Consider the following 113,333-nt stretch of genomic DNA (forward strand, 5'->3'; position numbering starts at 1 on the left):
CTGGGCGCCGAAATGATTGTGAACCGGCTGCAAGGACTTACCCATCCGGGGGAGCGGCTGTTCCGGTTCGACAGACCTCGTCATACCCCGTCGGCTTCCGAGGTCAAGCAAGTAGGCTAAGAAAAATTAATGCCTTCTTAACATACAGACATTTTATGGCTTCTTCCTATCCTATATAATGAAGGGAGCTGTGTGTACCGCACAGATTTTTGCTTCAGGGAGAGGAGAACAAGCATGAAAGTCGCCGTAGTTGGCTGCGGAACAATGGGGACCGTTCACGGAACGGACTATCATCGGCTGCCGGGAGTCGAATTAACCGGAGTTTGCGATCTCGACCGGGAAACGGCCCGGGACTTGGCCGGACAAGTGCAGACGAAAGCGTACTTTTCTTTCGAGGACATGATGGCGGAGGCGGAGATCGACGTCGTCAGCATTGCTCTGCCGACCAACCTGCACAAGGAATATGTCATGAAAGCGGCCGATCTGGGAAAGCACGTCATTTGCGAAAAACCGATTGCGCTGACACTGAAAGATGCCGAAGAAATGATCGCCTACTGTCAAAAGAAAGGCGTGCGTCTGTTCATCGGCCATGTGGTCCGTTTCTTCCCGGAATATGCGGATCTCAAACGTAAACTGGATTCCGGCGTAACCGGGGAACCCGGGGTGGCTCACTTGAAACGGGTAGGCTCGCATCCGGGAACCGTCAAGGACTGGTACAACGATTTTGACAAAAGTCACGGCGTCATCATGGACATGATGATTCACGATATCGACTTTGCCCGGTGGGCATACGGCGAAGTGCAAGAAGTATTCGCTCTCAACCGGCGCAGCGAAGAGCAGGATTACGCTCTCGTGACCCTCCGGTTTGCAGGCGGCGCCATCGCGAACCTCGAAGGCCACTGGGGCTATCCGGGCTCTTTCGCGACAGCTGCCGAATTCGCCGGCAAAGCCGGCATTATCCGGCTGAATAGCCGGGAGACGGATTCCTTGAAGCTGCTGAGGAGCAGTGCGGCGCCGGTCGGCGCACGCGGGGTGCAGGTACCGAAAAGCCCGTCTTACCAAGACCCGTACTACTACGAGCTGGAGCATTTCCTAGCCTGTATCCGGGAGGACAAGGAACCTCTCGTTTCGGCGGAGGATGCGCTGCGGGCCCTGGAAATCGTGCTGGCCGCCCTCGAATCCGCACGTACGGGACAGCCTGTCCGGCTGCCGCTAAAAGGAGGTGCCGCCCATGCGTAAGCTCAAAATCGGAATGATCAGCTTCGCTCACGGTCACGCGTTTTCGTATTTTAACGCACTGAACGCTATGCCGGAGGTCGAGGTCGTCGGAATTGCCGACGAAGAGAAAGACCGTGTCGCCAAAATTACGGAAACTTACGGGATCTCTTACTACAGCACGGCGGAAGAACTGCTGAGAACCGATCTAGATGCCGTCGTCATCTGTTCCGAGAATTCCCGCCATGCGGAACTTACGATAGCTTCCGCCAAAGCCGGGAAGCACATCCTGTGCGAGAAGCCGCTCGGCATCTCCACGGCGGAGATGGAAGAGATGATCACGGTGTGCCGGGACCATGGCGTGCAGCTGATGACAGCGTTTCCGTGCCGCTACATACCGGCTGTCGTGCAGGCCAAGGAAGCCGTCGACCGCGGGGAAATCGGCGAGATTATCGCCATCAAAGGAACCAACCGCGGCAGCATGCCGGGCGGATGGTTCGTCGACAAGAAGCTCTCCGGCGGCGGAGCCGTGTTCGACCATACCGTCCATGTGATGGATTTGATGCGCTGGTTTCTCGGCAGCGACGTCCGTGAAGTGTTCGCCTATGCGGATACCCGCTTCCGCGGACTTGATATCGACGATGCCGGCATGGTGCACGTGAGGTTCGAGAACGGCGTTTTTGCCGTGCTGGATCCGAGCTGGTCCCGCAGCAAAACGTTCCCGACCTGGGGCGACGTAACGATGGAAATCACCGGCACGAAAGGGGTCATTTCGATCGATTCCTTCGCGCAGAAGAACGAGGTTTTCAGCGATGTCACGGGCAAGGCCCAGTGGAGCTACTGGGGAGACAACATGGACGAGTACATGATCAGAGGATTCGTCGAAGCCCTTCTCGGCGGGAAGCCGGTGCCGGTTACGGGCGAAGACGGGCTCAAAGCGGCGGCCGTCGGCCTGGCCGCGTACGAGTCGGCGCAGGCGGGCAAGCCGGTCGTTCTGAGTTCATTTTTATAAAAATCCCGGACCCTCGCGTTCCGGCGGGTTCCTTGTGCAGAGCAGGCGACCTGTCGGTTTCGCCTGGGTTTTTTCAGGTCTTTTTTCCGGTCAAAGTTTTGTGAACACTTTCCGACACTAGTGTCTTATTGGATGGGTTATTGTCTGCAAGACCTTGTAAACCCTCGGACGGCTTGATATGATAAGGGCGTTGCTGCGTCTACAAGGAATACATATACGAACATGGAGGAATCGACATGTCAGACAAGTTGTTAAACATTTTTCATCAATCGCATGCGGGATCGTGGGCGTTTATCGTCATCCTGTTTGTGGTAAGCGCCATTTTTTACCGGCAGAAAATTACTCCTATGATCCTCAGATTGTTCTACCTGATCATGCTGGTTTCCGGAATCGGCATGCTGATCGGCTACGGCTTCCCGGTCAAGTACGTGGTGAAGGGAATTATCGCTATCGTTGTGATCGGTCTTATGGAAATGATTCTCGGACGCATGAAAAGAGGACAAGGCAAGGAATCTTCGACCAAGATTCTTTTTGTCGTCTGGGCGGTTCTGATCCTGATCGTCGTGCTTCTCGGCTACGGAATCTTTTAAGTAAACGAAAAAGCGGTAGAACCGTCCCTGCCTAAATGGGGGACGGTTTTGTCCGTGTATCCGGTTAAGGAGAGAAATCATGTTAAAACCGATGCTGTTTCTGTTCTGGTCTACGATGTTGGGCGGGCTTGTTCTCGGTATTGCCGTCTGGGGAATCGGCAAGGCTATTTTCCCCGACTTTGTGTCGATGGATGTCGCGGTGAGCGGCGCAAGTGAATTTTCCATGATCATTATGGCGACACTTACCATGTGTATGATCAGCGTAGTCGGGTATTTCGCCTACCTGATGACGAATTACTACATGATCGGAATTCTCCGGAACCGCAAAGGCGCCTGGTCGGGTCTTCAGCTGTTCTTTATCGTCATGGCTATCGCGAACTTGTTTTTCCTGCGTTACCAAAGCTTTGCGGAAGGCAAGGAAAGCCTGGCGATGTATGTCGGTACTCCGGTCCTGATCGCTGTGGCGGGTTTGATCGTTTCGCAAGTGAAGGTGAAGCTGACCAATGCTTCGGCCAGAATTCCGACGCTGTTCTTTATGATCGTGGTCACCTGCCTGGAAATGCTCCCGGCTTTCAGCATCAACGATTTGACTTCGCTGCTGTACGTATCGCTGGTCCTGCTAGCCTGTAACGCGTGGCAGATTCTTATTTTCCATAAGCTGACGAACACGAAGAAACACCAGCAGATGAAAAAGGCGCAGGTTAAGAAAGCGTAATCTTTACATAGGTACAAGAAATTCCAAAGGGGCCGATCGTATGAACAAGCGTGTCGTGTTCATCATGCTGCTGATGTTTACCGTCTACCTCGGATTCGGATTAATTATCCCCGTCCTGCCCGAGCTGCTGCACGGAATACCGAAAGGAGAGACGCATCTGGGATGGGTTCTCTCCATATACTCCGTCATGTCCTTCCTCGTCTCTCCTTTATGGGGAGGCCTATCGGATAAAATCGGCCGCAGGCCCGTTCTGCTGACCGGAATTTTCGGCTTTATGATTTCCTTCATCCTGCTTGCGCTGGCGGGAACGAATCTGCCGCTCCTCTATCTATCCCGTATTTTGGGCGGCATCTGCTCGGGGGCGCTGAGCGGAGTCGCGCTGGCTTATGTCGCGGATATTACGACCCATGAGGAACGGACGAAATCCATGGGCTTCGTCGGAATGTCGATCGGACTGGGCTTTATTTTCGGTCCGGCGATCGGGGGAACCTTAAGCGTGTTCAGTTTGTCGCTCCCGTTCTGGGGAGCCGCGCTGCTGTCCGCGGGAATCTTCTGCGCGGGATTCCTGAAACTTAAAGAATCGCTGCCGGAAAACAGAGGACAGCACCAGGGGGACAAGCCGTCCCGCTGGTCTCTGCTCCGCGGAAAGCTCGGTTATCTGTATATGATGACTTTCTTCGTCACCTTCTCGCTCGCGGGCCTGGAAGCGACTTTCCAGTACTTCCAGATCGCCCGTTTCGACGTCACGCCTCTGCAGATCGGTCTGATGTTTATGTTCAGCGGATTTGCTGATGCGCTGGTACAGGGCGGGCTTGTCCGTGTCATTGCCAAGAAAAAGAAGGAAAAAATCGCGATTCTGGGCGGGCTGCTCGCCTCGGCCGTCGGCTTCCTGCTCGTGCTCGGCTCCGCCGGCTTCTGGACGGCTACGCTGGCCCTGACCGTGTTCAGCGCCGGCAACGCCATGATCCGGCCGTGCGTCAACTCGCTGTTAACCCAGCGCACCCGGCACGGTCAAGGAGTCACGACGGGACTCAGCTCGTCCATGGACAGTCTGGGCCGGATCGCCGGACCGATCACGGGCACTTCGCTCTTCGGCATTCAGCACGGCCTTCCTTTCGCGGCCGGTGCCGTCGTTTCGGTGCTGGCCGGCCTGCTGCTGCTGCGTTTCAGCCAACTGGACCGCGAATCGGGGGAGGAACTGCCGGAGACCGTTTAGTCCTGCCGTTCTATCCGCCCATGATGAAAGACCCGCCTCTGCCCGGCGGGTTTTTTCCGTTTACACGGACCCGGAAAAAAGCTCCGGAAGGCGTCCTTGGTTGACGCGGCGCCGGAAACGTTTTTACAATAGAAGAAGGAAACGAGAGGAACGGTACCGGGAAACCCCGCAATCGGGCATACCGGACCGTTACCGGTTTATTAAAGGAGAATTCGATGAGCAAATCACTTGTACTGGCCGAAAAACCGAGCGTGGCAAAAGAAATCGCCCGTGTGCTCGGATGCGGTCAAAAGCATAAATCGTATTACGAAGGTCCCGGACATGTGGTGACCTGGGCGCTCGGTCATCTCGTCGGCCTTGCGGAGCCCGAAGATTACGATACCCGTTATCAGAAGTGGAATCTGGAAGATCTGCCCATCATTCCGGGCCGCATGAAGCTTAAAGTGCTCAAGGAAACGTCCCACCAGTTCCGCGCCATTGCGGATCTGGCGAAACGCAAAGATTTGGCGGAGCTGATCATCGCGACGGACTCCGCCCGCGAAGGCGAGCTTGTCGCGCGCTGGATCATGGAAATGGTGCGGTGGAACAAGCCGTTTCAGCGGCTCTGGATTTCCTCGCAGACCGACAAGGCGATCCGCGAGGGCTTCGCGAACCTGAAGCCCGGCAAACAATACGACCGCCTGTTCCAGTCGGCGGTCTGCCGGGCCGAGGCCGATTGGCTGATCGGCCTGAACATCACCCGCGCGCTCACGAGCAAGTACGACGCGCAGCTTTCGGCCGGACGCGTCCAGACCCCGACGCTCGGGATGATCATGGACCGCGAGAAGGAAATCCGGAACTTCCGGTCCGTGGAGTACTGGACCGTGCAGGCGGATTTCGGCGCGTTCCGCGGGACGTGGCGCCAGCGTTCCGGCGAGAGCCGCCTCTTCGAGCGCGAGCGTGTCGACGCGCTCGTGCAGCGCGTCTCGGGCAAGAGCGGCAAAGTCGTCTCCGTCAAGAAGAGCGAGAAGACGGAGCCCCAGCCGCTCGCGTACGACTTGACGGAGCTCCAGCGCGATGCGAACCGCCGGTTCGGCTTCTCGGCGAAGCATACGCTCTCGACGCTCCAGCGGCTCTACGAGCAGCATAAGCTCGTGACGTACCCGCGGACGGATTCGCGGTACCTCACCAGCGATATGACGGGCACGCTCAAGGAGCGGCTCCAGTCCGTTGCCGTCGGCCCGTACGCGCCGCTCGCGAAACCGCTCATGAAGGGCCAACTGCCCGTGTCGAAGCGGATTGTGGACGATTCGAAAGTGTCGGACCACCATGCGATCATTCCGACGGATGAATACGTGAATCTGTCCGCTCTCTCAACGGACGAGAGGAAGCTGTACGACCTCATCGTCCGGCGGTTTCTCGCCCTGTTCTATCCGGCTGCCCGTTACGAGACGACTGCGATGGTCGTCGAAGTGGACGGCGAGCCGTTCCACGTGGCCGGCCGCGTCGTGAAGGATGCGGGCTGGCGGAGCGTGTACGGACCGGGAACCGCCGCGGATTCCGGTGACGGCGACGAAGAGGACGGCGGAGAAGGCGCCGACCGCGCGGATCTGCAAGAGCTTCCCGCGCTGTCCGCCGGGGATAGCGCCGGGACAGTCCGCTGCCGTGTCGGCACACACCGGACCCAGCCGCCGAAGCGGCATACGGAGGCGACGCTCCTGACGCAGATGGAGAAGCACCACCTCGGTACGCCGGCAACGCGGGCGGAAATTATCGAGAAGCTCGTCAGCTCCGATACGATCGAGCGCGAAGGCGGGTGCCTCCACCCGACGGGCAAAGGCACACAATTGATCGAGCTGGTTGCCGAGGAGCTGCGTTCTCCCGAGCTGACGGCCAAGTGGGAGCAGGAGCTTGAAGATATCGCCCGGGGACGGGGCCGCACCGAAACGTTCCTCAGCGGAATCCGCGATATGACCAAGCAGCTTGTAACCGGCGTAAGAACGAGCCAGACGGAATACAAGCCGCACAACCTGACGAACAGCCAGTGTCCCGAATGCGGAGAACGGTTAATGGAGCGGAAAAGCAAACGCGGCAAAATGCTCGTGTGCGCAAACCGTGAGTGCGAATACCGCCGCTCCGCGGAGAAGCAGCTCGTCAACCGGCGCTGCCCGCAGTGTCATAAGAAGATGGAGCTGAAAACCGGCAAAGCGGGCAAATACGTGCAGTGCCTCCCGTGCAATGTCGTCGAAGTGCTGGGCGAAAGTACGGGGAAAGTCGCCAAGCATCAGCAGCAGAAGCTCGTCAAGCAGTACAGCAAGCAAGAAGATTTAGGGTCGAGTCTGGGGGATGCTCTTAAGGCGGCCTTAGCCAAAAAAGACGATTAAACTTCATAAGTCAAAAGGGCGGGAGTGATCTCCTGCCTTTTTCACATTTATTATTTATAATAATTCTAATTAAGTATTGATTTTAAATAAGGCTGATGGTAAACTAAATGTACGGCAACAAAAGAAGAATAAATAAACCCAAATGAGCGTTATCAAGGAGGAAACGAACGATGACAACTTTGACCCGAGTGAAAACTGTTACCCAATTAAATCATCTGGCCGCCGACTGGACGGTCCTTTCCATGAAACTGCGCAACTTCCACTGGTTCGTTAACGGGCCTCATTTCTTTACGCTTCATGAAAAATTCGAAGAGTTTTACAACGAAGCGGCTCAGCATATCGACGAAATCGCGGAGCGGGTGCTGGCGTTGAAAGGCAAACCCGTCGCGACACTCGCCGAGGCTTTAAAGCTGGCCCGTCTGCAGGAAGCTGCGGGTTCCGAAACCGCGGAGCAGATGGTAGAAGCCGTGCGCGGCGACTTTGAACGGCTGATCGGGTTCCTTCAGGAAAGCATTACGGCCGCTGAAGAAGAAGGTGACGAGCCGACGGCGGATATGCTGACCGAGCTGCAGGCATCGCTTCAGAAACACGTTTGGATGCTGGGCGCCTTCCTTGGCCGCGCCTAAATTCTCTTAATAAAGGCAGGTCCCGCGGGACCTGCCTTTTTGGCGTACTTCCTACTTAAGTCCCGTCGACCGTTTGGAAGATTGTGCTATACTGATAGATGGCGGCTGCTAGAAAGAGGCTGCTAGATTCCCCAACTATTTCAAAATTGAGGTGACCTCATGAAAAAACATCTGCCAATCTGGCAATCCGCCGTGATTGCTTCCATGCTGCTCGCCGGTGCGGTTCCCGCGGCTGCGGCTTCCGCAGATACAGTTACCGCCGAAAAAGCGGCTGCCGGACCGGTCTCCGCTTCCGATACGAACGCGGCGACCGTTCTCGCTCCTCTGCGTCTTGTAAGCGAAACGGCCGGAGCCAAGGTGGCCTGGAATAACGAAGAGCGTACCGTAACCTTGTCGCTCGGGAGCGATACGATCACGCTTGCGATCGGAAAATCTACGGCCCTTATCAACGATAAAGAAGTGGAACTAGGGGCTGCGGTCCAAATCAAGGACGATAAAACGTTCGTTCCTCTGAATTTTTTGACGGAGGCTTTGCACACGGCTGTCTCCTGGGACCCGCAAACCGGTAAGCTGATCATCCCGAAAGGGGACTTGAAAGCCGCGGCAAGCGCCTTTGCCAGTCACTGGCTGCAGGGAGAAAACGAGAGCGCGGTTTCTTATTTTAACGCAGATCTCAAAAAATCCCTCAATGCCAATCAGCTTACCTACATATCGCAGTACTACACCAACATGTACGGTCCGATAACCGGGCAGCTTGGGGTCGGAACGACAAGCAATTCCGTGCATGAAAATGTGTATTTGACCTACGAAACGCAGAGTACCCTGCCGTTCCAGATGACAGTCCGGTTCGACAAGCAGGAACGTATCGACGATTTATACATACCGCCCTACTATTCTCCGGATACTTACCGGAAACCGTCTTACGACGATTCCAGCGCTTATGTTGAAAAAGAGGTGAAGCTCGGCGAAGGCAGACTCGCTCTTCCGGGCACGCTCACGCTGCCGAGTAAACCGGGTCCGCATCCGGTTGTCGTCCTCGTTCACGGTTCCGGCGCCAACGACCGTGACGAGTCCATCGGCGGCTCCAAGCTGTTCCGGGATATGGCGGTCGGCCTGGCCGCCGAGGGAATCGCCACTCTCCGCTACGAGAAAGTGACGCGCGAGCACCCGTTCAAATCGGCTACGCCGGCTTTTACCGTACAGGACGAGACTGTGGCGGATGCCGTGTACGCGGTTAATCAGCTGGCGAAGACGGAGGGGATCGATCCCCGGCGCATTTTCGTAGCGGGTCACAGCCAGGGAGGAATGGTCGTTCCGCGCGTTATCGACGGAGTCAAGGACGTGAAGCTGGCCGGTGCCGTCGTGATGGCCGGACCGACCAATTCCATCGAAGACGTCGTGCTGGAGCAGTCCAAGTACCAACTGGAAGTCAACCGGGAAAGGGGTCTGGATACGAGCATGCTGGAGCAGCAGGTCGCCTTCTGGGAGCAGCAGCTTAAGCTCATCAAAGATCCGAAGTACTCCGTGGACAACCTCCCCAAAGATCTTGCGCTGAGCAACGCCTACTGGTGGATGGATTTCCGCAACTATTCCGCTTCCGAAATCGCTAAAAAACAGGACAAGCCGATGCTGATCCTGCAAGGGGATAACGATGCCCAGGTGCTTGCTTATCATCTGGACAAATGGAAAGAAGCCCTTAAGGATCGTACGAACGTGGAGTATAAGCTGTATCCGAAGCTGAACCACGTATTTGCGGAGGTTGACGAAAAATCGACCGGCGCCGAGTATAATGAACCGGCCAATACACCGGCTTCCGTTATCAAGGATATTGCCGATTGGGTGAAGAAAACGAAGTAAGGCCGTACATTATAAAAGCCTGCACGGAAGGAAATTTCCTCTTCCGTGCAGGCTTTTTTGTGTGAGTAGGCAGCTTGCGATCAAAGCTTCCGTCCGCTCATCCGGTTCAGCACCTCGCCGGTTTCCCGTACCAGCTCTTCGATGATTTGAGCGGCTCCGTTATGTTGGGCGAGAGATGCGGCCTGACCCGCCCACATGGCCATATAGGCCGGATTGCCCGCTTTGGCGGCGCTTCGTCTGATCCCTTGAGTGAGGGCGTTCTGCGCGGGATAGGAGGGGAGCCGGCTTTCCAAAGGCTGAAGCTCTTCCAGCAGTGCCGTCCGGATGCCGCGGGCATGCTTGCCGGACACCGCTCGCGTGAGCACGGTGGACTCGTCGCTTGCGGAGAGCACGGCTTCCTTGTGGACGGCGTGGGCCCCGCTCTCCACGCAGGCGAGGAACGCCGTGCCGAGCTGCACGGCGTCCGCCCCGAGGGCCAGCGCGGCGGCTATGCCGCGGCCGTCCATGATGCCGCCGGCGGCGATGACCGGCACACGGACGCGGTCCGCGATCTGCGGCACGAGAGCCATCGTGCCGATGAGCGGCGGCTCGCCGTCGTTATCGCGCGGAAACGTGCCGCGGTGGCCGCCGGCTTCGCTGCCCTGGGCGACGATCGCGTCGACCCCGGCTTCCTCCAGCGCGGCGGCTTCCCGCATGGTCGTCGCGGTGCCGATCGTCCGGATGCCGAGACGCTCGCATTCTGCGAGAGTCGCCGCATCCGGCACGTCGAATGTGGAGCTGAATACCGGGACCCGCTCCTCCAGGAGGACGGCGAGCTGTTCCCGGTACGATTCGCTCCACACGGCGGGAGGCCGCTCCTCGCGGGTGCCCGTTTTCTCCCGCAGGGGAGCAAGCAGCCGCCAAGCTTCGTCGGCTTTTTGTCGCTGCTCCTGTTCATGAGGGCCTTGCCCGGGTTCGGGCAGGATGAACAGGTTTACGGCAAAAGGGCGGTCCGTCCGGCTGCGGATTTCGCGGACGGCGGCGGAAATTTGCTCCGGCGTCATGTAGCCGGCGCCGAGCGTCCCGAGGCCGCCGGCTTCGGATACGGCGGCTACGAGGGCCGGCGTTGTGCTTCCTCCGGCCATTCCGGCCTGGATGAGGGGATAGCGGATTTGAAAAAGCGTGCAAATCCGGTTGGAGCGGTTGGAAGGATTCATGATCGGGAGCCTCGCTTTCTGATCTGTTTTTTTGCGGGCACGGTTGACTGCTGATTGGCTGCAGGGGGGATCTTTTTAAGAAAAAAATAGGGCTATGCGTTTATCCCGGCCCGGCGTCTATAATTCAAGCGGATGTTATAAGTATACCTCGGTTGGAACAATTTTGCTGCCGGGCGGCGGGCAAGCAATTGCCATCTGCGCGTGGTATACTAATACCTATTGCAGATGTTTATCAACCAGAGGAGTGATCCCGATGAAGGCGGTACAGATCAAACAATACGGCGGACCGGAAGAGCTGTATATCGGGGAAAGGCCGGACCCCGTTGCGGGCGAAGGCGAATTGCTTATCCAAGTGAAGGCGGCGGGTCTCAACCGTGCGGATCTGATGCAGCGTGAAGGCAAGTACCCGGCGGTTCCGGGGGAATCGGACATACTCGGCCTGGAAATGGCAGGCGTTGTTATAGGGGTAGGAAGCGGCGTTACCGGCTGGAGAGAAGGCGAGCGGGTCTGTGCGCTCCTTCCCGGGGGCGGTTATTCCGAGCGGGTAGCCGTTCCTGCCGGCATGGCGATGCGGCTGCCGGCTAATCTGAGTTATGCGGAAGGAGCGGCTATTCCGGAGGCATTTCTGACGGCTTATCTGAACCTCGTTAAACTGGGGGGGATGACGGAAGGAGACTACGTGCTCATTCATGCAGGCGCAAGCGGGGTCGGTTCGGCTGCGATTCAGCTGGCCCGGGAATTCGGGGCTCATGCTCTGGTGACGGCGGGCTCAAGCGAAAAGCTTGAATTTTGCCGGGAGCTTGGCGCGGAAGGCGGCTGGAATTACCGCGAAGGCTCGTTCGTCCCTTGGCTTAACGAGGCGACAGGCGGACACGGCAGCGATATTGTCCTTGATCTCGTGGGCGCCCCGTATTTTACGGACCATCTGGCCGGCGCCGCCGTAGGCGGACGTATCGTCCTCGTGGGCATGACGGGCGGTTCCGAAGTCCCGATGGAGAGCTTTGATTTGAATCCTCTGCTCATGAAAAGGATTTCCATCATCGGGTCCACGCTGCGCAGCCGCAGCCGCGAGGACAAAATCCGGCTGACCCAGCAGTTCTGGCAGCAGGCCGGTCCGGGCTTCGCGGACGGTGCTCTCCATCCGGTCGTAGACCGGATTTTCCCGTGGAGCCGTGTGCGTGAAGCCCATGAGTGGATGGAAGCGAACCGGAACAAAGGCAAAGTGATTCTGGATATTACCGCGGATGCGGAATAATTAAATCGGTTTTAAATCGGTGAAAAACCGGAAAAGCACTCTAACTATAAAATTTAGTTGGAGTGCTTTTTGTTATGTCATTCTATTTCAATAATATTACTAAGAAATAAATTTATAGGTTATTAATATTATATTTAAAAATATATAGTTTATTTTATAGGCCTATAGTATTATTATAATAATAAATAAAAACATATTAGTGGAGGAAAAATTAAAAATGATTAAAAAGCTGAGTTTATTTTCGTTTCTTTTGGCATTTTTTATTTGTGTTGTGAGTCAAAACGAAGCCGCTGCGGCAGGAACCTATTTAGGCGGCTTATTGGATAATGTTCCGCTGAAAACGGGCCCTAATTTTCAACAACCGACAGGCGCCGATGTAAAAGCAATAACCGATGGCGATGCTTCAACCAGGCATTACATGCAGTATCCGTTGGTCTGGCACAAATTTGAGGATGAACAAACTATTGGTGCGGTAATTGTGAACGGTAAAGGGGCCATTGTCGAATTTTACAATTCGAAAGAAGAATTGGTGGGTACCTATACTCCCGTTACGAACGACGGTGTTGAATCTCTTCCTGAACCTGTGGAACACGTATCGATTATCGTCTTAAAACATCCAGACAAAAATGTATTCGAGTGGAACGTTTTTAACACTGCGATTTACAAAGCAGAGCCCACAATGATTACTTGGATACAGGCAGGAGACAAATCAGTAGATTTGGATTGGAAAACGACCGGGGCTGAATCTTATAATGTGAGAAGATCCGCTTCTCCTGGCGGTCCGTATGCTTTGATCGCGAATGTTAAAGGAACCTCCTATGCCGATGAGTCTGTAGTGAATGGAAAAACTTATTACTACGTAGTAACTTCCGTAAATGCAGCCGGAGAAAGTATTCCCTCTTTAGAAAGATCGATAAAACCGGAAGCGACCATATACACAGGCGGATTATTGGACCGTAAAGTACTGGATCTGGGTACAACCTTCGGCAAATCTACGGGAACGACTCGTATTATGACTGATAACGATGAATACAGCATGCAGCTTGTTCGCGGAATGGCCTGGTATTCTTTTAAGACTCCAGTGAATATTGAGTCGATCATTGTCTATGGCGCTCCGGGCTCAAAAATAGAATTTTATAGGGCGGATGAAACACTCATCGATACTTTTGTACCGACTTTGAACAACAAAACAGAAAATTTACCGTCTCCTGCGAAAAACGTGACCTCGGTAGTGCTTAAACATACGGAAGGTAACTTCCGTGAATGGAACGTCTTCGGCAAATCCGTCGAGCCGCCGGTTGCCGCTCCGCTTAACCTGACAGCCGCAGGCGGGGACAAGAAAGTTACGCTTGCATGGAACAGCGTGAACAATGCGACTAGCTACAACGTTAAACGCAGCACAACTGCAGGCGGTCCGTACGTAACCGTCGGTTCAGTTACGGGTGCGACGTATACGTACACCGATACAAATGTCGTCAACGGCACGACTTACTACTATGTAGTAACGGCTGTAGCCCCAGCGGGAGAGAGCGCTCCGTCCAACGAAGCGTCCGCTACTCCTAAAGCGGGAGACGTAGTCATTCCGCCGGTGGAAGAATCCGGTGACAGCGCTATTCTCGTCATCACGCTTAACAACGGAACCGAGAAAGAGTACGACCTTTCCATGAACGAAGTGAACGCGTTTATCGCTTGGTATGAAGGCCGCGCGGCTGGCAAAGGCCCGGTTATGTTCGCGATCGACAAGCACGAGAACAACAAGGGACCTTTCAAAAACCGTAAGGATTACATCCTATACGACAAAATCATTACGTTCGAAGTGAACGCCTACGATAACGGCAAAGGCGAAACCACGCCTCCCGTTAATCCAGAAGACCCCGGCAATTTATAAATCGGAACTTCAGCGGAAAAAGATAAGCTTTCACGGCAAAAGGCCCTTGATCAGGTAAATACGATCAAGGGCCTTTTGTTTACAATCGTGCGCTGCTTACTGCCTTCCATGTGCAGCGTCTCATAACGGCTCGGGGCATCCATTCCTTATCCGGAAATAAGGTCGGAGACGATCCGCTTGTTCACGGGGCCGTTTCTGGCGCAGGAGGCTTGTATAACTCGCTGAGTTTAACGAAGGACAGGGTGTCCTTCAATTTCGGCAGCGTATCCCTCAGGGCCGAGGCCGTTATTTCTCCCTTGGCCCCGACGTGGCCGATGGCGATGCACGGCTGATGCGCTTTGGAATGGGCGCCGATCAGCTGAATCTGCTGGGTTACTTTGCTTTTCGTATGGATATCATCCAGAAAAAGATGGTTTTCCAAACAAGGCACGTCGGCTTTTTTGGCCTCCCGGCAGGCGATGCTCCGGTAATTCGTATGGCTGTCCAGAAAGAAGAGCCCTCTTTCTCGCAGCACCTCCATCACAAGCCGCATCACGCGTTCATCGCCGGTCGCCTTGGAGCCCATATGATTGTTCACTCCGATCGCGTGCGGGATATCGTCAATGGCGGCGTTGACCCGTTTGCGCACCTCGGCATCGCTCAGATCCGTGGTAATGACACCGGGACCTAGCCAGCTTTTGCGGCCGCTGACGGGCTCCATCGGAAGATGGACGATTACGTCGTGTCCTTTGCCGAACGCTTTCTCGGCATCGCTGTGCGAGGAAGGGAGAAACGGCATAACGGCGGCCGTAATCGGAAAAGGCAAATCCAGAATCGCTTCGGTGCCTTTCATGTTGTTGCCGAGGTCGTCGATGATGATGGCGGCCTTTCTGACTGCTGGGGGTTCGTCCACGTGTGCCGACGCAGCGCCTTCGAGTCCTGTACATATGGACAAGCCTGCAAGCAATAGAGTCAAAACGAGCAGACGGCGGGACCGGAACCGGATACCAGGCATAATCGCATTCCTCCCGGCGGTAATTTTTTTGATGCCGTTCTTTTTTTAATATGGGAATGCCTGACGAAAGTTATGCGGGGAGCAGAAAAAGGAGGCTGCAACGGTGCCGAAAATGGTATAAATTCCAAGCCGCGGCGAATAGCATGGAGTAAATCCTCAAAAATTGCGAAAGGGGTGTCACAATCCGGACGATGCTCCGGTTCGCGCCTTTATGCTGGCTATCCCTGGCTTTGACTTCAAAAACCGCGAGACGCTATACTGTAAAGTAGGAAGGACTCAAACCTTTTTTGATCTTTCATTTTTCAACTTAAAAGGAGGTGTACCTGTCTGCTTCCAAGAGGCGGATAGGGATTAATTGGATAGTGACCCTTTACCAGTGTTACTGAATTTTGTACTGATTGTGGTTCTCGTTCTACTGAACGGATTTTTTGTGGCAGCGGAATTTGCGATGGTGAAAGTGCGCGCAAGCCGTATCGATGCGCTTGTCCTGGAAGGGAATGTGAAGGCGCGCTTCGCCGGCAAAATCGTTCAGAACATGAATGCGTATTTGTCCGCCTGCCAGCTCGGCATAACCCTGACGTCTTTGGCGCTTGGTTGGATCGGCGAGCCTACGGTGGCGTATGTACTCGAACCGCTATTGGTGAACATTGGTGTCCCACCTGTTATTATTCACACCATTTCTTTTATCATCGCATTCTCGGTTATTACGGCGTTTCACATTATTATCGGGGAGCAGTTTCCCAAAACGTATGCGATCCGCAAATCGGAAGAAGTGACTCTTTGGGTTGCCGGTCCGGTCCTGATTTTTTACAAAATCATGTATCCTTTCATCTGGATGCTGAACGGAACCTCCAACTGGCTGCTCCGCAAATCCGGCATTGAACCCGAGGGCGACCACGATACGGTTCATACGGAAGACGAGATCCGGCTGCTGATGAAAGAGAGCCACCGGAACGGGCTGATCGACAATACGGAACTCACCCTGGTGGATAATATTTTTGAATTCACGGAAACGAACGCACGCGAAATTATGATTCCGCGTACGGAAATGGTGTGCCTGCATGCCGCCCATTCCTTCGAAGAAAACAAGGAAATGGCCATCCAGGAACTTTACACGCGTTATCCGGTTTGCGACCCGGACAAAGATAACATTATCGGCTTTGTCCATATCAAGGATTTGTTAAAAGCAAGCGACCAGCTTGACGATATACGCAAGATTATAAGACCGCTCATGACGGTGCCCGAGTCGATGCCGATCAGTACGCTGCTCAAGCTGATGCAGAAACGCAAAACGGAAGTGGCGCTGCTGATCGACGAATACGGCGGCACGTCGGGTCTTGTAACGGTTGAAGACATTCTGGAAGAAATCGTCGGCGAGCTGCAGGACGAATTCGACCATGAACGTCCCGTTATGGAGAAGAAAGACGAATTTACGTACTCGATCGACGGCATGATGCTTATCGAGGAAGTGAACAATCATTTCGGTACGGAAATCGAAACCGAGCATTACGATACGATCGGCGGCTGGGTTTATTCCCAGGTGGAAATTCCGCCTATGAAAAACCAGCGCATCCACCTGGGGCCGCTTCAGTTTATCATTGATGAAGTAGAGCATATGCGGATCGTACGGCTGATCGTACGCAAGGAACCTCCTGAAGAACAAGTGCTGCTTCAGCAGGTCGTGTCTTAATAAACTCAAACACAAGAAAACGCCGCGTTTCCGCGGCGTTTTCTTGTGTTTCTTCTATAGCGGAGAATGTACTGGATATGGAATCCTTGTAGCTGCTTAGAATGTTGCAAGAACAATGACCAGCAAGATGTAAAGAACCAGAATGACCGCTGTGCTCGTGAACCCAATGCCTGCTCCGTAACCCGACATGTTAACGCCTCCCCGAGTTTGTGTTGTGCTTTGTTTACAGAGTTATCTTATGAAGGGCGGGGGCGTTTGTCATGGACGGACGCCCGGGGAGTCCAAATTTTTACGAAAAGCCGTCTGGACCCGCTGCATTTTTGTGAAGATATGCAAAAGAGTGCAGGCGGCCGACGGCCGGCCGGTACAGGGCAAAATCGTCATCGTCGTCGTGATCCTGTCCGTGCCCGGCCTATCCCGTTATTCCCGGTTCTCGCTTACGCGCTTCATAATGTCCACCAGAGCCTCGGGAGGTCTGGCTCCGGAGAAGCCGACTTTTTTATTGAGGATAAAAAAAGGCACACCGTTTATGTTCAGCCGCTTAGCGAGGGCATAATCCGCCCGTACGCTGTTTTCGACGTCTTCGTGATGAAGGCGCTTTGCGGTTTCGGCTGGATTTAATCCGCATTCCCCGGCAATCCGCAGCAGTACGGATTCCGTGCCGATGTCAAGGCCCTCTTCAAAATAGGCCCGGTAAATGCGGTCAAGGACGAGCGATTTCGAACTCTCCGGCACGGCGGCGATCAGTTGATGAGAGAGGCGGGTATCCGGCATCGACAATATCCGGTCAAAACGGAAGGGGACGCCCGCCTGCCGTCCGGCCCGCGTGACGCCGTCCAGTACGGCCTGCAGCTTTTCCCCTTGGGGGTCCTGCAGCTTCCGGTTCATCGCTTCCGTAAAGGGGACGCCCTTAGGCGGGATAGACGGGTCGAGGCGGAAGGCCCTGAAGCGGACAGAAACGGGTTCGCCTTTCCATAAACCGAGGGCCTCCGTCAGATAGGACTTACCGATCCGGCACCAGGGACAGACGGTATCCTGAAAAACATCGATAATCAATAGAGTCAGCTCCTTCCGTCCTAGAATCTTTCCACGCGTGTATCGAAATAAAGCATACTCATTATAGTATACTTCCTGCCGGAAACCGAAACGCTCCGACCTGCCAAAACCCGGAAGATTGTTTGAGACCCGGTGAAAACGGCTAAAAAACCTGATGGAGTTCTTAAACTAGCGAAGAGGAGCGATCTTAAGGTGGCAGATAAAAAAGACAAAAACAAAGACAAAACCAAACGGGGCGAACCGATCATCGGACAAATCGACCGTACGCTCGTTCCGGATAAGGCCCTTGCTCTCTGGCATCTGGGTCAGGAAGGCATAGCTTTTAAAGCGGCGGGAATCATCGGATATGTGGATCCGTATTTAAGCAATTACATAGATGACGAATTCGGCCATTCGCCGCGCAACTTCGAAACACCTCTTTCCCCGGAGCTCATCGGGCATGCGGATCTCGTTCTGATCACGCACGATCACCCCGACCATCTCGATCCGGTCTCCGTACGCGCGATAGCGATCGCTTCCCCGCAAGCGTCGTGGATCTGTCCGGCACCGGTGGTTCCGCAGCTGACAGAGCTCGGGATTGCTCCGGACGCGGTAATCGGAGCCCGGGCGGGGCAGATGATCGACTTCCGGGATATGCGGATTACGCCGGTGACCGGCAAGCACGAAGACTTCGAAACGGATGAGAACGGGAATCACCGGTATCTCGGCTATGTCATAGAGCTCAACGGAGTTACGCTGTATCATGCCGGAGATACGGTCGGATACGCGGGTCTGCTGGAGACGCTTCGTCCGCACCGGATCGATATTGCCTGCCTGCCGATTAACGGCCGGGATATCAAACGGTACGAAGCTAATCTCATGGGCAATATGAATTTCCGTGAAGCCGCGGATCTCGGGGTCGGGATCGGAGCGGATTTGATCGTGCCCATGCACTACGACCTGTTTGCGTTCAATACGGAGAATCCGGCTTATTTTGTCGACTATGTCCATCATACGTACCCTCACCAGAAGTTTAAGCTGTTTGCCCCCGGAGAGAGGCTGATATATTATGCCGATGATGAAATGAAAGAAAGCGGCGGGGAGAGCGGGGATTAAGCTTCCCTGTAGGGGTTCCCGGACCCTACCGGCTTAACGGCTTGAACGGAGCGTCTTGTCCGCCGCAAACCTTTCGAAGGGAAGTGTGCGGGCAAGCGCCGCCGCAAGTCCGGTATAAGTGACCGGAGCGGGCGTATCCGCATCGACGGTCTAAAAGCGGGACCTTCGGCCTGCTCCCTTGTTGACGCTGCTGTCCTTATAAGGCATTATTAAGAGATAAGATGCAGCTTGGAGGGACCGCAGTGAAAGCCGAAGAAATTATACAGGCCATGTCCGAACAAGGGATGCGGATAACCGATCAAAGACGCACGTTGGCGGAATTGTTCGCCAAGTCCGAAGGGTATGTGACACCGAAAGCCGTGTATGAAAGCATGGGGAAAACATACGGCGGCCTCAGTTTTGATACGGTCTACCGCAATTTGAGAATCATGCACGACATGGGCGTGCTGGAACAGTTTGTCTTCGAAGACGGGATCAAGTTCCGTGCCCGTTGTTCGGAGATGGATCACCATCATCATCTGATCTGCCTGCAGTGCGAGAAAACGATCCCGTTCGTCTTTTGTCCTATGGACGAGGTGAAGGGATTGCCGGAAGACTTCAAGGCGGTCAAACATAAATTCGAGATCTACGGATACTGCAAGGATTGCCAGAAATGAAAAAGGTGCTCCAGGCACCCATTCACGCCTACCGTAAATATATATCCCCTCTTAAACCGCCTACCTGCCGCTTCTATCCGACCTGTTCCCAGTACGCGCTGGAGGCGATAGAGCGGCACGGGCCGTTATACGGATCGTGGCTGGCGGCCAAGCGGATCTGCCGCTGCCATCCTTTTCACCCGGGCGGGGTCGATCCGGTTCCACCGCCGCGGAAAGAGGGGCGAAATACCGGTTGACACAATTTGCGGGATTCGCTATATTGTTGGTTAAACCTGCCTTTTCGCGGGAACAATGAAGCTAGAACGATCATCACTTTATGAATAGACAGGTTCGATGAACGGATGAGTACGGGAGGAAGCTGCTGCAGAGAGCCGGGTCAGGTGAAAGCCGGTGCAGTCGGAACCCCGGAGTATGGTCCAGGAGAACATGCCTTCGAGCGGCCCGGATGAGGAAGGATTACCCTTCCCGCGTCAGGGCGTAAGGGGGCATCGCTTGTCCGGCGTTAACGGACGGAGCCGCCGGGCAGCCGGCGGCTGCCGAGCTTCGCCCTCGCAAGAGGCGGAGGAATCTGGGTGGTACCGCGTGAGCGCAGCTCTCGTCCCTTTGTTGGACGGGGGCTTTTTGTGATTTTCCGCTTCCGCGTCTCGTTTTCATAGAACATTACGAAGAAAGAGGATGGGTAACATGGACAACAACCGGAAAACCTTTTATTTAACGACACCGATTTATTACCCCAGCGACAAACTTCATATCGGGCATGCCTATACGACGGTGGCGGGAGACGCCATGGCGCGCTACAAGCGGCTTCGCGGCTATGATGTCATGTATTTGACGGGCACGGACGAGCACGGCCAGAAAATCGAGCGCAAAGCGAAGGAAAAGGGGCTGACCCCCCAGGCGTTCGTGGATGAAATCGTCGACGGCATCAAATCCTTGTGGAGCCGGCTGGATATTTCCTACGATGATTTTATCCGCACGACGGACCAGCGGCATAAGGACACCGTTCAGAAAATTTTCGACCGCCTGACTCAGCAGGGAGACATTTACCTGGATACTTACGAAGGCTGGTACTGTACGCCTTGCGAATCCTTTTTCCTGGAAAATAAGCTGGTTGACGGCAAGTGTCCCGACTGCGGACGTCCGGTCGAATGGGTGAAAGAGGAAAGCTATTTCTTCCGGATGAGTAAATATGCCGACAGACTGCTTAAATATTACGAGGAAAACCCGGAGTTCATTCAACCGGAATCCCGCAAGAACGAAATGATCAACAACTTCATCAAGCCGGGGCTGGAAGATCTCGCCGTTTCGCGGACGACGTTCGATTGGGGCATTAAAGTGCCCGGCAACCCCAAGCATGTCATCTACGTCTGGATCGACGCGCTGACGAATTATATTACGGCCCTCGGCTACGGCAGCGAAGATCCGTCGAAGTATGAGCGCTACTGGCCGGCCGACGTCCATCTCGTGGGCAAGGAGATTGTCCGCTTCCACACCATCTACTGGCCGATTATGCTGATGGCCCTGGACCTGCCTCTGCCGAAAAAAGTGTTCGCGCACGGCTGGCTTCTCATGAAGGACGGCAAAATGTCGAAATCCAAAGGCAACGTCGTAGATCCGGTCACGCTGATCGACCATTTCGGACTCGATGCACTGCGCTATTACCTGCTGCGCGAAGTGCCTTTCGGATCGGACGGCACCTTTACGCCCGAGGCGTTTGTCGAGCGGATCAACTACGATCTCGCCAACGATCTGGGGAATCTGCTTAACCGGACTCTGGCGATGCTCGGCAAATATTTCGACGGCGTCGTTCCGGACTTCCATCCGGGAGTTACGGCTTTTGACAAGGAACTGATCGCAACGGCGAAGGAAACGGTTGAAACCGTAGAAGCGCAGATGGAGAAAATGGAGTTTTCGACTGCCCTGGCGGCTATCTGGGCGCTTGTCAGACGCGCCAACAAATACATCGACGAGACGCAGCCCTGGGCTCTGGCCAAAGACGACGTAAACCACGGCACGCTAGGCTCCGTCATGTACGCCCTGTTCGAGACGCAGCGCATCGTCAGCGTGCTTCTGCAGCCGTTCCTGACCCGCACGCCTGCGAAGATCTGGGAGCAGCTCGGCATCCAGGCCGGCGCGCTGACCGCTTGGGACAGTGCTCACACGTTCGGCCTGCTGCCTGCCGGCACCAAAACGGCCAAAGGCGATCCGCTCTTCCCGCGTCTGGATATGGCCGAAGAGGTCGCCTTCATCGCGGCCGCAATGACAGGCGGTCAGGCGCCGGCCGGTGAAGCCGCAGCCGAGCCTGCATCCGCGGCAGAAGGGTCCGCTCCGGCCGGGAAGACTCCGGCGGAGGATGCCAAGCCCGCGCCGGAAGCGAAGCCCGAAATCGGTATCGACGATTTCGCGAAGGTGGAGCTGCGCGTGGCGCAGGTAACGGCGGCGGAGCCCGTCAAGGGCGCCGACAAGCTGCTTCAGCTCCAGCTGGACCTCGGCTACGAGCAGCGGCAGGTCGTTTCCGGCATCGCGAAGTACTACAAGCCGGAAGAGCTTGTCGGACGCAAGGTCATCTGCGTGACGAACCTGAAGCCGGTGAAGCTTCGGGGCGTGCAGTCGCAGGGGATGATCCTGGCGGCTTCCGAAGGCGACGGGCTGACACTGGCGACCGTGCCGGATTCGATGCCGAACGGCGCCATCGTGAAATAACCCCCTTTCCCGACCCGGAAAAAATGCGGACATGTTTCGCGTTTTTTCCGGGTTTTGACATGGGGAGGGGCGAATTTTTGTCAATTAATCGTAATGTTTATGATTAGTATTGACAGGAGGCGGGCCGGGTCCGTATAATCAGCAAGTAAATAAAAATAATTACGATTTACACAGCTTGATTATTGTGACAGGCTGCCGAGAGGAGTTATTTTCTATGAAAAGACGGCGTATACTTACAGGGTTGACACTGGCGATATCTCTGCTGCTGGCAGGTTGCGGAGGCGGCCAGAAGTCGGCGGTCGCGGAAGATAAAATTAATATCACGACGAGCTTTTACCCGCTTTACGATTTTGCGGTCAAGGTCGGGGGCTCCCATGTGAATGTCATCAACCTGGTACCAGCGGGTGTGGAGCCTCATGATTGGACACCGAAAGGCCGGGACATCAAAAATATCGGCGATTCCCAGTTGTTCCTCTATCAAGGAGCGGGTTTTGAAGGCTGGGTGGACGACTTCCTCAAAAGCTTGAAGGACAGCAAGGTAAAACCGGTCGTAGCGAGCGGGGGAGTCGAACTTCTTAAAGCCGGGGAAGAGGCGCACGGGCACGATCACGATCACGGCAAGGACGAACACAGCCATACCGAAGAGGCCGGCAAAGATACAGACCCTCACGCGTGGCTGAGTCCCAAAAACGCCAAAAAAATGTCCGAGAACATCAAAAACGCACTCGTTGAAGCCGATCCGGCGCACAAGAGCGACTATGAAGCGAACTATTCGGCTTACGCGGCCAAACTGGACGCTCTGGATAAGCAGTACAAGGACAGCCTCTCCGGGCTGCCGAAGAAAGAAATTGCCGTGTCCCACCAGGCATTCGCCTATTTGTGCCATGACTACGGGCTGACTCAGATGGCCATTATGGGCCTTTCCCCGGATGCCGAGCCGACCGCTCAGGATATGAAGAAAATGAGAGAGTACATCGCGGAGCACGGGATCAAATATATCTTCTTCGAAGAACTGGTATCGGACAAACTGGCGAAAACGCTGGCCAAAGACGCGAAGGTCGAAACGCTCGTACTGAATCCGCTGGAAGGGTTGACCGAAGAACAGGTAAAGCAAGGCAAAGACTATGTTTCCGTGATGGAAGATAATTTGAAAAATTTGACGAAAGCTTTACAATAGAAGAGACTCATCATCGAAGCGACAGAAGCGAAAGCCGCCCGGCGGCGAAGGGAGCAGAAGAACGGAATGGAGACATGGAAACCGGACGGCTGCCATAACAAAATCGTGGAATTCAGCGGCATCTCCTTCTCATACGGAAGCAAGCCGGTTATAACGGATTTAAATTTTGACGTTCTAGAAAGAGATTTCGTAGGACTGATCGGTTCCAACGGAGCGGGGAAAACGACGCTTTTGCGGATGCTGGTCGGCCTGCATAAGCCTACGGAAGGCGATATCCGCTTGTTCGGACAGCCGATCCGGCAGTTCCGGGACTGGGAGCGCATCGGGTACGTACCCCAGAAGAATTCGCTGAATCCGCTGTTCCCGGCAACCGTCCGCGAGGTGGTTATGTCGGGGCTTTACACGAAAAAGAAGCTGTACAAGCGCCTGACCAAAGAGGATATGCGCCGGTGTGACGATGCGATGGAAGCGATGCGCATCGAAGATCTGGCGAAACGCAGAATCGGAGAATTGTCGGGCGGACAGCAGCAAAGGGTGTTTCTTGCGCGTGCTATCGCCAACAATCCCGAACTGCTCATTCTGGATGAGCCGACGGTGGGGATCGATGCGGAAAGTCAGGCGGTATTCTTTAACATGATCCGCCATATGCACCAGCATCATCACATGACCTTCATCATGGTGTCTCACGACCGGGAAATGATGAGGTCCTATCTCGGTTCGGAACCGCAGACGCAGAGCGGAGGACTGAAGTTTTTCGTGAAGCACACGCACGAACCCGAGAATTGCGAAGAGACCGACCTGACGCATTCTACCGTCAGAGAGCTTCAAACAAGTCAATAAAGGCATGCCGCCTGTTGACAGCGGATTAAGAGGAAGTAAGGGGCGAGCAGCTTGGACATTTTTACGGAACCGTTTTTTGTAAGAGCACTTATCGGTGGCATCTTGATCGGGCTGACCGCTCCGTTGATGGGTGTCTTTCTGGTGCTGCGGAGGCTTTCGATGATCGGGGACACTCTCGCGCATGTTTCGATCGCGGGGGTGGCGCTGGGGTTTCTTCTCGGCGTGTATCCGATCGGAATGGGGCTTCTTTTTGCGCTTCTGGCATCGTTTGCGATCGAGAAGCTGCGCAAGGCGTACAAAACGTATGCGGAGCTGTCCATCGCGATAATCATGTCCGGCGGGGTGGCGCTGGCTACGCTGTTGTTTACGCTGGGCAAAGGGTATAATATTAATGTGATGAGCTATTTCTTCGGCAGCATTTACACACTCGATTCCAGCGACCTGTGGGTCGTTTTCGGCGTGTGCATCCTTGTGCTCGCCGTGGTTGCCCTGCATTTCAAGGAATTGTTCCTCATGTTCTTCGACGAGGAGGCGGCTGGCGTAAGCGGGCTGCCGCTGAAAGTGTACAACATCATGATCACGATGCTCACGGCGCTGGTCATCTCCGTGTCTATCAAGATCGTGGGCGCGCTGCTCGTATCCGCGCTTCTTACGATTCCGGTCGCCTGCAGCCTTCTCGCGGCGAAGAGCTTCCGGCACTCGGTCGTGCTGTCCGTCATTATTTCGGAGATCGGTGTTGTCGCGGGACTGGCCTTGGCGGCGTGGTACGATTTTGCGCCGGGAGCGACCATCGTTCTTTCCCTGATCGTCGTCCTCATCGTTCAGTTGGTTTGGAAAACGGTCCGCCGCGCTTAAAAAAACGGCGGCCGGAAGCAGGAGGAATGCTTACACATGCAGCATGTTAATGTTTGGCTCGCTTTCTGGGCCGGGTTCGCTTCGTTTATCTCGCCGTGCTGTCTGCCGCTGTATCCTTCGTATTTGTCTTACATCACCGGAATTTCGGTCAGTGAACTTAAGTCGGGGCAGACGAAAGGCGCGGCCAGACTGCAGACGATGGCCCATACGCTTGCATTCATTCTCGGATTTTCAATCATTTTTTACAGCCTCGGACTCGCGGCCAGCTCCGTTTCGGAGTTTTTTGTAACGAACCGGGATCTGCTCAGACAAATTGCGGCTCTGCTCATCCTTGTGATGGGATTGTTCCTGCTCGGAATTTTTCAGCCGAAGTGGATGATGAGAGAGCGCAAACTCCAGCTTAAATGGAAACCTGCGGGCTATCTCGGATCGGTCCTGATCGGAATCGGCTTCGCCGCGGGCTGGTCGCCTTGCATCGGACCGATTTTATCGTCCATGCTTGTGATGGCTGCCGCCGAGCCGGACTCGTGGCTTCCGCTGATCAGCGCTTATTCGCTCGGATTTGCGATCCCTTTTTTCGTCCTGTCCTTTTTCATCGGATCTACCAAATGGATTTTGCGCTACTCCGCCACGATTATGAAAATAGGGGGAGGCGTCATGATTGTATTCGCCATTTTGCTGTACACCAATCAGATGTACAAAATCACAATTTGGCTGAACAACATAACGCCCCAATGGCTGCAATTTTGACATGAGCTTCGGAAGACCGGGGATCAATCAGGTAAAATATTCGATTTTGGCGTTCGGAAACTTATCGAAAATCTGCTCCGTAATAAATTCGCGCAAAGCCGTCGCCTGCTCATCGGGATATACATACTTGCCGCGGCCGTAGCGGCCCCATTTATACTTGCGCTTCGCCTCGTCCATCTCCAGCTTGGATTTGGGATAGCGGCGTTCGATCACGTTCTTCGCCGTCTTCGTGAAACGGTGCTGGATCAGCTCGAATGTCAAGTCGTCGAGCGCTTCCGGGGGCAGAGCGTTATGGAGCTTGACGATCAGCTCCTCATAGCCCTTTTCCCAGCCGTCGTGCCAAATAATCGGGGCGATGATGAAGCCGAGCGGATAACCCGCGCGGGCCACTTTGCCGGCCGCCTCGATGCGTTCATGAAACGCCGAGGTGGCCGGCTCGAAGTTTTTAATGACATAGTCGGCGTTTACGCTGAACCGGAACCGGGTATGCTTGTTATGCTTCGCATCAAGCAGAGGTTCGACATGGTGGTATTTCGTAACGAAACGAAGACGGCCGAGCGGCTCGTTGGCCATAAATTCGATATATTCTTTGAGAGAGCCGGTAATATGCTCCAAACCGACGGGATCGGAGGTGCAGGCCGCTTCGAACCGCGTAATTTCGGGGGCTCTTTCTTCGATATACTGCTTGGCGGCTTTGAGAATATCGTCGGTATTGACGTATACCCGTACATAAGGTTTGTTGCCTAAGGTCGTTTGAAGATAGCAGTAATGACAATGTCCCATACAGCCTGTCGCAATCGGCATGGCATATTCGGCGGACGGCTTGGACGTATCGAACTTCAGCGTTTTCCGGATTCCCACCACAAGCGTCCGCTTCGCGATCCGGTACTTCTCCAGCTCGGTTTCGCCCGGCAGATTTGTAATCCGGTTGTGGGAAGTCGTCATGTGGATGGGCAGCCCTTTGCTTTGGGCCCATTCCAGAATACGTTTGCCCTTGGGATACAGGAGGGCGTCCGGTTCGAAATAAACGAGCTCCGGCACGAACAATGCGGTGCTCCTAGTGCGGGTCATCTGTTCAGTAGCCATGGCGTGCTCCTTTAAGACGGGAAGTAACGGAACAGTCCTTCCGTTCGGCTATAGTCTGCACCCTGGACAACGCTCGTAACCGTGGGAAAAGTTCGCGGTAATGGCTGCGGCGTAGTCCGTTAACTTGCTTTATTAGTTAATAAACGGTATTATACTAAAGCAAATAAGCAACTAATTTTAGCAAAAGCAGGGGGAACTCGGGATGGCGACGCCCAGTATGGAAGATTATTTGGAACGGATCTACAAACTGATCGACGAGAAAGGCTACGCCCGTGTGTCCGACATTGCCGAAGGCCTTGAAGTGCATCCTTCTTCCGTGACGAAAATGATCCAGAAACTGGATAAAGATAAATATCTGATTTATGAGAAATACCGCGGACTCGTTCTGACTTCAAAAGGCAAAAAAATGGGCAAACGGCTGGTGGACAGACATGCCTTGCTGGAACAATTTTTAACCGTTATCGGTGTTCAGGAAGAAAATATTTACCGCGATGTGGAAGGAATCGAGCATCATCTGAGCTGGGATTCCATTACCTGCATCGAAACGCTGATTGAATATTTGAACCGGGACCCAGCCAGGCTGGAAGATCTCCGCAGCATAAGGGCAGAGCTGGACAACAGCTCGGACTCCGAATAAAACCGAAACGTTTGCCGATCTAAGATGGCGGACGTTTTTTCGTTTTTTACTGTGAAAATCGCGTCTAGGAACGTCCATTGCCGCATACATACCTAGGGAAGGTGTGCGGAGGTGACGGAATGAAAATCAACGCGGTATTCGAAGGCGGCGGTGTCAAAGGAATCGCACTTGCAGGGGCGGTCAGCTCGGCGCTGGATAACGGATTCGAGTTTCACGACGTGGCGGGAACCTCATCCGGTTCAATCGTGGCGGCTTTTCTCGCGGCGGGATACACGGGGGAAGAAATCAAGCGGCTCATTATCGAAACCCCGTTTCACAAATTTTTAAAGCGCTCTCCCATTTTCGATACGGGAATTGTGGGGTCGGCCGCCAGGCTTATTTGGAAAAAAGGGCTCTATTCCGGAGACGCCCTGGAAGATTGGGTGCGCGAGAAGCTGGAGGTCAAAGGAATCCGGAAGTTCGGCGATCTCCGTAAAAACCAGCTGCGAATCGTGGCTTCGGATATTTCCCAGGGAAAGCTGCTCGTTTTTCCGGACGACGTCGCTCAGTACGGAATCGATCCCGGCCGTTTTTCCATTGCCCGGGCCGTCCGAATGAGCTCTTCGATTCCGTATTTTTTCGATCCCGTGAAAATCCGGAAACCCGCGCGGCAGACCCGGCACGATGAACCGTTCCGCAACCAGTTTGTGTACATTGTGGACGGGGCCATTCTGAGCAACTTCCCGTTGTGGCTTTTCGACGAGCCGGAACAGCAGCCGGGCCGCATTCCAACCTTGGGATTCTCTCTGGTCGGCAAAATACCGAAACATATTCATAAAATCAACGGGGTTATCTCCATGTTCCAGGCTTTGTTCACGACGATGATGGATGCACACGACACCCGGTACATCGAAGAGAACAACTATTTCCGGACGATCAAAATACCTGCGCTCAACGTAAACTCGACCCAGTTCAATCTGACCCTGGAGGACAGCGAAAACTTGTACGAGGCCGGGTACCGGGCTTCCGACGACTATTTCCGCAAGTGGTCCATGCATCTGTATGAGTCCGCTTATGAAAAATACGTCCTGCGCAAGCCGGTATGAGCGATATATGCCGGTTACGGCGGATTAGCCCGGCGTTTGCAGGTATCCGTAAAGCCCAAGGGGTGAAAGAGGCTATACGGCAAGCGCGCCTATCGCGTTACAAGATTAAAGCCGCGGAGAGCGGCCGCGCATCCGGCCAACAAAAAAAGCGAACCTGAAAAGGTTCGCTTTTTTTGTTTCCGCCTTCTTAGTGGTATCTTGGCGGGTCTTCCGGAGGATCGGAAGGCTTGCTGCCTTCAATGACCCGGAACTTGGCTTTGCGCTTCCGCTCCGACGCCGAGAGCCGGTCCGGCTTGCGGCTCGCGGAGCGTGTTTTGTAGGAGGTGCCCTGCCCCTTCCGGGGGGCCATCTTGTACAGGACGAAAATCAATCCGAGCACCAGAAGGGGAATGAGAAACTGGTTTAAGCTGTAGGCAAGTCCGATCAGAGCGAGCGCCGCGATGACGACGGTAGCGGCCGACCAGCGGCGATTCATGCGCTTGCCTTGGACTGGGTGAGCCGGCTTTCGGCTTCACGCATCCGGTTGAATGAGGCGATCGAGACTTCCACCTGATCGTCCGTAGGCTCTTTGGTCGTCAGCTTTTGCAGCCAGAGCCCCGGATAACCGAGGAAACGGAGAACCGGCACTTCACGAAGGGAGTTCGTAAAACGAAGAACTTCGTAAGAGACGCCGATGATGACCGGCAGAAGAACCAGGCGCTGAATGATACGGTCGATCATATTGTCGTAGCTGAAGAACGAGTAGATGATGACCCCGATGATGACGGTAAAGACGATAAAACTGCTGCCGCAGCGGTAATGAAGCGTACTGAACTGCTGGACGTTGCGGACGTTCAGCTCGACGCCGGCTTCATATGCCGAAATGACTTTGTGCTCGGCGCCGTGATACTGGAACAGCCGTTTGATGACCGGCGTGAGCGAAATGAAGTAAATATAGGACACGAGCAAAACGATCTTGATCAGTCCTTCGATGATGTTGTGCCAGATCTGGTGCTCCTGGAAAAAGCGCCCGAACAGCGTTTGTTCCAGAATAACCGGAACGAGCGTGAAGATCACTTTCCCCATCAGGAAGGACAGGACGCCGACTACGGCTACCCCGAGAATCATCGACAGGCTGAACCCCGACTTCTCTTCCTTGGCGGGAGCCTTGCCTTCGCCTTCTTCTTCTTCCGCGAAGCTTTCGGCCGAGAAATTGAGGTGCTGCGCGCCTTTGGCGCTGGATTCGATAATTCCGACGATACCGCGGAGCAGAGGGATTTTCTTCAGTTTGTTGACCCAGCCGATTTCGGTCTTGGGAACTTCAAGAAAATCGATGGTGCGGTCTTTTTTGCGGACCGCGGTAACATGAACATTCCGGCCGGCAAACATGACGCCTTCAATAACGGCTTGTCCGCCGTAAATGCTTGTATTGGATTGTGACACGTTCTATCCACCTTCTCTAAATAGCTGGTTTCTTCTCTATTTTAGCGAATTTTCCAGCAGAATGCCACCGCTTTCTATTTCGGTTAAGAAGCGGGAATTGGTACATACTAGGTTGGACGTAAAGTTACGGATAATGGACTAGCCGGGAGGAAAAGGAACATGGTTTTACATACACAGGGAACAGCAGCGGCAGGGAATGGCAAATCCGCAGGCAGCCAACGAAAGTCGTTTTCGCAAAACGGCGGGGCGGCCGGAGACGAGAAGAAAACGAACCGGGCTTTTTTCGCGCTGTATCTGGGTTTTTTCGCGGGGGGAATCTGGGGAGCCGTTAAAATCATCGAGTACATATTCAAATTTACGAGGATCATTCCCGCCTTTCTGGCCGAACCGTTCTACCGGCACGATTTTCTCCTCACCTGGCAGGGGATACTGGTGGGTTGGTTGTTTTTTATCGTTTTCTCGATTCTCGCGTCTTTCATCTATATGTTCCTATTCGGGAAAGTAAAAGGGCCCTGGATGGGGGTCGGGTACGGAATCGGGTGGTGGTGCCTGCTCTATCTGGCGATCGGCCCCTGGACGGGCATGATGGGCTGGCTGTATTACAGCGACTGGAACACGATCCTGACGGATTTTTGCCTGTTTCTGCTCTGGGGGATGTTCATCGGCTATTCGACTGCCTTCGAATTTACGGAGGAGCATAGCCGCAAACCCGCTTAGCCAGCTACCTTTTCCAAGCAACTTATGGTAAAATGGCTACGGTAAAGCGAGAAGCCGGAGCACGTTCGGCCGGCTATGAAGGAGGCGCCTAAGCGTGAATAAAGTGCTGGTCCTTAACGGGCCGAACTTGAATATGCTCGGTATACGGGAGCCGGCCGTTTACGGAAGGATGTCTTTGAAAGACATCGAAACGGCAATGACGGAAATAGCGGGAACGCTGGATCTCCAGCTGACCTTTCACCAGTCCAATCACGAGGGCCGGTTGATCGACTGGATTCACGAAGCCCACGGGACGATGGACGGGATTCTGATCAATCCCGGGGCTTTTACCCATTACAGCTACGCCATTCGCGACGCGATTTCATCGGTCGGACTGCCCGCCGTGGAGGTGCATTTGTCGAACATTCACAAGCGTGAAGAGTTCCGGCACCGTTCCGTTCTGGCCGCCGTGATGGTGGGGCAGATTGCGGGCTTCGGGGCTTTCGGCTACGAGCTCGGATTAAGAGCGCTTCATCAACATTTTGTGGAAGCTAGGTGATATATTATGCAGGACAAGCGTCTGGAACGTCTACGCCGGCAGCTGACGAAGCAGGGAATCCCTGCGGTACTCGTTACGAACGCCATCAACCGCAGATACCTGACGGGCTTTACGGGCAGCGCGGGCATCGTACTGGTAACCGGCGGAAGAGCCGTCCTTATTACGGATTTCCGGTATATGGAGCAGGCTCCCAAAGAAGCCGCGGGTTACGAAGTCATCGACCATAAAGGTAAAATCGGCCGGACTATTCTGGATATTCTCGGCAAGGAGTCGATCAAGCAGCTCGGCTTTGAAGAAAATGACTTGACTTATTCCGCTTATTCCGGCTATACTGGCGATTTGCAAGGGGTTGAATTGATCCCGACCGGCGGTATCGTGGAGAAGCTCAGGATCGTCAAAGACGAGTCCGAGCTCCAAATCATGCAGGAAGCCGCAGATCTGGCGGACCGGACTTTTTCTTACATATTAACGAGATTGAGAACGGGCGTGACCGAGAAGCAGATCGCGCTGGAGATGGAAATTTTCATCCGGGAGAACGGAGGCACATCCTCGTCGTTCGATACGATCGTCGCTTCCGGCGAAAGATCGGCTCTTCCGCACGGTGTGGCGAGTGACCGGGTGCTTCAGCCGAACGAATTCGTCAAACTGGATTTCGGCGCCTTGTATAAGGGCTACTGCTCCGACATTACCCGCACCGTCGTGCTGGGTCAGCCTTCGGACAGGCACAAAGAGATTTACGGCATTGTACTCGAAGCCCAGCTGAACTGTGTCGGCAACTTGAAGCCCGGCATGACGGGAAGCGACGGCGACGCGCTGTGCCGCGATATTATTGCCCGCTACGGGTACGGGGACAACTTCGGCCATAGCACGGGACACGGCCTCGGGATGGAAGTCCACGAGCAGCCGCGGCTTGCCAAAGGCTTTGCCGGCGTTCTCGAACCCGGCATGGTCGTGACGGTGGAACCGGGAATTTATATTCCGGGCTTCGGCGGAGTCCGCATCGAGGATGACGTCGTCATCGAGCAAAGCGGCATCCGGCTGCTGACGCATTCCACGAAAGAGCTTATCACCATTTGATTTATTTCCAGGAGGGAACTTGAGACGTGATTTCAGTTAACGATTTCAAAACAGGTTTGACGATTGTAGTAGATAATGATTTATTCACCGTTATCGATTTCCAGCACGTAAAACCGGGTAAAGGCGCCGCGTTCGTACGCTCCAAGCTGAAGAACCTGCGCAACGGCAACGTTGTGGAGAAAACATTCCGCGCAGGCGAGAACGTGGGCCGCGCTCATATCGAAAACCGCGAAATGCAGTACCTTTATGCGAGCGGTTCCGAATACACGTTCATGGATACGGAAACTTACGACCAGATCAGCCTGGAAGAAGCGCAGCTGAAATGGGAGCTGAACTTCCTCAAAGAAAACATGAACATCAACATCATGAGCTACCAGGGAGAAATCCTCGGGATCAACCTGCCTAACAGCGTTGAGCTCAAAGTGGTTGAAACGGAGCCGGGCGTTAAAGGCAACACGGCTCAAGGCGCAACGAAGAGCGCGAAGGTGGAAACCGGCCTGAACGTTCAAGTGCCGCTTTTCATCAACGAAAACGACGTCCTTCTGATCGATACGCGCGAAGGCAAATATATCTCCCGCGCTTAGTTTACAGGCTCGATATGCCCCTGATTCCCGCCAAGGAATCGGGGGCTTTTTGCGCTTTGGCGAACACCGGGAAAAGGACGCAAAAATATCGTTTCGGGAATGAAACGTTTTCATTGACGACTTTAGGCCAGCGGGTTATTATAACAATAACGCTTTACAGGTTTTATGCTTTCATGCAGTAAAACATTAATTCAACCGATGGTTAATTTTAGGGGGAAAACAAAAATGAAAATGAAACCGTTCGTTACGCTTTTATTGGCGGCTTCTTTGGTCACCGCCGCGGGCTGCGGCAAACAGGCGGCACCGGAATCAACCGGCGGCGGGGCCTCCACGGCTCCCGAAGGCAAAAAAGTGAAAATCGGCATTATGCAGATCGTCGAGCATCCGTCTCTGGACGCCGCCCGCCAAGGGTTTATCGCCGCTCTCAAGGACAACGGCTATGAAGACAAGAAAACGGCCGAGATCGACTACCAGAATGCGCAGAACGATATGAACAACAACACTTCGATTGCCCAGAAATTCGCGGCCGACAAAAAAGACCTCGTGCTTGGCATCGCCACTCCGTCCGCGCTTGCCGCGGCGCAGACTGTCAAAGACGCACCCGTCCTGTTTACGGCTGTGACAGACCCCGTCGACGCGAAGCTCGTGAAAAGCATCGAGAAGCCGGGCGGCAACGTAACGGGCACCTCGGACTTGGATCCCAAGGCCGTCGATCAGCTGACGGAGTTTGTGGGCAAGCATTTCCCTAACATCAAGACGATCGGAATCGTGGCGAACGAAGGGGAGCGGAACTCCCAGGTGCAGATAAAGCAGGCGACGGAAGCGTTTGCCAAACACAACATCAAGGTCGTCAAGGCATCGCCCTCCAACAGCTCCGAAGTGAAGCAGGCGGCCGAGTCGCTGATCGGCAAAGCCGACGCGCTCTACGTGCCGCTCGACAACACGGTCGTTTCCGCCTTGAACGCGGTGATCCAGGTGGCGGAGCAGGGCAAGAAACCCCTGTTCGTAGGCGAGAACGATTCCGTTAAAGGCGGCGGTTTTGCGGGTTACGGCTCCAACTACTACGATTTGGGATATACGACAGGTCTTCAAGCCGTCGAAATTTTGAAGAACGGCAAAAAGCCTTCGGACATTCCGGTCGGGTACCCGAAAAAGCTCGATCTGGCCATCAACATGAAAGCAGCTAAAAATATGGGCGTTGAAGTCACGGACGCAATGAAAGCGGAAGTGAAAGAAAAGGCCAACCTGTTTGAATAAGAAGAAATGGGGGCGGCTTCGGATTTCGAAGCCGCCTTATGATTGAACACGAAACGGAGTGAACATGATGACCATCGATTGGGGAACGGTCGCGCAGGGATCGCTGGAGCAAGGGCTGTTTTACGCGATTATGGCACTCGGCGTTTACATTACCTTCCGCATTCTGGATTTCCCGGACTTGACCGTGGACGGAAGCTTTACGACGGGGGCTTCCATCGCGGCGGTAATGATTACGCACGGGGTGTCGCCTCTGCTCGCCACACTCGCCGCATTCGCGGGGGGAGCGGTCGCCGGGCTTGTTACCGGACTGCTGCATACAAAAGGCAAAATTAATGCCCTTCTTTCGGGGATTCTTATGATGATCGCGCTGTATTCGATCAATCTGAGAATTATGGGCAAGGCTACGATTTCGCTGTTCGGAAGCGAAGTTCTGCTTGACAAGGAATTAATATTGTATATCTTGCCGATTGTCGTGGTCGCCATCAAGCTGGCGCTGGATTGGTTTCTTCATACGGAGCTTGGTCTTGCGCTTCGGGCTACGGGAGACAACAAACGGATGATCCGCAGCTTCGGCGTCAACACCGATAACACGATTATCCTCGGGGTTTCCCTCTCGAACGGGCTTGTAGCATTGTCCGGTGCGTTGTTTGCCCAGTATTTAGAATTTTCGGACATGCAGATGGGCGTAGGCATGATCGTTATCGGTCTGGCTTCCGTCATTATCGGGGAAGCGCTGTTCGGGGCCAAAACGATCATCCGCGCCACGTTTGCCGTGGTTCTCGGCGCCATCATCTACCGATTCGTCGTGGCGATTGCGCTGCAAGTCGGTCTGGAATCGACGGACATGAAGCTGATGACGGCACTGATCGTCGTCATCGCGTTAACGCTGCCGAAAATTCAGGGGTCACTGAAGCAGAGAGCGGTTATCCGCAAACGGAAAGCAGAGCTGGCGGAGAAGAGCGGAGGTGTGGAACATGCTCCACATTGATCGCGCATCGAAAATATTCAATCCGGCCACTCCGGATGAGAAGGTCGCTCTTTCGGACATTCAGCTTCATCTCGCTCCGGGCGATTTCGTCACGGTCATCGGCAGCAACGGAGCGGGAAAGTCCACCCTCATGAATGTCATTTCCGGCGTCATGCAGCCCGATTACGGCGTCGTCCGGATCGAGGGCAAAGACATCACGTCGCTCTCCGAGCACAAGCGGAGCCGCTGGATCGGCCGTGTTTTCCAGGACCCGATGGCGGGCACGGCACCGACCATGTCCATCCAGGAAAACCTTGCCATGGCGCATGCCCGTGCGGGCAAAAGAGGCTTCGGTCTCGGTGTGACCAAACAGAGGAAACTCGCGTTCAAGGAACATCTGGAGCGGCTTGGCATCGGTCTGGAAAACCGGCTGAACGCCAAGGTCGGCCTTCTCTCCGGGGGGGAGCGCCAGGCGCTCAGCCTGCTGATGGCGACCTTCACGCAGCCGAATATTCTTCTGCTGGATGAGCATACGGCGGCTCTCGATCCGTCGCGTGCGGAGCTCATTACCCGGCTGACGAAGCAGATCGTGGAGGAGTCCAAGCTCACGACGCTGATGGTGACGCACAACATGGAGCAGGCTATCCGGCTCGGCAACCGGCTGATCATGATGGACAAAGGCCGGATCATCCTCGACATCCCGGCGGCTTCCAAACAGGATCTGACCGTGGAGAAACTGCTCCGGGAATTCGAAAAAATCCGCGGCGAGAAGTTCGTCGACGACCGGGTGGTACTGGGCTGAACGTCAAGGAAAGCGTGTCTGCTTCCGGACAACGGGGCGGGCATGCTTTCTTTTTTTACGGACAAATAGAACGGGATTTCCTCCATTTCTTCTAGGGATAAGGGGAAATGTCGGAAAGTGGAGTTTTCCGCTCCCACAATTCCGAACGTTTATGCTATAATGATCTACAATTATTCATTTGCAAGCATAGGGAGTGAACAGGGTTGTCTTTAATTGTGATGAAATTCGGCGGCAGCTCCGTTGGCGATGCCGAACGGATGAAACGCGTGGCCAAGCGGATCGTGGACCGCAAAAGAGAAGGACACCGCTGTGTCGTGGTCGTTTCCGCGATGGGCGACACGACGGACGATCTCATCGATTTGTCCAGACAGTTGTATGACGGCGCACCGCCGGCAAGAGAAATGGATATGCTGCTGACCACGGGAGAGCAGGTTTCGGTCGCGCTTTTATCGATGGCGATTCAAAATCTTGGCGAACCCGCCGTTTCCTACACCGGCTGGCAGAGCGGCATGATCACGGAAGACCTGCACGGCAAAGCCCGTATCACCGACATTCAGCCGCACAGGATTCACACGGCGCTTGAGAAAGACAACGTCGTGATCGTGGCAGGCTTCCAGGGCATGACCGAAGACGGCGAGATCACGACGCTCGGACGCGGCGGATCCGATACGACCGCTGTAGCACTGGCCGCGGCGATTCATGCCGATCTATGCGAAATTTACACAGACGTAGACGGGATCTACACAACCGACCCCCGTGTTGTCAAAAATGCGCGAAAATTGAAAGAAATCTCGTATGACGAGATGCTGGAGCTTGCCAATCTGGGAGCTGCGGTCCTGCACCCCCGTGCAGTGGAATATGCCAAAAATTACAATGTGGCGCTTGTCGTTCGTTCGAGTTTCACTCAAAACGAAGGCACGTATGTCAAGGAGGAAGCGGAGATGGAACAAGGAATTGTCGTAAGAGGCATCGCCTACGATAAAAATATCGCAAGAATCAGCATTCTGGGCGTACCGGACAAACCGGGCCAGCTGGCCAAAGTATTTACATCCCTGGCGGCGCAGCAGATTGACGTGGATATTATCGTACAAAGCGGCGTGTTAAACGGCCTGGCCGATTTCTCCTTCTCCGTCTCGCTTTCCGACCGCGACAAGGCGCTTCAGACCATCGAAGGCATCCGTGGTGAGATCGGTTTCCGCGAAGTGACTTCCGAAGGCGATCTCGTTAAAATCTCGATCGTCGGCGCAGGTATGGTCAGCACACCTGGAGTGGCGGCCAAAATGTTCGACGAGCTCTCGAAAATCGGCGTCAGCATCAACATGGTGTCCACGTCGGAAATCAAAATTTCCTGCGTGATCGAAGGCAAGCTGCTGGCGGAAGCCGTTCAAGCTCTCCACACGGCTTACGGACTCGACGCCCAGGAGCAGGTATTCGTGGGCGGACCGCAGGACAGACGTTAATTCGTCGTTCCGGTCGGGCTAGTCGTCCCGCAACCGCAGCCTTCTAAGCTGAAACATGAAAATAACCAAAATAAAACCGGCCTCGGGAGGCCGGCAAGGCGCTGAACTGTCCGACGACAGTTCAGCGCTTTTTTATTTACAGGCTGTAAAAATCCGGATGTTCGGAACTCAGGAGATTCGATCCGCGACGAACGTGAATATTTTCAGCAAAACGGCTGTAATGCCTGCCGCCATCAAGGGCCCGACGGGAATCCCGCGCATAAAAATGATGCCGAAAATAGAGCCGATCACGAGCCCGACGATCAGTTGCGGATCGATTTTCAATAAATCGAGCCCTTTGCCGTTCATGTAAGTGGCGATGGCGCCGCCGGACAGAGCGAGAATGCCGGGCCAAGTCGTAAATACCGTCAAGATATCTTTATACGAAATCCGTTCGCTCGCGAAAGGGACGAGCACGCCCATCGTCAGAAACAGCAGCCCGAGCTCCAGCCCTCTTCGTTCGATGGCGGGCAGATAGCGGTCCAGGCTGATCAATTTGACGACGAGCAGGACACAAGCCGCCGTTGTAATGATGGGGGAGCGTCCGATCAGGCCCACAATGATCAGTATAACGAGAAGCAGATCTCCGTTCATGAGAAAACCCCTTGTACCAGTCTCCCTTTATTGTATGAGCGGGGACAAGTTTTAGAACGAAGCGGCTCTTGCAGGCGTGCGGAAAAACGCCCCCGTTCAGCGGGGAAGATGCTCCCTGGCGGGCGCCCAGGGGACGAGGACGTCGTCTCTCAGCAGGGGGACGATGTCCGAGACATTCACGCGGGCGGCGAAGGCGATGTCCGCTTCGCAGCCGATGGAAGCCAGCCTGCGCCCGCTGTCGCAGGCTGCCAGCGGCGCGGCGGGATCGTCCGCATGCCGCTCGTAGCAGGCCGCAAGGCTGCGGCCGAGATCGCTGACGTCGGCGGCGCTCCCGCAGAGCCTCTGCAGCGCGGAGACGATGAGTCCGGCGCAGAGGCCGTCCTCGAAGCAGAACGCGCCGGCCGTTCCCGCGCACAGAAGCGCGATGTCGCGCTTCCACCCGGCGGCGGCCCTGGCGCACGCCTCGCCGTTCAGCAGGGCGGCGGCCGCGATTTTGTCCGCCGGAGCGGCCTTCTGCAGCGCCCGTGTGCCGTTGGTCGTGGTCAGCACGACCCTGCGGCCGCCAACGGCTTCGGGCGTGTACTCCAGCGGCGAGTTGCCGAGGTCGAAGCCGGGAATGCGCCGGCAGCGGCGTTCCCCGCCGAGCACATCCCGCTTCCCGCGCAGCATGACCGCCTGCTGGACGGACTCGGCGGCAAGAACCCCGGCGCTGCCGCTCTCCAGCGCGGCAACGATCGTGGTCGTCGCCCGGAGCACGTCGATGACGATAGCGGTCCGTCCGGCCAGCAGCTCGCTTCGCACTTCGCTCAGGGAAGGGATGACGTCAATCCGCATGGACTCTGGCGCCTTCTTCCCGGGCGCTTTTTCTGAGTCGTTCTCCGAAGTGAAGCGTATCGGAACGCAGGCCGCGGCGCAGCGCCTCCAGGGCGATCACATCGGCCGGAGCGACGTTGCCCAGGTGAACGTCCGGACCCAGCAGCTCCAGCAGGTGAATCTGCTGGTTTTTGAGCGGAGCCTCCCAGAGAAGAATATCGGGGCTGGGGACCGAGCGGAGCACACCGTTCAGCTCTTCGTCTTTACAGGCGCCGTTCTCGTCGAAGATACCGACTCCGATCCCCGATTCCCGGGCTTCGATCGTAACGAGCTCCGCGCCCATTTCCACATCCCCGGTTACCGTAGCGACCAGCGCCTCCGCTTCTACCGAAGACCCCCAGCATTTTTTACCGTATTCCGTGATCACCTTAAGCCCGGCCTCGATTCCCCGGACGATCAGCTCGCTGCGGAGACTGCGGTCCAGCTCAATCGTTCCGTCCGATATTTCGACGCAGGTGAAGCCCAAAGCCGCCACGGTGTCGAAATAAGACGAAATAAGTCCTTCTTGAACCGCCACCTCCAAAAAGGTGCCTCCGGGATAGACGTCGATCCCCAAGACCTTCGCCCGTTCGATCTTGTGCCGGAGCAGCTCTCGCGGATAAAGCGGGGAAGTGCCGAAGCCCAGCTTTATATAGTCCACATGTTCTCCTGCGGCCTGCAGCAAATCGTCGTAAGCGTTCAGGCCGAGGCCTTTATCCATCACCATCGTTTTCCCGAGTGCCCGGGGTTTGCTCTGACGGCACCCTGTCGGATCGGCGAGAGTCGGATGCCACTTTTTGCAAGAAGACTCTTCCATAACGTCCTCACCTCAGTACTTTCCGGTGGAGTAAATTTCGTAGTCATCTTATGCGGGCGCTTCTGGGTAGGTGCCGCGTATGCCTAAAATCAGACAGGCCCGCATATGGTGAATCGAATAGCTGCAAAAAAAGGAGAGGTGACGGCTGTGATTAACAAAATCGTGCTTAGCATGGCGTCTTTGCGTCTGCTGTCGGGATCGCTGGAAATTATTGCGGCGCTGCTGATGATCCGTTTTAACCAGATTGAAAAAGCGCTCCTCGTTAATACGGGTCTAGCCATGGCGGGACCGCTGATTCTTCTGGCGACGACTACTATCGGACTGGTCGGCATTGCGGAGAAACTTTCCTTCGGCAAAATGCTCTGGGTCGTGGCCGGCGTCAGCTGCATTTTTATCGGCATTCTCAAAAAGTAAACCGACATATTCACTGCACCGGGACATACATATAAAGACAAAGGACAAGACAATTCCGGAGGTGAGGCTGTGCTTGCGTCCGTATTCGCCCATCTGCCCGCTTCCATACGCGGGATACTGGAATCGCTGCCGGCGCACCTGCGTTCGGGGCTGGAAGAAATCCGGATCCGTCAGGACCGTCCCCTTGAGATCGTGTTTGACCGGCGCTGCGCGTTCGTTACGCGTGAAGGGCTGACGGACGCCGACGCCTCGCGGGCGTACAGGCCGTCTCGTGAAGAGTGCAAAAGTCTGCTCGAACTGTTGACCCGCCACTCCTTCTATTCTTTCGAGGAGGAACTGAAGCGCGGCTTTATCACGATTCCGGGAGGTCACCGGGTAGGGCTGGCGGGGCGGGTCGTCCTCGAAGGGGGCAGCGTCAAACATATCCGTGATGTCAGCTCGTTTAACATCCGGATCGCGAGGGAACTCCCCGGAGCCGGTAAGCCGGTTCTGCCTTATCTCCTTGACCGGGAGGCGGACACGGTTCACCATACGCTCCTGATTTCGCCTCCCCAGCTGGGAAAAACGACGCTGATCCGCGATCTGGCGCGGATGATCAGCAGCGGCGAAACCCCGCTTCCGGCAGCCGGCGGTCCCGGCGCGGGGCCTTGCGGCAACCCGGGCGGCGGGCCTGGCTTGCCGGGCGGACCGGGCAGCATCCGGACCTCGTCGACCGGTGCCGGTCTCGAAGCCGGAAGCCTGGAGCCCGCCCGCAGGCCGTCCGCGCCGGACCGTCCGCAGAGGCGCGCCGGCTGGAAAGTCGGCATCGTCGACGAGCGCTCCGAAATCGCCGCTTCCGAGCGGGGGGTGCCGCGCTTCGATCTAGGGCCGCGCACCGATGTGCTGGACGCCTGCCCGAAAGCGGAGGGCATGATGATGATGATCCGCTCGATGTCCCCCGAGGTGCTGATCGTGGATGAGATCGGGCGTCATGAAGACGCCGAGGCTATCCGCGAGGCCCTTCATGCGGGCATCCGGATCATCGCCACGGCTCACGGACGGGACCTGGGCGATGTGAAGCGCAGACCGGTCCTGCGGGAACTGCTCGAAAGCGGCGTTTTCGGCCGCTACGTGATTCTCGGCCGTTCGGCCGCGGGCGGGCGCCTCGTGCAAGTGCTGGACGGGGACGGCCGCCAGCTTGCCGTCTTCGGCGCTTACAATGCTCCGGCCGAAGAGAAGCCAAGCGGCTGGGAGACTTTATTTTCAACCGGCGGAAGGGGATGAGGCGATGTGGGTCAAACTTGCGGGAGCCGCGCTCGTGCTCGGAGCCGGGGCGGGCTTCGGATTCGCCAAAGCGAGAAGGTACCGGAGACGGCCGCAGCAGATCCGGGAAGTGATCCAGGCGCTCCAGCGGCTGGAGACGGAAATCGTCTACGGCTCGACGCCGCTGCCCGACGCGATCGCCACGCTGAGCGAGCAGACGCGGGCGCCTTTGGCGGGCGTGTTCCGCGAGGTGGCGGACCGCCTGTCGGAGCCGCAAGACGACACGCTGAGCGCCATCTGGCGCGACGCTGTGCAGCACGGCTGGCGGAACTCCGCGATGAAACCGGCCGAGCTGCAGGTCGTCCTCCGGCTCGGGCAGACGCTCGGGGCCAGCGACCGTACCGATCAGGCCAAGCATTTGCGCCTGTCGGTTCTCCAGCTCCAGGCCGAAGAGACGACGGCTGCGGAAGAGCAGAAGCGATACGAAGCGATGTGGAAGAGCCTGGGCGTCCTGGTGGGAGCACTGATCGTTATTTTGATGTATTAAAGTGGGGTGCCGAACATGAACGTAGATGTAAACGCCATTTTCCAGATCGCCGGGATCGGAATTATTATCGCCATGATCCACACGGTGTTGAAGCAGATGGGGAAGGAAGACATGGCCCATTGGGTAACGGTCATCGGTTTCGTCGTCGTGCTGTTTATGGTGGTGAGGCTGCTCGATAATTTGTTCCAGGAAATCAAAACCATCTTTTTGTTCCAGTAGGGGGGATGACGTGGAGATTATTCAAATCGTCGGACTCGGCCTGGTCGCCACCGTCCTCATCCTCATTATCAAGGAACAGAAGCCGATGTTCGCTTTCCTGCTGGCGGCGTTTACGGGCATCCTGATTTTTCTTTTTCTGATCGGCAAAATCGCTTCGGTCATTGAAGTGCTCCATAATCTGGCGCAGCAGTCCGGCGTCAATATGGTGTTTTTGAAAACGATCCTCAAAATCATCGGCATCGCGTACATAGCGGAATTCGGGGCGCAGATCGTAAGGGATGCCGGGCAGGAATCAATCGCTTCGAAAATCGAGCTTTCCGGCAAAATTCTCATTATGGTCATGGCCATTCCGATCATCACTGTCATTATCGAAACCGTGATTAAACTGTTTCCGTCCACCTGATCAACCGGACAAGCGTGTGCCGGAGGCGGACCGGATAGGGAGTGGAGAGCATTGGCGCAGCAGCTGTCGCACCGGACGTGGACAACCCTCGTCTTATTCGTCGCACTATTCTTAAGCTTCCTCAGCCACACGGGAGCGCAAAATCTAAACCCCGCAAACCCGATCGATACACTTGTAAAAGAGCAGACGAACCAGCTTGACACGGAGTCCGTCGAGAAATTCTGGGACAAGCTGATGAAAGAATACGGGGGCTATTTTCCCGATAACCGGCCCCCGAGCTTTTCCGATCTGATCACCGGGGCCAAAACGTTCGATTTCTCCAACCTGTGGAAAGGGGCGCTGAAATACCTGTTTCACGAGATTGTGGTCAACGGGAAACTTCTCGTGTCGATTGTGATCCTGACCGTGTTCAGCATGCTGCTGGAGACGCTGCAGACCTCGTTTGAACGCAACAATGTCAGCAAGGTCGCCTTCGTCGTGTCTTATCTCGTGCTGCTGATCATAGCCGTGAACAGTTTTCAGGTGGCCATCGAATACGCCAATGGCGCGATCTCGTCCATGATCCAGTTTATGATCGCCCTTATGCCTCTTCTGCTGTCCCTGCTCGCTTCATCGGGGGGGATCACGTCGGTGGCGATTTTGCATCCCCTGATCGTGTTCATGATCCATACCATCGGTACGGTGATCTACGTATTCGTGTTTCCGCTGCTGTTCTTTTCGGCCGTTCTTCATATCGTCAGTTCCATGTCGGACAAGTATAAAGTAACCCAACTGGCGAAGCTTCTCCAGAAAATCGCCATCGGCACACTTGGGGTATTCGTGACCGTGTTTCTGGGCGTCATTTCCGTGCAGGGGAGCATGGGAGCCGTAACCGACGGCGTGACGCTGCGGACCGCCAAATATATTGCGGGCAATTTTATCCCGATCGTGGGCAGGCTGTTCTCGGACGCGACGGAGACCGTGCTGGGAGCCTCGCTGCTTGTGAAGAATGCGGTCGGCCTGACCGGGGTCGTCATCGTGATTCTGCTGTGCGCGTTCCCGGCGATCAAAATTTTGGTGCTGGCTCTGATCTATCACATTTGTGCGGCGGTCATGCAGCCTCTGGGCGACAGCCCCATCATCGCCTGCTTATCCACGATCGGCAAGAGCATGGTGTATGTGTTCGCCGCCTTATCGGCCGTAGGCCTCATGTTCTTCCTGGCCCTGACGATTATGATAACGGCCGGGAATATCGCCGTGATGGTGCGCTAGATTGGTATGACCCGCAAGTTTCCGTCAAAAAAATTGGTATATCCCGAGATGCGGACGAATATATACAAGCATAGGCGAACAAGCTCAAACAACCTGGAGCGGCCGGATGAGGGCTTGCTCGCCTAAGAAGGAGGCTTGCCCCGTGGATTGGCTAGGCGGTTGGCTTAAGACGGTCGTCGCCCTGATTCTGCTCGCCACGTTTATCGAGCTGATGCTCCCGACGAACAAGATGCAGCGGTATGTCCGGACGGCCATGAGCCTGTTCATCCTGCTGACGCTTCTTTCGCCCGTGCTGCAGTTGACCCGCAAAAACTGGGACCCGGCAAGGCTTCTCGCCGAGGCTCAGCTGGGACAGCAGCTTGGGGGCGGCGGCGCGGCAGGCGGACGTCAGACACCCGCAGGGGCCGTTCCTTCCGGCCAGCCGGCATCGCTGCAGGCAGTCATGGAGCAGGCGGACCGGCTCCAGACGGGCAGCCGGGAACAAGCGGTCCGCCTGCTGGAAGAGAAGCTTGCCGCCGAGATGAGGCAGACGCTGCAGAAGGAAACGCCTTATCCTATCCGGGATATCCGGGTGAAGACGGCGGTGGACGGGCAGGGCGCCGCATCGGTGGCAAGCGTCGAGCTGACGCTGGACGACGCGGAATCTCCGGCTGCGGAACCGGACGCCTACGGCAGCTCCCTCGCGGGTGGCGCCGGAGGCTCCGGCATGACGCCGGTCGCGCCCGTCGCACCCATCGCGCCCGTGGACGTCCGCATCGGCGGCGCAAGCGGTCCGGGCGGCAGAGCCGTTCCCGCCCAGACCGGAGAGCAGCTGAGCCCGGCGCAGCGGGAAGCGGAGCGGAAGCTCGCCAAGGCGGCGGAGCTTGGCTGGAAGGTTGACCCGTCTCACATTTCAGTGCAATGGACGAAGGAACAGTCGAAGCTTTAGGAAAACCAGAAGAAGCGGCAGGGAGCGATGGTGAGGTGAGCGGATGGGCTTTTGGAAGCAGTGGAGGAGTAAATGGTTCGGGACAGGCGAGGACGGCAAACGTTCCAATTCCTTTCTTTGGATTGTACTGCTCGGTCTGGTCGGTGCCGCCTTGATGATTTTAAGCTCGTTTCTCAATTTCAAAGAAGTGGAGCCTGCCGGCGACAGCCGGGCGTCTCCTTCGACCCAGCCGGGCAAAGAGACGTTTATGGGCGGAGCGGCCAAAGACAAGACGCCTTTCCGGGAATACGAGGAAGCCTACGAATCCCGGCTCCGCGATATTCTCCGTAAAGTAGTCGGCGTAGGAGACGTGGAAGTACTGATTACGATCGAATCTACGGAAGAAATCGTCGTGGAGAAGGATTCGAAGGAAAATCAGCAGCTGACGACGGAAAAAGATACCAATGGCGCCAACCGGAATATTTCCCAGGTTACGAAGGAAGGCAAAGTCGTGCTCTATCAGGTGTCGGGCGATCAGCAGCCCCTTGTCGTCAAGACGATCAAACCCAAAGTGAGCGGCGTCCTTGTAGTCGCCAAAGGGGCCGAAGATCTGACCGTCAAGAAAATGATGATCGAAGCCGTCGCCCGGGGCATCGACGTTCCGGTTCACCGGATTTCCATTCTCCCGAGGAAAACGGCCGAATAGCGGGGGGCTTGCAAGGAGGACCCTGCATTCCGGCATAAATGTAAAGCGGCTTTACAGCCATCCCATTACTTATTAATCCGTTAGGAGGAATTATTCCATGAATGCCAAAAGACAAACAATATGGCTCGTTTCCATGCTTAGCCTGATGGTCGTACTGTCCGCTTATTACCTGTTTACCGAGGATGTCAGCAAGGTGGATGTCGCTTCTACGGCCCCTAAAGCGGACGAAGTCAAGATCGATCTCAGCCAGGTGTCTCCGGAGCAGGCCGTCGCCGAAGCGGGTAAAGCTTCCGCAGACAAAGCGGCCGGTGCGAAGGCGGGCGATACGAAGACGACAGCGGATGCCAAAACCGATGCCAAAACCGACACGAAAACCGATGCGAAAGCGGAGGCCAAGGCAGGCGACGGCAAGGCACAGGACTCCAAGACGGGCGCAACCGCCTCGAAGGACGACAAAGATGCGGCGGCCGCTCCGGCTTCGGCGGAAGCCAAAGTCAGCCAGCAGACGCAGGCCAGCAGCAAATCCGGCCGTGACTACCTGACGAAGCTTCAGCTCGACCGCCAGGACGCCCTCTCCAAGAAGACCGAAGAGCTGCTGACGCTCATCACCGATAAAAATCAGTCCTCCGATGCGGTGAGCAAAGCACAGCAGGAGCTTCAGCAGATCGAAGACACGAACACGCGCGTGACGAATGTGGAGGACGTTCTCTCCAAAGACTATCCGAATGCGGTTCTGACCCAGGACGGAAGCAAGTGGAAAGTGACCGTACAGTCGGATAAACTGGAGAAAAGCCAGGCGGTTTCCATCGTGGAAACGGTGATGAAAGAACTGAAGGTCGGACCCGAAATTTCGGTTCAGTACGTGAAATAAACGGCCATAAGAAAAGCCCTCCCGGCCGCATAAACCGCATATTAATCACGAGTGGAAAGAGTCCGGACAAACTGGACTCTTTCCATTTCTTGCGGTTGTGATATAATACATACGTCGTATTACGGCATCGGTTCACCATTTTTGAAGGAGTGACATGGATGTTCAAGCTGAGCGAAATTAAAGAATTAATGAAACTAATGGACCAGACGTCCCTGCAGGAACTCGAAATTGAAAACGAAGGTGCGCGTCTGTCGATACGCAAACCTAACAAAACCGAGTCCGTAGTCGTTACGGCGGCTCCCGTGCAGCAAGCGTACGCGCCGGTCATTGCTCAAGCGGTACCCGGAAGCGCTCACGCACAAGTGGCCTCAGAAGCTCCGAAAGCGGATGAACAGAAGGAATCGGATTCTACCTTACATAAAATCGTATCGCCTATGGTAGGCACATTCTACCAGGCTTCCTCTCCGGGATCTGCCCCGTTTGTTTCGAAAGGTTCTAACGTGAACGAGAAATCGGTCGTCTGCATTGTGGAAGCCATGAAGCTGATGAATGAGATCGAAGCGGAAGTAAAAGGCGAAATCGTTGAAATCCTGGTCGAGAACGGCCAACTTGTCGAGTACGGCCAGCCTCTGTTCTTGGTGAAGCCGGAGTAATTGAACGGAGGGAACAAAATGGGTTTTCAGAAAGTCTTAATTGCAAACCGCGGTGAAATTGCCGTGCGGATTATTCGCGCCTGCCGTGAACTTGGCATTCAGACGATTGCCGTCTATTCGGAAGCGGACCGGGACGCTCTTCACGTCCGTCTTGCCGACGAAGCGTACTGCATCGGACCTACGCCTTCCAAGGACAGCTATTTGAATTTTACAAATATCATGAGCGTGGCCACGCTCACGGATACGGACGCCATTCACCCGGGTTACGGGTTTCTGGCGGAGAATGCGGATTTCGCGGAAATCTGCGAAAGCTGCAACATCACGTTTATCGGCCCTTCCCCGGAAGCCATTACCAAAATGGGGGACAAGGCAGTCGCGAAGCAGACGATGAAGGAAGCGGGCGTTCCCGTTATTCCCGGCTCCGACGGACTGATCGAAGACCTCGACGAAGCCATTTCTCTCGGCCGTGACATCGGCTATCCGCTGATTATCAAAGCGACCGCCGGCGGCGGAGGCAAAGGCATCCGGATCGCCGAGAGCGAGGATATGCTGATCCAGCATATCATGACGGCCCAGCAGGAGGCTCAGCTGAACTTCGGCAACTCCGGCGTTTACCTGGAGAAGTACCTCACGGGTATGAAGCACGTCGAAATTCAGATCATTGCGGACAAGCATGGCAACGCGGTCCATCTGGGCGAACGCGACTGCTCGGTGCAGCGTCGCCGTCAGAAGCTCGTCGAAGAGGCGCCTTGCCCGACCTTGACGCCGGAAATTCGTCAAGCGATGGGGGAAGCGGCCGTTCGCGCAGCGAAGGCCGTCAACTATTCCGGCGCGGGTACGCTCGAATTTTTGCTCGGACCGGACGGGAACTTCTATTTCATGGAAATGAATACCCGTATCCAGGTTGAGCATCCGGTCACCGAATACGTAACGGGCGTCGACCTGATCAAGGAAATGATCCGCGCCGCCGAAGGCAACCCGCTTCCGTTTACGCAGGAAGATATTCAGATCAACGGCTGGTCGATCGAATGCCGGATTAACGCGGAAGACCCCGAGCGCAACTTTATGCCGTCGCCGGGACGCATCAACTTCTACCTGCCTCCGGGCGGTATAGGCGTCCGCGTGGACAGTGCGGCTTACCCGGGGTATGTGATTCCTCCGCATTACGATTCCATGATCGCCAAGCTGATCGTATGGGGAGCGACCCGCGAGGAAGCGGTGAACCGGATGAAGCGTGCTTTGGCCGAGTTTGAAGTCGATGGCGTCCATACGACGATTCCTTTTCATTTGAAGCTTTTGAATCATCGCAAATTCCTGAGCGGAGATTTCGATATTAAATTCCTGGAAGAGCACGACGTGAACGACCCGGAATCCTAAGCGGGATTCGTTGTCATAAAAATTCCGGAATGGTATAGTATTAAATTAGTGGGCTTATCCCAAACGTGCAGGAGGTGTGCATAGGATGACGATGATTGCAGCGGATTATGAGAAGACAGATATGGGCACCATTCAGATCGCTCCGGAAGTCATAGAAGTGATTGCGGGACTCGCTACCGTCGAGGTTGAAGGCGTGGCCGGCATGAGCGGAGGTTTTGTCAACGGCATTACCGAGCTTCTCGGACGCAAAAACTTTGCCAAAGGCATCAAGGTGAACGTCGGTCAACGCGAGGCGGCGATCGATGTGTCGATCGTGATGGAATTCGGACACCGGATTCCCGAAGTGGCCGGCAAGATCCAACAGAACGTGAAATTGGCAATCGAATCGATGACAGGGCTGAGTGTCGTGGAAGTAAACGTTCACATTCACGACGTCCAATTCAAGACGGCCGAGAAGCCGGTTGAAGAGGATTCAGCCGCACTGCGCGTAAAATAATAAATAGCAGCGGCTACACATTGACCCCCAACCGCTAAGGACGGGGGTTCCTCACTTATTTCGGAAGGAGCCATTTGCTGTGGTCAAACTATTGGACAGACTCCTGTTATTTCTATTCAGCCTCGCGATCATGTTCCTATCCGCCATCGCCGTACTCGCAGCTTTTCAGCTCATTCCGATGAGATCGACCGATTATTTTCTCCAGGATGTATTTGACAGCGGTTTTACCTTATCCAAGGCATGGGTGATCGGTGCCGGAATCGTCATTTTTCTGATCAGCATCCGCTTTTTTTACATATCCGTCCGCAGAAGCCGTACGCAAGCGCCGTCTATCGACCAGCGCAGTGAATACGGAGATATCCGGATTTCGGTGGAAACGGTGGAGAATCTGTCGTTGAAAGCGGCCGGAAGAAGCCGCGGCGTTCGCGATCTGCGTGCCCGTGTGAAGGTGAGCGAGGCCGGACTTGAGATCGGCATCCGTACCGTAGTGGACGGGGAAACTTCCATTCCGGAACTTACGGAGGAAATACAGTCCGCGATCAAGAATCACGTGGAAGAGATTACGGGAATCCCGGTCTCCGGCGTATCCGTCTATGTGGCGAATATCGTGCAGAATACCCCAACGTTTAAAAGCCGGGTAGAATAGAGGTGGGTCCTCTCATGTGGAGAAAATTGTGGCAGGAGCACCCCGGAACGATAACCGGCGGAGGAGCCGGACTTGTTCTGGGCCTGGTCTATCTGTTTTTCGGCTTCTGGGATATGCTGATCTTTGCATTTATCGTGTTCCTGGGGTATTATATCGGCAAAAAAGTAGACCGGGGAGAGGATCTTTGGCTCCCGTTCCAGAACCTTTGGCAATTTCTTACGCAAAAATGGAGAATGTTTCGCTGAAATCCTGGGTTCATCCTTGGATTTTTTTGTTTGGGTTGGATTTAAAATGACGTATACTAGACGTAGACGAACGAACTAGCGGTTTAAGATGTGGGAGGCATACAATGAGGCGTAGAGTAGCCAGAGAAATAGCTTTGCAGAGCTTGTATCAGATCGATATGAACGGGGTTTCGGCGGCGGAAGCGGTGAACGTTGCCGTACATGAGGCGGAGAACGATAACGAGGCTCAGGTGGATCATAAGGAAAAAATTATGCCGGAGTATATCCGCGAACTCGTGGACGGCACGTTAAGCAACCGGGACCGGATCGACCAGCTTCTGGCCGGTTACCTGAAAGGCTGGAAAATGGACAGGCTGTCCCGCGTAGACCGTGAAGTGCTGCGTCTGGCCGCATTCGAAATGCTGTTTCAGGAAGATGTCCCGCCAAAGGTCGTCGTTAACGAGGCCATCGATCTGGCGAAGCATTTCGGTACGGACGATTCCGGTAAATTCGTGAACGGCGTACTCGGCAAAATGATCAAAGACGTAGATGCGCTGAGGGAAAATATCCGCAGCGGCAAAGAGTAATGAAACAGGCGCACGGTTGCCGGGACTTCTGAGGAGTCGTCCGGGCAGCTTTGCGCTATCTGCTTATAGCGGGCTACAATAGGAAAACAACACGCACAACAGGAAAACAAAGAAAACCATTAACGGATAACTAGGGAGGAGAACCGTCATGGCAGCAGAAGTGATTAACGGCAAAGAAATCGTCCGTTCCATCCGGGAAGAAATCAAGCAGGAAGTCGAGGAACTTTCCACCCGCGGTACGACACCAGGACTCGTGGTGATTATCGTAGGCGATGACCAGGCTTCCCATGTCTATGTCAATAACAAGGAAAAAGCTTGCGCCCAGGTGGGCATCCAGTCTCATGTGCACCGTCTTCCGGCAGATACTTCCCAGGAGGAGCTTGTCAAGCTGATCCATGAGTATAACCGGAATCCGGAGTTCCACGGTATTCTTGTACAGTCTCCGCTTCCCGGCCACATCAACGAGGAGCAGGTTGTGGACGAGATAACTCCGGAGAAAGACGTGGATTGTTTCCACCCGGTTAACGTGGGCAACCTGATGATCGGCAAAGAAGGCATGCTTCCTTGTACGCCGGCCGGCGTCATGGAAGTTTTGAAAAAAATCGGCGTATCCCCGGCAGGCAAACACGCCGTCGTCGTCGGAAGAAGCAACATCGTCGGCAAACCGATGGCGATGCTGCTGCTCCGCGAGCACGCTACGGTTACGATCTGCCACTCGCGCACGCCGAATCTTCAGGATATTACACGCCAGGCCGACATTCTGGTTGCCGCGGTAGGCAAAGCCGGCGTGATTGAGGACCGGCACGTGAAACCGGGTGCGGTCGTGATCGACGTCGGAATGAACCGCAACGCCGAAGGCAAGCTGTGCGGAGATGTCGACTTCGATGCCGTCAAAGAAATCGCGGGTTACATCACACCGGTTCCGGGATGTGTAGGTCCGATGACCATTACGATGCTGCTCAAGAATACGCTGAGCTCGGCCCGCCGCGCGTCCAATACGGGTACAGAAGCGGGCGTGTAACGCATGAGCGAGCGCGCCGTATTATCTATTAAGGATCTCAACCGCTATATCAAAATGAAGCTGGAAGGCGACAACCGCCTCCAGGACGTTTGGGTGCGCGGGGAGATTTCCAACTTTACGCATCATTCCAGCGGTCATATGTATTTTACGCTTAAAGATAAAGACAGCCGCCTCAAAAGCATTATGTTCGCGTCGTACAACCAGCGGCTACCTTTCCGTCCGAAGGAAGGTACGATGGTGATCGCCCGGGGGAACGTTTCCGTCTACGAACGGGACGGGCAGTACCAGTTCTACGTGACGCAGATGCAGCCCGACGGAATCGGCGGCTTGTACCTCGCGTTCGAGCAGCTTAAGCAGAAGCTCGATAGCGAGGGCTTGTTCCGCACCGAGCGGAAGAAGCCGATTCCCCGGATGCCGAAAGCCGTCGGCGTCATCACTTCCCCGACGGGGGCCGCCGTCCGGGACATCATCATCACCCTGCAGCGCCGGTTCCCGAATGTGCCGATTCTGCTGTATCCGGTGCTGGTGCAGGGCGCTCAGGCGGCCCCGTCCATCGTCCGAGCCATCGAGACGATGAACAGCCTCGGTGAAGTCGACGTGCTGATCGTCGGCCGTGGAGGGGGATCGCTGGAGGAGCTGTGGGCGTTCAACGAAGAAATCGTTGCCCGCAGCATCTTCGCCTCCGCGATCCCCGTCATCTCGGCCGTCGGCCACGAGACCGACTTCACCATCGCGGACTTCGTCGCCGATCTCAGGGCGGCGACGCCTACGGCCGCGGCGGAGCTGGCGGTGCCTCACCATCTGGAGCTGAAGCAGCAGATGGCTCATCTCGGCCAGCGCCTGCACCGCGGCCTGCTGCAGCAGCTGCAGCGCCGTCAGGACCGGCTGGAGCGGCTCCGCCGCTCGCCTTACCTGACGAATCCGCACCGGCAGCTTCTGCAGCATCCGGCCCAGCGGCTGGACCGGCTGGGCGAGCAGCTTTCTTTCCGCATGCGTCAGCTTGTCGGCCGGGCCGGCGACCGCCGCATGCGTCTGGAGCGCACCCTGTCGGGCTTCAACCCGCAGGAGCAGGTACGCTACGCCCGCAAACGCGTCGAAGGCGCGGAGCGGGCGCTTACACTGGCGATGCAGGGCGTCGCCAGGGGCCGCAGGCAGCAGCTCGTATCCACGCTGCGCCACCTGGATGCGCTGAGCCCGCTTAAAGTGATGCAGCGCGGGTACAGCCTTGTTTACGACGAGAAAGAAAAACGCGTATTAAATTCGATCGAGCAGGTTCAGATCGGCGACATGGTCCGAGTTCAGTTGACCGACGGACGGCTCGATTGCCACGTCTGGGCGATGGAGGAGAAAACAAATGGGGAACGAAAGTAATCTGCAGGAAGAAACCGCCATCAGCTTCGAGGAAGCGATGGACAAGCTGGAAGGAATCGTTGCGAAGCTGGAGAGCGGGGATGTTCCTCTCGAGCAGGCGATCGAGCTGTACCAGGAAGGCATGAAACTGTCTCACCTGTGCGGCCAAAAGCTTGAAACGGTGGAGAAGAAGATCGAAATGCTCGTGGAAAGCGAAGCCGGCCTCTCGAAGAAGCCGTTCGGAGCCAATATGATCGAGGATAAAGGGGAATCCCGTTGAACACAGACATGAACATCCAAGAATACATCGCTTCCTATGCGAAAGAAGTCGAGGTAGAGCTTCGGGAGCTGTTCCCCCGGCTTTGGGACATTCCGGATGTGCTGCGGCAGTCCGCCCAGTATTCGATCGACGCGGGAGGCAAGCGGCTTCGGCCGATTCTCGTACTTGCGGCGGCGGAAGCGCTGGGAGGACGCAAGGAAGCCGCCATGCCGGTAGCCTGCGCCATTGAAATGGTGCATACGTACTCCCTGATCCACGATGATTTGCCAGCCATGGATAATGATGACTACCGGAGGGGCAAACTAACCAACCATAAAGTTTACGGGGAAGCCATGGCCATCCTTGCGGGAGACGCTCTGTTGACGCAGGCGTTTTACAGCGCTTCACAGGCGCGCAGGCACGGTGTACCGGCCGAACAGGTTCTGAACATCGTCGAGGAACTCGCCGAATTTTCCGGAGCCCGGGGAATGGTAGGCGGGCAAGTGGCCGATATGAAGGGCGAGCAGGGCATTACGGAGCTTAGCGGCCTGGAATATATCCATCAGCACAAAACGAGCGATCTCATCATTTTCTCTCTCCGCGCGGGCGGACGAATTGCGGGCGCGGACGACAAGCAGCTCGAAGCGCTTACGGCCTTCGGCCGCTCGATCGGGCTGGCGTTCCAGATCCAGGACGATATTCTGGATGTGACTGGCACGCAGGAGAAGCTGGGCAAAGCCGTCGGCAGCGACGAGAAGCAGCAGAAAGTGACTTATCCCTTTTTCATCGGGATGGAGGAATCGGAGCGGCGGGTCGCGCTGCTGACGGACGAAGCCAAAACGGCCATCGCAGGCGGGGTTCTGCCGAAACCGCAAAGGCTGCTGGAGCTGGCCGATTACCTGATGAAGCGTGACCGCTGAAATTATGGTATAATGGTGAAATCAAATACACGAACACATGAACGTATTTCATAAATTTTGCTAATTTTCACCTTTGGAAAGCGAGGAAATTAATGTGCTGCTCGATCATATTAACCAGCCAGAGGATTTAAAGAGGTTGTCTACGGCGGAACTTGAACAGCTGGCAGGGGAAATCCGGCAATTTCTCGTTGAAAAGCTGTCTGCTTCCGGCGGGCACCTCTCCTCCAATCTGGGCATAGTGGAGCTGACCATCGCGCTGCATACGCTGTACGACAGCCCCCGTGACAAATTTATTTTCGACGTGGGGCATCAGGCGTACGTGCACAAAATTTTAACCGGGCGTAAAGACCGTTTCGATACCCTGCGTAAGTATAAGGGGATGTGCGGCTTCATCAAGCGGGCGGAAAGCGACCACGATGTATGGGAAGCGGGACACAGCAGCACCTCGCTATCGGCGGCGATGGGGATGGCCATGGCCCGGGATCTGAAAGGCGAAGACTTCCGTGTTTTTGCCGTGATCGGCGACGGAGCCATGACGGGCGGTATGGCGCTTGAAGCGATGAACCATATCGGCCACGAGAAGAAGAATCTGACCGTTATTCTGAACGACAATGAAATGTCCATTGCCCCGAACGTGGGCGCGATCCACAATTATTTGAGCAAGATCCGGTCCGATAAGCACTACCGCAAAGCGAAAGAAGAAGTCGAAAGTCTCCTTAAGAAAATCCCGGCTATCGGAGGGACTCTGGCCAAGACGGCGGAGAAAGTCAAGGATAGCCTGAAATATTTGCTTGTTTCCGGTGTCTGGTTCGAGGAACTCGGCTTCAACTACATCGGTCCGGTTGACGGCCATAATCTGCCTCTGCTGCTTGAAACGTTGAAACAGTCCGAGAAAGTGGAGGGCCCCGTCCTCATCCACGTTATTACGACCAAGGGCAAAGGGTACTCTCCCGCCGAGATGGATTCCCACAAATGGCACGGAGCCAGCCCGTACAAGATCGAGTCCGGCCAGTTTCTTAAAGCCGTGGGCAATCCCATGTATACCGAAGTATTCGGCAATACCCTTATTGAGCTTGCCGAGAAAGACGAGCGCGTAGTGGCGGTCACGCCTGCCATGCCGGGAGGATCGGGGTTGATGAATTTCGCCGCCCGCTTCCCCAAGCGCATGATTGATGTAGGCATCGCCGAACAGCATGCCGCTACATTATGTGCAGGCATGGCGGCGGAGGGGATGAAACCGGTATTTGCGGTTTACTCGACTTTCCTCCAACGTGCCTACGACCAGGTCGTGCATGATATTTGCCGTCCCAAGCTGAATGTCATGTTTGCCATTGACCGCGCGGGCTTTGTAGGACCCGACGGGGAAACGCACCAGGGCGTATACGATATCGCCTTCCTGCGCAACCTGCCGAATATGGTGCTTATGATGCCAAAAGATGAGAATGAGCTCCGCCGCATGATGCGGACGGGGATTGACTATAACGAGGGGCCGATCGCCGTCCGTTATGCCCGCATCAACGGGCTCGGCGTCCCGATGGATGAGAATCCGCAGCCGATTCCGATCGGCACTTGGGAGACGCTGACCGAAGGAGATACGATGGCGGTTCTGGCCGTCGGCCCGATGAACCAGGTCGCTCTGGAAGCCGCGGATATGCTGAGAAAAGAAGGCATTAATCTGCGCGTTATCAACGCCCGGTTTATCAAACCGCTGGATGAGGCCATGCTTCTCCAGCTTGCGAAAGAGCATATGCCGATCATCACGATGGAAGAAGGATCGGAACAAGGCGGCTTCGGCAGCGCGGTGCTCGAATTTTACGCGAAACAGGGCATCGAAGGCGTGCGTGTACGCACGATGGGCGTACCGGATTACTTTGTGGAACACGGTTCCATCAAAGAACAGCGCCAAGAAGTCGGCTTAACCGCCGAACACCTGATTACGCAGGTGCACACGCTGCTGCCGCGTAAACGCCAGCGTTCCGCCGGGCTCAATGCCTAACACCGCGCGAGGAACCCGGCGGTCTGGGCTTGGCGTTACATGACGAGTTCAACCACGGGAACCAACCGCACGTGCCGGCGGCAGCCGGCACACAAGACGAACGATAACAGGAGCTTATGGAATGGCGACAGATAAAGAACGAATTGATGTACTGCTCGTCGAACAAGGCTATTTTGAAAGCAGGGAAAAAGCCAAGGCCGCCATTATGGCTGGCCTTGTTTTTGCTGATGAGGAGCCTGTCGATAAGGCGGGAATGAAAATTAGCCGCGCGGCCGCCTTAAAAGTAAAGGGTGCGGTTCATCCTTACGTAAGCCGCGGAGGTTTGAAACTGGAAAAAGCATTGAAACAATTTAACATCGACGTAAAAAACGCGGTAATGCTTGATATCGGCGCTTCTACCGGCGGTTTTACCGACTGCGCGCTTCAGAACGGAGCCTCCCATGTATACGCGATCGATGTAGGCTATAACCAGCTCGACTGGTCGCTTCGTCAGGATGAGCGTGTCCAGGTTATGGAACGCACGAATTTCCGTTACTTGACGCCGGAGGAACTGACCGGTCCGTCCCCGTCTTTTGCCACGATCGATGTTTCTTTCATTTCCCTGAAAATCATTCTGCCTCCGCTGAAAACGATGTTGGGTGTAAAAGGGGAGACGGTCGCCCTCATTAAGCCTCAATTCGAAGCGGGACGCGAGAAAGTCGGCAAATCCGGGGTAATCCGGGATTCCGAAGTGCATAAGGACGTCTTGGAGAGTGTCCTCGGATTCGCGAAGGAGATCGGGTTTTACTTAAAAGGACTTACGTTTTCCCCGATTACCGGCGGCGAAGGAAACATAGAATTTCTTGCGTATTGGACCTGCAACCCCGAAGATCCGGAAAAGCTGGAGGAACCTCTTCAATCCCTAATCGACCGTGTCGTTCCGGAGGCCAAGGCCATGTTCGCCAAACCGGAAACCCGGTATTGATGGTAGTGAGGTTTTAACGAAAGCAAGGTTTTCCATAGGCAAACACAGGAAACCACTTGGAAAAAGACGTCACAGCCAAAAGGAATCCCCGCCTCGCTTAGCGAATAGGTACGTCGAGGTGATCCGGTATGCAGCACGGGGATACGCTTATCCTAATTTTGCTCTTAGGACTTCTCGCAGCATGGGCCGGCATAAGTTTCCGAAAGTGGCTGTATGAGCCTTACGCTGATTCGTTCCAACCCGTCCGCATTACGGACTATAACGAAGTTCCGGAAGACGATGATGTCGTCGAACTTCTGATCGGTGCCGGGTTTGACGTGGTAGGCGGGAAAACCAAAATCCCGATTTCGATGACCCTGAATCAGAAGGAAGAGCTGTACAGCCGCCTGTTTATCGACTATTTTGCTGAAAAAGAGGACAATCTGTATCTCGTCAAGGTGGCGCGCGAACGCAAGCCGCTCGAGATGACAGGAAGCGCTATCCGCGACATGCTGCTGGTGTACTCGCTCCTCGTGCCGGAAGCGGCCGGAGTGCTGTACGTGGACATGAACGGACGCAAGATCAAACAAATTACGTTTCACATTGAGGTGTTCGAATGAAAGGGCAACGCCACGTTAAAATCCGGGAAATCATTACGGGCCATGAGATCGAAACTCAGGACGAGCTGGTGGAATCGCTGCGCACCGCGGGTTTCAACGTGACTCAGGCAACGGTTTCCAGGGACATCAAAGAACTGCATCTGATCAAGGTCCCGCTTGATGACGGAAGATACAAATATTCGATGCCGGCTGATCAGCGCTACAATCCGATGCAGCGGCTCAAACGGGCGCTAAGCGATCATTTTATCAACATCGATTTTACCGAAAATCTGGTTGTCATGAAGTGTATGCCCGGAACGGCAAATACGATCTGCGCCTTGATCGATAATTTGGAATGGAATGAAATCATGGGGACGATTTGCGGGGATGACACGATCCTGATCATCTGCCGGACGAAGGACGTCAGCCAGAAAGTCGTGAATCAGATTATGTCGCTGATCTGACTCGGTCATGCAGCGAATTCAGGGGAGGACCTATGCTCACAGAACTGTCTATCCGCAATTTGGCGGTTATCGAATACGTTCACATCGGATTTAAATCCGGCTTTCATGTTCTGACGGGTGAGACCGGTGCCGGTAAATCCATCATTATCGACGCGCTGAGCTTGATTGTCGGCGGCCGGGGTTCCTCCGAACTGGTCCGCTACGGGAGCGAGAAGGCCGAGATCGAGGCTGTTTTCGAAATCGGCGAAGGACACCCCGTATGGACGACGCTCGCCCAGCTCGGTATCGAGGCCGCGGGGGAGGAGCAGCTGCTTATCCGCCGCGAAGTCACGGCAAGCGGCAAAAGCTCCAGCCGGATCAACGGCCAGCTCGTCAATTTGACGATGCTGCGCGAAGTCGGCGGCTGGCTTGTGAATATTCACGGCCAGCATGAGCATCAGTCTCTTCTCAAATCGGACGAACACATCCACTGGCTGGATGCTTACGGAGATAAAGAGGTGGGTCCCAACCTGGCGGCATACCGCGAATCGTACGACCGCTACACGAAGCTGCGCAAAGAGCTGAAGGCGCTTCAGGAAACGAGCAAGCAGTCCCTGCAGATGATCGACCTGTACCGCTTCCAGGTGGACGAAATCGCCGCGGCTTCCTTGAAGGAGGGCGAAGACGTCACGCTGGCGGAGGAGAAAAGCAAGCTGGCGAACGCCGAGAAGCTGTATTCGAGCGTGGCAGGCTCCTACGATACGCTGTACGGCGCGAGCAGCGGGCTGGACGCCATAGGCAAGTCCATCGCCCGCATCCAGGACGTGGCGGCCATCGACAGCGCGGGAATCGCTCCTTTGCTGGAGCAGATGCAAAGCGCGTTTTACCAGCTTGAAGATGCCGCTTACCAGCTTAGGGATTACCGCGACGACATCGAATTCAATCCGGAGCGGCTGGACGAAATCGAGCTCCGCCTCGATTTGATTGCTACGCTGCGCCGTAAATACGGCGATACGATTGCGGAGATTCTGGCGTACAGCGAGAAAGTCAGCGGAGAACTCGCCACGATCGAGAACAAGGACGAGATTATCCAGAAGCTGCAGGAAAAGCTCGACCGTGAAGTCGTCCAGCTCACGAAAGCGGCCCGGAAGCTGTCCGATTCCCGCAAAAAAATCGCGGACCGTCTGGCCGGTGAAATCGAAACGGAACTCCGCGACCTGCATATGGAGCGCACGCAGTTCCGAGTTCAGGTGTCGCATACGCCGGTTCCCGCGGGCGGCGGAGGGCTGGAGATCGGCGACGAGCCCGTTAAATTCACTCGGGACGGAATCGATCTTGTCGAGTTCCTGATGGCGCCGAATCCCGGAGAGCCGCTACGCGGACTCAGCAAAATCGCTTCGGGCGGTGAGCTGTCCCGGATCATGCTCGCCATGAAGAGCATTTTCGCCCGCCTGGATCAGATCCCCGTACTTGTCTTCGACGAGGTGGATACGGGTGTCAGCGGACGCGCGGCTCAGGCGATTGCGGAGAAGCTTTCGCTGCTTTCGCGCAGCTGCCAGGTCTTTAGCATTACGCATTTACCGCAGGTGGCATGCATGGCCGACGTACATTTTTACATTCATAAAGAAGTACAGGGGGAACGCACGTTTACCCGCGTGACCGATCTGGACCGCCGCGGACGCATCGAAGAGCTTGCTCGGATGCTCGGAGGCGTCGAAGTGACGGAAACGACCCTGCATCATGCTCAAGAAATGCTTGCTTTGGCAGACGAAAAAAAGTCAAGGAACTAACTGAGGCCTCTAGAAGCATTTGCAGTTATAAAACGAATGGAGGGAGGATACCTTAAGGGTACGCATTTGACGAGGGTTCGTCAGGGCAAGAAAGCAGAAGGAGGGTGTCTTGTGAAATCGAATCGTCGTAGAAGATTCATTGGTCTCCTGCTCGTTTTCTTCGTTTGTATCCTAAGTGTATCCGCCCCTTTCCAAAGCTTCGCCTCCTTCCCCGATGAGCTCCGGCTTTTTAGCGGGCAAGCCAAAGAACTCAGGCTTTCCATGCCGGTCAACGCCATGCTTACGGTGGAAGACCCCGAAATAGTCAAGGTTAACGGGAACTCCCGGCACTCATTTCAAGTTAATTTGAAAGATCCGATTTCCCTCCAGTCCAACCAGCAGGGCTACACCGAGATGAAACTGAAGCTGTTCGGAGCCATTCCTCTCAAGACCGTTAAGGTCAATGTCGTGCCGGACCTGAAAGTCCTCCCCGGCGGGCAAACCATTGGCGTCAAAATCAAGTCAGCCGGCATTTTGGTTGTAGGCCATCATCTGGTCGCCGTGAACGAGAAACAGAAGATCTCGCCGGGTGAAGAAGCGAAGGTGCAGGTCGGTGATTTGATTGTTGCGATCAACGGGAGCCCCTCTGCGGACGTGTCCAAGGTATCCGGTCTCGTCAATAAAGCCGGTCAAAGCAAGAAGCCGCTGGAACTGACGGTTCAAAGAGGCCATCAGCGCTTCGAGCTGAAGCTGAAGCCCGCGTATGACGTCGTGGATAAGTCGTACAGGCTCGGCTTGTACATTCGCGATTCCGCGGCCGGAGTGGGCACCCTGACCTTCTACGCTCCCGAGCAGAACGTCTACGGCGCCTTGGGTCATGTGATTACCGATATGGACACTCAGACCCCGATTGTGGTCGGCAGCGGCGAAGTCGTTCACTCCAACGTGACGTCCATTGCCAAAAGCCAGAACGGCGAGCCCGGCGAGAAGCATGCGCAGATTTTCCGGGACAGCAAAGTGATCGGTACGATTGAGAAAAATACTCCGTTCGGCATTTTCGGCAAAATGGAAGAAGCTCCTGAGTATAGTTTATCCCGAACGCCGATTCCGGTCGCATTCGCGGAAGAGGTAAAAGAAGGGCCGGCTCAAATTTACACGGTCGTGAACGGACAGAAAGTGGAGAAATTCGATATCGAGGTTGTGCATGTGGCCAAGCAGGGAAGCCCCGCTACCAAGGGGATGGTCATCAAAGTAACCGACAAGCGGCTGCTTGAGAAGACCGGCGGTATCGTGCAGGGGATGAGCGGAAGCCCGATTATCCAGAACGGCAAAATGATCGGCGCGGTCACCCACGTATTCGTGAACGATCCGTCCAGCGGGTACGGCTGCTTTATCGAATGGATGCTCCAGGATGCAGGCATACTGCTCCGGCCCGAATCAGATGCGAAAGGACTGAAGGCGAGCTAGCCTTTGGTTCTTTCTTTTTTTGCGAACGATTTGTCGAAAAATGTTGAAATACCAAAATAAAACTCTATTATAAAATAACCGCACACAAAAATAAAGAAAATAATTTTTCGACAGAAGGAATTTGATTGGGCGTGTCGAAATGATAAAACAAGGAATTAGAAAACCCTCGATTTTTTTACAAATAAAGGAGGCTTTCAAGTTGCAAAAGATTCAAGTTTTGTTAGCGGACGACAACCGAGAGTTTACACATTTACTTTCCGAATTTATCAGTGAACAGGAAGATATGGAGATTGCAGGCATCGCCTATAACGGAAACGAAGTGCTCCGTTTTATGGAAACGCAGAAGGATGTGCCTGATATTCTCATTCTGGATATTATCATGCCTCATCTGGACGGCCTGGGTGTACTCGAGAAGCTTCGCGAAATGAACTTAAATCCGGCTCCGCGGATCATTATGCTCACGGCCTTCGGCCAGGAAAATATCACGCAGAAAGCCGTGCAGCTTGGCGCCTCCTACTATATTTTGAAGCCGTTTGACATGGAGGTTCTGACGAACCGCATCCGTCAACTGGTGGGCAACCAGCCGGCTGTCACGTCGACCAGTTCCATCAAAGCGAATGTCGTTCAGATGCCGAAAAGCAAAAATCTGGACGCCAACATTACGACAATCATACATGAAATCGGCGTTCCTGCGCATATTAAAGGATATCAATATCTGCGCGAAGCGATCACGATGGTGTACAACAACATAGAAATTCTCGGCGCCATCACGAAGACGCTGTACCCCGCCATTGCGGAAAAATACAAGACTACCCCGAGCCGCGTCGAACGCGCCATCCGTCACGCGATTGAAGTCGCCTGGACGCGCGGCAACATCGACAGCATCTCGTTTATTTTCGGCTACACCGTGAATATTAGCAAATCGAAGCCGACCAACAGCGAATTCATCGCGATGGTGGCGGATAAGCTGCGGATTGAGCATAAGGTGAGCTGAGAGGGTTAGAAACCTTGTGTGGTAAGGGATTTGATTTTACAATCAACAGTGAATATCTGGAATAAGCAATTCTAAGCCGATAGCTTCTATGTAACATACCAACCAATACCGTTATTTATTGGGTTTGCAAAAATCCAATGAATAACGGTATTTTTTTATTATGACAAAAAATAGGGAAATTCTACGGTTCTCTTGAATCCTCAAGCCATTTGCCTCCCCGCTAAAACGAAAGGGAAGCGTTTATTGCAAAGATGCCAGCCTAAGGTAAAAAATTGACCTAATAAAGTCAAAATCGTTCACGATAGAGCAAAAAAATGAACTATGACGCAGCTAAATAGTTCTCTAAGATATTGTTGAGAGGAATTTTTTTCTTGATTCAGAATGAGAGAGGAGCAAAGTGGAATGACTTCGATGAGCAAAAGAATCTCTGTATTTCTGTTTTTTTGCTTCATGATGCAGGCGCTTTCATTTGGGACGGCAGTCCATGCAAGCGAACCGCAGCTGGATTTGGTTTCAAATGGGGGATTTGAAAGTGTAAAGTCTGGGGCAGGAAAGTGGGAAGCCGGAGTTGAACCCGTTGGTTGGGGGTTATGGTTAGCAAGCGGGACAGGAAAGGCCTCTGTGACTAGGGATGTTTACCATACAGGGACTCAAGCGGTCCAGCTTGAACATTTGGCACTGAGCAGAACCGGTCTTTCTCAAGATGTACCGATTACGGGTGGACAAACGTATAAACTGAGCGTTTGGGTAAAAACGAAGGATGTCAATTCGGGCATCGGCGTATTTGTAAGAACGCAGTTTTTTAAAAGCATCAAAGGTCTGGACGGGAAAACACAGGATGACAAGATAGGGTCCGGGCCCTCGACGGAAGAATTAACGGGAACCCAGGACTGGATGAAGCGGGAAGTCATCCTATCCGCTCCAGAGGAAGCGAAATATATCCGGCTGGAACCCTTTTTCGAAACAGGGACAGGCACGGTGTGGTTTGATGATATTTCATTAGTCAAATGGAACAGTGTGACGGGCCTGGCGCTGGACCAAACGAACATAACGCTGGAAAAGTTGCAAACCGCCGTCTTAACAGCCAAGGTGACGCCTGAAAATGTAAGCGGTTTATCTCTCCAGTGGCGGGTAGATAACAAAGATGTTGTGCAGGTGGAGGCTCAAGGCCCTCTTGCGGTTCTGACAGCTTTGAAGCCGGGTAAGGCGATCGTAACAGTGATGACAGATGACGGTACTTTTGCGGCGACAAGTGAAATTACGGTAAAAGAAGCAAGCATCCCAGGTGATCTTACGAACGATGGAAAAATAACCGTCGGTGATTTAGCCATGGCGGCCGCACATTTCGGTAAAGATACAAGCAGCCCGGATTGGGAAAGGGTAAAGGCTGCTGATGTGAACGGAGACCATAAAATCGATCGTAGTGATCTGATGTGGTTCACGGAACGGATTTTTCCATAAGTCAGTTACATGAACGAAAGGAGTGTTTATTTTCATGAAAAAGTCCATTTTGCAGTATGCAGTCATCGCTTTAACGATAGTCGCGCTCATTTTTACCTCTTATCCCGTTTCCGTTCAGGCCCAGCAGCCGGACCCGATTGATTCCATGAGGGACAAGTGGCTTGCGTTTTTGACGGGCGGCCAGCAAATCGATTTGAACGATGAAGATATCCGTCAAGCGGTGGAGGCCAACGCCAAAAAGGTAACCAACGACCAAAAAACCGGCTTTTGGGACCTGCTCCTTAAAGACCCGGCCCGCAAATCGTTGTGGGCGGATTATGCAAGTACGACGGATTCAAGCCATATTACCCTTTCTTATAACCGTTTGAAAGACATGGCGATTGCTTACTCGACTCAAGGCTCGAACTTGTACCGAAATGAGCAGCTAAAACAAGATATTATGGCGGGTTTGGATTGGATGTATACGAATCGTTTTAATGAGAACAAAGCGAAATACAATAACTGGTGGGACTGGGAAATCGGATCACCGCTGTCTCTCGGCGATATCATGACTTTAATGTATGATCAACTTTCTCCTGAGCAAGTTGCCCGTTATACCCGAACGATTGACAAGTTTATACCCGATCCCACCCTACGGCTGGGCAGCACATTGAAAGAAACAGGCGCAAACCTTTTGGATAAAGCATTGGCGGTACTGATTCGAGGAGTTATTGGCAAAAGTGAAACGAAAATCGTTCAGGCGCGCGGCTCCATTAGCTCGGTGTTCCCGCCGGTAACAAGCGGCGACGGTTTTTATGCCGACGGTTCTTTTATTCAGCATAACAATATTGCGTATACCGGAAGCTACGGAAGCGTCCTGCTTGGCGATATGGCTAAGCTTTTGACGATATTGAATGGTTCGCCATGGCCGATTCAAGATCCGAACTTGGCGAATACATACGATTGGATCACCAATTCGTTCGAGCCGCTCATTTACAATGGACATATGATGGAAATGGTCAGCGGGCGGGCGGTATCGCGGTATAACAACAATACCCGCGGAACTGCGTGGACAATTAATCGGATGTCGCAATTTGCTCCTCCTGACCTTGCGGCCCGTTACAAAAGCATGGTCAAAGAATGGGTTTTATCGGATACGAGTGTGTCCAACAAATATGAGGGCATGCCGATTCGGGATCTTGTTCTTTTCAAAGCCTTAATGAAGGATACGTCTGTCGTGCCGCGCGGGGATTTGATTGTCCATCATCAATTTTCGGCCATGGATCGTATTGTTCATGCACGGAAGGGATATGCCTATGCGATCAGCATGTCGTCCTCGCGGATTTCCAACTATGAGGGAGGAATCAACGGCGAGCATACGAAGGGCTGGTACACGGGCGACGGCATGACGTATTTGTACAATAACGATGCCGCTCAGTTCAGAGACGCCTTCTGGCCGACGGTGGATTCCTATCGGATGCCGGGAACAACCTCTGACGGCTTGCCACGGACAGGCAGTAAAGTAACCTCTAAAAGCTGGGTCGGCGGAGCATCGATGGACCAGTTGTATGGTGCGGCAGGAATGGACTTGGCTCCGCCAGGAAGTAAATTAACAGGAAAAAAATCGTGGTTTATGTTCGATAACGAGATTGTTGCATTGGGAGCGGGGATCACAACTTCCGATAGCCGAAAAGTCGAAACGATTGTTGAGAACCGGATGATTAATTCGGCGGGAGACAACAAGCTGATTGTAAATGGCGAGACTATGCCGAGTAATCTGGGCTGGTCCAAGAACCTTACAGGAGTAAAATGGGCCAACTTGCAAGGTACGGCAGCCGGAGCCGATATCGGCTATTATTTTCCCGAAACGGCAAATGTCAGCGCTTTACGGGAGGCGCGAAGCGGTTCGTGGAGAGATATTAATCCAACAGGCCCGACGGACACCATCACGCGTAATTATGCAAGCTTAGCGATTGATCATGGAACCAAGCCGACCGATCAATCTTATTCCTACGTGCTGCTGCCTACTTTAAATGCGGCGGCTACTCAATCGTATAGTGAAAACCCGGATGTGCGTATCTTGAGCAACACGGCGAAAATCCAAGCGGTTCAAGAAACCAAATTGGGCTTGACCGGCATTCACTTTTGGGTACCGGGGACGCTGGATCGCATACGCGCTTACCAGCCTGTTTCGCTCATGATGAAGGAAAAAGGCGATGAGCTTACGATTTCGGTGTCAGACCCGACGCAATCCCAGTCCAAAGTGAAAGTGGAGCTGGCGGCCGCGGCCTCGCAGGTGCTTGCAAATGATCCTAGCGTTAAAGTACTGCGGATGCTGCCAACCCTGCAACTGGAAGTAGATACTAGAGGTTCTTTGGGAAAAAGCCATACGATTCAATTGAAAATTAACCCGGATCAGGAAGTGGAGCTTCCTGGGGAAACCGATTATGAACCTGACCCGGCCGCAAAGGTTCGAATTCCGGTCACGGAAGATACATTCGTCAATGGCGGGACGGATGCGAACAACAATTTTGGAACAAGAGGATTTTTAAATATTCGAAATGGAAGCGGCAACACAGATCGCAAAGTTTTTCTGAAATTCGCGCTGCCTTCATCTATGCAGGACATTCATTCTGTGAGCCTGAATGTATATGGGGAGACGAAAGACGGAAGCGGTAATATCTCGGATATTGGCGTTTATGAGGTGCCTGACGATAGCTGGACAGAAACAACCTTAACTTTTGCGAATAAGCCGGCGCCAGGTAAACAAATTGATGTGGCCACGTTCACAACACCGGAACAATGGCGTAAATTCGATGTGACTCCGTTCGTGATGGCACAGCAGCAAGGAGACAAAGTGGCAAGCTTTGCTTTGCAGCAGGTCGGAAGTAACCTCGCTTCAACGATTCGAAGCCGCAAAAGTGAAGAAGGAAAATACCAAGCTTATTTGGAAGTGCTGGTTAAAGACACGAAAGCGCCTACAACCTCCGTGCGTGTTGATGGAAATAGCGGAGCCGATCAAGAAAATTATAAGGACGTGACCCTACACTTTACCGCGGTGGACGATCCGAACGGTTGGGGTGTTTTGAGGAGCGAGTATCGAATCAATGGCGGGAAATGGATGGCAGTTAAAGCAGGTCAGGTCATTATTCGAGAAAAAGGCGTGCAAAACATCGAATATCGATCGATAGACAAGGCCGGCAATATGGAAGAAGCACAAAAATTGACCGTCGTCCTAGCCAATGCGGATACTGAATTGAGCGGAAATCAATCCGTAGTTAAGGGTGAGCTGCTGATTGTTACCTACCGAATCAAAAAAGCTGTGAGCGATATGTATGCACATGACCTGACACTCGATTATGATGCTCATGTGCTGGAGTTTGTCTCCGCCGAGTCTATGCAAAGAGGCGTATCCATACTCAAGTCGAAGGCGGAAGACACCGGACGTTTGAGTTTCGTGATTGCTGGCGAGGGACAAGAAATCCAAGGGAACGCCGACTTATTGAAGCTTACCTTTAAAGTGAAAAAAGCAACGGACGCTGTAAGCGGCAAGATTGAGGTGGCCCAAGCGATCCTTGCCGATAAACAGGGAAGCGAAATGGCGGTGACACCGAGTTCTCTTCATTTTAGCGTCCAAGCTTCAACAGAAGGGCCTGGTCCGGTTAAACCTAACCCTGGAGATAACGGCAATGGAAACGGAAACGGAACTGATAACGGTAATGGCAACGGCAATGGAAACGGTAACGGTAGTGGGAACGGAAGCGGTAACGGAACCGATAATGGTACCGGAACGGATAATGGAGGCCCTGTACAGCCCGAAATTCCAACGGACAACACAGAAGCTGTTGTTTTAAATGATTTGAATGGTCATTGGGCAGAAGAAAAAATACAAGAAGCTGCTAAAAAAGGGTTGATTTTAGGATACCCGGACGGATCATTCCAGCCGAACAAGAAGATCACGCGCGCCGAATTTACCTCCTTGCTCGTTAGAGGATTAAAGCTGGATGAAGAGACCGAGCTTACGTTCAGCGATCACGATCTAATTGATCATTGGGCTAAGTCGGACATCGCGAAGGCGGTTAAAAAGGGAATTATCTCTGGTTATGAAGACAACACATTCCGTGCTGAACAGGATATAACGAGAACGGAGCTTACGGTGATGGCAGTGAAGTCATTGAATTTGACGGAAGAATCTCCAGATTTAACATCCTTCGTTGACCAAGCCGATATTCCCGTCTGGGCACGGGGGTGGGTAGCAGCTGCAGTAAGCAAAGGCCTCGTTACAGGGCGGGATAACAAGACATTCGCTCCTCTAGCACCGGCAACTCGTGCGGAAGCGGTTGTCATTCTTCTGAATTTATTATCTTTGAGGAAGTAGTTCAGACTCGAAAGAGAACTTTATATTGAAAAAAGAAATAGGAGCCTTTCACGTAGATTCTTACGATGGTAATATCCCCTTACGGTAGACAACGAAATGGAGACATCTGCTAAGATGGTCTTTATGTTGTCTACCGTAAGGTTCTTTTTATGGGTAAACGAAGTCGTACGAATAGCGCGAAGTTGCAATTCTCAAGAGCAAACCCAATGAATAACGAAAAATTGAATAGGTTACATAAAAAAAGTCCCGATTGCCGAAAAACCTATAGCCATAAAATTGGAACAACTAATTCAATAATTCTCTAAACCCGAAGGATGTTCCTGTCTTACGATTAAGATATCCATCGCCCCTGCTTCATTCCACTCCTGAATTTGATCGGCTACTTTCCCTATTCAAAGGTTTTCTTTCGAAAATATCTCTTTTGCAATTAGTTTATATGATTGAATCCGATCTTTCGGAGAGTGCGTAATTGTGTTGATCATGATTTCATCTGCTTGATACTTAGTTTGTAACTCCATTAACTTCCGTTTCAGCTCATGAGGATTGCCGATGATCATGTTCTGTTTCATTTTGTTTAACGAATCCTTTTCTTTTTCAGTTATCTTGTATTGCTTAGCTTCTTTAACCGAGGGAACACGTTGATGTCCCTCCCCTTTATCTGTTTGCAAAGACCAGATGAGAAAGCTTTCTGCAATTTCTTCTGCTTGTTCCGTAGTTTCTCCACAAATGGCTGAAACAGTTACGATGACTTGTGGAGTCTGTGCTTCCTTTCTTGGTCTAAAAGCATCCCTATATGCCTGGATGATAGCTATCCCATCATTGTCGCTCATAAAATGACCAAAAGTATACGACATGCCATTTCTTGCTGCAAGTAGCGCACTTTTTTCACTTGTGCCAAGAAGCCAAGGCACAGGCGAATTTTCAGGTATGGGAGAAGCGGAAATCTTCGAATACTCGTGATCTGCTGAAAAATCATCCTCTAAAAAATGGAGTAATTCTTTCATTAAAGCAGGTAACTCCCAAACTTTTTGCAAAAAGTTGTCAGATAAAGCGTTCGTCGCTTCAGCTGATCCACCTGGCGCTCGTCCTATCCCCAGGTCAATCCGATGCGGAAATAGAGTAGCTAACATATTAAATACTTCTGCAACTTTATAGGGTCGATAATAAGGTAACAAAACAGCCCCAGAGCCAATTCGAATTCGATTCGTGTTAGCCCCGATATAACTTAACATCACTTCAGGTGCAGAGCAGGCAAGTCCAGGTAAATCATGGTGTTCGGCAATCCAATATCTTGTATATCCTAGTGCTTCTCCAGCTTGCGCTAACTTCATTGATTCAATCAATGCATCATTAGCTGTTTGATTTGAAGATATGGGGGATTGATCTAATATACTTAATCTCATTACAACTCAGCCCTTTGCTCCATGACCTACTTCCATCAAAGTCAATTTATATTGTCCGACTTGGTCCTTTACGTACAAATTAGTAATGGAAGTAGAATACTCATGAATGGTTCCCCTAAATGTTAAGTCTCTCTCGGGAATCTCCACGTCAAATGTTTCGCTATAGAGCAAAGTAGAAATGTCATGATAATCTTCACTTGTTACGTTAAAATCAACTGAAACTTTATACAATCCATTTGTTTTTTCTTCCTGATAACTACTTAAATAAATCAAAGTGCCATTTAAGAACATCTTTTTCACCAAGAAAAACACTCCTTTTAACATTAAATTGAAACTGAACATTATATGTGTTTTCTGTTATATACACATATAATGTCCAGTTGAGCCTGTAGCCTTTTTATCGTGCCGAAAAACTTTATACTTCTTTATTGGATAATGCCGGGAAGAATGGAACCACTTCCTCCCCTAATTCTTGGATTACCTCTTCAACCGGCCGCTGACCATATTTCAAGTTGAACCCAAGATGGTTTACACCGATTTCTTTTAATGCATTGAGGTAGTCAATTAAAAATTGATGTCCAGTTCTGAATCCTAAGTGTATAGGAGAGGGATCTTCATTGGGGTTCTCTGATAAATCTATATATAAAGACTGACTAAAAGGCTTAAATATATTTGTTAATGTACGCCATTCTTTAATAAGCGCAGCTTGATTATTTATATTTCGTGGGTAATAAAACCAGCCGTCACTGTTTTCTGCTATCCATTTTGGCGTCTGCGTCGAATGACCCGTTACCAAAATTGGAATATCTTTTAATTCCGGTTTGGGTAACAAATCTCCACCCTGAAGGTTCAGACGTGGTGAATAAATTTCCGGAAATTCTTCATTCCACACTTTTCTCATGACATGCAAAGATTCTCGAAATAAATTACTCCGTTGTTCCCGGTCTACTGAAAACGCTGAAAACTCGCTAGGGCGATCACCCGTAGCAATTCCAAGAACAAGTCGTTTCCCAGAAATTCGATCAACAGAAGCTGCTGCTTTTGCCACGTGCAGTGGATGGCGTAGCGTTGTGACAATACTTGCGGTACCCAATGAAATCTGTTTTGTATGGGCAGCCAAGTAACCAAGAAAAACCCATGGATCGTATAGCTGTCCTGCATCTCCAAAACTTGGGACATTTAACGGCACATCTCTAACGAATAATGAAGCAAAGCGTGTTTCTTCTGCCTTTTTTGCCAAGTTCATTTGATGTTCCAAATCCATCTCCGGGATACTTCCCGTATAAGACTCTAAAGGGAAATGCAACCCGAGAGTAAGTTCCTTCTCTTTAAACATGTTTGAATAGCCTGTATGTGAAGCAAATTTATCCATTTTTCTTATCCTCCATTACGAATTGATGATATGAAACGAAATAACAATATGCACTCTACCACATTAATATATTGTGATATATCAATATATTAAGTGTAAATAAAAGAGGACGTCACTATATGATTCCAACCAAGGACCCCCAATTACAGCACCAAATTTTGTTTTTTCATTACTCATTATTTATACTCCCTTCTAATGATAGAATTATATTGTTATATTGCAAATTGTGAATATTTTCTCCGAAAAAAATACTGAAAACAGATTTGAAACCTGGATTCAGTCTTTTTTTATTTCTTTTTTCAAAAATAACCCTACTTGATTAATTGCATCTTCGTTTCTTCTGTAATAAGTCCATTTACCAATGCGAGTAGCTGTAATTAGACCAGCTCGTTGCAATATTGCAAGGTACTGAGAGGCTGTCGACTGATTCATACCTAATTTCTCCGTGATTTGACTTACACAGACCCCAATTTCTTCAAGATCAATCCCTTCTTGGGGAGAGAAATATACTGCAGGATTCTTTAACCATTCTAAGATTTGCAAACGCGCCTCATTTGATAATGCTTTAAATACTTCAATTTGCTCCATAGAGACATATTATACTAACATATTGTAATTTGTCAATGTGATGTGCTGTAAAAAGTTATCACCATAGCTCTTCAGTAGACAAATGAACGATCCTTTATTCCAACAACGATCACTAATGTGATAAAGCCGGTAAGAAAGTGGATATCGATGTCATGCCCATAGAAGCCATAAATACAAATAATGACGCGATTAGAGGCATTAACGGCCCGTGTAAAAGAAAAACGGACAATGTTGAAACACTACTAATACAAGAAAGAATTAATGCAAGAATAAGAAAACTGCGTTCTGCCTTCAAGTGATTGAGCCGCCCAACAACCTGGGAACCAAGAATTAGACCAACTGCATTTATCGCAAGTAAAGCCGAATACATTTGAGGTGAAACACCATAAATATTCTGATATACTGTACCGATAACAAGCTCCGCTTTAGAGCATACGGGCTCTGGAGAAATATGGCCGGAATTGATTCCATACAACCTGAAGTGGATGAAGAAGCTCAAGATTATATCAGCATAGAAGATGAGGAAAATATCCGCTTGGTGTTAAAGTATTTTAATTATACGATGTTATTTATAGCCGATGAACCCGAAAACCAGCAGACCAAAAACTTTACGCTCAAACAATACGTGGATTCTGTCAAAAAGAAGGCGGCCATTTCTAACGATGATATCCTGGATGAAAAACAAATAAGTGTGTTTGGACATGACGCTGTGCAATTGACTTACAAGAATCATCTAGATTGGGACAGCAGAATTGATACGCTTATCGTATTCAAATCGGACGCCCAATTTTTTACCATCAGGAATTCATCCTATACGGTTACTTATAAAAGTTCACTGGAGAATTTTCAGCAATTAATGGAGACGATGAAATTTAACGAAAAGCTGTAGATACTGTGAAACAACTTGAAAAAACTCACCCCAGCCTTTGCGGCGGAGTGAGCTTTTTTACGTTCAATACCTGACAGCCGCCTCCAGCAGCGTGAGTGTTGCGGCCGACGCGTTCAAATTCACATTGGCGCCGATCGGGATGGCGGCTTTGTAGAGGCCGTGAGCGGAGGCAAGGTTGGTCAGCATCGGTTTTCCCAAGGGGACGATCACTTCGCTGATCAGGTCCTCGTACGTCTTGCCGTAGGCGGCCTCGCAGTTGGTGCATTCGCCCATGACGATACCGGCGCAAGCCTGGAGTTTGCCGGCCAACCGAAGCTGTTCGACATAGCGGTACACGGTGTTGACCGGCTCGTGCGTTTCTTCCAGGAGCAATATTTTTCCCGTGGTGTCGACTTCAAACGGCGTTCCCAGCGATCCGACCAGGGAGGTGAGGTTCCCTCCGATAATCGGGCCGGAGACGTTGCCGGGGACTCGCCCAATTAAAGGGATGCCCGGAGGGTTCGCGATGGGGCGTGGAGCCGCAACAGATGAGGTCGCCGTGAAAAATTGCTCGAAGTTGTACGGCGGCGTGTCCGGCCTGAAGTCGATGAGCAGCAGGCTGTGAAACGTAATCAGGTCCGCCAGCTTATAGAGGGCGTTGAGCAGGACGGTAATGTCGCTGTAGCCCGTCACGATTTTGGGATTTTGCCGGATAAAAGCATAATCCAGGTACGGCAGGATGTCCGCGACGCCTACGCCGCCTCTTGTCGGCAGGATCATTTTCACGCGGGGATCGGCGTAGACCGACATAAAATCTTCGGCGCGTTCCCGGTCCGTTCCGGCGAGATACCCGTTTGCGGAGTACACGTAACGGCCCAGAAGAACGTTTAGCCCCAAGCTTTGCAAATAGGCAATCCGTGCCTGAATGGTTTCGGCGCTCAGCGGACTGCCCAGGGTGACGATTCCGACCGTATCGCCGGGCAGCAGTGCGCCTGGCTTGATCGCCATAGAACCGCCTCCTTTCCCGCTCGTTTATTACTAACGTATGAGTGAGGGAGAGGGAATAGGCTAGTAACTTGGGCGCAGCCGTAGGTTTACATTCGAGCGATAGAGGCCCCGCGCCCCCTAGGCCTCTGACGCTGCATCTTGCACGGCGTCTACACGCGTCGAGAAGACCGCTGTGCGTTTCTGTACAATATGGCGAAACGTAAATTCCATCTGTCTCTGTACCTTTGTCTCTGTACGGGTTAATTCGCCCGATCCGATCCGGTTTCGGGAGCGCCGGCAGATGATCTCTGATACACTTAAGGCAAACTCACTTGAATGGAGAAGCCCAGATTATGCAATCCGATACCCTATGCATTATCCCTCCCGGCAAAAGAAAAATATGGGACCGGGATGCGACCCACGGACCGGCATCGGCGAGAGACGCTTACACCGGGGCCCTGAACCGGAAAGCGCGTGCCTACGCGGAAGCCAGCGGCTGCGATTGGGTCATTTTATCCGCTAAATACGGCTTCCTGATGCCTGCGGATACGGTGCCCGGCAATTACGACACGGCTTTCGGAGCCGTGAATGCCGGCATCATCTCTTCGGATGAACTGGCCCGGCAGTGGGTAGAGAAAGACCTTCACACCTACAGCCGGGTTGAAGTGCTCGGCGGTAAGAAGTTCCGTCCGATTATCGGGGCGCTGGCAGGTTCGGCAGCCGTTTATTTTCCTCTCGAAAACAGCCGCGGAATCGGGGATATGCTGCACTTGCTCGATGCTTGGACAGTACGGATGCTGAAAACGGATGACGAATGACGCGGACGTGGAATGAAAGGTTCTATGAACGATTAAGGCGATGGCGTGCGCATCGAAATAAACCGAAGATTAAAGCCGGCCGAATACGGTTGAGTTGTCAGTCAAACCCATAGGTTCCCTTCTGAAAATAAAAACCACCACAGGCCCTGGCCTGTGGTGGTGCACACAAAAGGTGTTTCGCTGTATGTCGGCGGTCGGTTGACCACCCTGCTTGCAGCTTATATGCTGCCTAAGGCCGTGTGAAATCCGATACGGCTTTCAGCTGCGGTCGCATGAACAGTTGAACTTGCTTTTGCCGCTCAGCCTTTCAACACTCCGCCCAAGCTTGCTCCCGGGGCAAACAGCCGCATGATATTCTTCTCGACCTCGGGGTCGGGAACGAGAGGCGGAGCCTGATGCGGCTTGACGCGCGCGTCGATGATGACGTTGTCGCAGGCCCAGTGCTTGTACTCGTAGGCGCTGTTCACGCCGTACATATCGTGCGACGGGTTGCTGCGCGTAAACGTGGCCCACAGAAAATTGGCGAAGTCCGCGCTCAGGAACTCGCTGTCGTCGCACAAAACGATCATCGGGCAGCCTGGAAGCGGGCCTTTGCCCGCAATGGCGCCGCACAGATGTTCCAGCTCCTGCGAAGCCTTCTCGTATGTCTCGAAGGCAGGTCCCCGCATCGCGACAACGCCCGGCATGACGAGCCTCGCCTCTGCGAACGGAGATAGTTCCGTCAGAGCAGGGGGAACTTCCGTGCACAAGTCCCTTTTCTTATCCCCATAAGCGGCAAAAAGCACCTTGCTTCCGGTATTCAGGCCCGTACCCGAATAATCGAGCGTATCGATCGTGGTGTTCGTGTAAAAATGAATGTCGCGCCTCAGATCGATCCGTTCGAGGATATAGGCGAGAAAATCTTTTTCTTTATGGGTATCGAGCGGCTGCTTGTCTTCCGCCGTCATAAACAAATACTTGGCGAGGCTCAGCTGACCTGTGCCGAGCACCCGGTTGGCCAGAGTAAGAATTTCCGCAGGCTGCTTGACCTGCTGATAAGGCGTATACCGTTCGCTGCCGATCGCAAACAGAAGCGGATGCACACCCGCCGCATCGACGGCATGAACTTCTTTGACGCCGGGAATCTCCTGCTTGATCGCATCCCCCGTCAATTCGTGGATGAGCTCGCCGAATGAGGTGTCCTCCTGGGGAGGACGCCCGACAACGGTAAACGGCCAGATGGCGTTTTCCCGGGCGTACACTTTGTGCACGCGGAGAACCGGGAACGGATGCGTCAGGCTGTAGTAGCCGAGATGGTCGCCGAAAGGGCCCTCCGGTTTCGTTTCGCCGGGATGAATTTCCCCGGTAATGACGAAATCCGCATCGTGGCTGATGCAGTAGCCGTCCGCATAGCTGTAGCGGAAGCGGCGTCCGGCAAGAAGGCCGGCAAACGTCATTTCGCTCAGGCCCTCCGGCAAAGGCATAACCGCCGACAGCGTGTGAGCGGGAGGCCCGCCTACAAAGATGCTTACTTTTAAAGGAGCGCCCTGCTTGTTGGCCTTATCCTGATGAATGCCGATGCCCCGGTGAATCTGGTAGTGGAGGCCGATCTCCTTGTCCGTTTCGTAATCGTTGCCGGTGAGCTGGACACGGTACATCCCCAGATTGGAGTTCATGATGCCCGGTTTCTCCGGGTCCTCCGAATAAACCTGCGGCAGGGTGACGAAAGCTCCGCCGTCCATGGGCCAGTGCTGAATCAGGGGAAGATCGGAAATCGAGATTTCCCTGAAGCCCGCGGGAAGGCCGGATTTTTTTAACGGAAGAGCCTTAAAAGCGGCCAGGCCGTTGCCCGCGGTTTTGAACGGCTGCTTAAGCGCCTTGACGGGATCGTTGCGGAGGGCGATGATGTTTTCGGCATCCTGCCATGTATGTCTGAAAATAAATTTGCTTCGTTCCAGCGTGCCGAACAGGTTGGAAACCGCCTGGAATTTCGAGCCTTTTACCTTTTCGAACAGCAGGGCGGGACCTCCGGCTTCATAGACTTTTAAGTGAATGGCCGCCATTTCCAGGTAAGGATCGACTTCTTCTTTGATGCGGATCAGGTGTCCGTTTTTCTCCAAATCAGCTATGCAGTCTTCTAAATGGGCGTACATGGTCGATAGTCTCCGTTCTCTTGAGGTCGGCTGTTTACGCGAGAGACGCCAGCCTTTAAAATCAGTTAAAGCCAATTTCGCGCGGGTGTCAAATGAATCCGTCCGGATTTACGGAAACGGGAGGAAATAGTACCTTTTCATCTAGGTTTAAAGTTTTTTTGTGTTTGCTGTAATAAAAGTCGTTACGTGTAACATTTTGTAAAAAAAGCTTGTTTAACGTGCTTAAATCTCCTATTCTAAAAGAGTGAGAACGCGTGGATACGAATAGAAGGTTACCGCGGCCCGTCAAGCTAAACGGATAACCGGAGGCGTCTACTATGAAAAAAATACTCGCATTAACGTTACTGGCCGCTTCACTGGCGCTATCGGCCTGTTCGCAGACGGCAAACACTTCGGGCGGGACCAAGCAGGAGTCCGCAGAGAAGCTAACCGTGACCATTATGGCGCCGGAAAAAGTGCCGCTGAACCAGGAAACCGTTCTGAAGGTAGAGGTCAAGCAGGGCCAGGAGCCCGTCAAAGATGCGGGAGATATCCAGTTCGAAATCTGGAATATCAAGAACGTCGACACCGCCGTAAATGTGGTTGCAACCTACGAGGACAAGGGGGTCTATAGCGTAAAAAACACGTTTAAAGAGGACGGGATTTATTTTGTCCGGACTCATGTAATCGCTCGTAATCAGCACATCATGCCCAAGCAGAGAATTATTGCCGGCAACGTGTCCGATGAAGAGATCAAGACGTTTGAAGAGAACACGAAGAAGAAATAGCAGCGCACGTAAAAAAGCCGGATCTGCGGAAGCAGACACGGCTTTTGCTGTGAAACGCGGGGGCTTAGGCACCGCTTATCTGGAAGCCCATGCGCTCTCCGCACCGACCAGACGGGAAACGGGATACATTCTCCGGACGGGAAGGACGATCAAAGCCCCGATAAACGCTTTTACGGCATCGCCGGGGAGATAAGGAATGCAGCCGACGGACAAAGCCTTCGTCAGGGTCATGTTGGAAACGACATGGGCCATCCAAGGAACGCCGGTAACGTACAGCAGCAGCGAGCCGAATACGAAGAGAGTCAAGAAAATAAGCACGAATGCGATGACTCCGCTGCCTTTGATGCGCGGAACAAGGAGGCCGATGAACAGAGCGGCGAAAGGGTACGCCCAGATAAACCCGCCCGTCGGACCGAGTACCAGGTCCAGTCCTCCTCTTCCGTGCAAGAGCGGAAGCCCGAGAGCCGTTAAGCCTACTACAAGGGCGATGCTGAAAAAGCCGTAGCGGGCGCCCAGCAGAGCCCCTGCGAGCATGATGGCGAAATTCGCCAGCGTAAAAGGCACCTGCGAAAAACCGAATTGAATATTAACGAAGCTTAGCGCGACAAGCAGTGCCGCAAACATGGCGCTGAACGTAATCCCGCGGACGGTGAATGACGAACGTTTCAATTGCATCTTCTCCAATCATTTGTTAACTTTGTATTATGTATTTCGGTTGACAATCCGCATTGTAGCACAGCGGGGGCGGTTTTGTGAATAGGTTTGTGAACAGGCTGGAGGTATTTGCACGGAAATGGAAAACGATCACGAGAAACATACGCAATCTCCCTATAGAATGCACGAAGTGTCCGTCATAAAAAGAGGAGAGCCGGCGGAGGGCGTCTCAGCCGCGGATCAAACACTTCTGAACGAAATAAATATAGAGCTGCATAAAGGCGAATGGCTCGCCGTCGTCGGCCGCAACGGCAGCGGCAAGAGCACCCTGGCAAAAGTGATGGCCGGGCTCATTCCGGCGGCGGGCGGTTCTATCGAACCCGGCTGGACGTCCGGGGAGCGGATGCGCATGGTACTGCAAAATCCGGATACCCAGCTTATCGGCGAGACTGTGTACGAAGATGTATGCTTCGGAATGGAAAACGCCGGAATAGATCCCGAACGAATGCCGGAAACAGCCCGTCATGTATTGGGACTCGTCGGTTTGGCGGATAAACGCGATGATAGCTGCGAAGCTTTATCGGGCGGCCAGAAGCAGCTGACGGCTGTGGCGGGAGCGCTGGCTGTCGGCGCTTCCGTTCTGCTGATGGATGAAGTGACTTCAATGCTGGATTCCTTTTCGCGCAGCATGGTGCTCGGCGCGCTTTCGCAGCTTCACGGGCAGGGCGTGACCATCGTCTGGATCACCCAGAGGCTGGATGAACTCGCTCTCGCGGACAGGGTTATCGTTGTGGACGAAGGGAAGATCGCCTATTCGGGCGATGTGCGGAATTTTTTCTACGGAACATCGTCTGAAGACGGCTCTTGGGTCAAAATCGGGGCAAACAGGCCAGCTTCTTCTCCTTGTCTGGAGCTGGGATACGAGCTCCCCTACACGGTAGAGGTCGCAAGGGAGCTACACAGGCTGGAAGCCCTCGGCCTTGAAGAGCGGCCGGTAACGCCGGGCGAATTGATGGAGGTTTTGAACCGATATGGACTGCCTGCACGTTAAAAACCTTTCGAAAACCGTCGGCGGGCAGGACGCTACTTTTGCCGTCCGGGACGTATCCTTCACGGCAGTTCCCGGAGAGATCACGCTGCTCATCGGCCGAAGCGGAGCGGGCAAATCGACGCTGCTGGATATGCTGGGAGGGCTGTCCGTTCCGGACGGGGGCGTCATCCGGTACGGGGATACCGGGCTGTGGCCGGGCAGCAAACAAAGCGTCAGGGAGGCGAGGCGGAAGCTGGCGCTTGTTTTCCAACACCCGCACGAGCAGCTTTTCGCGGCAACGGTCCGGGGGGAGTTCCACTATACGCTGAGACCGTTCAAGCTGAGCGGGGAGGAGCGGGAAGCCCGCATAGCCGAGGCGCTGGAGCTGTTCGGCCTCGGCCCGGAGCTGCTGGACGAGCGCCCTCACGAGCTCAGCGGCGGTACGCAGCGCAGAGCTGCCCTCGCGTCCGTCTTCGCGTCCCGGCCCCGCTGGCTGCTGCTCGACGAGCCGACGGCGGGCCTCGACCACGAGGCGGCCGCGAGGCTCACCGACACGCTGCGCAGCTGGACGCGGCGGACGGGCGGCTGCGCGCTCGTCGCGACGCACGATCTCGATGCGTTCCTGCCGATGGCGGACCGCATCGTGATGCTCTCGCAGGGTACAGTCGTGCACGACTGTACCCCTGCGGAGCTGGCTGCGCGTCCCGCTATGCTGGGGGACGCGGGGCTTCTGCCGCCGGAAGCGCTGGCGCTCGGCAGCCTGCTTCGCCGGCACGGCGTGGACGTGCCGGCAGGGCTTCCCGCGCCGGAGGAGACGGCGCAGGCGATCGCCGCCGCGCTGGCGGCAGGGGCGCGGCGCGGGCAAGGCGCGGACGCGGCGGCGGGGCTTTCCGCGCCGGAGAAGCGGCTAAGCGCCGCGGCCTCCGCGGATGCGCCCGCGAGCCCCGGCAGCGCGTCCCGCGACGCCGTGCTTTGCGGCAGCCTTGGCGCGTCTGCCGCATCCGGCAGCCCGCCAACCTTCGCTTCCGGCAGCGCGACCGCCCCGGACGGCGCAGTTTCAGCCGGCCCGTATGAATGCGGCATACCGGCCGGCTCGCCTGCTATCGAGGTTGACTCGTCTGCCGCCGAGACCGTACAGGCAGGCACATCGGCCGATGACCGGTCTCCGTCTTCCGGCAGCGGCCTATCCCCGGCAATGGAGCCCTCTCCGCCCGCCCTGCCGATCGGACGCCGTTTCGATCCCCGAACCTTCTGGATCGGGTATGTGCTTTTGTCGGCGGGAATCCTGCTGCAAAAGTCGCTGATCGGCCTGGCTGTGTCCGCGGCAATAACCGCGGCGGCCGTTCTGTTGTCGCAGGTCCCCTTCAGAGCCGTCTGGAAGCCTCTGCGCGCTTTTCTGATTTTTACGGGTCTGTCGGCCGTAATCGCCGGACTGACGATTGGGGCCGGTCAAGGTGAAAGTCCGATAGGCTTCAACCCCCAGGCGGCGCTTGCGGCGGTCCGGGCGTTATCGAACCTGATGCTGGTGCTTGTCCTGGGCGTCCTTTTTCCGCTTACGGTGGGCTATTTGCGGATGAAGCAGGGTGTGGAGCAGGGGCTGGCCGTTCTCGCGGGGCTGAAGTTCCCGGTGGAGGCCGTTGCGCTGACGGCTTCGCTTATGTTCCGGTTTATTCCGCTTATCGGCGGGCAGTGGAACCGGTTCGGCCGTATCGCAAAAGCGAGGGGACAGGGGCGCAGCGGCAAAAGCGGGCTAGGGCTAGCCGAGTTTCGGATTATGGCGCTGCCGTTCATGTTCTCTCTGATCCGTATGGCCGACGAGTTCTCGACGGCTTTGGAGATCAGAGGCTACAGCCGGACGGGAGGCAGAAGGACCCGAAGCCGGACACTACGGATGCAAGCTCGCGATTATGCCGCGATGGGTGTTTTTCTACTCGTATTTCTCTGCCTGGCCGTCCTGTCCGACACACTCGGATAAACCGCCGGCTTTCCGCAAATTCCGGCGGAAGCAGTGTCCGTGAGCCGTCTCCAAACGTACAGTTTATAAAAAGCCTGCAGAACGGATGAACGTTCCACAGGCTTTTTATGCTTGCTTCCGGAGAAGGGTTAGGATTCGATTTTTTGAAGAGCTTGGCCGGAAATGTTGTCCAGGTACCGATCCAGGCAGTTGCAAAGGAAATCTTTGCGGCAGATCGGGCAAGGCTCCTTCAGCAGCCGGGAAATACGGGATGCTTTGATTTCTCCGGATTGCAGATTGCGTTCGAAGAAAATACGGCCGTGTGTACGGTCTTTCAGAACGACAACGACTTCAAACAAGCCGTTTTTCGGGTTATCGCTTACTTTGGTTGCTTCAACAACCTGCGGATCATATGCCATGTTTCTTCCTCCTTAGTCACTCCTGCGTCTTCGGACAAAGACAGGCAGTGGATTTTTATATTATAATAAATTCAGCACGTTGTATTCAATAGAAAGGTTGGAGGCCCTATGGAGATCGATTATGCGGAAGTGATTTCGGCGGAAAGCGAACTGAATCTTGCCGTCGGCGTCCATTTCGAAGACGAACCGGATTCTTACTACGTCGTGGATGTTCTGGCTTCGCCGGAAGGACGCATCCGCAGCCTGGAGCTGCTGTTTAACGGTTTTTCTTGCAAATATACCTTCAAGCCGGACGAGAAGGAGCAGCTTGTCCGTTACTTAAACGCTCATAACCCGCTTGCTCTGCCCTGGGTGATCCCGGATGAAGAAGCCGGTGTAAAATAATAAACGGAACCGTCCTCCGTATGCGGGAACGAGTTCCGTTTATGTTTGTGCGCGACTCTTCTTTTTTTCTCCTGCAGAGTCGGTGTGGATTTGGTGGCGGGCTGAACGCCGTCCCACGATTTCCGTTTGATTGCGGGATCGAGTTTTCCTTCGCGGATTTGTTTGTCCCGCAGCTTGCGTGCTCGGCTGATCGCCATGTCGGATGGGCCTCCTTTTAAGTCTTCACAGACTTTTGAATACTCTATCTAGTATACTCCTTAAGGCGCCGGATTGACAATGAATAGTACGGGCAGCAAAGATGTGAGCCATAACAACCCGCACCAAGCGAGCAAGGCGGGACGGCCGGGCCTGAAGCTGACGGGACGCTTACTGTCCTGCAAAGACCGCGAACATTGAAGGAGGTGCCGGGAAGCGTGAAAATCAGAATAGACCTTTCCGTAGGCGGCGAGTACATTAAAGAAGCTTTTCTTCAGATAGAGGATCGTAAAGTGGATCATTTAACGGAGGAGGAACTGCTGCAAGCCGTTGAGATCAATATCCGCAGCTGGGCGGACCGGGAAATCGGAATCTCCTGGGAAATCGTGGAGTTTCCCGTGCGGCCCGAAGACGAAGAAGAAGGCTAAAGCGCAGCGGCCGGTGTTCAGGCTGTCAGGTTGCGGGAGCGCGGAACGGTGCCGACGCCGCTGATTTGCTTTTCGTATGGGCGCAAGGCGCTTGGGGCACTCTACAGGAGACCAAACGGAATCTGCCAGTGGGGTGACTACAATGAGTTCTGCAACACATGCGGGCGGCGGGGCGATGGACGCCAAGATCGACGCCTATAAAACCGGAATTTCACAGCTGCAGGAACAGCTTCCGTCGGTAGCGGACGCTTATCATCAGTTTACGGGCGAATGCTTCAAAGACGGTGCGCTTCCCGCGAAAACCAAGCAGCTGATCGCACTGGGCATGGGGCTTTTTGCCAACAATGAGGTCTGCACGTTCTACCACGTCCAGGAAGCGCTGAGCAAAGGGGCGAACGCCGAGGAAATCAGAGAAACGGTAGCGGTCGCGGCCGCAATCGGCGGAGGTCATGCCATGTCCCAGGGAGTCACACGGGTGGAGCAGGCTCTTCAAGGTGTCGTTCATTAACGATTGATGATTTTTTCCGCGGCATAAAAAAACAGCTCCCTGCTGAAAGGATGACCTTTCGGGCGGCGGGGCTGTTTGTCTGTTCGGAGGTTGCACAGGTGCTTGTCCGCAATCTAACGGCCGGAGCGGAATGAATGTCTGCCGGGCGGATACCCTCGGTCATGCATCATGCGATACCAAGCCGGGCGACGGAAGCTCGGGAATTCTTTTTACCGGCCTGGACGAACTTAAATTACCGTCTGCGCTTCACTTTGAACCGCGGTGCGACGTAATTGCGCTTGCGGTCCCGGAAAAAGGTCCAGCCGCCGATAAAGGCGACGCCGAGACCGAATAGAATGAAACCGAGGACGAATTTGCCCCAATGCATATAGCCTTCCGCCTCGAATTGATGGAAAAACGCGTCTTTCATGGACAGAAAACCGTAGGTCGCCATAACGCCGGGAATAACGAGAAGCATGATCGCGACAAAACGGCTTAATTTATCTTTCATAATGCGGCTCCTTTTCAAATCAGAGAAGAGAATAAGTGAGGGCTTAGCGCCTTTATTCCCATGATACCGTGTCCGGATGCTTCTGTCTATTTTGGACGCCTACTATATTTTAAGGGCGTACAGGGGTTACAATGAACGGGACGGGGATCGGCCGTACGGGGACACGCGCCTGCCCGGCAGCCGACTTTTACGGAAGGCCCTTGTACGTTGTACAATGAGGACGAATCAACCCTGCCATACATAACAGGTTCATACACATAAAAGCATGAAGGATCATGAAAGATCATGAAAAATCATGAAAGATCCAAAGGTTTCGTTAAAGAACAGGAGGAACATAAAAATGAGTGGACAAGCGTACGATATCGTAATTTTGGGAGGCGGAACGGGCGGTTACGTCGCCGCTATCCGTGCGGCCCAGCTCGGCAAGAAAGTGGCGTTGGTGGAGAAAGACAAACTGGGGGGAACCTGTCTGCACCGCGGCTGTATCCCGAGCAAAGCGCTTTTGAGAAGTGCGGAGGTTCTGGCGACAACCAGGCAAGCGGAAGAGTTCGGTGTCATTGCGCCTGACGTTTCCCTGGACTTCACCCGTGTGCAGTCACGTAAAGACGGCATCGTAGCTCAGATTCACAAGGGCGTGCAGTATCTCATGAAAAAAAATAAAATCGACGTCTTTAACGGAATCGGCCGTATTATGGCTCCGTCGATTTTCTCTTCGAGAAGCGGAACGCTTTCCGTCGAAATGCCGGATGGCAGTTTCGAGACGCTGGTTCCGGAACACCTCATCCTCGCCACGGGATCGCGTCCGCGCATCCTGCCCGGTCTGGAGCCGGACGGCGAACACATCCTGACAAGCGACGAGGCTCTGGCGCTTGAAGCGCTGCCGGATTCGCTGATCATTGTCGGCGGCGGTGTAATCGGCGTGGAGTGGGCGTCGATGATGAACGATTTCGGCGTGGACGTAACCGTTGTGGAAGCCGGCCCCCGCCTCGTGCCGACAGAGGACGAGGAAATCTCCCGCGAGCTGGACCGGCTGCTCCGCAAGCGCGGCGTGAAGGTGCTCGCGAACGCAAGCGTGCTCGCGGACACGCTCCGCAAGGACGCTTCCGGCGTCACGGTCGCCGCCGAGCAGAAGGGCGAGCGCGTGGAGCTCGCCGCCGCCAAGATCCTCGTATCGGTGGGAAGAGCTCCGAACGTGGAACAGTTCGGGCTGGAGAACACCGATGTGAAGCTCGAGCGCGGCTTCATCCGCGTGAACGGGCACATGCAGACGAATATCCCCCACATCTATGCCATCGGCGATGTGATCGGCGGTCTGCAATTGGCCCACGCGGCCAGCCACGAAGGCGTCGTCGCGGTCGAGCATATCTGCGGCTTGAAGCCGCACACACACGAGGCGCACCGCATCCCGAGATGCGTCTACACGCGGCCGGAAATCGCGTCCGTGGGCTGGACGGAAGCGGAAGCCAAGGAGAAAGGCTTCAAGATCAAGACCGGCAAGTTCGGCTTCAAGCCGCTCGGCAAAGCCATCGTGTACGGGGAGAACGACGGCTTTGTCAAAGTCGTGATCGACGCGGACAAGAACGATCTGCTCGGCGTTCACATGATCGGACCTCACGTCACGGATTATATCGCCGAAGCCGCGCTGGCTCAGCTTCTGGAGGCTTCCCCGTGGGAAATCGGCAGCACGATTCATCCGCATCCGACGCTTTCGGAGGCGTTCGCGGAAGCGGTTCTCGCCGCCGAAGGCCGGGCCATCCACATTTAACCAAGGGTAGAAACCGGCTGTCTGTGCCAAATGTCCGTTGAATTGGACAAGAATACCGTTTATAATAAGCATATAGTGTCTAGTATTAAGACCAGGTAACAAAAAGGAGGCGCAGCCCCAATGTCCATCGGTCAATACGTTAAGCATCAGCAATTAGGACTTTCCGATGAAAGAGTCATTCAAATGTATACATCCATGCTGCTCGCGCGCAAATTCGACGAGCGGTCCCTGCTTCTGCAGCGTTCCGGCAAAATTGCCTTTCACGTATCGGGCGTAGGCCAGGAAGCGGCTCAGGCCGGAGCGGCATACGCTCTTGACGCCGAGAAAGATTATTTCCTCCCGTACTACCGCGATTACGCGTTTGTTCTTTCGGTGGGCATGACCATGAAGGAACTGATGCTTTCGGTATTTGCGAAAGCGGAAGATCCCAACAGCGGCGGCCGCCAGATGCCGGGCCACTTCGGACACCGCAAGCACCGGATCGTGACGGGCTCCAGCCCGGTTACGACGCAGGTGCCGCATGCGGTCGGGATTGCCCTGGCCGCCAAGATGAAGGGCGACGAGCTTGTCTCCTTCGTGACCTTCGGAGAAGGTTCCAGCAACCAGGGAGACTTCCACGAAGGCTGCAACTTCGCCGGCGTGCACAAGCTGCCGGTCATTCTCATGTGCGAGAATAACCGGTACGCGATTTCGGTTCCGCATGACAAGCAGGTTGCGGGCAATATCGCCGACCGGGCGATCGGCTACGGCTTCCCCGGTGTGAAGGTGGACGGCAACGATCCGCTGGAAGTGTACCGCGTGGTGAAGGAAGCCCGCGAGCGCGCTCTGCGGGGCGAAGGCCCGACGCTGATCGAGGCGGATTTGTACCGAGTTCCTCCGCACTCCACGTCGGATAACGATCTCTTGTACCGCACGAAGGAAGAAGTGGAAGAGAACCGCGCCAAAGACGGACTGCCGAAATTCCGTCAATATCTGATCGACTGCGGCATCTGGAGCGAAGAGAAGGACCAGGAGCTGCAGGCTGAGATTCAGAAGGAAATCAATGAAGCGACAGCCTACGCGGACACGGCTCCTTATCCGACAGGCGAAGATACGCTGAAGCACGTATACGCCCAGGCGTAAGTGCAAGAGCAGAGGGAGGCAGCAACGTGGCAGTAATCACCTATTTGGAAGCAATCCGTTCGGCGATGCAGGACGAAATGCAGCGCGACGAAAATGTATTTGTTTTGGGAGAAGACGTCGGCAAAGGCGGCGTGCTCAACGCGACGAAAGGTCTGCGTGACCTGTACGGCGAAAGCCGCGTTCTTGATACGCCGCTGGCCGAATCGGCTATCGTCGGAACGGCGATCGGAGCCGCGATGTACGGGATGAAACCGATCGCGGAAATCCAGTTCGCGGACTTTATTTTTCCGGCGACGAATCAGATTATCAGCGAAGCGGCCAAAATCCGCTACCGTTCCAATAACGACTGGAGCTGTCCGATCGTCATCCGCGCCCCTTACGGAGCGGCGGGAGGCGGAGCGATTTATCACTCGCAGTGCCCGGAATCGGTATTCTTCGGAACGCCCGGCCTCAAAATGGTCGCGCCGTCGAATCCTTACGACGCCAAAGGGCTGCTTCTGGCGGCTATCCGGGACCCGGACCCAGTACTTTATTTTGAGCATAAGAAATGCTACCTCTCGCTTTCGGCGGAAGTGCCGGAAGGCGATTATATCGTACCGATCGGCAAAGCCGAAGTGAAACGCGAAGGCACGGATTTGACCGTGATCGCGTACGGAATTGCGGTGCACTACGCCCTTCAGGCGGCGGAAGAGCTGGCGAAGGAAGGCATCAGCGCCCACGTGCTCGATCTGCGCACGATCCAGCCGCTTGACGTCGAGGCGATTCTGGAAGCGGCGGCCAAGACGGGCAAGGTTCTGATTGCCCATGAGGATAACAAAACAGGCGGGATCGGAGCCGAAGTTGCGGCTATCGTGGCCGAAGAGCTGCTGTACGATCTCGATGCGCCGATCCGCCGGTTATGCGGCCCGGATGTCCCGGCCGTCGGAATGAACCCGCCGATGGAGAAGTTTTTCCTGCTTAACACGGACAAATTAGCGGACGCGATGAGAGAACTCGCGCAGTTTTAATGGGGGAACGCGATATGAGCGAAACAAAATTCCGGCTGGCCGAAGTGCCGGTGCCTCATCTGGCGGAAAGTCTCGTTTCCGCTACGGTCGGTACCTGGCTGAAGCAGCCCGGTGACTATATCCAGCAGTACGACGTGCTTTGCGAGCTGTACACGGACAAAGTCAACGTCGAAATGCCCAGCCCGATCGAAGGCAGGCTGGTCAAAATCCTCGTCGGCAGCGGCGAGACCGCAGCCGTAGGAGACCCGATCTGCCTCCTGGAAGTGCCGGAGACGGCGGAAACGGCTTCCGCGGGCGCAAGCGGCGGCCCTGCATCGCAGGGAGACTCCGCGGCGGCAATCGCGGAAGACAGCGCCGACCAGAGCATGCGCGGCAGGTACTCGCCCGCCGTGCAGCGTCTTGCCGCGGAGAACGCCGTGGATCTCGGCCGCGTCAAGGGCACGGGTTTCGGCGGGCGCATTACGCGCAAGGACGTCGAAACCTACATAGCGCAGGGCGGGGCACCTGCGGCTCCCAGCGGCGGCAGCCAGGCTGCACGGCAGACGCATGCGGCTCCCGCGGCGCAGCAAGCGCCATCCGCGCCGGCGCATCAACCGTCTGCGGAAGCGCCGATTGTTAATCCTTACAGACCCGAACCGCAAATTCCGGTGCGCAGCAGCGGCATTCACCTATCGCAGAATCCGCCGACGCCGCTCGAATTCGACAAGAATTCCGATTCGCGGGGGGAAACGTTCATCGATGTGACGCCGATCCGCAACACGATCGCGAGCCGCATGCGCCAGAGCGTATCGGAAATTCCGCACGCCTGGACGATGATCGAAGTGGACGTAACGAATCTCGTGACCCTGCGGAGCAAGGTCAAAGAAGAATTCATGCGCCGCGAAGGGATCAATCTTACCTATCTTCCGTTTCTTCTGAAAGCTGTGGTCAACGCCATCAAAGACTACCCGATCATGAACTCGGTCTGGGCGGTCGATAAAATCATCATCAAGCGGGATATCAACCTCGCGCTTGCGGTCGGTACGGAAGAATCCGTTCTGACGCCCGTGATCAAGAAAGCGGATCAGATGAATATCGCGGGGCTTGCCCTCGAAGCGGACACCCTAACGAAAAAGGCCCGCACCGGCAAGCTGTCGTTAAACGACCTGCAGGGGGGCACTTTTACCGTGAACAACACGGGGTCCTTCGGTTCCATCCTTTCGCAGCCGATTATCAACTATCCGCAGGCGGCCATCCTGACCTTCGAATCCATCGTGAAAAGGCCGGTCGTTATCCAGGATATGATCGCGGTCCGTTCGATGGTGAATATCTGCCTGTCGCTGGACCACCGGATTCTGGACGGGGTTATCTGCGGACGCTTTTTACAGCGCGTGAAGGAAAATATGGAAGCCTACAATCTTGAAACCAAGCTGTATTGAGGCGTATTATGAGGTTGTCAGGAAGCTGAGGGAGACCATCAAGGTCGATGCGACCATGCTGAACAGCATGATGTACACGACGATTTTGAACAGACGGTTGCGTTTCATACCAATCACTCCTATTCGGACAAACTTTTCGCTGACTCTATTGTAAACCATTGCAACAACGGAGGGAACCCATGATCCAGCAGGAACGGTTAATAAAAGAATTTATCGAGCTTGTACAAGTCGACAGCGTGACGCAATACGAGCAGGAGATCAGTGTCGTCCTGCAGACGAAATTCAAGGAACTCGGTCTTTCCATCCAGACGGATGACGCGGCCGAGAAAACCGGTCACGGCGCCGGAAACCTGATTTGTATGCTGGAAGCGAGCGGCGCACCGGAGTCCACTCCGTGCATTTTCTTTACCAGCCATATGGATACGGTAGCTCCGGGCAACGGAATCAAGCCGCAAATCGGTGAAGACGGAATTATCCGCAGCGACGGAACCACGATTCTGGGCAGTGACGACAAAGCCGGAATCGCGGCCATGTTCGAAGCTATCCGGGTGCTGAAGGAGCAAAATATCGCTCACGGTCCCATCCAGTTCGTCATCACGGTTGGAGAAGAATCCGGGCTGAAAGGCGCCCGCGCGATGGATCCGTCCGTCATGAAGGCGGAGTTCGGCTATGCGCTGGACTCCAATGGCGAGATCGGCGAGATCGCCGTTGCCGCTCCGGCCCGCGCCGAAATCAAGATCGTCATGTACGGCAAATCCGCTCACGCGGGTGTGAACCCGGAAGACGGCATTTCGGCCATTCAAGTGGCAAGTAAAGCGGTATCCCGCATGAAGCTGGGCCGTCTGGATTCGGAGACGACGGCTAACATCGGCAGCTTCTCCGGCCTCGGTCCTCTTAACGTGGTTTGCGACCGCGTGCTTCTCGAAGCGGAAGCGCGCAGCATCGTCCAAAGCAAGCTGGAGGCCCAGCTCGCCGCGATGGAGCAGGCGTGCAAAGACACGGCGGCAGATTTCGGCACGACGTGCGATTTCGAAGCGGATATCGTGTATCCCGCTTTCATGCACGACGAAACATCGCCGGTTGTGAAGCTGGCCATGAAAGCCCTGGAAGGCATGGGCTGCAAAACCAGCACGTTCCACTCCGGCGGAGGAAGCGACGCGAATATTTTCAACGGCATGGGAATTCCTACGGTGAACCTGGCGGTAGGTTACAAGGAAATTCACACCACCAACGAACATATCGCCGTATCCGATCTCGTGAAAACAGCCGAAGCGGTCGTGGCTATCGTCCGCGAAGTAACGGAACAAGCGAAATAAGCAGTCCGAACCAAAAAACCTCCATCCCGACAGGCCTAACGGCCATCCGGATGGAGGTTTTGTTTTTGGGTTTCCGTTCTTCCAGTTGTATCAACAAAAACGTACGGCTCCCGGAGGAGAAGTATGTCTTACGTCTTTGTTTCGGTTTCACAAAGTTTCCCGCTTTCTACAGAAGATGTTAGGGGCGGGGATCTTTTTTTTGCCGGCGGTTTCCCCATACTACTGATATTGCACATCTTGCAGAATCGGGGGGTGAAACGGGACGGATGAAACGAGAACGCAGAAGAAAACGGTTCTGGCTCTGGGCTGCGCTGCCGCTTGCCCTGCTGCTCGCGGTCGGCGGTTATTACGCGTGGAACGCTTATCACAGCTGGAATCTGGTGTACAAAGAACGGACTGAAATGGGAGTTCCGCAAACGAATCCGGTGAATCCCGCACCGGTCCGTGAAACCCTTGCCAAACAGACGTATGTGTTTCTTATGCTGGGAATAGACTCCGGGAACGTGGAACAGGGGCGTTCGGACACGAACATGCTGGCCGTTGCCGATTCTTCAAGCCAGAAAATAACGCTGCTTTCGATCCCGCGGGATACCCGGATCCGCATTCAGGGACACGGCAAAGAGAAGCTGGCCCACGCTTACGCTTACGGAGGGGCGGATCTGGCGGTGAAAACCGTCGAAGCGTTTTTCGGCATCCCGGTAGATTACTATGTGGCTTTTAATTTTAACGGCGTCAAAGAATTCGTGGATACGCTCGGAGGATTGTCGATTGACGTGGAGAAAAATATGGACTTCGACGACCGGATTACCCATCGTCATGTGTATCTTATGAAAGGCAGGCAGACGCTGAACGGTCAGCAGACGCTTAATTATGCCCGGTACCGGGGAGATGCGGACGGAGATTTCGGCCGAATGCGCCGCCAGCAGCAGGTTGTGCGCGAGCTGCTTACCCAGACGGTTCAATACCGCAACGTGGCTAAGATCAATAACCTTCTTAAAATTATGGGAGGCAATGTCCGCATGGACATACCGGCCCGAACCGTTTTCCAGTTTGCGAGCACATTTTCCGCTCTTACCGGAAACGACGTGGTCACGATGCCGCTTGACGCTGCTACGGCGATGATCGGGGGAGTATCGTATATGAATATAACGGAAAGCGAGCGCAGCCGGGTTGCGGCCGAATTACAGAGGCTCGTCCGTAAACAGCCGGAACCTACCGCGGCGCCTTTACAATCGTACGGGATTCACGATTTGATTGAACCTGGGGTCGGAAGCCGGTTCGGAAGGCCTTAACCGTTTTAGGCTTGCAGGGAGAGGTCAGCGCCGGTTCATCCTGATTTTTGTTCCAAAAAGACGACGAGAGGCAGATCGCGTCCGCCTTTCTGAACGGCGAGCTGAAGATATTGTTTAATTTCCCATGCCTTTCCGACAAGACACAGGCTTTCGGAAGCTGTATAATTTTTCATGATTCATTCCTCATTTCCGCACTTAGTTTAGGTTAAAACCTATGCGAGTAAGGGACGAGTTATGTCAGCTGTTAAAATAAGGCACAAAACCCTGTATTCATTCTTTCCCCGTTTTGCCATAATTCAACACAGGGTAAAGCCGTTTTTTTTCAGCCATTTGATATAATAGTGGAGAAAATAAGCGTTTCCGGGATTTACCCGGGGGAGGAGCGGGACATGTCAGCTGATCAAAACAATCGGAAATTTGAGGAAGTTACGATAAAAACCGAACCCATCTTCAAGGGGAAAATCATTACGCTGCAGGTGGATCATGTCCGTCTGCCAAACGGGGAAACGGCCACGCGCGAGATCGTGAAGCATCCCGGTGCGGTGGCCGTTCTGGCATTAACGGACGACGACCGGATGATCGTGGTGGAGCAGTACCGCAAGGCGCTGGAAAAAAGCCAGGTGGAAATTCCGGCCGGCAAGCTCGATCCCGGCGAAGAGCCGATCCGGGCGGCGATCCGCGAGCTGGAGGAAGAAACAGGCTACAGTTCGGAGTCGGTCCGTTCGGTCTGCTCCTTTTATACGTCTCCGGGCTTTGCCGATGAAATCCTTCATCTGTTCGTAGCCGAGAACCTGGTCCGCGGGGAAGCGCGGCCGGACGAGGACGAATTTCTGGAGTGCGAAGCGATCACCCTCCAGGAGGCGAAAGAGCTGATTGCGCGCGGGAGCATCAGCGACGCCAAAACCATCACGGCCGTATACGCCTGGCAAGCGTACAAGATGACGGGCTCGTTCTGATGCTGCGGACGTACTACGCGGATCTTCACATTCATATCGGCCGGACGGAGAAGGGAGCCGCAGTCAAGATCAGCGGAGCCCGGAACTTGACGTTCTACAACATTGCCCGTGAGGCGTCCGACCGCAAAGGAATCGAGATCGTCGGCATCATCGACTGCCATTCGCCGGCGGTGCAGGAAGAGATCGAGCACTATCTCGCTGCCGGCGAAATGAAGGAGCTGGCCGGCGGGGGCATCCGGTATCACCAGACCACGGTTCTGCTGGGGAGCGAAATCGAGGTGCGCGATCCGGGTATGGGACCCGTGCATCTGCTTGTTTTTCTCCCGAAGCTGGCTCAGATGAAAGAGTTCACGGAGTGGATGCGCCCGCGGATGAAAAATGTGGAGCTGAGCTCCCAGCGCATGTATGTCACGGCCAGGGAGCTTCAGGCCGAAGTGCTCCGGCGGGGAGGTATACTCATTCCCGCGCACATTTTTACGCCGCACAAAAGCATCTACGGCAGCGGGTCGACCCGCATGGAGCATATGCTGGATCTGGACGGGCTGGCGGGCGTCGAGCTCGGGCTCAGCTCCGATTCCGAAATGGCGGGCTATTTGCCGGAGCTGGACCGCTACACGTACGTCACGAATTCGGATGCCCATTCGCTCGGGAAAATCGGCCGCGAGTACAACGAGCTTCGGCTGGCGGAGCCTACGTTCGCGGAGCTGGTGCTCGCTCTCCGTAGAGAAGGAGGCCGCGCGGTTACCGCGAACTACGGTCTGAATCCGCGGCTCGGCAAATATCACCGCACCTACTGTCTGAGCTGCGAAAGCATCCTGGACGAGAGCGAGGCGGCCGTTGGAAGGTGCCTGTACTGCGGCAGTCCCAAAGTAGTCCGCGGCGTTATGGACCGCATCATGGAGCTTGCAGACCGCGAGGAGCCGCATGTGCCGGATTACCGGCCGCCCTATTACTACCAGGTACCGCTGGAATTCATTCCGGGACTGGGCAAAAGAAAGCTGGACCAGCTGCTCGCCAGATTCGGCACCGAAATGAACATCCTGCACCGGGCAACGCGAAGCGAGCTGGCCGAGACGGTGGGAGACGACATTGCCGGGATGATCCTGGAGGCCCGGACGGGCGTCCTCGATCTCCAGGTGGGCGGCGGAGGCACTTACGGTAAAGTCAAAGCGCCGGCGAAAGCAAAGCCGGCTGACAAGGGAACGAACGGGACCCGCGCAAACGGATAAACACAAACACGGGCCCGTAACAGAAGCGATCTAATTCCCGCAAAGGGAGAGGGGAATCTGAACATGAAGAAAAAGTGGGGCCTGCTTACGGCCACCCTTTTGTGCGCCAGCATGCTGGCCGCCGCATGCGGAAGCGGCGGAGCCAAGCAGGATGCGCACGGTGACGGCGCGGCGCATCAAGCCGCCAACGGGGACTTGCAGGAGAAGACGGCTTCGTCCGCCGTCCTGCCGAAATTTCTGAACAAGCAGCGCGAAGAAATCCGCCTTGTTTACGAGCTGGCCGGCAAAAACGCGGACTTGCTGCAGTCCATGCCGTGCTACTGCGGCTGCGGCGAAAGCGCCGGCCACAAGAGCAACCAGAACTGCTTCATCCGCGAAACGAATGCGGACGGTTCCGTCGTCTGGGACGATCACGGGACGCGCTGCGGCATCTGCATGGAGATCGCGGTAAAGGCCGTCTCGCTTAAGAAGGACGGCAAAACGCCGCTGGAAATCCGCAAGCAGATCGACGAGACCTATAAAGGCACCGCGGGCAAGCCGACCGATACGCCTCTGCCGGAGGCGTAGGACAGGCAGCAACCGACGCCTGAAGGCCGCTTCTGCCGGATGACCGCCGGTGGCGAATCGCCGAAGCAAAAGCCCTCAAGCCGAGAGGGCTTTTTTGCTTTTTTCACATTGCCGTACGGCTTGGTCTATCCCGGTTATCCGCCGCATATACTGCCTATAGTGAACAAGCGGACAAGGAGGACTTATCATGCCGGCTATGCAGACCTTGAAGCAGTATTTCAAAGAACAGTTTACGCTCTTTCTATTCGTCTCGGTCCTCTTCGTCGTGGGTGTCGTGTTCGGCGCCGTCATGGTCAATGCGCTGTCTCTCGAACAGAAGCAGGAGCTGGGGCGCTATCTCAGTTCGTTCTACCGGACGATAGAGGACGGGGCCCAGGTGGACGGGAAGCAGTCGATGCTGGCGGCGTTCTCGCTTCATATGAAATGGATTCTGCTCATCTGGACGCTCGGGCTGTCCGTTATCGGACTGCCGCTTATTCTCGTGCTGGATTTTCTAAAAGGCGTCCTGATCGGCTTCAGCGTAGGCTTTATGGTCGGGCAGCTTTCTTGGAAAGGCATCGCTTTCGCTCTTGTTTCCATCGCGCCCCCGAATCTGATTGTCGTTCCCGCCATTCTGATCTGCAGCGTCGTTTCCATCAGTTTCTCTCTGTTCATTATCAAGAACAGGCTCGTCCGCCGGAGCGGAACGATCTATCACCCGTTCATGCGTTACTCCGGCGTTACGCTCGCGATGGGCGTCTGCATGCTTGGGGCGGCGCTTTTGGAAGCATTCGTGTCTCCGACGATGATGAAGTGGGTTACGCCGATGCTGGCGGCTCTTACTAACTAGAATCATTCTAAATAGTCGTTTGACTTTCGTGACTCCCTCCCTCTATAATGAAAAAAGGGAAACTATCGCGCCGTTTAGACGCGTTGTAAGAGGGGGAGGAGTATGGAAGCACGTATTGAGAAGATCAAGCAGCAGCTGCAATCCCAAGGTTACAAGCTGACTCCCCAGCGGGAAGCGACGGTTCGAGTGCTGCTCGAGAATGAAGAAGATCACCTTAGCGCCGAGGACGTATTTATGCTCGTCAAGGATAAAGCTCCTGAAATCGGACTTGCTACCGTGTACCGGACGCTCGAATTGCTTAGCGATATGCATGTGCTTGAGAAAATGAATTTTGGAGATGGCGTAGCCCGTTACGATCTTCGCAGCGACAGCACTCATCACCATCATCATCATTTGATCTGCGTGCAGTGCGGCGCAGTGGACGAAATTATGGAAGATTGGCTGGGACCGCTGGAAGAACGGCTCGCCCGTGAATATAATTTTAAAGTGCTGGATCACCGCCTCGATTTTCAAGGTATCTGCCACAGATGTCTGGAGAAGGGCGCCGATCAGCCGAAAAATAAAGATGCTAACCCGAAGCATCACCATCATCATGCAAGCGCAAAACCTTCTACGCTCGTTTAAACAGACGCGGAAGGTTTTTGTCTGCTTGATGCGTCTGCATGCCCCCTGGAAGCCCGCTGCCCGTTCAGCGGGCTTTTTGGCGCTTCTGCAGCCGATCGCAGCCCTTCTCACGAAGATGAAAATCGGGCGCGTTCTGTCGTTTCTTCGGGCGGTTCACCGGGTAAGGAGGCAGTGGAACATACCCATCACCAACATGCCGCTACCTTGCAGGTGTCGGCTTTCAGAGGAGGACGGTCCATGGAGCAGACCAATACCGTACATACAGGGGAATACGGCCTGGCCGGAAAAACGGCGCTTATCACCGGAGCAAGCTCGGGGATAGGCAAAGCGGCGGCGCTGAAACTCGCCAAGCTGGGAGTCAAGGTCTGCCTGGTGGACATCCGCAAAGAATATGCCGAGGATGTCCAGGAAATTATTATGCGCAAGGGCGGAGAAGCGATTGTCGCCGAAGCGGATATTTCCGACCCGGAACAGGTCAAAGAGGCATACGTGAAGCTGCAGGAAACATGGGGACGGCTTGATATCGTGCTGGCCAATGCGGGCATTAACGGTAAAATCGCGCCGATCGAAGACCTGGAACCGGAAGAATGGGACGCAACCCTGCAGACCAATCTGAAGGGGACGTTCCTGACCGTAAAATACGCGGTGCCGCTGCTCAAAGAAAACGGGGGCAGCATCGTGATCACCAGTTCCATCAACGGAACCAGGATTTTTAAAAACTTCGGGTTTACGGCCTACAGCTCTTCCAAAGCGGGGCAGGCAGCCTTCGCCAAAATGGCTGCGCTTGAGCTGGCCCGCTATAAAATCCGCGTCAACGTCATCTGTCCGGGTTCGGTCGACACGAACATTGAGGACAGTACGGAACGTACGCCGGAGCTGGAGGAAATCCGGATACCGGTGGAATATCCGGAAACGAGCATGCCGCTGGCGGATCGTCCCGGAACGGCGGATCAGGTGGCGGACCTGCTGGTCTTCCTGGGTTCCGACCTTTCCGGCCACGTTACGGGGACGGAAGTTTACATCGACGGCGCGGAATCGCTTCTTTAACGGTTGGGGAGGGCCTCTGCGGGGCGCTCCCTCTTTTTATAGCCGAAACATTACACAGGTGCCGCGGAGCCGCATATCCTGCGTTCCCTTATCATACGCTTGTTATAAAGGGGGGGACGGGTTGTATGATCGTATCCGTACATAAATGGCTGGAGAGGACCAAATTCCTCGTTTTGTTCGTTACGCTGACTTATGTCCTGTACCGGGTGTTTGCCCTGTTTTCGGTCTGGGTCGAACCGGTTGACAAGTACCGCCATCCCAGCGGCACGTCGGTAAAAGTGTTCCAGCAGCACGCGATTCAGACGGAAGGCAGCGAGAGTATGGGCGCGAGGCTCCGTTTGTTTTATTGGTACGGGGAATAAAGAGGAATTATCGGTTTTGTGACGAATGGTATATAGACTTAAACCGGCTAGCTTAGAAATGCCATGAAGGAGCAAGGAAACTTGAGAGAAGATCTGGAAGTATTCATGGACTATCTGGAACATGAGAAAGGCTTGTCCCGGAATACGCTCGAATCGTATGCTCGGGATCTGCAGCAGTATATAGAATTTCTGGAGCAGCAGAACATCCGGACGCTGGGCGAGACGAGCAAGGTGCACGTGGTCAGCTACATCTCCCGTCTCAAGCAGCTCGGGAGGGCTACGGCGACCCAGTCCCGGACGCTTGTTTCGATCCGTTCCTTGTACGGTTATATGATCCGCTGCGGCAGGATGGATTTCGACCCTACGCGCGATATCGAGAATCCGAAGCAGGAGAAGAAGCTGCCCCAGGTGCTGACCATGGACGAAATGGAGCGCCTGCTCGCGGCGCCGCAGTCGGACACGAGCAACGGCATCCGGGACAAGGCCATGCTGGAGGTGCTGTATGCGACCGGCATTCGCGTATCGGAGCTGATCAGCCTGGATGTCGGCGACGTCAACACGAGCCTCGGATTTGTCCGCTGCGTCGGAAGCGGGGCCAAAGAACGGATTATTCCGCTCGGAAGCATGGCCGCCAAAGTGGTCGACGAGTATGTGTCCGCCTCGCGGCCTCAGCTGATGAAGGCGCACAAGCCCGAAACGGCCTTGTTCGTGAATCACCTCGGTACGCGCATGACGCGCCAGGGCTTCTGGAAAATGCTTAAGCGTTACGCCGCGGACGCCGAAGTGGACAAGGACATTACGCCGCATACCTTGAGGCACTCCTTCGCCACGCATCTCCTGGAGAATGGGGCGGATCTGCGCTCGGTGCAGGAAATGCTGGGCCATGCCGACCTTTCCACTACCCAGGTGTATACGCATGTGACGAAGTCGAAGATGAAGGAAGTTTATGACCGGACGCATCCGAGGGCGAAAATGACGTGAACGGTGACCCGGCCCCTTAAGGGGCTTTTCCTTTTGGGCGGAATATAAAAATCCTTTAATGCGTCAATGCGGCATTGGGTATTTTTGCATCCCGGAGGCAATAATGAGATAATGTCCATGCTGTTTTTGCCTTACATAAAAAATTACCAGGCTGTAACCCGCATTTGACAACCGGAGGGGGTTGTCCAAATGAACAACCTTATTCAAGGAATTCAAATAATCGGACACAATAAGAGAGGAAGTGTTCTTACATGAGCACAGAAAAACAACGCGTCAATGAAGCGGCGGCCTATATCGAGCAGAAGCTCGGCTTCCGTCCGACCATCGGTCTCATTCTCGGCTCCGGACTCGGCGTCCTGGCCGATCTTATCGAAGAAGCGGTCGTTATCGACTACAGCGATATCCCGCACTTCCCGGTTTCGACCGTGGAAGGTCATGCGAGCGAGCTTGTGGCCGGCACCATAAAAGGCAGACAAGTCGTCATGATGAAAGGCCGTTTCCATCAATATGAAGGCTACGGCGCGGAAACGGTCGCATTTCCGGTACGCGTCATGAAAGACCTGGGCGTTCAGACGCTCATCGTAACCAACGCGGCGGGCGGCGTGAACACGTCTTACGAAGTCGGCGATCTGATGGTGATCCAGGATCATATCAACTTCATGTTCCGCAATCCGCTCATCGGTCCTAACGACGACGAGCTCGGAGTTCGCTTCCCGGATATGTCGGAAGCTTACAGCAGAAGGCTTGGCAAGCTTGCGCACAGCGTTGCCGAGAAACAGAATTTCTCGCTGCGCGAAGGGGTTTACCTCGGGCTTCTCGGTCCCACTTACGAAACGCCGGCCGAAATCCGCATGATCCGTACGCTCGGGGCGGACGCCGTCGGCATGTCGACCGTGCCGGAAGTGATCGTCGCCCGTCATGCCGGCATCGAGGTGCTCGGTTTCTCCTGCATCTCGAACATGGCCGCGGGCATCCTGGACCAGCCGCTTTCCCACCAGGAAGTGATGGAGACGACGGAGCGGGTCAAGCCGAAGTTTCTTCAGCTGGTTCTCGGTATTATCGAGGAATTGTAGGCTTTACGCAACCGGCTTTGCTTCGGGCCGCTGACGGTCCGAAACGGCCTGCGGATCAAAATATCACGGAATTGTCACAAATTATTCGAAGTTTGCCTCAGGAAAGGATTAGGCAATTTCCGTTATTTTAGGTACAATAATTAGGTAATTACGCGATGGGGGGATCTTCATGTACAAGTGGATCATGTTTGTACTATTTATCGGCGCGAGTGCTATGGGAGTGGGTTTCCTCTTTCAAGATATCAATGCCCGACAAGCGGAAAGAGCCGCGGAAGAAACAGCCGGCGCTTCTCTCAAAATTGCAGCATCCAACTGGAAATTCGATCAAGCGGAGTACAAAATTCCGAAAGGCCAGACCAAGGTTTCTCTCATCCTGAAAGAAGGCGTGCACGCCATCGACATCACGGGTGAAGGCGTTGACGTTAAACTGGACGGAACGAACAAGTCCCAAGAAGTGAACTTCGAGAAGCCGGGCAAATACGAAATTAAGTGTATCCTGCCTTGCGGCGAAGGCCACAACGATATGAAGTCGGTTCTGGTGGTCGAATAAGCGGTAGTTCGGTTTTAAAAAGGGGCCCCGGAGGGCTCCTTTTTATTTGTCCAAGCGGAGGAAAGTTTTGCAAAAATCTAGTAAACCCGGTTAGCAAATCACAGCGATCAATAGTATAATAGTTAAATTAAGCTGTTTGTTACGAACTGCAAAAGGTCAGGTTATTCAGGCCTCTACGAAGTCGCGTGCCCGTCAGGAAGCATGCGGCCTTTTTCAGCCGCGCCCTTTTTGGTTCGTTAAAGGTAAGTATCCGTAACTAGGGGGAGTAAGAGTGTTGCGAGCACGTCGTTTCAGTATCCGGTGGAAAATTATGTCCGGTTATCTGCTTATCTTGGTCTGCCTGGCGGCCTCGATTTTTGCCGTAAACGGACGGATTGTATCTTTGCAGAAAGAGATCGACTTTGTCACGGAACACGATATTCAGGTACATGATTTGACGTCGGAGGTTGAGAAGCAGCTTCTCGACATGGAAACGGGGCAGCGGGGGTACGTCATTACCGGGGATGACCGTTATCTGGAGCCTTACGAGAAAGCGCAGGCAAACTGGTTGACGGATTACGATACGCTTCACGGTCTTGTTGCCGACAATCCTTCCCAGCAGAAACGGCTGGAGGAACTGCGGTCCGTTATCGAGAAATGGATCGCGGAAGCGGGACAGCCTGTCATTGCGTGGAAAAAAACCGGGAATACTTCGCAAATCCAGCAATATTTTCAAGAGGACCCCGGTAAAAAATATATGGACCGGATCCGGGTCATGATTGACACCTTCCGCAGTACGGAAACCAAATTGACCCTAGACCGGGTGGCTAATCTGGACGAGCGGAACAAGGATATGCGCAGCGCCCTGTACCTCATGATGCTCGGCGTGGCCGCTGTAGCCGTCGCGACTGCGATCCTGATATCCCGGTCGATTCAGGGGACGATCAGCAAGGTCATTCGCGCCATCAACCATCTGGCTTCGTCGGACGGGGATCTATCCGAACGGATCGAGGTCAAGTCACGGGATGAAATACGCGACCTCGGGGATGCGACGAACCGTCTGCTCGACAATGTGCAGCGGGAAACCGAGGAGAAAACGCAGGTGGCCGAGTTGACGACCGCCCTGCAAGGCTTTACGGACACGGCGGCTTTGTCCGACATGTTCGTACGCAAAGCGGCGGAACTGTTCAACGCCCCGTACGGCGTGGTTTACATGCTTCACACCGTAGATGGGGAGTACGGCCTTCACCGGATGGCGGCATACGCGTCCGATGGCGGAAACGAGGAGCGCTCCCGCATGTTTAAACCGGGCGAAGGTCTCGTCGGACAGTGCGCGGAGGAAAACCGGATGCTGGCTGTCGACCACCTGCCGGAAAACTACGTGACGGTCCGTTCCGGCCTCGGAGAAGCGGCGCCGCGGCATATTCTTATTGCCCCGGCTTCTTTCAAAGGTTCGGTTACGGCTGTGGTGGAATTTGCCTCCTTCGAACCGTTTACGGCTTCTCAGCGCCAAGTATTGAGAGAGCTTCTCACTTCGTTCGGCATCATACTCAATAGCGTGGGAAGCCGCATGGAAGTGGAGCGCCTTCTCCAGGAATCCAGAGTCATGGCGGAGGAACTTCAAGTCCAGTCCGAAGAGCTGCGCACCCAGACGGAAGAAATGCAGGTCACGAACGAAGAACTCGAAGCCCAGTACCGGGTATCGGAACAAAAAACGCTGGAGCTTGAGCAGGCGTCGCTGGAACTTCAAGCCAAAGCCGAGCAGGTCCAGCTGGCTTCCCAATACAAATCGGAATTTCTGGCAAATATGTCCCACGAGCTGCGGACTCCGCTGAACAGTATGCTGCTGTCGCAGTTCCTCGCCGAAAATCAGAACAACACGCTGAGCGAAGAGGAACTCGATTACGTGGAGCTGATTCATAAAGCGGGCAATGATTTGCTAACGCTCATCAACGACGTTCTCGACCTGTCCAAAGTCGAAGCGGGCAAGCTGGAAGTTAATTACGAACCGTTCAATTTAACGGAGCTGCCCGACAAAATGGAACATCTTTTCGGCAAAATGTTGAAGGACAAAGACGTTGCGTTCAAACGTACCATGGAGCCCGGACTGCCGGAGATCATCCAGACCGACGGACAGCGGCTGGAGCAAATCGTCAAGAATCTGCTGTCGAATGCGGTTAAATTTACACATTACGGTGAGGTAACCCTGTCGCTGCGGCGGGCGAAAGAGGAGGAAGAGAATCACCTGCTGCCCGGTCTCGACTGGACGACGGCACTGGCGATATCCGTCCGGGATACGGGGATCGGCATCCCGAAGGACAAGCAGGAGCATGTCTTCGAGGCGTTCAGACAGGCGGACGGAGCGACAAGCCGGCAGTATGGAGGCACGGGACTCGGACTGTCCATTTCCCGCGATCTGGCCGGTCTGCTGAACGGCTGCATCCATCTGGCGAGCGAGGAAGGAGCGGGAAGCACCTTCACGCTGTATATCTGCTGCCTGGACCGGGCGGATACGGCGGGTATGGAAGCGGCATCCGCGCTCGAAGCGGAGGCGTCTGTCCTGCCGGCGCCCGCGAAGCCGAAGCGCGAGGCTGCCGGCCGAACCGGAACGATTATCGCCGGCAAAACCGTGCTTATCGTGGATGACGATCCCCGCAACGTCACGGCGCTCAGCGTAGCGCTGGAAAGCAGGGGAATGCGCGTGCTGACGGCAGGCGACGGGATCGAATGTCTGGCGCTGATGGACCATACGCCGGATATCGACGTCGTGCTGATGGACGTCATGATGCCGGGGATGGACGGGTATGAGGCGATGACCCGCATTCGGGAACGCGCGGAGTGGGCGGATCTTCCGCTTATTGCCGTCACGGCCAAAGCGATGAAGAACGACCGGGATAAATGTATCGAAGCCGGTGCTTCCGACTATATCCCCAAGCCGGTAGATTTGAATCAGCTGATCTCTCTGCTGATTGTATGGTTGAACGAAAACTGAAAATTCGTTACGGATGAAGAGCGCGGCTGAGGAGTCCGCTCTTTTTTTTGTTGAAGTCTTTTGTCCGGATAGGGAATCCCTGGAATATTTTTGTCCGGTTCCGTCAAGACTGCTTAATGAAATTCCCGGTTTACATACTAGCCACCCAGTTTGTGAATCGTATGTCTAATTGTTGAGCAGGAGGGGTAGAAGACGATGTGGAAGAAAATGAGCTGTGCGGTTCTGGCGCTGAGTCTGCTGCTGTCCGCAGCCGGACCGGCCGTATGGGCCAAGGAGGAGAAGCCTCAGCAGGTTGATCTCGCTCCCAATGCGCAATCGGCAGTTCTAATGGATGCGGACTCGGGCGAAATTATTGTGAACAAAAACATGGATACCAAGCTTCCGCCGGCCAGTATCACGAAAATTATGACCATGCTTCTCATCATGGAAGCCGTAGACAGCGGAAAAATCAAGATGACGGATAAGGTAAGCACCAGTGAATATGCGGCGTCGATGGGCGGCTCGCAGATTTTCCTGGAGCCCGGCGAAGAGATGAGCGTTGAAGAAATGCTCAAGGGTATCGCGATGGCTTCGGGGAACGATGCGTCCGTAGCGATGGCCGAGAAGCTGGCGGGCTCGGAGGAAAACTTCGTCGCGATGATGAATGAGCGCGCCAAGCAGCTCGGAATGAACAACACCCATTTCTCCAACTGCAACGGACTGCCGACGGAAAATCATTATACTTCCGCGCACGATATCGCGATTATGTCGCGGGAACTTCTCAAACATACCGGCATCACGAAGTTTACCGGCAACTACCAGGACCATCTGCGGAAAGATTCCGCGAAACCGTTCTGGCTCGTCAATACAAACAAGCTCGTCCGTTTCTATTCGGGAGCCGACGGCTTGAAGACCGGCTATACGAGCGAAGCGAAGTTCTGCTTGTCGGCAACCGCCGTCCGTGACGGGTTTCGCGTGATTGCCGTCGTGCTCGGAGAACCGAACACGAAAACCCGCAATGCCGAAGTGACAAAGCTGTTCGACTACGCGTTTGCCCAGTACAGCAATTTCCCGATCTTCAAAGCCGGAGACGCCCTGGGCGAGCTTAAGATCAGCAAGGGCGATGTCGCTTCGGTGCCTCTGACCGCAACGCGTTCTTACAGCATCCTGATGAAAAAGGGCGAAGGCAAAGAAGGAATCCGCCACGAGCTCCAGCTCAATCAGGATCTGAAGCCGCCGATCGCCAAAGGGCAGCCTATCGGCAAAATCGTGGTGTATAAGAACAACGAAGTGCTGACCGAGTACCCGATCGAGTCTCCCGCCGATGTCAAAAAAGCCGGCTGGTGGACGCTTATGAAGCGTTCGGCCCGCAGTCTGTTCGGCGGAGAATAAAGTCGCATTTTCCCGCTTCCGAAGAGCTTTTGGCGCTTTTCTTCTAGTTTTGTCAGCAGGCAGGAAATGCCAAAGGGATTGTAGAACTTGTGAGTCATGTGGGAAGGAGTGACATGGCACATGAGTTTGCAAATCGAATTTGAGCACAGAAGTAAAGCGCTGGTCGTTCGTCTGAAAGGGGAACTGGATCACCATACGGCCGATGTGGTCAAAACCCGCATGGAAGATGCCATTTTCCGGCAGGATACCAAGCACCTCATTTTGAGTCTGAAGGATCTTTCCTTCATGGACAGCTCGGGTCTGGGTGTCATTCTCGGGCGCTACAAGCAGATTACGGGCAAGGGCGGCCGTATGGTGGTTTGCGACATCTCTCCGGAAGTTTACCGCTTGTTCGAATTGTCGGGCATGTTCAAGATCGTAACGATTGAAGACAACGAGAGATCCGCGATCTCCAGTCTGGAGGTCGCGTTATGAGCGAATCGAATTTCATGAAGCTCCAATTCGCCAGCAAGTCCGAGAACGAGGCTTTCGCGCGTGTCGCCGTCGCTTCGTTCATCTCCCAGCTCGATCCGACCATGAACGAATTGACGGATATCAAGACCGTCATTTCGGAGGCGGTAACGAACTGCATTATCCACGGCTATGACAATAAACCCGACGGTGTCGTAACGATCGTGACGGAAATTGTGGACGATGAGGTCTATATCACGGTGGAAGACAACGGAGCGGGAATCGAAGATCTGGAAGAAGCCAAGCAGCCGCTGTATACGTCCAAGCCGGAGCTGGAAAGGTCCGGAATGGGATTTACCATTATGGAAAACTTTATGGATGAGGTCGACGTGGTTACCGAAGTCGGTACCGGCACCCGCATCCGGATGAAGAAAAGAATTGAATCCAAAAAAGCTTTGGTAAACTAGGGGTTTGATACGATGGATGTCGATTTGAAAGGTTCCTCGCACAGTTTCCTGGATGACAGTGAAGTCAAGCGTTTGATCGCACTCAGCCAATCGGGAGATTCGCTCGCCCGGGAACGGCTGGTTAACTCCAACATCCGGCTCGTCTGGTCCGTCGTTCAGCGTTTTCTGAACCGCGGCTACGAAGCCGAGGATTTGTTTCAAATCGGCTGCATCGGACTGCTCAAATCGGTGGACAAGTTCGACTTGTCCTACGATGTGAAGTTTTCGACCTATGCGGTTCCGATGATTATCGGGGAGATCCAGCGGTTTCTCCGTGATGACGGAACGCTGAAAGTCAGCCGATCGCTTAAAGAACTGGCCAGCAAAATCCGCAAGACCAAGGACGAGCTCTCCAAAGGCATGAACCGCCTTCCGACGATCAAGGAGGTCGCGGATGCGCTGGGGATTACGCCGGAGGAAGTCGTCTTCGCCCAGGAGGCGAGCAAGCCGCTCTCCTCGATCCATGAAACGGTTTTTGAGAACGACGGGGATCCCATCACGCTGATGGACCAGATCGCCGACGAAACCCAGGATAAATGGTTCGAGAAGCTGGCTCTTAACGAAGCCATCGGGGCTCTTAACGAACGGGAGCGGCTGATCGTGTATCTCCGGTATTTCCGGGATCAGACGCAGTCGGAGGTCGCCAGCAGGCTCGGCATTTCACAGGTCCAGGTGTCCAGGCTGGAGAAAAAAATCTTACAATCCATAAAAGATCAGATCGCTCAATAGCGTTCTGGTCTTTTTTCTTTTTGCCGGAGCGGACGCGAAAAAAAATCCACGATTCGTCCGCCCGCCGGGAGCTGAAACGTTTCGTGGATCCGTCCCCGGTTTCCCTCCGGAGCATGGCTGGAGGAAATGCCTGGTTAACGTACGGTAGCATCGTCCCGGAAGAAGAACGAAAGGCTGTAGATACCCGCCAATCCGACCAGTGTATAAATGATCCGGCTGAAGGCGGAAGAGGTGCGGTGCACTTCGCCGCCGAAAATCGCGGATACCAGATCCCACTCGAAGATACCTACGAGGAGCCAATTCAGCGCGCCTACGATAATCAGGGTAAGAGCAATTCGAGACATGGGTGTTCACCACCTGTTTGAAAGTTGGGAAAGCTTGTTCGTTCCTAATGTTCCTCGGCGGGAATTTTTTATGCATGCGGGATTTAAACGTAGGATGCGCCTCGCGCAAAGTTTGGGAGCCTTTCCTTGGATGATTCTGCCGAATGCGCCGCATACTACTGGCAAAAGGATGTTTTTGGGGGGATGAGGGTTGAATCAAACCGCAGACGCCTGTCTCTATATCCGCTTGCGCCGCAGAATACGGGTACCCGCACGGGAACCGGTCACCTTGGGGAGGGTCGCCCAGATGATTGTCGAGCCCGCGTATGAAAGCACGCTTCGGGGGCTTGTTCTGGTCCAACCGAAAGTCAAGGACGGCAACCGTATTCTGATCGATATGCTCAGCATCGTGGCGGCTGTCAAAAACGTGCACCCTAATCTGCAGATTGAACATTTCGGCGAGCCGCATACGCTCGTGGAGATCGATTCCGGTACTCGTAAACCTAATCTATTGTTTCTCGCGGCGGTTTGGGTTCTGCTTTTTATCGGGTCGGGCCTTACGATTATGAATTTTCATGCAGACGTGAGCATGCTGGAGGTGCATCAGCGGGTGTATGAGCTTGTAACCGGCAAAAAGACCGAGCATCCGCTGTTTCTGCAAATTCCGTATTCGCTTGGTATCGGAATCGGCATGGCGGTTTTTTTTAATCACTTTTTTAAGAAAAAATTCAACGAAGAGCCGAGCCCGCTCGAAGTCGAGATGTTTACCTATCAGGAAAATATCGACCGCTATACGATAGCCGAAGAATATCAGTCTTTAAACCGCGAGAAGCGCGAGTCTTCCCCATGATCACGCTGCTGGGCTGGTCTGCTGCGGTCGTGACAGGACTTGCCGGAGGCATCGCGGTCGGCAGCGGAATGGTGGCTTTCCTGTTAGTGCTGGATATCATACCGCGGCTGCTTCAGGTAAGCCGGGCTCAACACCGCATCCGCAGCTGCGAGATCGCGGTCATTGCCGGTTCGCTGGTTTTTACCTTGATGGATTTCTTTAATTGGAAGCTGTCCGCTCCTGTCTGGTGGACCGGTATTTTCGGGTTGTTTGCGGGAGCGTTTATAGGCATGCTGTCCGCGGCCCTGACGGAAATCATCAATGTCCTGCCGGTTCTCGCCAAACGGGTGGGCATGACGTCCTACATGGTATGGCTGCTCACGGCCATGATCGCAGGCAAGGTTCTGGGCTCCTTGTTCGAATGGTTTATTTATTGAGGCTGAGGAGGAGTACGCATGAAGAAGTTGATCGGTAAGATGATGGTGAAAGATAAAGACCGCAGGCATGGGGGGACGGGGGAAATTTCCGGTTCCGGTGCCGACGCCGATGACAGATCTAAAGCTCCCGCCCTCCAGATCGATGAGGAAGGCAACGTTTTTGCCGCTCCGGAGATGGAGGAGAATGCACCATCGGGCACGGAGCTGAACGAAGACGCCGGGGATACCGGGCGTGAGGATCAGTTGCAAAGCCGGGCGAATGGCCCGGAAGAGACTCCGGAAAAAGAAGCGCCCGGACGGGAAAGGCAGGAACCGGCGCAAGGAACCGGACAACCGGACGAATCCCGTCGTGAATCAAGGGACGGCGGAACCGCCGCCGGATTACGAGCCGGAACCCGTGACGACCAATCAGGCGGCGCTGCCCGATCCGGTAGAAGGTCCGAAGCAAGAAAAGGTTTCCGGGCCGGACCGCGATCCCCGGAAGAATCCCAGGACCGTGAAAGCGGAAGCAAGGAGCAGGACCGTTCCGGGGGAATGCCGGAAGAAGAGGCATTCGGGATCAAGAAGCTGTTGCGGGATGGGAACAAGGATCCTATTCAAGCTTCTTTCTCCCGGAAGCGCTCGTCTGCGGATCAAGGCGGCGAAGAGCAGCCGCCCAACGCCGAAGGCCACGGTGCCGTGCCAGACGGCAAACCCAACGAGGGCACCAGGCAGCAGAAACAGGCTTCCGGCGCCAGGGGGGATCAACAAGGCCAGAAGGGCAAGGGGCCGTCGAATGGCGATGCATCGAAACCGGTGGACGACCCGATCCCGCTCTCGATGCAGGAAGTCAAGGATATGCTGGAAGAGCGTTCGGGCCTGGGGACATCGTTTGACCTTGTGCTGCGCGAGATGGTGTTCGGCTCGATCCGGGTCGGCTTTTACTACGTGAACGGGCTGGCCAAAGACCAGGTGCTCACGATGGTCCTGGACCGGCTAAGTTACGCGGACCACGCCGCGATGGAGAATAATCCGGCCGAGAGCCTCAAGGAATATCTCATTCCGCACATCCAAGTGTCGCCGTACCAGACGATGAAAGAAGTCATCGGCCAAGTCATGACCGGGGCGACCGGTGTTTTTATCGAAGGCGAAAAGACGGCGCTCGTCGTCGACGCCAAAAACTTCCCCGTCCGTTCGACAGAAGAGCCTGACCTCGAAAGAGTCGTGCGCGGCTCAAGGGACGGCTTCGTGGAAACGCTGATGACGAACGTGGCGCTTGTGAGAAGAAGGGTCCGCGACCCGAAGCTGCGGGTCGAAATTATGCAGGTAGGGAAGCGGACCAGCACCGATATCTGTATCGGTTATATCGACGATATCGCGAATCCGAAGCTGGTTGAAGCCATCCGTGACAAAGTCAAGAACGTGGATCTTGACGGAATTCCGCTGGCCGAGAAGCAGTTGGAGGAAGCAATCGTAGCGAAAGGCTGGAACCCGTATCCGCTGGTCCGGTACACGGAGAGGCCCGATGTGGCGTCCGCCCATCTGCTGGAGGGGCACGTTATCTTGATGTCGGACACTTCGCCGAGTGTCATGATCATGCCGTCGACGTTCTTCCATCATCTCCAGCATGCGGAAGAGTATCGGCAGCTTCCGATTATCGGTTCCTATCTGCGCTGGGTCCGTTTTCTGGGAATATTGGCTTCGCTGTTTCTTTTGCCGCTTTGGTACCTGATGGTATTAGAACCCGGTCTCAAACCGACCGGCCTGGAGTTTATCGGACCGCAGAATCCGGGCAAAATCCCGGTTCTCATCCAGTTTCTTCTCGCCGAACTCGGGATCGATCTGATGCGGATGGCTTCCGTTCATACGCCAACGCCTTTATCCGTTGCCATGGGGCTGGTCGCGGCTATTCTCATCGGAGACATTGCCGTTAAAACGGGGCTGTTCACGAATGAAATTATATTCTACATTTCAATCGCGACGATCGGCATGTTCGCCACCCCCAGCTACGAGCTGAGTTTAGCCAACCGGATCGTCCGGCTTATCCTGCTGTTTTCGGTGGCGCTCTTCAAAGTTCCGGGTTTCGTCATCGCAACTACGGTATGGTTGATATTCTTGTCCCTCCAGCGTTCGCACACGGCTCCATACATGTGGCCTTTCCTTCCGTTCAATGCGATGGGGCTGCTGAACATCTTGTTCCGTCTGCCGGTTCTAACGCACAAAACAAGGCTCAGCATCACGCGTTCCAAAGACGGAACCCGTCAGCCCGGACCCGAATGACGGCGTGTCCTATCCGGCTTGCCCGCTTCCGTGAAAGTTGTATTGTCAGCTAAGTGACATTGTGTTACTTTAGTTAATAATGTAATGGAGAAACAAGACGGAAGCAGTCATGGATATGGATAACGAAGAGGGGAAACGGACGATGCATCTTCATGGAACAAGCCGAGTTAACGCTCTAGGCCATTTGGAAGTCGGCGGTGTGGATACCACGGAACTGGCCGCCCGCTATGGAACACCGTTATATGTTGTGGATGAGGCGCTCGTGCGCAGGCGCTGCCGCGAGTTTGTCGATGCTTTTCAGGCGTCCGGGTTAAAATTTCAGGTTGCTTACGCAAGCAAAGCGTTCTGTGTCATGGCGATGTGCCGCATCGTAGCCGAAGAAGGACTGTCCTTGGACGTCGTATCCGACGGGGAGCTGTTTACGGCGCTTCAGGCGGGTTTTCCTCCCGAGCGCATTCACTTCCACGGCAACAACAAGACGCCGGCCGAGATCGAAATGGCGCTTGACGCCGGAATCGGCTGTTTCGTGGTCGATAACTTCACGGAGCTTCGCATGCTGGATGCGATTGCGGGTTCGAAAGGCAAGCGCGTACCGATTCTGCTGAGAATAACACCGGGCGTAGAAGCCCATACGCACGAATATATTTCCACCGGCCAAATCGATTCGAAGTTCGGATTCGACCTTGGGAACGGGGCCGCGTTCGAAGCGGTCAAAGAATCCGCCGAGGCGAATCATCTGCTCCTGCTCGGCGTTCATTCCCATATCGGATCGCAAATTTTCGAGGTCGAAGGTTTCCGGGTGGCAGCCGAGAAGGTGGCCCAGTTCGCCTCGCAGGTACGGGATGAGCTGGACGTGGTTTTCTCGGTCATCAACCTTGGCGGCGGCTTCGGAATCCGCTATGTGGAAGGCGACACGCCTCTGCCGATGTCGACCTATGTCGAAGCGATCGCGGAAGCGGTCAAAACCCGCTTCGAGGCCGTTTCTTATCCGATGCCGGAGATCTGGATCGAACCGGGCCGGAGTATCGTCGGCGATGCCGGAACGACTTTGTACACCGTAGGAACGAACAAGGATATTCCCGGCGTTCGCAAATATGTTTCCGTAGACGGGGGCATGACGGATAATCCCCGGCCGGCCCTGTACCAGTCCCAGTACGAAGCGATGCTGGCGAACCGGGCTTCGGAACCGTCTCAGGAGACGGTCTCCATCGCGGGCAAGTGCTGCGAAAGCGGCGATATGCTGATCTGGGACGTGGAGCTTCCTCTCGTCGAGACGGGGGATATACTGGCCGTTGCCAGTACGGGAGCGTACAATTACTCCATGGCCAGCAACTACAACCGGATCCGCAGACCCGCCGTCGTATTCGTAAAAGACGGAATGGCCGACATGGCGGTCAAACGGGAAACGTACGAAGATCTGGTCCGCAACGATGTCGTGCCGGAACGGATGAAACAAATTCAGCCGGTCCGCTGATTTTCATCCATAGACGGGCATAACGTCCCGATAACGGCCAAACAAGCCGGAGGGCTCCCTCCGGTTTGTTTTTTTACTCTATACGCTTGGAAAGTCCTGCAGCGCGGCGAAAGATAGTGAACGGTTCCCGTTAACAGACGGTCGAGCCTGACTCGTAAAAGTGACGCTTATTTGTACATCCCTCCAATATGGAGTACAATGAAAGAGATTGCTTTCACAATCATGTACCCCGCAATCCAAGCAGGAACCGATACATAAAAGGAGAGTGTCCCACATGGCAAAACAAGCGAAAATCACAATGGCAGGCGGCGGCGAAGTGCTGATCGACCTCTTTGAAAAGGATGCCCCGAACACAGTGGCAAACTTCGAGAAACTGGCTAATTCCGGTTTCTACAACGGACTCAATTTCCACCGCGTTATTCCGGGCTTCGTAGCCCAAGGCGGCTGTCCTCAAGGCACCGGCACCGGCGGTCCCGGATACACGATCGACTGCGAAATCAACCCGAACAAACATGAGCGCGGAACGCTTGCGATGGCTCACGCCGGACGCAACACAGGCGGCAGCCAGTTCTACATCTGCTACCAGCCGCAGCCTCATCTTGACGGCCAGCACACGGTTTTCGGCAAAGTAACCAAAGGCATGGAATATGTGGACGCGTTCAAAGGCCGCGACACAATGGAGAAAGTTGAAATCGTCGAAGTTTAATGAATGTATCCAAAAGCCCCTGGACAACCGCTGTAAGAAAGCGGCTGGTCAGGGGCTTTTCAGGATCAGGGCATCGAGGCGTATTTCCGCGTACGCAACATCCAGCAGAGAATCCACGCCAGCTTTACCGAGTTCGTCCCAGAGCCGCGCTTTATCCCATCCGCAGGCTGCCAATCCCTCATGGAGTACACGGCCGCGCACAATAACGGGGATCCCGTCAGAATGGCCATGATATAGGTTTGCGAAGCCGACGGCCGCCGTGTTTTTGGCCGCCTTCAGGCACTTTCGGGAAAAGTCTGTGTTCCTTTTCATTTATTCGGCTTCCCTTTCGTACAAGATGATCGCCCCGGTTTTCCGGGTATCTGCTTGAATATCCGGAATGGCTGAATACCCCCCTGTCCTTCCGCTGCAATCTCCATTTATGTGCGGCACATAAGGATCCTTCCTTGATGGGAAATCCGTTCCGCTTTTGTTCCGCATGACATATAGGACAGACTTATCCAGCCTTTCCCCGATTCGGCCCTGCTTATACCGTTTTCCGACCGGACTAGTCAACTTGACACTTGCAATTTGGAAATGACAATGGTACTATTCAGTCAACAATCGAATAAGATTGAATCAATCCTTCGGGGCGGGGTGAAAGTCCCTACCGGCGGTGTTGCCGCAGTACCGGTTATCCGGTCTGCAGCTCAGTCCGTGACCCGGCTTGTCTGTTTTTTAAGCGTTCGAACGCAGGACAATCCGGCTGACTTGGTGAGAGTCCGAGACCGACAGTTAAAGTCTGGATGGGAGAAGGAGAACGAAACGATTCAGTCTGCATACGCAGCTTCACCTGCATTCGCACAGAAAGGGCTTTTTTAGGTACATACGCGGCCTGGGTTGGCCGGCTTATTTGTGCTCTAAAGTTCATAAACAGCGGCGAGACCGGACGGCGGGCCATCGTGGCCTTAGCTTGTGCTATCTTTTCACTGCCGTTTTTTCCGATCTCGTCCTTTCTGCAAGCAAGATGCGAAATGTGTGGTAGCAGCACGTTTCTTTGGCATACCTGCCGGAGAACCCCGTATCCGTTCCCTTATTAAGGGGATCGGAGGTACTTTCCCGTACCCGCAGACTGGCTTCACGCGCGTTCTTGCTATTCCATAAAACCGCCCTTGTCCGAAACGGACAGGGGCTTTTTCAGGTTCAACATTTTGGCCGATGCGGGAGAGACTAAACACAGAACGAACCAAGCCGGAAAGCTGCTGAGGCAGAAAAGAGGGAAGAGCCAATTCCCTTCCCGGAAAGGAGACCGCTCATGCTTCAACCTTTACAGGACGAAAGTTACATGCGCCTGGCGCTGCAAATGGCCCAGGCGGCGCTCGGACAGACGGGCATCAATCCCGTCGTCGGCTGCGTCGTCGTCAAAGACGGCCGCATCGTCGGCATGGGCGCCCATCTGAAGCGGGGAGAGGGCCACGCGGAAGTGCACGCGCTGAAGATGGCCGGCCGCGAAGCCGAAGGCGCCACGGCTTACGTCACGCTGGAGCCGTGCAGCCATTACGGCAAGACGCCGCCGTGCAGCGGCAGGCTCATCGAGAGCGGCATCCGCCGGGTCGTCGTCGCGGCCGTAGACCCGAACCCGCTCGTGGCGGGGTCGGGGATCGCGAGACTGCGGAGCCGGGGCATCGACGTGGAGGCCGGTCTGCTCGCGGACGAGGCGAACGCCTTGAACGAGGCGTTTGGCAAGTTCATCGTGACGCGCCTGCCCTTCGTCACGATGAAATCCGCGAGCACGCTCGACGGCAAGATCGCCGCCAAAACCGGCGACAGCAAGTGGATCACCGGCGCGCCCGCCCGCGAGCTCGTCCACGCGATGCGGCACCGCCACGCCGCGATCATGGTCGGTATCGGCACGGTGCTTGCCGATGATCCCGAGCTGACCACCCGGCTGTCCGTGCCGGCGCTCCATCCGCTGCGAATCGTCGTCGATTCGCAGCTCCGGACGCCGCTGTCCGCGCGGGTGCTGCGGCAGCAGGATGAGCGGCCGACGCTCATCCTGACAACCGCCGGCGCCGATCCCGCCAAGCGCGAAGCGCTTGAAGCCCTCGGCGCCGAAGTGCTGGCGTGCGGCAGCGGCCCGCACGTCGATCTCCCGCTCGCGATGCGGCTGCTGGGCGAGCGGGAGGTGCCCTCCGTCCTCCTGGAAGGCGGAGGACGGCTCAGCGGGGCGATGCTGGAGAACCGCCTGGTGGACAAGGCGGTGCTGTTTTTCGCCCCGAAATGGATCGGCGGCGGGCCGGAGGCGCCGGACAACGCGGCGTTCGCCGGATTCGGCCGCATGAGCGAGGCGATCCGGCTG

Annotated in this window: 117 protein-coding genes and 1 riboswitch (2 of these 118 cut by a window edge); of the genes, 93 read left to right on the plus strand and 24 right to left on the minus strand. The window is 54.5% G+C overall.

Annotated elements, in window-relative coordinates; all coding sequences use genetic code 11:
- The 9 genes from ABH899_RS07420 to ABH899_RS07460 all read left to right on the plus strand — a co-directional run.
- Positions 1 to 120, plus strand: the 3' portion of a protein-coding gene (locus tag ABH899_RS07420) for an NAD(P)/FAD-dependent oxidoreductase (protein ID WP_369995266.1). It extends 1,059 nt beyond the left edge of the window; 120 of the gene's 1,179 nt are visible here — the last part of the coding sequence; the start codon falls outside the window, past its left edge; its stop codon occupies positions 118 to 120.
- Between the two features lie 114 nt (positions 121 to 234).
- The gene (locus ABH899_RS07425) at positions 235 to 1,239 is read left to right on the plus strand and encodes a Gfo/Idh/MocA family protein (protein ID WP_369995268.1); all 1,005 of its coding nucleotides are present in this window, start codon (positions 235 to 237) and stop codon (positions 1,237 to 1,239) included.
- The gene (locus ABH899_RS07430; RefSeq protein ID WP_369995270.1) at positions 1,232 to 2,227 is read left to right on the plus strand and encodes a Gfo/Idh/MocA family protein; all 996 of its coding nucleotides are present in this window, start codon (positions 1,232 to 1,234) and stop codon (positions 2,225 to 2,227) included. Before ABH899_RS07425 ends, ABH899_RS07430 begins: the two co-directional genes overlap by 8 nt.
- 236 nt (positions 2,228 to 2,463) lie before the next feature.
- Entirely contained in the window at positions 2,464 to 2,817 is a 354-nt protein-coding gene (locus ABH899_RS07435) for a DUF1516 family protein (protein WP_016423976.1), read from the plus strand.
- Between the two features lie 79 nt (positions 2,818 to 2,896).
- On the plus strand, positions 2,897 to 3,532 hold the full coding sequence (locus ABH899_RS07440) for a KinB-signaling pathway activation protein (protein ID WP_009673246.1): 636 nt from the start codon (positions 2,897 to 2,899) through the stop codon (positions 3,530 to 3,532).
- 40 nt (positions 3,533 to 3,572) lie between these two features.
- The gene (locus ABH899_RS07445) at positions 3,573 to 4,748 is read left to right on the plus strand and encodes an MFS transporter (RefSeq protein ID WP_369995273.1); all 1,176 of its coding nucleotides are present in this window, start codon (positions 3,573 to 3,575) and stop codon (positions 4,746 to 4,748) included.
- A gap of 215 nt (positions 4,749 to 4,963) precedes the next feature.
- Positions 4,964 to 7,111, plus strand: a complete 2,148-nt coding sequence (locus tag ABH899_RS07450; RefSeq protein WP_369995275.1) for a DNA topoisomerase III — start codon at positions 4,964 to 4,966, stop codon at positions 7,109 to 7,111.
- Positions 7,112 to 7,281: 170 nt separating this feature from the next.
- Entirely contained in the window at positions 7,282 to 7,737 is a 456-nt protein-coding gene (locus tag ABH899_RS07455) for a Dps family protein (RefSeq protein WP_369995277.1), read from the plus strand.
- A gap of 159 nt (positions 7,738 to 7,896) precedes the next feature.
- Positions 7,897 to 9,594, plus strand: coding sequence for an alpha/beta hydrolase family protein (locus ABH899_RS07460; protein WP_369995280.1), 1,698 nt, complete (start codon positions 7,897 to 7,899; stop codon positions 9,592 to 9,594).
- 80 nt (positions 9,595 to 9,674) lie between these two features.
- Here ABH899_RS07460 and ABH899_RS07465 read toward each other — a convergent pair whose 3' ends face one another.
- On the minus strand, positions 9,675 to 10,790 hold the full coding sequence (locus tag ABH899_RS07465) for an NAD(P)H-dependent flavin oxidoreductase (protein ID WP_369995282.1): 1,116 nt from the start codon (positions 10,788 to 10,790) through the stop codon (positions 9,675 to 9,677).
- A 253-nt stretch (positions 10,791 to 11,043) separates the two neighbouring features.
- Between ABH899_RS07465 and ABH899_RS07470 the strand changes: the two genes are divergently transcribed.
- Complete coding sequence (locus tag ABH899_RS07470; protein WP_009673232.1) at positions 11,044 to 12,045, plus strand: NAD(P)H-quinone oxidoreductase; 1,002 nt, start codon at positions 11,044 to 11,046, stop codon at positions 12,043 to 12,045.
- Between the two features lie 217 nt (positions 12,046 to 12,262).
- Positions 12,263 to 13,933, plus strand: coding sequence for a fibronectin type III domain-containing protein (locus ABH899_RS07475; protein WP_369995284.1), 1,671 nt, complete (start codon positions 12,263 to 12,265; stop codon positions 13,931 to 13,933).
- A gap of 181 nt (positions 13,934 to 14,114) precedes the next feature.
- On the opposite strand, the gene ABH899_RS07480 is transcribed toward ABH899_RS07475, so the two are convergent.
- On the minus strand, positions 14,115 to 14,927 hold the full coding sequence (locus tag ABH899_RS07480; RefSeq protein ID WP_369995286.1) for a divergent polysaccharide deacetylase family protein: 813 nt from the start codon (positions 14,925 to 14,927) through the stop codon (positions 14,115 to 14,117).
- Between the two features lie 376 nt (positions 14,928 to 15,303).
- On the opposite strand from ABH899_RS07480, the gene ABH899_RS07485 reads away from it, so the two are divergent.
- Complete coding sequence (locus tag ABH899_RS07485) at positions 15,304 to 16,617, plus strand: hemolysin family protein (protein ID WP_369995289.1); 1,314 nt, start codon at positions 15,304 to 15,306, stop codon at positions 16,615 to 16,617.
- Positions 16,618 to 16,713: 96 nt separating this feature from the next.
- On the opposite strand, the gene ABH899_RS07490 is transcribed toward ABH899_RS07485, so the two are convergent.
- Both ABH899_RS07490 and ABH899_RS07495 read right to left on the minus strand, forming a co-directional pair.
- On the minus strand, positions 16,714 to 16,806 hold the full coding sequence (locus ABH899_RS07490; protein ID WP_206735010.1) for a YjcZ family sporulation protein: 93 nt from the start codon (positions 16,804 to 16,806) through the stop codon (positions 16,714 to 16,716).
- Between the two features lie 231 nt (positions 16,807 to 17,037).
- Positions 17,038 to 17,673, minus strand: coding sequence for a DsbA family oxidoreductase (locus tag ABH899_RS07495; protein ID WP_369995292.1), 636 nt, complete (start codon positions 17,671 to 17,673; stop codon positions 17,038 to 17,040).
- A gap of 192 nt (positions 17,674 to 17,865) precedes the next feature.
- On the opposite strand from ABH899_RS07495, the gene ABH899_RS07500 reads away from it, so the two are divergent.
- The 8 genes from ABH899_RS07500 (at position 17,866) to ABH899_RS07535 (ending at position 25,749) form a co-directional block, all read left to right on the plus strand.
- The gene (locus tag ABH899_RS07500) at positions 17,866 to 18,768 is read left to right on the plus strand and encodes an MBL fold metallo-hydrolase (protein ID WP_369995294.1); all 903 of its coding nucleotides are present in this window, start codon (positions 17,866 to 17,868) and stop codon (positions 18,766 to 18,768) included.
- A gap of 242 nt (positions 18,769 to 19,010) precedes the next feature.
- Entirely contained in the window at positions 19,011 to 19,424 is a 414-nt protein-coding gene (locus ABH899_RS07505; RefSeq protein WP_009673233.1) for a Fur family transcriptional regulator, read from the plus strand.
- A complete protein-coding gene (yidD, locus tag ABH899_RS07510; RefSeq protein ID WP_218229745.1) occupies positions 19,421 to 19,660 on the plus strand; it encodes a membrane protein insertion efficiency factor YidD in 240 nt (79 codons plus the stop codon). Before ABH899_RS07505 ends, yidD begins: the two co-directional genes overlap by 4 nt.
- Positions 19,661 to 20,108: 448 nt before the next feature.
- Complete coding sequence (gene metG, locus ABH899_RS07515; RefSeq protein WP_369995297.1) at positions 20,109 to 22,127, plus strand: methionine--tRNA ligase; 2,019 nt, start codon at positions 20,109 to 20,111, stop codon at positions 22,125 to 22,127.
- A 214-nt stretch (positions 22,128 to 22,341) separates the two neighbouring features.
- Positions 22,342 to 23,304: a metal ABC transporter substrate-binding protein gene (locus ABH899_RS07520; RefSeq protein ID WP_369995298.1), complete on the plus strand. Its 963-nt coding sequence runs from the start codon at positions 22,342 to 22,344 to the stop codon at positions 23,302 to 23,304.
- 66 nt (positions 23,305 to 23,370) lie between these two features.
- Positions 23,371 to 24,144 (plus strand): metal ABC transporter ATP-binding protein, encoded by a 774-nt coding sequence (locus tag ABH899_RS07525; protein ID WP_009674866.1) that lies wholly within the window; start codon positions 23,371 to 23,373, stop codon positions 24,142 to 24,144.
- Positions 24,145 to 24,195: 51 nt separating this feature from the next.
- On the plus strand, positions 24,196 to 24,999 hold the full coding sequence (locus tag ABH899_RS07530) for a metal ABC transporter permease (RefSeq protein WP_009674868.1): 804 nt from the start codon (positions 24,196 to 24,198) through the stop codon (positions 24,997 to 24,999).
- Positions 25,000 to 25,035: 36 nt separating this feature from the next.
- On the plus strand, positions 25,036 to 25,749 hold the full coding sequence (locus tag ABH899_RS07535; protein ID WP_103995243.1) for a cytochrome c biogenesis CcdA family protein: 714 nt from the start codon (positions 25,036 to 25,038) through the stop codon (positions 25,747 to 25,749).
- 27 nt (positions 25,750 to 25,776) lie between these two features.
- On the opposite strand, the gene splB is transcribed toward ABH899_RS07535, so the two are convergent.
- Positions 25,777 to 26,835, minus strand: coding sequence for a spore photoproduct lyase (gene splB, locus ABH899_RS07540; RefSeq protein WP_218229748.1), 1,059 nt, complete (start codon positions 26,833 to 26,835; stop codon positions 25,777 to 25,779).
- Between the two features lie 202 nt (positions 26,836 to 27,037).
- Between splB and mntR the strand changes: the two genes are divergently transcribed.
- Both mntR and ABH899_RS07550 read left to right on the plus strand, forming a co-directional pair.
- Complete coding sequence (mntR, locus tag ABH899_RS07545; RefSeq protein ID WP_009674896.1) at positions 27,038 to 27,472, plus strand: transcriptional regulator MntR; 435 nt, start codon at positions 27,038 to 27,040, stop codon at positions 27,470 to 27,472.
- A 119-nt stretch (positions 27,473 to 27,591) separates the two neighbouring features.
- Entirely contained in the window at positions 27,592 to 28,557 is a 966-nt protein-coding gene (locus ABH899_RS07550) for a patatin-like phospholipase family protein (RefSeq protein WP_009674905.1), read from the plus strand.
- 187 nt (positions 28,558 to 28,744) lie between these two features.
- On the opposite strand, the gene ABH899_RS07555 is transcribed toward ABH899_RS07550, so the two are convergent.
- Positions 28,745 to 29,032, minus strand: a complete 288-nt coding sequence (locus ABH899_RS07555) for a hypothetical protein (RefSeq protein WP_009674930.1) — start codon at positions 29,030 to 29,032, stop codon at positions 28,745 to 28,747.
- Positions 29,029 to 29,979: a DUF1385 domain-containing protein gene (locus ABH899_RS07560; protein ID WP_369995304.1), complete on the minus strand. Its 951-nt coding sequence runs from the start codon at positions 29,977 to 29,979 to the stop codon at positions 29,029 to 29,031. The genes ABH899_RS07555 and ABH899_RS07560 overlap by 4 nt, the downstream gene beginning before the upstream one ends.
- Before the next feature lie 159 nt (positions 29,980 to 30,138).
- Here ABH899_RS07560 and ABH899_RS07565 point away from each other — a divergent pair, with 159 nt between their 5' ends.
- The 8 genes from ABH899_RS07565 to ABH899_RS07600 all read left to right on the plus strand — a co-directional run bounded on the left by ABH899_RS07565 (position 30,139) and on the right by ABH899_RS07600 (position 37,381).
- Complete coding sequence (locus ABH899_RS07565; RefSeq protein ID WP_369995307.1) at positions 30,139 to 30,696, plus strand: YqhR family membrane protein; 558 nt, start codon at positions 30,139 to 30,141, stop codon at positions 30,694 to 30,696.
- Positions 30,697 to 30,790: 94 nt separating this feature from the next.
- Positions 30,791 to 31,234, plus strand: a complete 444-nt coding sequence (aroQ, locus tag ABH899_RS07570; RefSeq protein ID WP_369995310.1) for a type II 3-dehydroquinate dehydratase — start codon at positions 30,791 to 30,793, stop codon at positions 31,232 to 31,234.
- Positions 31,235 to 31,240: 6 nt separating this feature from the next.
- On the plus strand, positions 31,241 to 32,311 hold the full coding sequence (locus ABH899_RS07575) for a M24 family metallopeptidase (protein WP_369995313.1): 1,071 nt from the start codon (positions 31,241 to 31,243) through the stop codon (positions 32,309 to 32,311).
- 26 nt (positions 32,312 to 32,337) lie between these two features.
- Entirely contained in the window at positions 32,338 to 32,895 is a 558-nt protein-coding gene (efp, locus tag ABH899_RS07580) for an elongation factor P (protein WP_009674902.1), read from the plus strand.
- Positions 32,896 to 33,120: 225 nt separating this feature from the next.
- Positions 33,121 to 34,152, plus strand: coding sequence for an ABC transporter substrate-binding protein (locus tag ABH899_RS07585; protein WP_369995316.1), 1,032 nt, complete (start codon positions 33,121 to 33,123; stop codon positions 34,150 to 34,152).
- A gap of 64 nt (positions 34,153 to 34,216) precedes the next feature.
- Positions 34,217 to 35,140 (plus strand): ABC transporter permease, encoded by a 924-nt coding sequence (locus ABH899_RS07590; RefSeq protein WP_369995318.1) that lies wholly within the window; start codon positions 34,217 to 34,219, stop codon positions 35,138 to 35,140.
- Positions 35,127 to 35,921, plus strand: coding sequence for an ABC transporter ATP-binding protein (locus ABH899_RS07595; protein ID WP_369995321.1), 795 nt, complete (start codon positions 35,127 to 35,129; stop codon positions 35,919 to 35,921). Before ABH899_RS07590 ends, ABH899_RS07595 begins: the two co-directional genes overlap by 14 nt.
- Positions 35,922 to 36,124: 203 nt before the next feature.
- Entirely contained in the window at positions 36,125 to 37,381 is a 1,257-nt protein-coding gene (locus ABH899_RS07600) for an aspartate kinase (protein WP_218229754.1), read from the plus strand.
- Positions 37,382 to 37,549: 168 nt separating this feature from the next.
- Here ABH899_RS07600 and ABH899_RS07605 read toward each other — a convergent pair whose 3' ends face one another.
- From ABH899_RS07605 to comA, 3 genes are all read right to left on the minus strand, one after another.
- Entirely contained in the window at positions 37,550 to 38,014 is a 465-nt protein-coding gene (locus tag ABH899_RS07605) for a DUF441 domain-containing protein (protein ID WP_009674889.1), read from the minus strand.
- Positions 38,015 to 38,110: 96 nt separating this feature from the next.
- Positions 38,111 to 38,848, minus strand: a complete 738-nt coding sequence (locus tag ABH899_RS07610; protein WP_369995324.1) for a 2-phosphosulfolactate phosphatase — start codon at positions 38,846 to 38,848, stop codon at positions 38,111 to 38,113.
- Entirely contained in the window at positions 38,838 to 39,683 is an 846-nt protein-coding gene (comA, locus tag ABH899_RS07615; RefSeq protein ID WP_009674910.1) for a phosphosulfolactate synthase, read from the minus strand. The genes ABH899_RS07610 and comA overlap by 11 nt, the downstream gene beginning before the upstream one ends.
- A gap of 147 nt (positions 39,684 to 39,830) precedes the next feature.
- Here comA and ABH899_RS07620 point away from each other — a divergent pair, with 147 nt between their 5' ends.
- The 28 genes from ABH899_RS07620 to ABH899_RS07755 all read left to right on the plus strand — a co-directional run bounded on the left by ABH899_RS07620 (position 39,831) and on the right by ABH899_RS07755 (position 67,805).
- Entirely contained in the window at positions 39,831 to 40,097 is a 267-nt protein-coding gene (locus ABH899_RS07620; RefSeq protein ID WP_009674897.1) for a YqhV family protein, read from the plus strand.
- Positions 40,098 to 40,166: 69 nt separating this feature from the next.
- A complete protein-coding gene (locus tag ABH899_RS07625; protein WP_369995328.1) occupies positions 40,167 to 41,360 on the plus strand; it encodes a stage III sporulation protein AA in 1,194 nt (397 codons plus the stop codon).
- Between the two features lie 4 nt (positions 41,361 to 41,364).
- Positions 41,365 to 41,886 (plus strand): stage III sporulation protein SpoIIIAB, encoded by a 522-nt coding sequence (gene spoIIIAB / locus ABH899_RS07630; protein WP_218229758.1) that lies wholly within the window; start codon positions 41,365 to 41,367, stop codon positions 41,884 to 41,886.
- A 15-nt stretch (positions 41,887 to 41,901) separates the two neighbouring features.
- Complete coding sequence (gene spoIIIAC / locus ABH899_RS07635; RefSeq protein ID WP_009674926.1) at positions 41,902 to 42,105, plus strand: stage III sporulation protein AC; 204 nt, start codon at positions 41,902 to 41,904, stop codon at positions 42,103 to 42,105.
- A gap of 10 nt (positions 42,106 to 42,115) precedes the next feature.
- Positions 42,116 to 42,508 carry a stage III sporulation protein AD gene (spoIIIAD, locus tag ABH899_RS07640; RefSeq protein WP_016423980.1) on the plus strand — a complete coding sequence of 131 codons (393 nt, stop codon included), beginning with the start codon at positions 42,116 to 42,118 and terminating at the stop codon, positions 42,506 to 42,508.
- A gap of 51 nt (positions 42,509 to 42,559) precedes the next feature.
- Positions 42,560 to 43,759 (plus strand): stage III sporulation protein AE, encoded by a 1,200-nt coding sequence (gene spoIIIAE / locus ABH899_RS07645; protein WP_369995331.1) that lies wholly within the window; start codon positions 42,560 to 42,562, stop codon positions 43,757 to 43,759.
- A 142-nt stretch (positions 43,760 to 43,901) separates the two neighbouring features.
- Entirely contained in the window at positions 43,902 to 44,687 is a 786-nt protein-coding gene (gene spoIIIAF / locus ABH899_RS07650; RefSeq protein WP_369995332.1) for a stage III sporulation protein AF, read from the plus strand.
- Positions 44,688 to 44,730: 43 nt separating this feature from the next.
- Entirely contained in the window at positions 44,731 to 45,372 is a 642-nt protein-coding gene (spoIIIAG, locus tag ABH899_RS07655; RefSeq protein ID WP_009674879.1) for a stage III sporulation protein AG, read from the plus strand.
- Between the two features lie 97 nt (positions 45,373 to 45,469).
- Positions 45,470 to 46,243 carry a SpoIIIAH-like family protein gene (locus ABH899_RS07660; RefSeq protein WP_009674921.1) on the plus strand — a complete coding sequence of 258 codons (774 nt, stop codon included), beginning with the start codon at positions 45,470 to 45,472 and terminating at the stop codon, positions 46,241 to 46,243.
- Positions 46,244 to 46,401: 158 nt separating this feature from the next.
- Positions 46,402 to 46,896: an acetyl-CoA carboxylase biotin carboxyl carrier protein gene (gene accB / locus ABH899_RS07665; RefSeq protein WP_009674911.1), complete on the plus strand. Its 495-nt coding sequence runs from the start codon at positions 46,402 to 46,404 to the stop codon at positions 46,894 to 46,896.
- Between the two features lie 18 nt (positions 46,897 to 46,914).
- A complete protein-coding gene (gene accC / locus ABH899_RS07670; RefSeq protein ID WP_009674890.1) occupies positions 46,915 to 48,273 on the plus strand; it encodes an acetyl-CoA carboxylase biotin carboxylase subunit in 1,359 nt (452 codons plus the stop codon).
- 85 nt (positions 48,274 to 48,358) lie between these two features.
- Positions 48,359 to 48,769 (plus strand): Asp23/Gls24 family envelope stress response protein, encoded by a 411-nt coding sequence (locus ABH899_RS07675; protein ID WP_009674927.1) that lies wholly within the window; start codon positions 48,359 to 48,361, stop codon positions 48,767 to 48,769.
- Positions 48,770 to 48,848: 79 nt separating this feature from the next.
- A complete protein-coding gene (gene amaP / locus ABH899_RS07680; protein WP_009674929.1) occupies positions 48,849 to 49,415 on the plus strand; it encodes an alkaline shock response membrane anchor protein AmaP in 567 nt (188 codons plus the stop codon).
- Positions 49,416 to 49,429: 14 nt separating this feature from the next.
- On the plus strand, positions 49,430 to 49,660 hold the full coding sequence (locus tag ABH899_RS07685) for a DUF2273 domain-containing protein (RefSeq protein WP_369995337.1): 231 nt from the start codon (positions 49,430 to 49,432) through the stop codon (positions 49,658 to 49,660).
- 104 nt (positions 49,661 to 49,764) lie between these two features.
- Positions 49,765 to 50,226 (plus strand): transcription antitermination factor NusB, encoded by a 462-nt coding sequence (nusB, locus tag ABH899_RS07690; protein WP_218229763.1) that lies wholly within the window; start codon positions 49,765 to 49,767, stop codon positions 50,224 to 50,226.
- Positions 50,227 to 50,374: 148 nt separating this feature from the next.
- Positions 50,375 to 51,247 (plus strand): bifunctional methylenetetrahydrofolate dehydrogenase/methenyltetrahydrofolate cyclohydrolase FolD, encoded by an 873-nt coding sequence (gene folD, locus ABH899_RS07695; protein WP_009674917.1) that lies wholly within the window; start codon positions 50,375 to 50,377, stop codon positions 51,245 to 51,247.
- A gap of 3 nt (positions 51,248 to 51,250) precedes the next feature.
- Complete coding sequence (gene xseA, locus ABH899_RS07700) at positions 51,251 to 52,618, plus strand: exodeoxyribonuclease VII large subunit (RefSeq protein WP_009674932.1); 1,368 nt, start codon at positions 51,251 to 51,253, stop codon at positions 52,616 to 52,618.
- Complete coding sequence (gene xseB, locus ABH899_RS07705; RefSeq protein ID WP_217556168.1) at positions 52,602 to 52,877, plus strand: exodeoxyribonuclease VII small subunit; 276 nt, start codon at positions 52,602 to 52,604, stop codon at positions 52,875 to 52,877. Before xseA ends, xseB begins: the two co-directional genes overlap by 17 nt.
- 8 nt (positions 52,878 to 52,885) lie before the next feature.
- Positions 52,886 to 53,776 carry a polyprenyl synthetase family protein gene (locus tag ABH899_RS07710; protein WP_369995967.1) on the plus strand — a complete coding sequence of 297 codons (891 nt, stop codon included), beginning with the start codon at positions 52,886 to 52,888 and terminating at the stop codon, positions 53,774 to 53,776.
- 94 nt (positions 53,777 to 53,870) lie between these two features.
- Entirely contained in the window at positions 53,871 to 55,772 is a 1,902-nt protein-coding gene (dxs, locus tag ABH899_RS07715; protein WP_009674892.1) for a 1-deoxy-D-xylulose-5-phosphate synthase, read from the plus strand.
- Positions 55,773 to 55,893: 121 nt separating this feature from the next.
- Positions 55,894 to 56,736, plus strand: coding sequence for a TlyA family RNA methyltransferase (locus ABH899_RS07720; protein ID WP_218229764.1), 843 nt, complete (start codon positions 55,894 to 55,896; stop codon positions 56,734 to 56,736).
- A 128-nt stretch (positions 56,737 to 56,864) separates the two neighbouring features.
- Entirely contained in the window at positions 56,865 to 57,335 is a 471-nt protein-coding gene (locus ABH899_RS07725; protein WP_218229765.1) for a hypothetical protein, read from the plus strand.
- Complete coding sequence (gene ahrC / locus ABH899_RS07730) at positions 57,332 to 57,778, plus strand: transcriptional regulator AhrC/ArgR (protein WP_009674923.1); 447 nt, start codon at positions 57,332 to 57,334, stop codon at positions 57,776 to 57,778. The genes ABH899_RS07725 and ahrC overlap by 4 nt, the downstream gene beginning before the upstream one ends.
- Before the next feature lie 32 nt (positions 57,779 to 57,810).
- Positions 57,811 to 59,547 (plus strand): DNA repair protein RecN, encoded by a 1,737-nt coding sequence (gene recN / locus ABH899_RS07735; protein WP_218229766.1) that lies wholly within the window; start codon positions 57,811 to 57,813, stop codon positions 59,545 to 59,547.
- A 111-nt stretch (positions 59,548 to 59,658) separates the two neighbouring features.
- A complete protein-coding gene (gene spoIVB / locus ABH899_RS07740; RefSeq protein WP_218229767.1) occupies positions 59,659 to 60,993 on the plus strand; it encodes a SpoIVB peptidase in 1,335 nt (444 codons plus the stop codon).
- A gap of 199 nt (positions 60,994 to 61,192) precedes the next feature.
- Complete coding sequence (spo0A, locus tag ABH899_RS07745) at positions 61,193 to 61,987, plus strand: sporulation transcription factor Spo0A (RefSeq protein WP_009674877.1); 795 nt, start codon at positions 61,193 to 61,195, stop codon at positions 61,985 to 61,987.
- 402 nt (positions 61,988 to 62,389) lie between these two features.
- Positions 62,390 to 63,448, plus strand: coding sequence for an Ig-like domain-containing protein (locus ABH899_RS07750; RefSeq protein WP_369995343.1), 1,059 nt, complete (start codon positions 62,390 to 62,392; stop codon positions 63,446 to 63,448).
- A 34-nt stretch (positions 63,449 to 63,482) separates the two neighbouring features.
- On the plus strand, positions 63,483 to 67,805 hold the full coding sequence (locus ABH899_RS07755) for a polysaccharide lyase family 8 super-sandwich domain-containing protein (protein WP_369995344.1): 4,323 nt from the start codon (positions 63,483 to 63,485) through the stop codon (positions 67,803 to 67,805).
- Between the two features lie 392 nt (positions 67,806 to 68,197).
- Here ABH899_RS07755 and ABH899_RS07760 read toward each other — a convergent pair whose 3' ends face one another.
- The 4 genes from ABH899_RS07760 to ABH899_RS07775 all read right to left on the minus strand — a co-directional run bounded on the left by ABH899_RS07760 (position 68,198) and on the right by ABH899_RS07775 (position 71,168).
- On the minus strand, positions 68,198 to 69,208 hold the full coding sequence (locus ABH899_RS07760; RefSeq protein ID WP_369995347.1) for an LLM class flavin-dependent oxidoreductase: 1,011 nt from the start codon (positions 69,206 to 69,208) through the stop codon (positions 68,198 to 68,200).
- Positions 69,209 to 69,214: 6 nt separating this feature from the next.
- Positions 69,215 to 69,511, minus strand: coding sequence for a DUF3219 family protein (locus tag ABH899_RS07765; RefSeq protein ID WP_016423983.1), 297 nt, complete (start codon positions 69,509 to 69,511; stop codon positions 69,215 to 69,217).
- A 112-nt stretch (positions 69,512 to 69,623) separates the two neighbouring features.
- Positions 69,624 to 70,580, minus strand: coding sequence for an LLM class oxidoreductase (locus ABH899_RS07770; RefSeq protein WP_369995351.1), 957 nt, complete (start codon positions 70,578 to 70,580; stop codon positions 69,624 to 69,626).
- Positions 70,581 to 70,856: 276 nt separating this feature from the next.
- Positions 70,857 to 71,168, minus strand: a complete 312-nt coding sequence (locus ABH899_RS07775) for an ArsR/SmtB family transcription factor (RefSeq protein ID WP_369995353.1) — start codon at positions 71,166 to 71,168, stop codon at positions 70,857 to 70,859.
- A gap of 451 nt (positions 71,169 to 71,619) precedes the next feature.
- Here ABH899_RS07775 and ABH899_RS07780 point away from each other — a divergent pair, with 451 nt between their 5' ends.
- A complete protein-coding gene (locus ABH899_RS07780) occupies positions 71,620 to 72,057 on the plus strand; it encodes a hypothetical protein (protein ID WP_369995355.1) in 438 nt (145 codons plus the stop codon).
- 63 nt (positions 72,058 to 72,120) lie between these two features.
- Here the strand turns inward: ABH899_RS07780 and ABH899_RS07785 are convergent, their stop codons facing one another.
- Positions 72,121 to 73,044 carry a S66 peptidase family protein gene (locus tag ABH899_RS07785; protein ID WP_369995357.1) on the minus strand — a complete coding sequence of 308 codons (924 nt, stop codon included), beginning with the start codon at positions 73,042 to 73,044 and terminating at the stop codon, positions 72,121 to 72,123.
- A gap of 332 nt (positions 73,045 to 73,376) precedes the next feature.
- Between ABH899_RS07785 and ABH899_RS07790 the strand changes: the two genes are divergently transcribed.
- A complete protein-coding gene (locus tag ABH899_RS07790) occupies positions 73,377 to 73,841 on the plus strand; it encodes a DUF6884 domain-containing protein (protein WP_369995358.1) in 465 nt (154 codons plus the stop codon).
- Positions 73,842 to 74,140: 299 nt separating this feature from the next.
- On the opposite strand, the gene ABH899_RS07795 is transcribed toward ABH899_RS07790, so the two are convergent.
- Positions 74,141 to 75,973 carry a UbiD family decarboxylase gene (locus tag ABH899_RS07795; protein WP_369995360.1) on the minus strand — a complete coding sequence of 611 codons (1,833 nt, stop codon included), beginning with the start codon at positions 75,971 to 75,973 and terminating at the stop codon, positions 74,141 to 74,143.
- A 317-nt stretch (positions 75,974 to 76,290) separates the two neighbouring features.
- On the opposite strand from ABH899_RS07795, the gene ABH899_RS07800 reads away from it, so the two are divergent.
- On the plus strand, positions 76,291 to 76,740 hold the full coding sequence (locus ABH899_RS07800) for a FixH family protein (RefSeq protein ID WP_009674918.1): 450 nt from the start codon (positions 76,291 to 76,293) through the stop codon (positions 76,738 to 76,740).
- 75 nt (positions 76,741 to 76,815) lie between these two features.
- Here the strand turns inward: ABH899_RS07800 and ABH899_RS07805 are convergent, their stop codons facing one another.
- The gene (locus ABH899_RS07805) at positions 76,816 to 77,415 is read right to left on the minus strand and encodes a biotin transporter BioY (protein WP_369995363.1); all 600 of its coding nucleotides are present in this window, start codon (positions 77,413 to 77,415) and stop codon (positions 76,816 to 76,818) included.
- A 118-nt stretch (positions 77,416 to 77,533) separates the two neighbouring features.
- Between ABH899_RS07805 and ABH899_RS07810 the strand changes: the two genes are divergently transcribed.
- Both ABH899_RS07810 and ABH899_RS07815 read left to right on the plus strand, forming a co-directional pair.
- A complete protein-coding gene (locus ABH899_RS07810) occupies positions 77,534 to 78,445 on the plus strand; it encodes an energy-coupling factor ABC transporter ATP-binding protein (RefSeq protein WP_369995365.1) in 912 nt (303 codons plus the stop codon).
- The gene (locus ABH899_RS07815; RefSeq protein WP_369995367.1) at positions 78,426 to 80,399 is read left to right on the plus strand and encodes an ATP-binding cassette domain-containing protein; all 1,974 of its coding nucleotides are present in this window, start codon (positions 78,426 to 78,428) and stop codon (positions 80,397 to 80,399) included. Before ABH899_RS07810 ends, ABH899_RS07815 begins: the two co-directional genes overlap by 20 nt.
- Before the next feature lie 128 nt (positions 80,400 to 80,527).
- Here the strand turns inward: ABH899_RS07815 and ABH899_RS07820 are convergent, their stop codons facing one another.
- A complete protein-coding gene (locus tag ABH899_RS07820; RefSeq protein ID WP_009674880.1) occupies positions 80,528 to 80,797 on the minus strand; it encodes a hypothetical protein in 270 nt (89 codons plus the stop codon).
- 108 nt (positions 80,798 to 80,905) lie between these two features.
- Between ABH899_RS07820 and ABH899_RS07825 the strand changes: the two genes are divergently transcribed.
- The gene (locus ABH899_RS07825; RefSeq protein WP_369995370.1) at positions 80,906 to 81,181 is read left to right on the plus strand and encodes a hypothetical protein; all 276 of its coding nucleotides are present in this window, start codon (positions 80,906 to 80,908) and stop codon (positions 81,179 to 81,181) included.
- Here ABH899_RS07825 and ABH899_RS07830 read toward each other — a convergent pair.
- Positions 81,124 to 81,378, minus strand: coding sequence for a hypothetical protein (locus ABH899_RS07830; protein ID WP_016423985.1), 255 nt, complete (start codon positions 81,376 to 81,378; stop codon positions 81,124 to 81,126). The genes ABH899_RS07825 and ABH899_RS07830 overlap by 58 nt on opposite strands.
- Positions 81,379 to 81,594: 216 nt before the next feature.
- Here ABH899_RS07830 and ABH899_RS07835 point away from each other — a divergent pair, with 216 nt between their 5' ends.
- Positions 81,595 to 81,804 carry a hypothetical protein gene (locus ABH899_RS07835; RefSeq protein WP_009674872.1) on the plus strand — a complete coding sequence of 70 codons (210 nt, stop codon included), beginning with the start codon at positions 81,595 to 81,597 and terminating at the stop codon, positions 81,802 to 81,804.
- 142 nt (positions 81,805 to 81,946) lie between these two features.
- Positions 81,947 to 82,312 carry a carboxymuconolactone decarboxylase family protein gene (locus ABH899_RS07840; protein ID WP_009674883.1) on the plus strand — a complete coding sequence of 122 codons (366 nt, stop codon included), beginning with the start codon at positions 81,947 to 81,949 and terminating at the stop codon, positions 82,310 to 82,312.
- A gap of 232 nt (positions 82,313 to 82,544) precedes the next feature.
- On the opposite strand, the gene ABH899_RS07845 is transcribed toward ABH899_RS07840, so the two are convergent.
- Positions 82,545 to 82,802, minus strand: a complete 258-nt coding sequence (locus tag ABH899_RS07845) for a DUF2627 domain-containing protein (protein WP_218229778.1) — start codon at positions 82,800 to 82,802, stop codon at positions 82,545 to 82,547.
- Between the two features lie 340 nt (positions 82,803 to 83,142).
- Here ABH899_RS07845 and lpdA point away from each other — a divergent pair, with 340 nt between their 5' ends.
- The 4 genes from lpdA to ABH899_RS07865 all read left to right on the plus strand — a co-directional run bounded on the left by lpdA (position 83,143) and on the right by ABH899_RS07865 (position 88,114).
- The gene (lpdA, locus tag ABH899_RS07850; RefSeq protein ID WP_369995374.1) at positions 83,143 to 84,567 is read left to right on the plus strand and encodes a dihydrolipoyl dehydrogenase; all 1,425 of its coding nucleotides are present in this window, start codon (positions 83,143 to 83,145) and stop codon (positions 84,565 to 84,567) included.
- A gap of 120 nt (positions 84,568 to 84,687) precedes the next feature.
- Positions 84,688 to 85,689, plus strand: coding sequence for a thiamine pyrophosphate-dependent dehydrogenase E1 component subunit alpha (locus tag ABH899_RS07855; protein WP_218229779.1), 1,002 nt, complete (start codon positions 84,688 to 84,690; stop codon positions 85,687 to 85,689).
- Between the two features lie 26 nt (positions 85,690 to 85,715).
- Positions 85,716 to 86,696: an alpha-ketoacid dehydrogenase subunit beta gene (locus ABH899_RS07860; RefSeq protein WP_016423987.1), complete on the plus strand. Its 981-nt coding sequence runs from the start codon at positions 85,716 to 85,718 to the stop codon at positions 86,694 to 86,696.
- Positions 86,697 to 86,710: 14 nt separating this feature from the next.
- On the plus strand, positions 86,711 to 88,114 hold the full coding sequence (locus ABH899_RS07865; RefSeq protein ID WP_369995378.1) for a dihydrolipoamide acetyltransferase family protein: 1,404 nt from the start codon (positions 86,711 to 86,713) through the stop codon (positions 88,112 to 88,114).
- A 6-nt stretch (positions 88,115 to 88,120) separates the two neighbouring features.
- Here ABH899_RS07865 and prli42 read toward each other — a convergent pair whose 3' ends face one another.
- Positions 88,121 to 88,222, minus strand: coding sequence for a stressosome-associated protein Prli42 (gene prli42, locus ABH899_RS07870; RefSeq protein ID WP_016423989.1), 102 nt, complete (start codon positions 88,220 to 88,222; stop codon positions 88,121 to 88,123).
- Between the two features lie 71 nt (positions 88,223 to 88,293).
- Here prli42 and ABH899_RS07875 point away from each other — a divergent pair, with 71 nt between their 5' ends.
- Both ABH899_RS07875 and ABH899_RS07880 read left to right on the plus strand, forming a co-directional pair.
- Complete coding sequence (locus ABH899_RS07875) at positions 88,294 to 89,430, plus strand: M20/M25/M40 family metallo-hydrolase (protein ID WP_009674394.1); 1,137 nt, start codon at positions 88,294 to 88,296, stop codon at positions 89,428 to 89,430.
- A gap of 266 nt (positions 89,431 to 89,696) precedes the next feature.
- Entirely contained in the window at positions 89,697 to 90,722 is a 1,026-nt protein-coding gene (locus ABH899_RS07880) for an LCP family protein (RefSeq protein WP_369995380.1), read from the plus strand.
- 35 nt (positions 90,723 to 90,757) lie between these two features.
- On the opposite strand, the gene mciZ is transcribed toward ABH899_RS07880, so the two are convergent.
- Positions 90,758 to 90,895: a Z-ring formation inhibitor MciZ gene (gene mciZ / locus ABH899_RS07885; RefSeq protein WP_009674388.1), complete on the minus strand. Its 138-nt coding sequence runs from the start codon at positions 90,893 to 90,895 to the stop codon at positions 90,758 to 90,760.
- Positions 90,896 to 91,111: 216 nt separating this feature from the next.
- Between mciZ and ABH899_RS07890 the strand changes: the two genes are divergently transcribed.
- The 15 genes from ABH899_RS07890 to sigF all read left to right on the plus strand — a co-directional run bounded on the left by ABH899_RS07890 (position 91,112) and on the right by sigF (position 104,967).
- Entirely contained in the window at positions 91,112 to 91,678 is a 567-nt protein-coding gene (locus ABH899_RS07890; protein WP_369995383.1) for an NUDIX hydrolase, read from the plus strand.
- A complete protein-coding gene (locus ABH899_RS07895) occupies positions 91,678 to 92,907 on the plus strand; it encodes an endonuclease Q family protein (protein ID WP_369995384.1) in 1,230 nt (409 codons plus the stop codon). The genes ABH899_RS07890 and ABH899_RS07895 overlap by 1 nt, the downstream gene beginning before the upstream one ends.
- Before the next feature lie 63 nt (positions 92,908 to 92,970).
- Positions 92,971 to 93,474, plus strand: a complete 504-nt coding sequence (locus tag ABH899_RS07900; RefSeq protein ID WP_369995386.1) for a PCYCGC motif-containing (lipo)protein — start codon at positions 92,971 to 92,973, stop codon at positions 93,472 to 93,474.
- Between the two features lie 187 nt (positions 93,475 to 93,661).
- Positions 93,662 to 94,303, plus strand: coding sequence for a stage II sporulation protein M (gene spoIIM / locus ABH899_RS07905; protein WP_009674435.1), 642 nt, complete (start codon positions 93,662 to 93,664; stop codon positions 94,301 to 94,303).
- Positions 94,304 to 94,405: 102 nt separating this feature from the next.
- Positions 94,406 to 94,927, plus strand: a complete 522-nt coding sequence (gene fur, locus ABH899_RS07910) for a ferric iron uptake transcriptional regulator (protein WP_009674384.1) — start codon at positions 94,406 to 94,408, stop codon at positions 94,925 to 94,927.
- A gap of 237 nt (positions 94,928 to 95,164) precedes the next feature.
- Entirely contained in the window at positions 95,165 to 95,974 is an 810-nt protein-coding gene (locus ABH899_RS07915) for an SDR family oxidoreductase (RefSeq protein ID WP_369995388.1), read from the plus strand.
- A gap of 125 nt (positions 95,975 to 96,099) precedes the next feature.
- Entirely contained in the window at positions 96,100 to 96,336 is a 237-nt protein-coding gene (locus tag ABH899_RS07920) for a DUF4227 family protein (RefSeq protein ID WP_369995390.1), read from the plus strand.
- 81 nt (positions 96,337 to 96,417) lie between these two features.
- Positions 96,418 to 97,317, plus strand: coding sequence for a site-specific tyrosine recombinase XerD (gene xerD / locus ABH899_RS07925; protein ID WP_218229785.1), 900 nt, complete (start codon positions 96,418 to 96,420; stop codon positions 97,315 to 97,317).
- A 251-nt stretch (positions 97,318 to 97,568) separates the two neighbouring features.
- Entirely contained in the window at positions 97,569 to 98,390 is an 822-nt protein-coding gene (locus ABH899_RS07930; RefSeq protein ID WP_218229786.1) for a purine-nucleoside phosphorylase, read from the plus strand.
- 169 nt (positions 98,391 to 98,559) lie between these two features.
- Complete coding sequence (locus tag ABH899_RS07935; RefSeq protein ID WP_009674411.1) at positions 98,560 to 98,940, plus strand: cupredoxin domain-containing protein; 381 nt, start codon at positions 98,560 to 98,562, stop codon at positions 98,938 to 98,940.
- Positions 98,941 to 99,211: 271 nt separating this feature from the next.
- Positions 99,212 to 101,911, plus strand: coding sequence for a CHASE3 domain-containing protein (locus tag ABH899_RS07940; RefSeq protein ID WP_369995392.1), 2,700 nt, complete (start codon positions 99,212 to 99,214; stop codon positions 101,909 to 101,911).
- A 195-nt stretch (positions 101,912 to 102,106) separates the two neighbouring features.
- On the plus strand, positions 102,107 to 103,282 hold the full coding sequence (locus ABH899_RS07945) for a D-alanyl-D-alanine carboxypeptidase family protein (protein WP_369995395.1): 1,176 nt from the start codon (positions 102,107 to 102,109) through the stop codon (positions 103,280 to 103,282).
- 120 nt (positions 103,283 to 103,402) lie between these two features.
- A complete protein-coding gene (gene spoIIAA / locus ABH899_RS07950; RefSeq protein ID WP_009674398.1) occupies positions 103,403 to 103,756 on the plus strand; it encodes an anti-sigma F factor antagonist in 354 nt (117 codons plus the stop codon).
- Positions 103,753 to 104,199, plus strand: a complete 447-nt coding sequence (gene spoIIAB / locus ABH899_RS07955; RefSeq protein WP_009674418.1) for an anti-sigma F factor — start codon at positions 103,753 to 103,755, stop codon at positions 104,197 to 104,199. Before spoIIAA ends, spoIIAB begins: the two co-directional genes overlap by 4 nt.
- 12 nt (positions 104,200 to 104,211) lie before the next feature.
- Positions 104,212 to 104,967, plus strand: a complete 756-nt coding sequence (gene sigF, locus ABH899_RS07960; protein ID WP_009674438.1) for an RNA polymerase sporulation sigma factor SigF — start codon at positions 104,212 to 104,214, stop codon at positions 104,965 to 104,967.
- A 134-nt stretch (positions 104,968 to 105,101) separates the two neighbouring features.
- Here sigF and ABH899_RS07965 read toward each other — a convergent pair whose 3' ends face one another.
- On the minus strand, positions 105,102 to 105,311 hold the full coding sequence (locus tag ABH899_RS07965) for a DUF378 domain-containing protein (RefSeq protein WP_009674431.1): 210 nt from the start codon (positions 105,309 to 105,311) through the stop codon (positions 105,102 to 105,104).
- Positions 105,312 to 105,501: 190 nt separating this feature from the next.
- Here ABH899_RS07965 and ABH899_RS07970 point away from each other — a divergent pair, with 190 nt between their 5' ends.
- The 5 genes from ABH899_RS07970 to ABH899_RS07990 all read left to right on the plus strand — a co-directional run bounded on the left by ABH899_RS07970 (position 105,502) and on the right by ABH899_RS07990 (position 110,995).
- Positions 105,502 to 106,140 carry a stage V sporulation protein AA gene (locus ABH899_RS07970; protein WP_164977119.1) on the plus strand — a complete coding sequence of 213 codons (639 nt, stop codon included), beginning with the start codon at positions 105,502 to 105,504 and terminating at the stop codon, positions 106,138 to 106,140.
- A complete protein-coding gene (locus tag ABH899_RS07975; protein WP_369995399.1) occupies positions 106,137 to 106,556 on the plus strand; it encodes a stage V sporulation protein AB in 420 nt (139 codons plus the stop codon). The genes ABH899_RS07970 and ABH899_RS07975 overlap by 4 nt, the downstream gene beginning before the upstream one ends.
- Positions 106,557 to 107,150: 594 nt before the next feature.
- Positions 107,151 to 108,815: a spore germination protein gene (locus ABH899_RS07980; RefSeq protein WP_369995969.1), complete on the plus strand. Its 1,665-nt coding sequence runs from the start codon at positions 107,151 to 107,153 to the stop codon at positions 108,813 to 108,815.
- A gap of 142 nt (positions 108,816 to 108,957) precedes the next feature.
- On the plus strand, positions 108,958 to 110,289 hold the full coding sequence (gene lysA, locus ABH899_RS07985) for a diaminopimelate decarboxylase (protein WP_369995970.1): 1,332 nt from the start codon (positions 108,958 to 108,960) through the stop codon (positions 110,287 to 110,289).
- A gap of 274 nt (positions 110,290 to 110,563) precedes the next feature.
- On the plus strand, positions 110,564 to 110,995 hold the full coding sequence (locus ABH899_RS07990) for a peptidylprolyl isomerase (RefSeq protein WP_009674443.1): 432 nt from the start codon (positions 110,564 to 110,566) through the stop codon (positions 110,993 to 110,995).
- A 48-nt stretch (positions 110,996 to 111,043) separates the two neighbouring features.
- Here the strand turns inward: ABH899_RS07990 and ABH899_RS07995 are convergent, their stop codons facing one another.
- A complete protein-coding gene (locus tag ABH899_RS07995; protein ID WP_369995400.1) occupies positions 111,044 to 111,307 on the minus strand; it encodes a hypothetical protein in 264 nt (87 codons plus the stop codon).
- Positions 111,308 to 111,613: 306 nt separating this feature from the next.
- A riboswitch (FMN riboswitch) is annotated at positions 111,614 to 111,796 on the plus strand.
- Positions 111,797 to 112,289: 493 nt separating this feature from the next.
- Here ABH899_RS07995 and ribD point away from each other — a divergent pair.
- Positions 112,290 to 113,333: the 5' portion of a bifunctional diaminohydroxyphosphoribosylaminopyrimidine deaminase/5-amino-6-(5-phosphoribosylamino)uracil reductase RibD gene (ribD, locus tag ABH899_RS08000; protein WP_369995402.1), read on the plus strand. Its footprint extends 96 nt past the window's final position; 1,044 of the gene's 1,140 nt are visible here — the first part of the coding sequence; it begins with the start codon at positions 112,290 to 112,292; the stop codon falls past the right edge of the window.

Origin of the sequence: Paenibacillus sp. RC84, assembly GCF_041260495.1 — a bacterium.
Taxonomy (GTDB): Bacteria; Bacillota; Bacilli; order Paenibacillales; family NBRC-103111; genus Paenibacillus_F.

Excerpts from the sequence above, each read along its gene's own strand:
- ABH899_RS07895 (WP_369995384.1), top strand. The coding sequence starts at position 91,678 with ATGCTGCGGACGTACTACGCGGATCTTCACATTCATATCGGCCGGACG.
- ABH899_RS07675 (WP_009674927.1), top strand. The coding sequence starts at position 48,359 with ATGACGATGATTGCAGCGGATTATGAGAAGACAGATATGGGCACCATT.
- ABH899_RS07660 (WP_009674921.1), top strand. The coding sequence starts at position 45,470 with ATGAATGCCAAAAGACAAACAATATGGCTCGTTTCCATGCTTAGCCTG.
- fur (WP_009674384.1), top strand. The coding sequence starts at position 94,406 with ATGGAAGCACGTATTGAGAAGATCAAGCAGCAGCTGCAATCCCAAGGT.
- ABH899_RS07790 (WP_369995358.1), top strand. The coding sequence starts at position 73,377 with ATGCAATCCGATACCCTATGCATTATCCCTCCCGGCAAAAGAAAAATA.
- comA (WP_009674910.1), bottom strand. The coding sequence starts at position 39,683 with ATGGAAGAGTCTTCTTGCAAAAAGTGGCATCCGACTCTCGCCGATCCG.
- ABH899_RS07785 (WP_369995357.1), bottom strand. The coding sequence starts at position 73,044 with ATGGCGATCAAGCCAGGCGCACTGCTGCCCGGCGATACGGTCGGAATC.
- ABH899_RS07880 (WP_369995380.1), top strand. The coding sequence starts at position 89,697 with ATGAAACGAGAACGCAGAAGAAAACGGTTCTGGCTCTGGGCTGCGCTG.
- ABH899_RS07430 (WP_369995270.1), top strand. The coding sequence starts at position 1,232 with ATGCGTAAGCTCAAAATCGGAATGATCAGCTTCGCTCACGGTCACGCG.
- ABH899_RS07830 (WP_016423985.1), bottom strand. The coding sequence starts at position 81,378 with ATGGCGATCAGCCGAGCACGCAAGCTGCGGGACAAACAAATCCGCGAA.
- splB (WP_218229748.1), bottom strand. The coding sequence starts at position 26,835 with ATGGCTACTGAACAGATGACCCGCACTAGGAGCACCGCATTGTTCGTG.
- ABH899_RS07685 (WP_369995337.1), top strand. The coding sequence starts at position 49,430 with ATGTGGAGAAAATTGTGGCAGGAGCACCCCGGAACGATAACCGGCGGA.
- spoIIIAG (WP_009674879.1), top strand. The coding sequence starts at position 44,731 with ATGGGCTTTTGGAAGCAGTGGAGGAGTAAATGGTTCGGGACAGGCGAG.
- ABH899_RS07725 (WP_218229765.1), top strand. The coding sequence starts at position 56,865 with ATGCAGCACGGGGATACGCTTATCCTAATTTTGCTCTTAGGACTTCTC.
- ABH899_RS07875 (WP_009674394.1), top strand. The coding sequence starts at position 88,294 with ATGATCCAGCAGGAACGGTTAATAAAAGAATTTATCGAGCTTGTACAA.
- ABH899_RS07460 (WP_369995280.1), top strand. The coding sequence starts at position 7,897 with ATGAAAAAACATCTGCCAATCTGGCAATCCGCCGTGATTGCTTCCATG.
- recN (WP_218229766.1), top strand. The coding sequence starts at position 57,811 with ATGCTCACAGAACTGTCTATCCGCAATTTGGCGGTTATCGAATACGTT.
- ABH899_RS07490 (WP_206735010.1), bottom strand. The coding sequence starts at position 16,806 with ATGTCGGGTTACGGAGCAGGCATTGGGTTCACGAGCACAGCGGTCATT.
- ABH899_RS07435 (WP_016423976.1), top strand. The coding sequence starts at position 2,464 with ATGTCAGACAAGTTGTTAAACATTTTTCATCAATCGCATGCGGGATCG.
- mciZ (WP_009674388.1), bottom strand. The coding sequence starts at position 90,895 with ATGAAAAATTATACAGCTTCCGAAAGCCTGTGTCTTGTCGGAAAGGCA.
- ABH899_RS07795 (WP_369995360.1), bottom strand. The coding sequence starts at position 75,973 with ATGTACGCCCATTTAGAAGACTGCATAGCTGATTTGGAGAAAAACGGA.
- ABH899_RS07585 (WP_369995316.1), top strand. The coding sequence starts at position 33,121 with ATGAAAATGAAACCGTTCGTTACGCTTTTATTGGCGGCTTCTTTGGTC.
- ABH899_RS07820 (WP_009674880.1), bottom strand. The coding sequence starts at position 80,797 with ATGGCATATGATCCGCAGGTTGTTGAAGCAACCAAAGTAAGCGATAAC.
- mntR (WP_009674896.1), top strand. The coding sequence starts at position 27,038 with ATGGCGACGCCCAGTATGGAAGATTATTTGGAACGGATCTACAAACTG.
- ABH899_RS07480 (WP_369995286.1), bottom strand. The coding sequence starts at position 14,927 with ATGCCTGGTATCCGGTTCCGGTCCCGCCGTCTGCTCGTTTTGACTCTA.
- spoIIM (WP_009674435.1), top strand. The coding sequence starts at position 93,662 with ATGCCGGCTATGCAGACCTTGAAGCAGTATTTCAAAGAACAGTTTACG.
- ABH899_RS07945 (WP_369995395.1), top strand. The coding sequence starts at position 102,107 with ATGTGGAAGAAAATGAGCTGTGCGGTTCTGGCGCTGAGTCTGCTGCTG.
- ABH899_RS07750 (WP_369995343.1), top strand. The coding sequence starts at position 62,390 with ATGACTTCGATGAGCAAAAGAATCTCTGTATTTCTGTTTTTTTGCTTC.
- ABH899_RS07595 (WP_369995321.1), top strand. The coding sequence starts at position 35,127 with ATGCTCCACATTGATCGCGCATCGAAAATATTCAATCCGGCCACTCCG.
- ABH899_RS07920 (WP_369995390.1), top strand. The coding sequence starts at position 96,100 with ATGATCGTATCCGTACATAAATGGCTGGAGAGGACCAAATTCCTCGTT.
- ABH899_RS07975 (WP_369995399.1), top strand. The coding sequence starts at position 106,137 with ATGATCACGCTGCTGGGCTGGTCTGCTGCGGTCGTGACAGGACTTGCC.
- prli42 (WP_016423989.1), bottom strand. The coding sequence starts at position 88,222 with ATGAAACGCAACCGTCTGTTCAAAATCGTCGTGTACATCATGCTGTTC.
- ABH899_RS07900 (WP_369995386.1), top strand. The coding sequence starts at position 92,971 with ATGAAGAAAAAGTGGGGCCTGCTTACGGCCACCCTTTTGTGCGCCAGC.
- ABH899_RS07935 (WP_009674411.1), top strand. The coding sequence starts at position 98,560 with ATGTACAAGTGGATCATGTTTGTACTATTTATCGGCGCGAGTGCTATG.
- sigF (WP_009674438.1), top strand. The coding sequence starts at position 104,212 with ATGGATGTCGATTTGAAAGGTTCCTCGCACAGTTTCCTGGATGACAGT.
- ABH899_RS07440 (WP_009673246.1), top strand. The coding sequence starts at position 2,897 with ATGTTAAAACCGATGCTGTTTCTGTTCTGGTCTACGATGTTGGGCGGG.
- accC (WP_009674890.1), top strand. The coding sequence starts at position 46,915 with ATGGGTTTTCAGAAAGTCTTAATTGCAAACCGCGGTGAAATTGCCGTG.
- xseB (WP_217556168.1), top strand. The coding sequence starts at position 52,602 with ATGGGGAACGAAAGTAATCTGCAGGAAGAAACCGCCATCAGCTTCGAG.
- ABH899_RS07720 (WP_218229764.1), top strand. The coding sequence starts at position 55,894 with ATGGCGACAGATAAAGAACGAATTGATGTACTGCTCGTCGAACAAGGC.
- ABH899_RS07710 (WP_369995967.1), top strand. The coding sequence starts at position 52,886 with ATGAACATCCAAGAATACATCGCTTCCTATGCGAAAGAAGTCGAGGTA.
- ABH899_RS07535 (WP_103995243.1), top strand. The coding sequence starts at position 25,036 with ATGCAGCATGTTAATGTTTGGCTCGCTTTCTGGGCCGGGTTCGCTTCG.
- ABH899_RS07550 (WP_009674905.1), top strand. The coding sequence starts at position 27,592 with ATGAAAATCAACGCGGTATTCGAAGGCGGCGGTGTCAAAGGAATCGCA.
- ABH899_RS07990 (WP_009674443.1), top strand. The coding sequence starts at position 110,564 with ATGGCAAAACAAGCGAAAATCACAATGGCAGGCGGCGGCGAAGTGCTG.
- ahrC (WP_009674923.1), top strand. The coding sequence starts at position 57,332 with ATGAAAGGGCAACGCCACGTTAAAATCCGGGAAATCATTACGGGCCAT.
- ABH899_RS07825 (WP_369995370.1), top strand. The coding sequence starts at position 80,906 with ATGGAGATCGATTATGCGGAAGTGATTTCGGCGGAAAGCGAACTGAAT.
- ABH899_RS07465 (WP_369995282.1), bottom strand. The coding sequence starts at position 10,790 with ATGAATCCTTCCAACCGCTCCAACCGGATTTGCACGCTTTTTCAAATC.
- ABH899_RS07525 (WP_009674866.1), top strand. The coding sequence starts at position 23,371 with ATGGAGACATGGAAACCGGACGGCTGCCATAACAAAATCGTGGAATTC.
- spoIIAB (WP_009674418.1), top strand. The coding sequence starts at position 103,753 with ATGAGCGAATCGAATTTCATGAAGCTCCAATTCGCCAGCAAGTCCGAG.
- spoIIIAC (WP_009674926.1), top strand. The coding sequence starts at position 41,902 with ATGAACGTAGATGTAAACGCCATTTTCCAGATCGCCGGGATCGGAATT.
- ABH899_RS07455 (WP_369995277.1), top strand. The coding sequence starts at position 7,282 with ATGACAACTTTGACCCGAGTGAAAACTGTTACCCAATTAAATCATCTG.
- ABH899_RS07965 (WP_009674431.1), bottom strand. The coding sequence starts at position 105,311 with ATGTCTCGAATTGCTCTTACCCTGATTATCGTAGGCGCGCTGAATTGG.
- ABH899_RS07855 (WP_218229779.1), top strand. The coding sequence starts at position 84,688 with ATGTCCATCGGTCAATACGTTAAGCATCAGCAATTAGGACTTTCCGAT.
- ABH899_RS07450 (WP_369995275.1), top strand. The coding sequence starts at position 4,964 with ATGAGCAAATCACTTGTACTGGCCGAAAAACCGAGCGTGGCAAAAGAA.
- ABH899_RS07755 (WP_369995344.1), top strand. The coding sequence starts at position 63,483 with ATGAAAAAGTCCATTTTGCAGTATGCAGTCATCGCTTTAACGATAGTC.
- lpdA (WP_369995374.1), top strand. The coding sequence starts at position 83,143 with ATGAGTGGACAAGCGTACGATATCGTAATTTTGGGAGGCGGAACGGGC.
- ABH899_RS07445 (WP_369995273.1), top strand. The coding sequence starts at position 3,573 with ATGAACAAGCGTGTCGTGTTCATCATGCTGCTGATGTTTACCGTCTAC.
- ABH899_RS07475 (WP_369995284.1), top strand. The coding sequence starts at position 12,263 with ATGATTAAAAAGCTGAGTTTATTTTCGTTTCTTTTGGCATTTTTTATT.
- ABH899_RS07805 (WP_369995363.1), bottom strand. The coding sequence starts at position 77,415 with ATGCAATTGAAACGTTCGTCATTCACCGTCCGCGGGATTACGTTCAGC.
- ABH899_RS07770 (WP_369995351.1), bottom strand. The coding sequence starts at position 70,580 with ATGGATAAATTTGCTTCACATACAGGCTATTCAAACATGTTTAAAGAG.
- ABH899_RS07890 (WP_369995383.1), top strand. The coding sequence starts at position 91,112 with ATGTCAGCTGATCAAAACAATCGGAAATTTGAGGAAGTTACGATAAAA.
- spoIIAA (WP_009674398.1), top strand. The coding sequence starts at position 103,403 with ATGAGTTTGCAAATCGAATTTGAGCACAGAAGTAAAGCGCTGGTCGTT.
- ABH899_RS07800 (WP_009674918.1), top strand. The coding sequence starts at position 76,291 with ATGAAAAAAATACTCGCATTAACGTTACTGGCCGCTTCACTGGCGCTA.
- ABH899_RS07810 (WP_369995365.1), top strand. The coding sequence starts at position 77,534 with ATGGAAAACGATCACGAGAAACATACGCAATCTCCCTATAGAATGCAC.
- ABH899_RS07815 (WP_369995367.1), top strand. The coding sequence starts at position 78,426 with ATGGACTGCCTGCACGTTAAAAACCTTTCGAAAACCGTCGGCGGGCAG.
- nusB (WP_218229763.1), top strand. The coding sequence starts at position 49,765 with ATGAGGCGTAGAGTAGCCAGAGAAATAGCTTTGCAGAGCTTGTATCAG.
- ABH899_RS07865 (WP_369995378.1), top strand. The coding sequence starts at position 86,711 with ATGAGCGAAACAAAATTCCGGCTGGCCGAAGTGCCGGTGCCTCATCTG.
- lysA (WP_369995970.1), top strand. The coding sequence starts at position 108,958 with ATGCATCTTCATGGAACAAGCCGAGTTAACGCTCTAGGCCATTTGGAA.
- ABH899_RS07425 (WP_369995268.1), top strand. The coding sequence starts at position 235 with ATGAAAGTCGCCGTAGTTGGCTGCGGAACAATGGGGACCGTTCACGGA.
- ABH899_RS07575 (WP_369995313.1), top strand. The coding sequence starts at position 31,241 with ATGCAGGACAAGCGTCTGGAACGTCTACGCCGGCAGCTGACGAAGCAG.
- ABH899_RS07470 (WP_009673232.1), top strand. The coding sequence starts at position 11,044 with ATGAAGGCGGTACAGATCAAACAATACGGCGGACCGGAAGAGCTGTAT.
- ABH899_RS07775 (WP_369995353.1), bottom strand. The coding sequence starts at position 71,168 with ATGGAGCAAATTGAAGTATTTAAAGCATTATCAAATGAGGCGCGTTTG.
- ABH899_RS07590 (WP_369995318.1), top strand. The coding sequence starts at position 34,217 with ATGATGACCATCGATTGGGGAACGGTCGCGCAGGGATCGCTGGAGCAA.
- ABH899_RS07555 (WP_009674930.1), bottom strand. The coding sequence starts at position 29,032 with ATGAATCGCCGCTGGTCGGCCGCTACCGTCGTCATCGCGGCGCTCGCT.
- ABH899_RS07610 (WP_369995324.1), bottom strand. The coding sequence starts at position 38,848 with ATGCGGATTGACGTCATCCCTTCCCTGAGCGAAGTGCGAAGCGAGCTG.
- folD (WP_009674917.1), top strand. The coding sequence starts at position 50,375 with ATGGCAGCAGAAGTGATTAACGGCAAAGAAATCGTCCGTTCCATCCGG.
- metG (WP_369995297.1), top strand. The coding sequence starts at position 20,109 with ATGGACAACAACCGGAAAACCTTTTATTTAACGACACCGATTTATTAC.
- ABH899_RS07565 (WP_369995307.1), top strand. The coding sequence starts at position 30,139 with ATGGTTTTACATACACAGGGAACAGCAGCGGCAGGGAATGGCAAATCC.
- ABH899_RS07780 (WP_369995355.1), top strand. The coding sequence starts at position 71,620 with ATGGCCGGAATTGATTCCATACAACCTGAAGTGGATGAAGAAGCTCAA.
- ABH899_RS07930 (WP_218229786.1), top strand. The coding sequence starts at position 97,569 with ATGAGCACAGAAAAACAACGCGTCAATGAAGCGGCGGCCTATATCGAG.
- accB (WP_009674911.1), top strand. The coding sequence starts at position 46,402 with ATGTTCAAGCTGAGCGAAATTAAAGAATTAATGAAACTAATGGACCAG.
- ABH899_RS07845 (WP_218229778.1), bottom strand. The coding sequence starts at position 82,802 with ATGAAAGATAAATTAAGCCGTTTTGTCGCGATCATGCTTCTCGTTATT.
- ABH899_RS07520 (WP_369995298.1), top strand. The coding sequence starts at position 22,342 with ATGAAAAGACGGCGTATACTTACAGGGTTGACACTGGCGATATCTCTG.
- ABH899_RS07605 (WP_009674889.1), bottom strand. The coding sequence starts at position 38,014 with ATGAACGGAGATCTGCTTCTCGTTATACTGATCATTGTGGGCCTGATC.
- ABH899_RS07915 (WP_369995388.1), top strand. The coding sequence starts at position 95,165 with ATGGAGCAGACCAATACCGTACATACAGGGGAATACGGCCTGGCCGGA.
- ABH899_RS07760 (WP_369995347.1), bottom strand. The coding sequence starts at position 69,208 with ATGAGATTAAGTATATTAGATCAATCCCCCATATCTTCAAATCAAACA.
- ABH899_RS07840 (WP_009674883.1), top strand. The coding sequence starts at position 81,947 with ATGAGTTCTGCAACACATGCGGGCGGCGGGGCGATGGACGCCAAGATC.
- xseA (WP_009674932.1), top strand. The coding sequence starts at position 51,251 with ATGAGCGAGCGCGCCGTATTATCTATTAAGGATCTCAACCGCTATATC.
- ABH899_RS07995 (WP_369995400.1), bottom strand. The coding sequence starts at position 111,307 with ATGAAAAGGAACACAGACTTTTCCCGAAAGTGCCTGAAGGCGGCCAAA.
- spoIIIAB (WP_218229758.1), top strand. The coding sequence starts at position 41,365 with ATGTGGGTCAAACTTGCGGGAGCCGCGCTCGTGCTCGGAGCCGGGGCG.
- yidD (WP_218229745.1), top strand. The coding sequence starts at position 19,421 with ATGAAAAAGGTGCTCCAGGCACCCATTCACGCCTACCGTAAATATATA.